This window comes from Aeromonas sp. BIGb0445 (genome assembly GCF_024809075.1).
In the GTDB taxonomy this organism is placed as follows: domain Bacteria; phylum Pseudomonadota; class Gammaproteobacteria; order Enterobacterales; family Aeromonadaceae; genus Aeromonas; species Aeromonas rivuli.
In genome coordinates this window covers 1-115,343 of record NZ_JANUES010000010.1, presented here as the reverse complement: position 1 = coordinate 115,343, position 115,343 = coordinate 1, and the positions used below count along the sequence as shown (strand labels likewise).

The 115,343-nt window shown below is 59.9% G+C and carries 98 protein-coding genes, 4 tRNA genes and 1 pseudogene (1 of these 103 running past the window's edge); 67 read left to right on the top strand and 36 right to left on the bottom strand.

Annotation, left to right across the window (positions count from 1 at the left end; translation table 11 throughout):
- On the bottom strand, positions 1-346 hold the start of the coding sequence (locus M2367_RS16730) for a 3-deoxy-D-manno-octulosonic acid kinase (protein WP_259237319.1). Its footprint begins 359 nt before the window's first position; only the first 346 of its 705 coding nucleotides appear in the window; its start codon is at positions 344-346; the stop codon falls past the left edge of the window.
- An 84-nt stretch (positions 347-430) separates the two neighbouring features.
- Here M2367_RS16730 and M2367_RS16725 point away from each other — a divergent pair, with 84 nt between their 5' ends.
- The 7 genes from M2367_RS16725 to M2367_RS16695 all read left to right on the top strand — a co-directional run bounded on the left by M2367_RS16725 (position 431) and on the right by M2367_RS16695 (position 7,870).
- Positions 431-1,537, top strand: coding sequence for a glycosyltransferase family 9 protein (locus M2367_RS16725; RefSeq protein WP_259237318.1), 1,107 nt, complete (start codon positions 431-433; stop codon positions 1,535-1,537).
- 253 nt (positions 1,538-1,790) lie between these two features.
- Positions 1,791-2,417, top strand: coding sequence for a guanylate kinase (gmk, locus tag M2367_RS16720; protein ID WP_259237317.1), 627 nt, complete (start codon positions 1,791-1,793; stop codon positions 2,415-2,417).
- A gap of 77 nt (positions 2,418-2,494) precedes the next feature.
- On the top strand, positions 2,495-2,770 hold the full coding sequence (gene rpoZ, locus M2367_RS16715) for a DNA-directed RNA polymerase subunit omega (RefSeq protein WP_005307060.1): 276 nt from the start codon (positions 2,495-2,497) through the stop codon (positions 2,768-2,770).
- Positions 2,771-2,900: 130 nt separating this feature from the next.
- Entirely contained in the window at positions 2,901-5,018 is a 2,118-nt protein-coding gene (gene spoT / locus M2367_RS16710) for a bifunctional GTP diphosphokinase/guanosine-3',5'-bis pyrophosphate 3'-pyrophosphohydrolase (protein ID WP_042041214.1), read from the top strand.
- 133 nt (positions 5,019-5,151) lie between these two features.
- Positions 5,152-5,898 carry a tRNA (guanosine(18)-2'-O)-methyltransferase TrmH gene (gene trmH, locus M2367_RS16705; RefSeq protein WP_259237316.1) on the top strand — a complete coding sequence of 249 codons (747 nt, stop codon included), beginning with the start codon at positions 5,152-5,154 and terminating at the stop codon, positions 5,896-5,898.
- Positions 5,888-6,928 (top strand): alpha/beta fold hydrolase, encoded by a 1,041-nt coding sequence (locus tag M2367_RS16700; protein WP_259237315.1) that lies wholly within the window; start codon positions 5,888-5,890, stop codon positions 6,926-6,928. The genes trmH and M2367_RS16700 overlap by 11 nt, the downstream gene beginning before the upstream one ends.
- A 141-nt stretch (positions 6,929-7,069) precedes the next feature.
- On the top strand, positions 7,070-7,870 hold the full coding sequence (locus M2367_RS16695; RefSeq protein ID WP_042041217.1) for a Cof-type HAD-IIB family hydrolase: 801 nt from the start codon (positions 7,070-7,072) through the stop codon (positions 7,868-7,870).
- A gap of 68 nt (positions 7,871-7,938) precedes the next feature.
- On the opposite strand, the gene M2367_RS16690 is transcribed toward M2367_RS16695, so the two are convergent.
- Positions 7,939-8,253, bottom strand: a complete 315-nt coding sequence (locus tag M2367_RS16690; RefSeq protein ID WP_259237314.1) for a hypothetical protein — start codon at positions 8,251-8,253, stop codon at positions 7,939-7,941.
- A gap of 199 nt (positions 8,254-8,452) precedes the next feature.
- Here M2367_RS16690 and M2367_RS16685 point away from each other — a divergent pair, with 199 nt between their 5' ends.
- The gene (locus M2367_RS16685; protein ID WP_259237313.1) at positions 8,453-10,096 is read left to right on the top strand and encodes a methyl-accepting chemotaxis protein; all 1,644 of its coding nucleotides are present in this window, start codon (positions 8,453-8,455) and stop codon (positions 10,094-10,096) included.
- 153 nt (positions 10,097-10,249) lie between these two features.
- Here M2367_RS16685 and M2367_RS16680 read toward each other — a convergent pair whose 3' ends face one another.
- From M2367_RS16680 to M2367_RS16670, 3 genes are read right to left on the bottom strand one after another with little or no spacing between them, the layout of a single operon-like run.
- Positions 10,250-11,527, bottom strand: a complete 1,278-nt coding sequence (locus M2367_RS16680; RefSeq protein ID WP_224431670.1) for a sigma-54 dependent transcriptional regulator — start codon at positions 11,525-11,527, stop codon at positions 10,250-10,252.
- Between the two features lie 13 nt (positions 11,528-11,540).
- Complete coding sequence (locus tag M2367_RS16675; protein ID WP_259237312.1) at positions 11,541-13,952, bottom strand: ATP-binding protein; 2,412 nt, start codon at positions 13,950-13,952, stop codon at positions 11,541-11,543.
- Positions 13,949-15,187 (bottom strand): ABC transporter substrate-binding protein, encoded by a 1,239-nt coding sequence (locus M2367_RS16670; RefSeq protein ID WP_224431668.1) that lies wholly within the window; start codon positions 15,185-15,187, stop codon positions 13,949-13,951. Before M2367_RS16670 ends, M2367_RS16675 begins: the two co-directional genes overlap by 4 nt.
- A gap of 372 nt (positions 15,188-15,559) precedes the next feature.
- Between M2367_RS16670 and M2367_RS16665 the strand changes: the two genes are divergently transcribed.
- Positions 15,560-16,897, top strand: a complete 1,338-nt coding sequence (locus tag M2367_RS16665) for an MFS transporter (RefSeq protein ID WP_042041249.1) — start codon at positions 15,560-15,562, stop codon at positions 16,895-16,897.
- 83 nt (positions 16,898-16,980) lie between these two features.
- Positions 16,981-18,432, top strand: a complete 1,452-nt coding sequence (gene pyk / locus M2367_RS16660) for a pyruvate kinase (protein WP_042043934.1) — start codon at positions 16,981-16,983, stop codon at positions 18,430-18,432.
- 85 nt (positions 18,433-18,517) lie between these two features.
- Here pyk and M2367_RS16655 read toward each other — a convergent pair.
- From M2367_RS16655 to M2367_RS16640, 4 genes are all read right to left on the bottom strand, one after another.
- Positions 18,518-18,594 (bottom strand) — tRNA-Pro (locus M2367_RS16655).
- A 58-nt stretch (positions 18,595-18,652) separates the two neighbouring features.
- Positions 18,653-18,737 (bottom strand) — tRNA-Leu (locus tag M2367_RS16650).
- 32 nt (positions 18,738-18,769) lie between these two features.
- Positions 18,770-18,845: transfer RNA gene (locus M2367_RS16645), tRNA-His, on the bottom strand.
- Positions 18,846-18,893: 48 nt separating this feature from the next.
- Positions 18,894-18,970, bottom strand: a tRNA-Arg gene (locus M2367_RS16640).
- A gap of 235 nt (positions 18,971-19,205) precedes the next feature.
- Between M2367_RS16640 and M2367_RS16635 the strand changes: the two genes are divergently transcribed.
- From M2367_RS16635 to M2367_RS16625, 3 genes are read left to right on the top strand one after another with little or no spacing between them, the layout of a single operon-like run.
- Positions 19,206-19,769, top strand: a complete 564-nt coding sequence (locus M2367_RS16635) for a TetR/AcrR family transcriptional regulator (protein ID WP_042043935.1) — start codon at positions 19,206-19,208, stop codon at positions 19,767-19,769.
- Positions 19,770-19,793: 24 nt separating this feature from the next.
- A complete protein-coding gene (locus M2367_RS16630; RefSeq protein ID WP_259237311.1) occupies positions 19,794-20,900 on the top strand; it encodes an efflux RND transporter periplasmic adaptor subunit in 1,107 nt (368 codons plus the stop codon).
- A 15-nt stretch (positions 20,901-20,915) separates the two neighbouring features.
- Positions 20,916-23,996, top strand: coding sequence for a multidrug efflux RND transporter permease subunit (locus M2367_RS16625; RefSeq protein WP_042043939.1), 3,081 nt, complete (start codon positions 20,916-20,918; stop codon positions 23,994-23,996).
- 177 nt (positions 23,997-24,173) lie between these two features.
- Here M2367_RS16625 and M2367_RS16620 read toward each other — a convergent pair whose 3' ends face one another.
- Positions 24,174-25,178 (bottom strand): substrate-binding domain-containing protein, encoded by a 1,005-nt coding sequence (locus M2367_RS16620; protein ID WP_259237310.1) that lies wholly within the window; start codon positions 25,176-25,178, stop codon positions 24,174-24,176.
- Positions 25,179-25,598: 420 nt separating this feature from the next.
- Between M2367_RS16620 and M2367_RS16615 the strand changes: the two genes are divergently transcribed.
- The 6 genes from M2367_RS16615 to M2367_RS16590 all read left to right on the top strand — a co-directional run bounded on the left by M2367_RS16615 (position 25,599) and on the right by M2367_RS16590 (position 31,550).
- The gene (locus M2367_RS16615; RefSeq protein WP_042043942.1) at positions 25,599-26,717 is read left to right on the top strand and encodes a branched-chain amino acid ABC transporter substrate-binding protein; all 1,119 of its coding nucleotides are present in this window, start codon (positions 25,599-25,601) and stop codon (positions 26,715-26,717) included.
- Between the two features lie 69 nt (positions 26,718-26,786).
- A complete protein-coding gene (livH, locus tag M2367_RS16610; protein WP_042043944.1) occupies positions 26,787-27,713 on the top strand; it encodes a high-affinity branched-chain amino acid ABC transporter permease LivH in 927 nt (308 codons plus the stop codon).
- Positions 27,714-27,798: 85 nt separating this feature from the next.
- Positions 27,799-29,055: a high-affinity branched-chain amino acid ABC transporter permease LivM gene (locus M2367_RS16605; protein ID WP_259237323.1), complete on the top strand. Its 1,257-nt coding sequence runs from the start codon at positions 27,799-27,801 to the stop codon at positions 29,053-29,055.
- 91 nt (positions 29,056-29,146) lie between these two features.
- Positions 29,147-29,914, top strand: a complete 768-nt coding sequence (gene livG / locus M2367_RS16600) for a high-affinity branched-chain amino acid ABC transporter ATP-binding protein LivG (RefSeq protein ID WP_042043949.1) — start codon at positions 29,147-29,149, stop codon at positions 29,912-29,914.
- Between the two features lie 10 nt (positions 29,915-29,924).
- The gene (locus tag M2367_RS16595; RefSeq protein ID WP_042043951.1) at positions 29,925-30,626 is read left to right on the top strand and encodes an ABC transporter ATP-binding protein; all 702 of its coding nucleotides are present in this window, start codon (positions 29,925-29,927) and stop codon (positions 30,624-30,626) included.
- A gap of 72 nt (positions 30,627-30,698) precedes the next feature.
- Positions 30,699-31,550 (top strand): AraC family transcriptional regulator, encoded by an 852-nt coding sequence (locus M2367_RS16590; RefSeq protein WP_259237309.1) that lies wholly within the window; start codon positions 30,699-30,701, stop codon positions 31,548-31,550.
- Between the two features lie 35 nt (positions 31,551-31,585).
- On the opposite strand, the gene M2367_RS16585 is transcribed toward M2367_RS16590, so the two are convergent.
- Positions 31,586-32,179 (bottom strand): LysE family translocator, encoded by a 594-nt coding sequence (locus M2367_RS16585; protein ID WP_157014102.1) that lies wholly within the window; start codon positions 32,177-32,179, stop codon positions 31,586-31,588.
- A 173-nt stretch (positions 32,180-32,352) separates the two neighbouring features.
- Between M2367_RS16585 and glpE the strand changes: the two genes are divergently transcribed.
- A complete protein-coding gene (gene glpE, locus M2367_RS16580) occupies positions 32,353-32,676 on the top strand; it encodes a thiosulfate sulfurtransferase GlpE (RefSeq protein WP_042043952.1) in 324 nt (107 codons plus the stop codon).
- Between the two features lie 29 nt (positions 32,677-32,705).
- The gene (gene glpG / locus M2367_RS16575; protein ID WP_042044037.1) at positions 32,706-33,539 is read left to right on the top strand and encodes a rhomboid family intramembrane serine protease GlpG; all 834 of its coding nucleotides are present in this window, start codon (positions 32,706-32,708) and stop codon (positions 33,537-33,539) included.
- A 224-nt stretch (positions 33,540-33,763) separates the two neighbouring features.
- Here glpG and M2367_RS16565 read toward each other — a convergent pair whose 3' ends face one another.
- The gene (locus tag M2367_RS16565) at positions 33,764-36,190 is read right to left on the bottom strand and encodes a VolA/Pla-1 family phospholipase (RefSeq protein WP_259237308.1); all 2,427 of its coding nucleotides are present in this window, start codon (positions 36,188-36,190) and stop codon (positions 33,764-33,766) included.
- Between the two features lie 291 nt (positions 36,191-36,481).
- Between M2367_RS16565 and M2367_RS16560 the strand changes: the two genes are divergently transcribed.
- Entirely contained in the window at positions 36,482-36,739 is a 258-nt protein-coding gene (locus tag M2367_RS16560) for a ubiquinone biosynthesis accessory factor UbiK (RefSeq protein WP_042043955.1), read from the top strand.
- Positions 36,740-36,826: 87 nt separating this feature from the next.
- On the opposite strand, the gene fre is transcribed toward M2367_RS16560, so the two are convergent.
- The 5 genes from fre to trxA form a co-directional block, all read right to left on the bottom strand.
- A complete protein-coding gene (fre, locus tag M2367_RS16555; RefSeq protein ID WP_259237307.1) occupies positions 36,827-37,525 on the bottom strand; it encodes an NAD(P)H-flavin reductase in 699 nt (232 codons plus the stop codon).
- Between the two features lie 50 nt (positions 37,526-37,575).
- Positions 37,576-39,063 carry a 4-hydroxy-3-polyprenylbenzoate decarboxylase gene (ubiD, locus tag M2367_RS16550; RefSeq protein WP_042044038.1) on the bottom strand — a complete coding sequence of 496 codons (1,488 nt, stop codon included), beginning with the start codon at positions 39,061-39,063 and terminating at the stop codon, positions 37,576-37,578.
- A 32-nt stretch (positions 39,064-39,095) separates the two neighbouring features.
- A complete protein-coding gene (locus tag M2367_RS16545) occupies positions 39,096-40,109 on the bottom strand; it encodes a hypothetical protein (RefSeq protein WP_259237306.1) in 1,014 nt (337 codons plus the stop codon).
- A gap of 243 nt (positions 40,110-40,352) precedes the next feature.
- On the bottom strand, positions 40,353-41,618 hold the full coding sequence (rho, locus tag M2367_RS16540) for a transcription termination factor Rho (protein ID WP_042043959.1): 1,266 nt from the start codon (positions 41,616-41,618) through the stop codon (positions 40,353-40,355).
- Between the two features lie 208 nt (positions 41,619-41,826).
- Entirely contained in the window at positions 41,827-42,153 is a 327-nt protein-coding gene (trxA, locus tag M2367_RS16535) for a thioredoxin TrxA (RefSeq protein WP_042043962.1), read from the bottom strand.
- A gap of 114 nt (positions 42,154-42,267) precedes the next feature.
- Between trxA and rhlB the strand changes: the two genes are divergently transcribed.
- The 3 genes from rhlB to M2367_RS16520 are packed head-to-tail and all read left to right on the top strand — an operon-like array spanning position 42,268 to position 45,345.
- Complete coding sequence (gene rhlB / locus M2367_RS16530; protein ID WP_259237305.1) at positions 42,268-43,557, top strand: ATP-dependent RNA helicase RhlB; 1,290 nt, start codon at positions 42,268-42,270, stop codon at positions 43,555-43,557.
- Between the two features lie 11 nt (positions 43,558-43,568).
- Positions 43,569-45,065 carry a guanosine-5'-triphosphate,3'-diphosphate diphosphatase gene (gene gppA / locus M2367_RS16525; protein ID WP_259237304.1) on the top strand — a complete coding sequence of 499 codons (1,497 nt, stop codon included), beginning with the start codon at positions 43,569-43,571 and terminating at the stop codon, positions 45,063-45,065.
- A 22-nt stretch (positions 45,066-45,087) separates the two neighbouring features.
- Positions 45,088-45,345 (top strand): Rho-binding antiterminator, encoded by a 258-nt coding sequence (locus M2367_RS16520; RefSeq protein ID WP_224431657.1) that lies wholly within the window; start codon positions 45,088-45,090, stop codon positions 45,343-45,345.
- A gap of 87 nt (positions 45,346-45,432) precedes the next feature.
- Here the strand turns inward: M2367_RS16520 and M2367_RS16515 are convergent, their stop codons facing one another.
- The 3 genes from M2367_RS16515 to prlC form a co-directional block, all read right to left on the bottom strand.
- On the bottom strand, positions 45,433-46,203 hold the full coding sequence (locus tag M2367_RS16515; protein ID WP_259237303.1) for a class I SAM-dependent methyltransferase: 771 nt from the start codon (positions 46,201-46,203) through the stop codon (positions 45,433-45,435).
- A gap of 51 nt (positions 46,204-46,254) precedes the next feature.
- Positions 46,255-48,804 (bottom strand): bifunctional diguanylate cyclase/phosphodiesterase, encoded by a 2,550-nt coding sequence (locus tag M2367_RS16510; RefSeq protein WP_259237302.1) that lies wholly within the window; start codon positions 48,802-48,804, stop codon positions 46,255-46,257.
- A 133-nt stretch (positions 48,805-48,937) separates the two neighbouring features.
- Positions 48,938-50,980 (bottom strand): oligopeptidase A, encoded by a 2,043-nt coding sequence (gene prlC / locus M2367_RS16505; RefSeq protein ID WP_259237301.1) that lies wholly within the window; start codon positions 50,978-50,980, stop codon positions 48,938-48,940.
- Positions 50,981-51,183: 203 nt separating this feature from the next.
- Between prlC and M2367_RS16500 the strand changes: the two genes are divergently transcribed.
- The 8 genes and pseudogenes from M2367_RS16500 to M2367_RS16465 form a co-directional block, all read left to right on the top strand.
- Positions 51,184-53,151, top strand: a complete 1,968-nt coding sequence (locus M2367_RS16500; RefSeq protein WP_259237300.1) for an ATP-binding protein — start codon at positions 51,184-51,186, stop codon at positions 53,149-53,151.
- A gap of 136 nt (positions 53,152-53,287) precedes the next feature.
- Positions 53,288-54,637, top strand: coding sequence for a glutathione-disulfide reductase (gorA, locus tag M2367_RS16495; RefSeq protein WP_259237299.1), 1,350 nt, complete (start codon positions 53,288-53,290; stop codon positions 54,635-54,637).
- A gap of 383 nt (positions 54,638-55,020) precedes the next feature.
- Entirely contained in the window at positions 55,021-56,700 is a 1,680-nt protein-coding gene (gene kdpA, locus M2367_RS16490) for a potassium-transporting ATPase subunit KdpA (RefSeq protein WP_042043971.1), read from the top strand.
- Complete coding sequence (kdpB, locus tag M2367_RS16485; protein ID WP_042043972.1) at positions 56,697-58,751, top strand: potassium-transporting ATPase subunit KdpB; 2,055 nt, start codon at positions 56,697-56,699, stop codon at positions 58,749-58,751. Before kdpA ends, kdpB begins: the two co-directional genes overlap by 4 nt.
- Before the next feature lie 85 nt (positions 58,752-58,836).
- Positions 58,837-59,361: a potassium-transporting ATPase subunit C gene (locus M2367_RS16480; RefSeq protein WP_259237298.1), complete on the top strand. Its 525-nt coding sequence runs from the start codon at positions 58,837-58,839 to the stop codon at positions 59,359-59,361.
- Positions 59,354-61,969 carry a sensor histidine kinase KdpD gene (locus M2367_RS16475; protein ID WP_224431651.1) on the top strand — a complete coding sequence of 872 codons (2,616 nt, stop codon included), beginning with the start codon at positions 59,354-59,356 and terminating at the stop codon, positions 61,967-61,969. Before M2367_RS16480 ends, M2367_RS16475 begins: the two co-directional genes overlap by 8 nt.
- Positions 61,970-62,014: 45 nt before the next feature.
- The gene (locus M2367_RS16470) at positions 62,015-62,698 is read left to right on the top strand and encodes a response regulator (protein ID WP_259237297.1); all 684 of its coding nucleotides are present in this window, start codon (positions 62,015-62,017) and stop codon (positions 62,696-62,698) included.
- Between the two features lie 124 nt (positions 62,699-62,822).
- Positions 62,823-63,227, top strand: a pseudogene (locus M2367_RS16465) (helix-turn-helix domain-containing protein); the annotation flags it as partial.
- Here the strand turns inward: M2367_RS16465 and M2367_RS16460 are convergent.
- Complete coding sequence (locus M2367_RS16460) at positions 63,193-63,426, bottom strand: hypothetical protein (protein ID WP_259237296.1); 234 nt, start codon at positions 63,424-63,426, stop codon at positions 63,193-63,195. The pseudogene M2367_RS16465 and the gene M2367_RS16460 sit on opposite strands and share 35 nt — an antisense overlap.
- Before the next feature lie 283 nt (positions 63,427-63,709).
- Here M2367_RS16460 and M2367_RS16455 point away from each other — a divergent pair, with 283 nt between their 5' ends.
- On the top strand, positions 63,710-64,981 hold the full coding sequence (locus tag M2367_RS16455; protein WP_224431648.1) for a valine--pyruvate transaminase: 1,272 nt from the start codon (positions 63,710-63,712) through the stop codon (positions 64,979-64,981).
- Between the two features lie 63 nt (positions 64,982-65,044).
- On the opposite strand, the gene M2367_RS16450 is transcribed toward M2367_RS16455, so the two are convergent.
- Complete coding sequence (locus M2367_RS16450; RefSeq protein WP_042043982.1) at positions 65,045-65,482, bottom strand: Hsp20 family protein; 438 nt, start codon at positions 65,480-65,482, stop codon at positions 65,045-65,047.
- 75 nt (positions 65,483-65,557) lie between these two features.
- Positions 65,558-65,971, bottom strand: a complete 414-nt coding sequence (locus M2367_RS16445; RefSeq protein WP_042043983.1) for an Hsp20 family protein — start codon at positions 65,969-65,971, stop codon at positions 65,558-65,560.
- 266 nt (positions 65,972-66,237) lie between these two features.
- On the opposite strand from M2367_RS16445, the gene M2367_RS16440 reads away from it, so the two are divergent.
- Positions 66,238-67,008: an MBL fold metallo-hydrolase gene (locus M2367_RS16440; protein WP_259237295.1), complete on the top strand. Its 771-nt coding sequence runs from the start codon at positions 66,238-66,240 to the stop codon at positions 67,006-67,008.
- Between the two features lie 86 nt (positions 67,009-67,094).
- Positions 67,095-68,093 (top strand): GlxA family transcriptional regulator, encoded by a 999-nt coding sequence (locus M2367_RS16435; protein ID WP_259237294.1) that lies wholly within the window; start codon positions 67,095-67,097, stop codon positions 68,091-68,093.
- A gap of 117 nt (positions 68,094-68,210) precedes the next feature.
- Here M2367_RS16435 and gyrB read toward each other — a convergent pair whose 3' ends face one another.
- The 4 genes from gyrB to dnaA all read right to left on the bottom strand — a co-directional run bounded on the left by gyrB (position 68,211) and on the right by dnaA (position 74,285).
- Entirely contained in the window at positions 68,211-70,625 is a 2,415-nt protein-coding gene (gyrB, locus tag M2367_RS16430; protein WP_042043991.1) for a DNA topoisomerase (ATP-hydrolyzing) subunit B, read from the bottom strand.
- Positions 70,622-71,725, bottom strand: a complete 1,104-nt coding sequence (gene recF, locus M2367_RS16425; RefSeq protein WP_259237293.1) for a DNA replication/repair protein RecF — start codon at positions 71,723-71,725, stop codon at positions 70,622-70,624. Before recF ends, gyrB begins: the two co-directional genes overlap by 4 nt.
- Positions 71,726-71,727: 2 nt before the next feature.
- A complete protein-coding gene (gene dnaN, locus M2367_RS16420; protein ID WP_042043994.1) occupies positions 71,728-72,831 on the bottom strand; it encodes a DNA polymerase III subunit beta in 1,104 nt (367 codons plus the stop codon).
- Positions 72,832-72,914: 83 nt separating this feature from the next.
- On the bottom strand, positions 72,915-74,285 hold the full coding sequence (gene dnaA, locus M2367_RS16415) for a chromosomal replication initiator protein DnaA (protein ID WP_005893135.1): 1,371 nt from the start codon (positions 74,283-74,285) through the stop codon (positions 72,915-72,917).
- 300 nt (positions 74,286-74,585) lie between these two features.
- Here dnaA and M2367_RS16410 point away from each other — a divergent pair, with 300 nt between their 5' ends.
- The 8 genes from M2367_RS16410 to mnmE all read left to right on the top strand — a co-directional run bounded on the left by M2367_RS16410 (position 74,586) and on the right by mnmE (position 80,851).
- Positions 74,586-75,344 (top strand): amino acid ABC transporter substrate-binding protein, encoded by a 759-nt coding sequence (locus tag M2367_RS16410; protein ID WP_042043995.1) that lies wholly within the window; start codon positions 74,586-74,588, stop codon positions 75,342-75,344.
- Positions 75,345-76,013, top strand: coding sequence for an amino acid ABC transporter permease (locus M2367_RS16405; RefSeq protein ID WP_224431644.1), 669 nt, complete (start codon positions 75,345-75,347; stop codon positions 76,011-76,013).
- Between the two features lie 13 nt (positions 76,014-76,026).
- A complete protein-coding gene (locus tag M2367_RS16400) occupies positions 76,027-76,761 on the top strand; it encodes an amino acid ABC transporter ATP-binding protein (protein WP_042043998.1) in 735 nt (244 codons plus the stop codon).
- A 267-nt stretch (positions 76,762-77,028) separates the two neighbouring features.
- Complete coding sequence (gene rpmH, locus M2367_RS16395) at positions 77,029-77,166, top strand: 50S ribosomal protein L34 (RefSeq protein WP_005893143.1); 138 nt, start codon at positions 77,029-77,031, stop codon at positions 77,164-77,166.
- Positions 77,166-77,525, top strand: a complete 360-nt coding sequence (gene rnpA / locus M2367_RS16390) for a ribonuclease P protein component (protein WP_005893145.1) — start codon at positions 77,166-77,168, stop codon at positions 77,523-77,525. Before rpmH ends, rnpA begins: the two co-directional genes overlap by 1 nt.
- Positions 77,492-77,740: a membrane protein insertion efficiency factor YidD gene (gene yidD, locus M2367_RS16385; protein WP_005893148.1), complete on the top strand. Its 249-nt coding sequence runs from the start codon at positions 77,492-77,494 to the stop codon at positions 77,738-77,740. The genes rnpA and yidD overlap by 34 nt, the downstream gene beginning before the upstream one ends.
- 5 nt (positions 77,741-77,745) lie before the next feature.
- Entirely contained in the window at positions 77,746-79,389 is a 1,644-nt protein-coding gene (yidC, locus tag M2367_RS16380; RefSeq protein WP_259237292.1) for a membrane protein insertase YidC, read from the top strand.
- 100 nt (positions 79,390-79,489) lie between these two features.
- The gene (gene mnmE, locus M2367_RS16375; protein WP_042044001.1) at positions 79,490-80,851 is read left to right on the top strand and encodes a tRNA uridine-5-carboxymethylaminomethyl(34) synthesis GTPase MnmE; all 1,362 of its coding nucleotides are present in this window, start codon (positions 79,490-79,492) and stop codon (positions 80,849-80,851) included.
- Positions 80,852-80,927: 76 nt separating this feature from the next.
- Here the strand turns inward: mnmE and fhuB are convergent, their stop codons facing one another.
- From fhuB to M2367_RS16350, 5 genes are all read right to left on the bottom strand, one after another.
- Entirely contained in the window at positions 80,928-82,934 is a 2,007-nt protein-coding gene (gene fhuB, locus M2367_RS16370; protein ID WP_259237291.1) for a Fe(3+)-hydroxamate ABC transporter permease FhuB, read from the bottom strand.
- Positions 82,927-83,781, bottom strand: a complete 855-nt coding sequence (locus M2367_RS16365; protein ID WP_259237322.1) for an iron-siderophore ABC transporter substrate-binding protein — start codon at positions 83,779-83,781, stop codon at positions 82,927-82,929. Before M2367_RS16365 ends, fhuB begins: the two co-directional genes overlap by 8 nt.
- Positions 83,782-83,818: 37 nt before the next feature.
- Positions 83,819-84,583: an ATP-binding cassette domain-containing protein gene (locus M2367_RS16360; RefSeq protein ID WP_224431640.1), complete on the bottom strand. Its 765-nt coding sequence runs from the start codon at positions 84,581-84,583 to the stop codon at positions 83,819-83,821.
- Positions 84,584-84,703: 120 nt separating this feature from the next.
- Positions 84,704-86,383, bottom strand: a complete 1,680-nt coding sequence (locus M2367_RS16355) for a multidrug ABC transporter permease/ATP-binding protein (protein ID WP_259237290.1) — start codon at positions 86,381-86,383, stop codon at positions 84,704-84,706.
- 59 nt (positions 86,384-86,442) lie between these two features.
- The gene (locus M2367_RS16350) at positions 86,443-88,536 is read right to left on the bottom strand and encodes a TonB-dependent siderophore receptor (RefSeq protein ID WP_224431638.1); all 2,094 of its coding nucleotides are present in this window, start codon (positions 88,534-88,536) and stop codon (positions 86,443-86,445) included.
- A 382-nt stretch (positions 88,537-88,918) separates the two neighbouring features.
- Between M2367_RS16350 and mioC the strand changes: the two genes are divergently transcribed.
- The 15 genes from mioC (at position 88,919) to glmU (ending at position 102,694) form a co-directional block, all read left to right on the top strand.
- Entirely contained in the window at positions 88,919-89,368 is a 450-nt protein-coding gene (gene mioC / locus M2367_RS16345; protein ID WP_042044007.1) for an FMN-binding protein MioC, read from the top strand.
- Between the two features lie 517 nt (positions 89,369-89,885).
- The gene (gene mnmG / locus M2367_RS16340; protein WP_259237289.1) at positions 89,886-91,775 is read left to right on the top strand and encodes a tRNA uridine-5-carboxymethylaminomethyl(34) synthesis enzyme MnmG; all 1,890 of its coding nucleotides are present in this window, start codon (positions 89,886-89,888) and stop codon (positions 91,773-91,775) included.
- A gap of 9 nt (positions 91,776-91,784) precedes the next feature.
- Positions 91,785-92,402, top strand: a complete 618-nt coding sequence (rsmG, locus tag M2367_RS16335; protein ID WP_042044010.1) for a 16S rRNA (guanine(527)-N(7))-methyltransferase RsmG — start codon at positions 91,785-91,787, stop codon at positions 92,400-92,402.
- A gap of 35 nt (positions 92,403-92,437) precedes the next feature.
- Positions 92,438-93,241 carry a ParA family protein gene (locus M2367_RS16330; protein WP_042044011.1) on the top strand — a complete coding sequence of 268 codons (804 nt, stop codon included), beginning with the start codon at positions 92,438-92,440 and terminating at the stop codon, positions 93,239-93,241.
- Positions 93,238-94,146: a ParB/RepB/Spo0J family partition protein gene (locus M2367_RS16325; protein WP_042044012.1), complete on the top strand. Its 909-nt coding sequence runs from the start codon at positions 93,238-93,240 to the stop codon at positions 94,144-94,146. The genes M2367_RS16330 and M2367_RS16325 overlap by 4 nt, the downstream gene beginning before the upstream one ends.
- 190 nt (positions 94,147-94,336) lie before the next feature.
- On the top strand, positions 94,337-94,747 hold the full coding sequence (locus M2367_RS16320; protein WP_042044014.1) for an ATP synthase subunit I: 411 nt from the start codon (positions 94,337-94,339) through the stop codon (positions 94,745-94,747).
- 8 nt (positions 94,748-94,755) lie between these two features.
- A complete protein-coding gene (gene atpB / locus M2367_RS16315; protein ID WP_042044015.1) occupies positions 94,756-95,535 on the top strand; it encodes a F0F1 ATP synthase subunit A in 780 nt (259 codons plus the stop codon).
- 62 nt (positions 95,536-95,597) lie between these two features.
- Positions 95,598-95,837, top strand: a complete 240-nt coding sequence (gene atpE / locus M2367_RS16310) for a F0F1 ATP synthase subunit C (protein ID WP_005893179.1) — start codon at positions 95,598-95,600, stop codon at positions 95,835-95,837.
- Positions 95,838-95,888: 51 nt separating this feature from the next.
- Positions 95,889-96,359, top strand: a complete 471-nt coding sequence (atpF, locus tag M2367_RS16305; protein WP_042044017.1) for a F0F1 ATP synthase subunit B — start codon at positions 95,889-95,891, stop codon at positions 96,357-96,359.
- Positions 96,360-96,372: 13 nt separating this feature from the next.
- Positions 96,373-96,906 carry a F0F1 ATP synthase subunit delta gene (gene atpH, locus M2367_RS16300; RefSeq protein WP_042044018.1) on the top strand — a complete coding sequence of 178 codons (534 nt, stop codon included), beginning with the start codon at positions 96,373-96,375 and terminating at the stop codon, positions 96,904-96,906.
- Between the two features lie 15 nt (positions 96,907-96,921).
- On the top strand, positions 96,922-98,463 hold the full coding sequence (atpA, locus tag M2367_RS16295; protein ID WP_042044019.1) for a F0F1 ATP synthase subunit alpha: 1,542 nt from the start codon (positions 96,922-96,924) through the stop codon (positions 98,461-98,463).
- A 43-nt stretch (positions 98,464-98,506) separates the two neighbouring features.
- On the top strand, positions 98,507-99,373 hold the full coding sequence (gene atpG / locus M2367_RS16290) for a F0F1 ATP synthase subunit gamma (RefSeq protein ID WP_224431636.1): 867 nt from the start codon (positions 98,507-98,509) through the stop codon (positions 99,371-99,373).
- A gap of 33 nt (positions 99,374-99,406) precedes the next feature.
- Positions 99,407-100,795 carry a F0F1 ATP synthase subunit beta gene (gene atpD / locus M2367_RS16285; protein WP_042044021.1) on the top strand — a complete coding sequence of 463 codons (1,389 nt, stop codon included), beginning with the start codon at positions 99,407-99,409 and terminating at the stop codon, positions 100,793-100,795.
- Between the two features lie 18 nt (positions 100,796-100,813).
- On the top strand, positions 100,814-101,239 hold the full coding sequence (locus M2367_RS16280; RefSeq protein ID WP_005893194.1) for a F0F1 ATP synthase subunit epsilon: 426 nt from the start codon (positions 100,814-100,816) through the stop codon (positions 101,237-101,239).
- A 93-nt stretch (positions 101,240-101,332) separates the two neighbouring features.
- Complete coding sequence (glmU, locus tag M2367_RS16275) at positions 101,333-102,694, top strand: bifunctional UDP-N-acetylglucosamine diphosphorylase/glucosamine-1-phosphate N-acetyltransferase GlmU (RefSeq protein ID WP_259237288.1); 1,362 nt, start codon at positions 101,333-101,335, stop codon at positions 102,692-102,694.
- Positions 102,695-102,754: 60 nt separating this feature from the next.
- Here glmU and creD read toward each other — a convergent pair whose 3' ends face one another.
- From creD to blrA, 3 genes are all read right to left on the bottom strand, one after another.
- Positions 102,755-104,098, bottom strand: a complete 1,344-nt coding sequence (gene creD / locus M2367_RS16270; protein WP_259237287.1) for a cell envelope integrity protein CreD — start codon at positions 104,096-104,098, stop codon at positions 102,755-102,757.
- A gap of 168 nt (positions 104,099-104,266) precedes the next feature.
- Positions 104,267-105,691: a beta-lactam sensor histidine kinase BlrB gene (gene blrB, locus M2367_RS16265; RefSeq protein ID WP_259237286.1), complete on the bottom strand. Its 1,425-nt coding sequence runs from the start codon at positions 105,689-105,691 to the stop codon at positions 104,267-104,269.
- 149 nt (positions 105,692-105,840) lie between these two features.
- On the bottom strand, positions 105,841-106,515 hold the full coding sequence (gene blrA / locus M2367_RS16260; RefSeq protein WP_259237285.1) for a beta-lactam response regulator transcription factor BlrA: 675 nt from the start codon (positions 106,513-106,515) through the stop codon (positions 105,841-105,843).
- 123 nt (positions 106,516-106,638) lie between these two features.
- Between blrA and M2367_RS16255 the strand changes: the two genes are divergently transcribed.
- Together M2367_RS16255 and glmS are read left to right on the top strand one after the other, a co-directional pair.
- A complete protein-coding gene (locus tag M2367_RS16255; protein WP_224431631.1) occupies positions 106,639-107,412 on the top strand; it encodes a DeoR/GlpR family DNA-binding transcription regulator in 774 nt (257 codons plus the stop codon).
- A gap of 50 nt (positions 107,413-107,462) precedes the next feature.
- Positions 107,463-109,295, top strand: a complete 1,833-nt coding sequence (gene glmS, locus M2367_RS16250) for a glutamine--fructose-6-phosphate transaminase (isomerizing) (protein ID WP_259237284.1) — start codon at positions 107,463-107,465, stop codon at positions 109,293-109,295.
- Between the two features lie 62 nt (positions 109,296-109,357).
- Here glmS and M2367_RS16245 read toward each other — a convergent pair whose 3' ends face one another.
- Entirely contained in the window at positions 109,358-110,134 is a 777-nt protein-coding gene (locus tag M2367_RS16245) for a LuxR family transcriptional regulator (RefSeq protein WP_224431630.1), read from the bottom strand.
- A 209-nt stretch (positions 110,135-110,343) separates the two neighbouring features.
- On the opposite strand from M2367_RS16245, the gene M2367_RS16240 reads away from it, so the two are divergent.
- From M2367_RS16240 to M2367_RS16215, 6 genes are read left to right on the top strand one after another with little or no spacing between them, the layout of a single operon-like run.
- On the top strand, positions 110,344-111,102 hold the full coding sequence (locus M2367_RS16240; protein WP_224431629.1) for a DUF3450 domain-containing protein: 759 nt from the start codon (positions 110,344-110,346) through the stop codon (positions 111,100-111,102).
- Positions 111,099-112,394, top strand: coding sequence for a MotA/TolQ/ExbB proton channel family protein (locus tag M2367_RS16235; RefSeq protein ID WP_224431628.1), 1,296 nt, complete (start codon positions 111,099-111,101; stop codon positions 112,392-112,394). The genes M2367_RS16240 and M2367_RS16235 overlap by 4 nt, the downstream gene beginning before the upstream one ends.
- A complete protein-coding gene (locus M2367_RS16230; RefSeq protein ID WP_042044031.1) occupies positions 112,391-112,921 on the top strand; it encodes a MotA/TolQ/ExbB proton channel family protein in 531 nt (176 codons plus the stop codon). Before M2367_RS16235 ends, M2367_RS16230 begins: the two co-directional genes overlap by 4 nt.
- Positions 112,918-113,319 carry a biopolymer transporter ExbD gene (locus tag M2367_RS16225; RefSeq protein WP_224431626.1) on the top strand — a complete coding sequence of 134 codons (402 nt, stop codon included), beginning with the start codon at positions 112,918-112,920 and terminating at the stop codon, positions 113,317-113,319. Before M2367_RS16230 ends, M2367_RS16225 begins: the two co-directional genes overlap by 4 nt.
- A complete protein-coding gene (locus M2367_RS16220; RefSeq protein WP_259237283.1) occupies positions 113,316-113,978 on the top strand; it encodes an energy transducer TonB in 663 nt (220 codons plus the stop codon). The genes M2367_RS16225 and M2367_RS16220 overlap by 4 nt, the downstream gene beginning before the upstream one ends.
- A 2-nt stretch (positions 113,979-113,980) precedes the next feature.
- A complete protein-coding gene (locus M2367_RS16215; RefSeq protein WP_224431624.1) occupies positions 113,981-115,165 on the top strand; it encodes a tetratricopeptide repeat protein in 1,185 nt (394 codons plus the stop codon).
- Positions 115,166-115,343 lie beyond the last annotated feature (178 nt).

Genomic DNA, 115,343 nt, shown 5'->3' with positions numbered 1-115,343 from the left:
GGCCCTGCTTGACCATGCGTGCCCCGAACGGCCTGGGCACCGGCAACCCTTGACGGCTCAGGGTCTCCAGCAGGCTGAACTCGGCCATGGCACGGCTCGATTCCACCCCCTCGAACCAGAAGCGATCCCGCACCACCCGGCCCACCATGCCGCCGCGATAGTAGTGGCGCAGCACCAGATGGCAGGACTCCTCCTTCACGAACCAGGTCACCCCCCGGCCGATGGCCGAGCCCACCACCTTGCCCTGGTTCTGCCACCAGAGGGGATCGAATAGCCTGGGCGAAGGATGGTTGAAGAGGTCATCGGCAAACCAGCACACCTGGTTCTTGTCGGTTTGAATTTGCATCTGGTGGGTTCCGGGCAGTCATTGGCCGCAATTTTACAATCCATGATGGAGTTTGCATAATGCCATTCATCGATTTCCCATCTATTGCGCCACATCATGCTGCCGTTCCAAACGCCACCCTCTTCAATCTGTATATTGCGGCTCTCCGCCATTGGTGATTGCTGCCACGCACTGGCGCTGGTGCGGGTCATTCAGCGGGAGTGGCCGGACACCCGCATCACCTGGGTCATCGGCAAGCTGGAGGCGGGGCTCTTTGCCGACTTGCCCGGTGTCGAGGTGATCCCCTTCGACAAGGGTCAGGGCTGGCGTGGCTACCGCGCCCTCTGGCAGCAGCTGCAAGGCCGAAAATTCGACGCCCTGCTGCATCTGCAGGCCGCCCTGCGCGCCAGCATCGCCACCCTCGGCATCCGCGCCGACGTCAAACTGGGTTTCGATCGGGAGCGTGCCAACGATGGTCAATGGCTGTTTACCAATCACAAGGTGCCCTCGCCAGCCTCCCCTCATGTGCTGGACGGCTTCCTCGCCTTCGCCCGCGAGCTGGGCATCAAGGATCTGACCCCGGACTGGCAGCTACCCATAGCCCCTGAACATCAGGCCTGGGCCAAGGCGCAGATTGCCGGGCAACCGACCCTGCTCATCTGTGCCGCCGCCAGCAAACCGTTCAAGAACTGGACCGCGGCTGGCTATGCCGCCCTGGCGGATCATGCCCACCGCCAGGGCATGCGAGTGCTGCTGTGCGGCGGGCCGGCCAAGCTGGAGCGGGATCTCGCGGCTGAGATACGGCGCCTGAGCCAGAGCAAGCCGGTCGACCTGGTCGGCCAGACCAACCTCAAGCAGTTGCTGGCATTGATCAAGGAAGCGAGTCTGGTACTCGCCCCCGATACCGGCCCCACCCACATGGCGACCCTGGTCGGCACCCCCGTCATCGGCCTCTATGCCCATCACAATCCGGCCCGCACCGGCCCCTATCTGTGCCACGACTATGTGGTCAGCGTCTATCAGGAGCTGATCGAGCAGGAGACCGGCAAACCGCTGAGCGAGCTGAGCTGGCGCACCCGGCTCAAAGACCCGGACGCCATGGCCAAGCTGCCGGTCGAGCGAGTGATCGCCCGCTTCGACCAGTGGTGGCAAGCGGGGGAGGAAGCGGGCAATCCATCGAAAATCCCGAGCAGTCAGCGAGAGATAACCTGATAGTCTCCCGAGTATTTCCTCGCCAGAATAGCCGCTGCGTAGAGGCAACTCTCGCAGCAAGCTACGAATCCTTTGATCGGCTGGAATATGATTCCGGCCGTTTTTTTATCTGCGGTCATCTGCTACCATCTGCCGCCTTTACATCCCCCTGCTGCTGAATTTTCTGTGTTTTGTGCTTGGCTGTCGCCCCGAGGGGCAGGAGACGGCGCTCTCTGCTACAACCAAAACACGGTAAACGTTGAAAGGTACTGACATGGCGCAACAAGGCACCCTCTACATCATCTCCTCCCCAAGCGGAGCGGGTAAGTCCAGTCTGATCAATGCCCTGCTCAAGCAGCCTGAGGCCGCTGGCCGTATGCAGCTCTCCGTCTCCCACACCACCCGCGCCATGCGTTCGGGGGAAGAGAACGGGGTCCACTACCATTTCGTACCGGTCGAAGAGTTCAAGGCACTGATCGCCCGTGGCGACTTCCTGGAGTGGGCCGAGGTGTTCGGCAACTACTATGGCACCTCCAGGGCAGCCATCGAGGCCTGCCTGGCCCGGGGTATCGATGTCTTCCTCGATATCGACTGGCAGGGCGCCCGCCAGATCCGCGAGCAGATGGAGACGCAATCCATCTTCATATTGCCGCCGAGCCGTCCCGAGCTGGAGCGCCGCCTGATCGGTCGCGGGCAGGACAGCGAAGAGGTGATCCGTGGCCGCATGGAGAAAGCCATTGCCGAAATGGTGCACTACGATGAGTATGACTATGTCATCATCAACGAAGAGTTTGAGCTGGCGCTGGGTCAACTCAAGGCCATCATCGAGAGCCAAAGGTTGAAGATGTGCCGCCAACGGCAGGCGCAGCAAAACTTGCTGCAACAGCTACTGGCGGAATAAGCTAAAACCAAGTACACTTTTGCGTCATTTTTAAACACCGTCTTTTAAACACTAAAAGTCTAAACACTGGAGTCTGCATGGCACGCGTTACTGTAGAAGATGCTGTAAAACAGGTAGGTAACCGTTTTGACCTGGTACTGGTCGCCGCGCGCCGCGCCCGTCAGATCGCGGTTCAAGGTAAAGACCCCCTGGTTGACGAAGAGAACGACAAACCGACCGTGATCGCCCTGCGCGAGATCGAGCTGGGTCTGGTGAACAACCAAGTGATGGACACTCAGGACCGTTACGAGCAGCAAGAGCAGGAAGCTGCCGAGCTGGCTGCCGTCGCTGCCATCGCCGAAGGCCGCGGTTAAGTCCTCCGAGTCGGCACCCGCCCGGGTGCCGACTGTTCTTCCCCCCATTTACAACCGCTCGAAAACCTCGCAAACTCAGGGCTATACCCTCAATATCACGGATTGCTGAATTACCGCAGCGGGGCATGTCTTGTATCTATTTGAAAATCTTAAAGAAGTAGCCAGTTCTTATCTGCCATCCGAGCAGGTTGAGAAACTCAAGCAAGCCTATGTGGTAGCCCGTGACGCTCACCAGGGTCAGATGCGATCCAGTGGTGAACCCTATATCACCCACCCGGTGGCGGTTGCCCGCATTCTGGGCGACATGCGTCTGGACCACGAGACTCTGATGGCGGCCGTGTTGCACGATGTCATCGAGGATACCCCGGTCACCAAGGCCGAGCTGGCGGAGTTGTTCGGTGATGCCGTGGCCGAGCTGGTTGCCGGTGTCTCCAAGCTCGACAAGCTGAAGTTTCGCGATCGCAAGGAAGCCCAGGTCGAAAACTTCCGCAAGATGATGATGGCCATGACCCAGGACATCAGAGTCATCCTGATCAAGCTGGCCGATCGCACCCACAACATGCGCACCCTCGGCTCCCTGCGCCCGGACAAGCGCCGCCGCATCGCCCGCGAGACCCTGGAAATCTTCGCCCCCATCGCCAACCGGCTCGGTATCCATACCATGAAGAACGAGCTGGAAGAGCTCGGCTTCGAGGCGCTCTACCCCATGCGCTCCCGGGTATTGCGCGAATCCGTGCGCCGTGCCCGTGGCAATCGCCGGGAGATCATCGACTCCATCCAGAGTGAAATTCAGGGGCGACTGCAGGAGTCCGGCATCGAGGCGCAGATCAGCGGCCGCGAGAAGAACATGTTCTCCATCTACAACAAGATGGAGAAAAAAGAGCTGCAATTTCATGAGGTAATGGATATCTATGCCTTTCGCGTCAAGGTGAAGGACATAGACACCTGTTACCGGGTGCTCGGGCAGATGCACAACCTCTACAAGCCCCGCCCCGGCCGCTTCAAAGATTACATCGCCATCCCCAAGACCAACGGCTATCAATCCCTGCACACCTCCCTGGTCGGGCCCCACGGGGTGCCGGTCGAGGTGCAGATCCGTACCGAATACATGGATCAGATGGCCGACAAGGGGGTTGCCGCTCACTGGGCCTACAAACAGGATGGCGACAGCTCGGGCACCACGGCCCAGATCCGCGCTCAGCGCTGGATGCAGAGCCTGCTCGAACTGCAACAGAGCGCCGGCAGTTCGTTCGAGTTTATCGAGGGGGTCAAAACCGATCTCTTCCCGGACGAGATCTACGTGTTCACCCCTGAAGGCCGCATCATGGAGTTGCCCACCGGGGCGACGCCGGTCGATTTTGCCTATACGGTCCACACCGACATCGGCCATGCCTGCGTCGGTGCCAGGGTCGACCGCCACCCCTACCCGCTGAGCAGCCAGCTTCAGTCCGGTCAGACAGTGGAGATCATCACGGCCCCTGGCGCTCGCCCCAATGCCGCCTGGCTCAACTTCGTGGTGACCACCAAGGCCCGCTCCAAGATCCGCCAGTTCCTCAAGAACCTGCGTACCGAAGAGTCGGTGGTGCTCGGCCGCCGCCTGCTCAACCATGCCCTGGGTGCCAAGAATATCGAGGACATTTCGGAATCCCGCATCAAGCAGGTGCTGACCGATACCAAGCATGAGAACCTGCAGGGGCTGCTGGCCGATATCGGCCTGGGCAACGCCATGAGTGTCATGGTCGCCCGCCGCATGCAGGATGAGGGGCTGTCCCAGGGTGATCAGCCCAAGAACAGCAGCAAAAAGATGCCGATCAGGGGTGCCGATGGCATGCTGGTCACCTTCGCCAACTGTTGCCGCCCCATTCCCGGCGATGCCATCATCGCCCACATCAGCCCGGGCAAGGGATTGGTCATCCACCAGGAGTCCTGTCGCAACATCAAGGGTTACAGTCGCGAGCCGGACAAGTACCTGCCGGTACAGTGGGAAGTGGATACCGAGCAGGAACAAGAGTTCAAGACAGGTATTCACATCGAGATCGTCAACCATCAGGGCGCCCTGGCCGAGCTGGCCAACGTGATCGCCGCCACCGGCGCCAATATTCACGCCATCAGCACCGAAGAGAAAGATGGTCGCGTCTACCTGGTAACCCTGCTGATCACCACCAAGGGCCGCATCCATCTTGCCAACATCATGCGCAAGATCCGGGTCATGCCCAATGTGCTCAGGGTCGGTCGACAGAAGAACTGATACCACAGGCGGCGCAAGCCGCCTGATGCTTTCAGGGCGACGCACAGCCTCGGCTCACTGAGCTGGCGCCCGGGTCGACCCTTCGCCCGTGCCAGATGACGACACAGGCACCACAGACTTGATAGAGACAGCCATGACCCCCGAACGTTATCAACGCATCTCCGACATGCTGGCCATGCGCCAGCTCGACCTGACCGTCTGCCTCGAAGAGGTCCACAAGCCGCACAATCTGGCCGCCATAGTGCGCACCGCCGATGCCGTGGGCATCCACAGGGTGCATGCGGTCTGGCCGAAGAACAGCATCCACAAGCGCAAGGGCACGGCCCGCGGCAGCCAGAACTGGGTCGATATCTCTCTCCATAGCGACATCCAGGGCGCCATCACCGATCTCAAGGCCGCCGGCATGCAGATCCTGGCCACCCACCTGGGGGAGCAGTCGGTGGATTTTCGCCAGATTGATTACACCAAACCCACCGCCATCTTGCTCGGCCAGGAGAAGTTCGGCATCACTCCGGAGGCGTTGTCCCTGGCCGATCACCATATTGTCATCCCCATGGTCGGCATGGTGCAGTCCCTCAATGTCTCGGTCGCCGCCGCCGCCATCTTGTATGAGGCCCAGCGCCAACGTGAGCTGGCCGGCTGCTATCAACGCGGCTGCCCCCTCGACGCCGAGGAGCAGAATGCCATCTTGTTCGAGGGGGGCTATCCCATCTATGCCCAACTCTGCAAAGAGAAAGAGATGCCCTACCCGCCGCTGGGTTCCCAAGGCGAGATCCTGGCCGATGACGCCTGGTGGCAACGCATGCAGCTGACCCGCAAGGGCTGGGCTGCGCAACAAGATGACCCCCTGGATATGGAGTGTCCATCCGATGAAATTTAGCTGCCTGCCCCTGCTGGCCCTGACCCTGCTATCCGCCGGAGCCTTAGCCGTGAACAATCCCTATCAGCTGACCACAGAAGCCGAGCTGCCTGCCCTCTATGAAGAGACGCTACCCGCATTCTGGCGCGACCACGCCCGCGAGAGGGAGTTTCAGGGCAAGGCCGGGATCCCCATCCGCTACGCCGTGCTGCGCAATCCAGACAGCGATCGCGCCATCATGATCGTCAACGGCCGGGTAGAGACCTACCTCAAGTATCAGGAGCTGGCCCGGGATCTGTGGCGTCAGGGCTATAGCCTCTACCTCATCGATCACCGTGGCCAGGGGCTCTCCGGTCGCCTGCTGGCAGACAAGGAGAAGGGGTATGTGGTCGACTTCGAAGACTATGTCGCCGATCTCAAGCAGTTCCACGATCACGTCGTCATGGCCGACAAGCCCGCCAAGCTGTTCCTGCTGGCCCACTCCATGGGTGGCGCCATCTCGGCTCGCTATCTGGAACGCTGGCCGGATGACATAAAGGCGGCCGCGCTCTCTTCACCCATGATGGGCATCAACCTGGGGGGCCTGCCCCACTGGCTCGCCAAGGGAGTCGCCGCCACCATAGGCACCGTCGGGGGCTGGTTCGGGGAGCCGCCTTATGGCCCAGGCCAGGGGAGATATCAGGATCAGGGCTTCGCAAATAACGAGCTGACCCACAGCCAGGCACGCTATGCCGCGTTCCGCCAGCAATATGAGCAGACCCCTCAGGTCAAGCTGGGCGGCGCCACCGCCCACTGGATCCATCAGGGCATGATGGGTGGCGAGCGCGCCATCCAGGAGGCCGGCAAGATCAAGACGCCGCTGCTGCTGTTGCAAGCGGGGGCCGACAGCGTGGTCGACAACCAGGCCCAACTCGATTTCTGCCAGCGCGCCCCCTGCGAGGGAGGCAAACCCCTGCGCATCGAAGGTGCCTGGCATGAGCTGTTTATCGAAAGCGATGACAAACGCCTGCCCGCCCTCACCGCCATTCTCGATTTCTTTGGCCGCTACTGAACCCGGGCATGCCGCCATCCGCGTGGCGGCATGCCTCACAAAACACTCAAAAGCTGCTTATTTTTTGTAACCCTAAATAAATGGGGCCTGTGGGATGGCTGGGGTAAACTGCCCCGGCATTCACGTGAAACCGAGGTAACGATGTTCAAGGTAGTTGTATCCGATCTCGACGGTACCCTGCTCAACCAGCAGCACCAGATCTCCCCCCGCACCCGCGACACTCTGCACCGTCTGGTGGCCCAGGGCATCAAGTTCGTGGTCGCCACAGGCCGTCATCACGTGGATGTTCGCTCCATTCGCGACGCCTTGGGGCTGGACATCTATCTCATCACCTCCAATGGCGCCATGGTACATGACAAGCAGGATCGGCTGGTGTTCAACCAGTCCCTGCCAAGCGACGTTGCCGCCGAGCTGATCGCCCTGCCCCGGGATCCCAGCATTCATCTCAACGTCTACCAGGGGGATGAGTGGCTAGTGGAAGAGGAGCTGCCCTGGTTGCTCAACTTCCACGATGAGTCCGGTTTCAGCTATCGACTGACCGATCTCCAGAGCTGTTCGAAGGAGCAGATCAGCAAGGTGTTCTACATCGGCGAACACGAGAAGCTGCTGAGCATAGAGGCCGAACTCAATGCCCGGTATGGTGACCGCCTCAATGTCACCTTCTCCCTGCCGGATTGCCTCGAGGTGATGCACGCCGGGGTCCACAAGGGCAATGCCGTACAGGCCGTACTGGCCCAACATGGGCTGGATATGTCCCAGGCGGTGGCCTTTGGCGATGGCATGAACGACTTCGAGATGCTGGACATGGTTGGGCGCGGTGTGGTGATGGAAAATGCCCATGACCGCCTCAAGCTGGCTCTGCCCGAGCACGCACGCACCCTCAGCTCCGATGAGGATGGAGTGGCCATCTATCTGGAGCAGCTGTTCTCGCTGCCCGCCTGAACCACCCAGTCATAAAAAACGCCCCCGCTCAGTCGGGGGCGTTGTTTTGAGCGGATCTCAGCCAGCGACTAGCGCTTGAACCTGTGCTCACAGGCCTTGCAGAAGAACTCCTCGGAGAGGCGCCGATCCAGGGCACGGCCCACCAGCCAGCCAACGGTTCCGGCGCCCAGGCCGCCGAGCAGACCTCCACAGATTGCCCCCAGCAGAGCCCCAATGGGGGTGCCAAGACTCCCCAAAGTTCCTCCCCAGATGGCTCCCGCCTTGGCGAGGGTCGCCGCCCCCGCATAGCCGCCCGCGGCCCCCATCCCCAGCGAGCAGGCTCGCCCCACCCGCTCATCCAGCACCTTGTCGACCCCCTCGCGCAAACACCTTGGACATCTCATAGCCACCCCCTCGCAGACTCAGCTCCCTGATTATTGGTCAGAAATACCTCAAGGGCACCCGCAATGGACAAATACCGAATTTGGGCCCTCACTAACCCAAATTCCGCCATCCTGGGCCGCGATCCGTGACCCTTGTCGAGATCAAAAATTCGCCAGCTCCGATAATGTGGCCCTCCTCCCTCACCACGGCGACGCCCCCATGACCCTTCTGAACAACCTCTCGTTTACCACCAAGTTACGGGTACCCATCCTGATGGTATTGCTCATCATGTCCGCCGTGATGGCGGTGGCCTACCGCAGCTTCAGTGAACAGCAGCGGATCAACCGGACGGTAACAGAGCAGATACTGCCGGTTCAGAGCGCCCTGGAGGATGCCTACCGGGATCTCTACCAGATAGTGGCGGCGGGCCAGGGGTTGATCGTCGGTGGTCTCACCGAGCGCAACCTCGCCTTTCAGCATCAGGAGTTCATCGACAACAGCAGCAAGGCCAGAGCCCGGCTAGCCAACGTACAAGGCCTGATCGCGAGCGGCCTGCTCGGGGCGGAGCATCAGGCCAGCCTGGATCTGATGCTGGCAGAGTTCGATCGCTGGTTGCCGCACTATGGCGCCGTCTTTGCCCATCCCCAGTCCGCCAGCAACTATCTGGCAACCCATTTCGATGAGGCCGAGCGGCAATTTTCATCCATCCGCAAGCAGCTCAACCTGCTCAAGGAGGCGGTGACGCTGAGCAGAGAGACCTTGATGGCGCAGAGCCAGGCGTCCAGCCAGCATGCCCAGCAGCTGATGAGCCTGGGAACCCTGGCCGCCGTCCTGTTTGCCATAGGGCTGACCTGGTGCCTGACCCGGTTGATGCTGCAGCCACTGCGCAATATGCAGCAGGCCCTGGCCAACATCGCCGATGGCGAGGGGGATCTGACCCAGCGGCTGAGCATCCACAGTCGGGATGAGATAGGCGCCCTGGGCACCGCCTTCAACCGCTTCATCAGCCGGGTGCATCAGATAGTCGGTGATGTCAGCCAGACCGTCGTCGCCGTCCAGTCCGCCTCGACTCAGCTCCATGAGCTGATGACCAAGATGGTCGACAACGGTCTGAGCCAGCAACAGCAAAGTGACCAGATAGCGGCCGCAGTAGAGGAGCAGAGCGCCACCAGCGGTCAGATGATGGCCCATGCCCGTCAGACCGCGAGCGCCTCGAGTGAGGCTGCCCAACAGGTCCAGAGCGCCAGCGAGGATCTGCATCTGACGGTGACGGCCCTGGAGGCGCTGGTCCTGGATATTCAGGCATCGGAGCAGGGTGTCACCCGGTTGGAGCAGGATGTGGTGCACATCTCGACCGTGTTGGCAGTGATCCGTGGCATCGCCGAGCAGACCAACCTGCTGGCGCTCAACGCCGCCATCGAGGCCGCTCGCGCCGGGGAACAGGGGCGGGGTTTCGCCGTGGTGGCCGACGAGGTACGCAACCTGGCCAGCAAGACCCAGCACAGCACCGGGGAGATACAGCAGATGATAGAGCGATTGCAGCAGGGCAGTCAGCTGGCGGTGCAGCGGATGGGTGCCAGCAGCAAACAGAGCCACCAGGTAGTGGCTCAGGCCCATCAGACCCGTGCCAACCTCGGCCAGATGAGCCAGGCCATCGTCATCATCAACCAGATGAACGATCAGATCAGGGTCGCGGCTCATGAGCAGAGCGAGGTCAGTGGCGAGATAAACCAGAACCTGCAAGCCGTCGCCAGCAATGGCCGCGCCATGTTGACGGGCCTGGAGCAGGTACGCCTGACCTGCGCCCAATTAGGAGAGCAGAGCCAGCAGCTGGCGATCACCATTCGCCAGTTCAGGCTCTGATGGCTCAGTCTGATGACTCAGTCTGATGGCTCTGATGGCCCTGATGGCCCTGATGGCTCTGATGGCTCTGATGGCTCTGATGGCCCTTATGGCCCTGATGGCTCTGATGGCTCTGATGGCTCTGATGGCTCTGATGGCTCAGGGTGAGCCTGATCAGCTCTGTGGCTTGAACAACTCCTTGTCCAGATTATGTTTTTTCATGCGCAGGTAGAGTTTTTTACGGGGGATACCAAGGTAGTTGGCGGCCTCGGCCACCCGGCCGGAGAAGAGGAAGAGCGTGTCCTCTATGATGCGCTTTTCGTACTCTTCGACCAGGTCGTCGAGGGGCTCCCGGGCATTGGCAGCCGGTATGGCTCGCTCAACCCCGGCCAGCTTGATGATGCCCACGGCATAGAGCTCGGCCACGTTGCGCAGCTCCCGGATATTGCCAGGCCACTGGTGGCGCTTGAGGGTCTCGAGATAGGGTCTGTCCACCTGGGGCAGGGGCCGGCCTATCCGCTTGCAGCCCTGACGCAGGAAGGTGCGAAACAGGGGAATGATGTCACAGCTGCGCTCGGCCAGGCGAGGCAGCTTGATCCTAACCTGAGAGAGATAGTAATAGAGCTCGGGCATCAGCAGATGCCGCTCCACCAGCCGCTCCGGGGCCTCATCAAACAAGGCGATGGTGCGCTGCGCCTTGTTGCCATTGCGCTCCTGCTCCAGCAGATAACTCCCCAGCCAACGCTGGCTCTCCGGGCTGAGCCGGGCGGGAGCCTGCAAGACCAGCGTCCCTTTGGCACAGAGGGTCAGGCTCGCCCTGATCTCGGCCAGTTCGGGGGAGGTGGCGCCATCATGGACATGCAGGGGACCCTCCTTGCGATCGCTGATGCTGTGCAGCAAGGTGGCCAGAGTATGGCGTCCGCAGCCAGGCTCCCCCTCCAGCATCAGATCCTTGTCGGTCTGGGCCAACTGGTTGAGCTGCTGGCGGATGGCCACTATCTGCGGACTGGTGCCGATCAGTTGATGATCGACCGCCGTCTGGATCTCGCTGCGATGGGACAGTATGTTGCGCCTCTGTTCGAGCGCCCTGGCCAGCAGCGCCAGCAGCGCCTCCGGGTTCAGGGGCTTCTCCAGAAAGTCGAAGGCACCCTGCTTGACCGCCTTGACCGCCAGCGGTATGTCGCCATGGCCCGTGATCAGGATCACCGGGATCTCGGCATCGATCCGTTGCAGCTCGGCCAGCAGATCCAGGCCATTCATCGCCGGCATATAGATGTCTGAGATCACCACTCCGGGCCAGTGCGCGTCCAGCAGGGCCAACCCCTCCTCCGGGCTGGTGGTCGCCTTCGGCTGATAGCCGGACAGGGTGAGCAGATGGCAATAAGAGTCCAGCACATCTTCATCGTCATCCACCAGGAGCACATCGGGGATACGACTGCGGGTTAACAACATGGGCAATACTCCGTCATGCATGGCCGTCGGCGCCCGTGGACACATCGGCCTTATCGGCAACAAATTCCAGCACCACCATAGCACCCCCGGACAGGGCAGAGCCCAACCAGACTTGACCATGGCAACGTTCCAGCAAGGAGCGGCAGATGGTCAGCCCCAATCCCAGCCCCACCGCTTTGCTGGTGGTGAAGGGGGTGAACAGCTTGGGCAACATGGCCTCGTCGAAGCCGGGACCACTGTCGCAGATCGCAATGCCCAGCCGCCCGCCCCCCAATTCGATCGCAAACAGGTTGATCTCCCGTCGCTCCCGGCCAGCGATGGCATCCAGCGCATTCACCAACAGATTGACCAGTACCTGCTCCACCAGACCCGGGTCGGCCTGGATCCAGAGATCGGCGGGCAGCTCATTGGACAAACGACAGCCATCACGCTTGGCCCTGTTCTCCACCAGCAGCAAGGATTGCTCTGCCAGTTCATGCAAGTCTAGGCGGCACAAAGCACTGGTTGTTGGCGACTTGCGGGCAAAATTGCGCAGCGCCGTGATGATGCGGCTCATGCGCTGGGCCAGCCGCTCTATCTTGTCCAACTCTTCGCCCAGCCCCTGACCCTCCTTGGCCGCCAGCTTCACCCGACTGGTATAGAGGTAGGTCATCATGGCGGACAGGGGTTGATTGAGTTCGTGGGCCAGGCTGGTCATGGCCTGACCCACCACCGCCATCTTGGCGGCCTGGATCAGCTCATCCTGGGTTTGCAGCAAATGGCGCTGCGCCTGCTCCCGCTGGGTCACCTCCTCGGCCAGCCGCTGGTTATTCTCGGTCAGCGCCAGGGTGCGCTCCGCCACCAGCCGCCCCAACTCACGGGCCGTCAGCTCCTGGCGGGTCACATCCGTGATGGTGATGATGAACTTTGGCCTCCTGGCCTGTTCGAAGCGGCGGAAATTGAAATGGAGGAAGCGCAGCTCTCCCGCCAGCTCGGCCGAGAGGGTGCACTCACTGCTGCCGGTCTGCAGCAAGGGCTGATCGGGCTGGAATTGTGCCGCCAGTTGGGCGCCCGCCTCCCCGGGGAACACTTGCCAGAGCGGCTGCTCCGGCTCGATGGCTGTCTGCTGAAACAGGGCCAGCGCACTGGGGTTGACCGACTCTATGGTGCCATCCGGATAACAGGTGATCAGACTGGCCTGGGTATTGTTGATGAGATTAAGGGCATTGGTTCTCTCCATCTGCTGCAACTGCTCGCAGAAGCTGCGCAGGCTCTCCCCCAGCCGCCCTATTTCATCACGCCCCATCGTCTTGATGGGCTGATCCAGTTGGCCGGCCGCCACCCCGGCCAGATCCTGGCTGAGGATATCGAGGCGCTGGATCAGCCGCCGTCCGATCAATACCACCAGTACGAAGCCACTGATCAGCACCGAGGTACCCAGTACCACCAGGATCACCCGCTTGCCGGTTGCCACCTGACGACTGCTGTCCTGCGCCAGGGTACGCAGGGCATGGTTGGCATCGGTGACCAGCAGGCTCACCCTGGCATGGTAGCGGGAGACGGAGCGATCGAGCAGGGGACCTAATGCGATGAGCTGTTGCTGGGTGCGCACATCCTCCCCTAGCAGCCGTTGCAGCTGGCCGCCGGGTTTGACCAGGGTCACTATCTCTTTGAGGATCTGACGATAACTCACCGTCGAGGGGTAATCGGCGAGACGGGCCGTCAGGGTGTTTATCTCTGCAATCTTGTAGCCAATGAACAGGAAGGCGCTCTCCAGATCCTGTTGATAGCGTTGGCTGATCACCTCCTCCACCAGGCTCTGCAGCTCATTCTCCTTGAAGGTGAGATCCTGCAGGGTAGAGAACTCCTTGATGATCTCCCCCAGGGTGCCCTGTTGCTTCTTGTCCTCGACCATCGCCGTCAGGTGCCACTCCACCTCTTGCAGCAGAGGGGCCACCTCATCCACCAGATCCTGATGCAGCCAGGCGCTGCGTTTTTGTATCTGTGCCAGTGTGGCCTGATGATCCAGCTGCTGACGCAGGTAGTCCGCATGACGCTCTACCTGCCCCCCCAACTCGGCGAAGGTCTGACGTTGGCTCGGGGTTTCCTTGTGGTCAGGGGAACTGGCGAGGGAGGCCTGGCGCATCTCCTGCAAGGTCGTCGATACCTGACGGGAGAGGCGCTGATAGTCACCCAGATCCCCCGTGTCCCTGAGCTGGGCCAGCTGCAACAGCAGGCGCGAGCTGGCGCGCTCCAACTGGTAGGCCCCGTCGATAGCCGGCAGGTTCTCCTCGACGATCATCCCGACCTGGCGACCGAGCCTGTCCCACATCACATAAGCGGTAACCCCCATGCCAAGGGTCAGTATCGTGATGGCGATGAAGGCCAGGGTGAGCCGCCGTCCCAGGGTGCTGGGCCAGCGCAGCCACCAGCCTCTCCCCCTCATGGCTGCGCCGCCTGTTCGACCAGCGCCATGGCCGCATTCAGGTTGTCCTGGGTGAGTTGACGCCATTGATGCAGCATGCGCTCCGCCTGCGGGCTCGCCTTGTCCCCTTCGTAGAAATCGTCAAACAGCGCCAGCAGTGCCGGATCCTGCGCCTGTTGTTCGGTAAGCGGCGGTGTACTGGCCCGCACCCTGGCCTGCGCGATCAGGGCGGCCCTTCTGCCGCTCCCGTTCCCATCGGCTTCGTCGATGCCTCGCCAGGTCAGCCGCAAGCTGGGCAGTTGCTGGGTGATGGTCTGCTCGAACAGCACTTTTAGCAGACTGGCACGGCGATAGAGCAACTCCTTGTCGAGCACGAAGTCCGTCTGCTGCGCCAGTTGCGGTTCGGTGAGTGTCACCTTCGCCATCTCGGAAGTACCGACCACGGCCTGTCCCTCGGCGGAGAGCAGGAAGTCGATGAACTGACCCGCCAACGCCGACTGTTGGCTGCCCTGCATCACCGCCAGGTAGGTCGGTAGTATCGCGCCCTGACGCAGGGGGGTGAAACCTATGTAGTCGAAGTGCGCCTGACTGGTGCGGGCATAGCTCTCTATGACCAGCCCCGCCCCTGCCAGGCCACGGCTGATGCCATCACTGACCCCGAAGCTGCGCGCCGTGATAGCGGAGAGATTGCCGCCGATCTGCATCAGGATGGCCCAGCCCTGCTGCCAGCCATATTGCTGCAAGATGCTCTCCACCATCATATGAGTCGTGCCGGACTGGGAGGGAGAACTCATCATCACATGCCCCATGAACACCGGATCCGCCAGACTCTGCCAGTCGTGCGGGACCGGCAGCCGGTATTTCTCGAGATAGCGCCTGTTATACATGATGCCGATCCCGGAATAACCGACCACGGCCACCTTGCCGTCCAGGCCGAGAATATGCGGACTCAACCAGGCGGGAGGCTGGGTGTGCACGGGCAAGCGGGCGAGCAGGCCCGCCTTGTCCAGAGAGTGGAAGAAGGTGGGGGAGGAGGAGAGCACCATGTCGACAGGGGCGCCATCCCACTGGCTCAGCAGCCGCTGGGCCGAGAGGGTGCGTCGGTAGATAACCTCAATCTTGACCTCGGGATGACGCTGGGTAAATCCCTCCACCATGGCCTGAGTCGGGCTCTCCGAGAAAGAGGTCAGCACGGTCAGCGCTGCCGCCTGAACCCCAGCGCTGCACAGCCAGCAGGCGATAGTGAGTATGAACAACGGTCGGCAAGGGCTCTGCATAAGGGGGGACGCATCCTGTGGTGAACGGATTTTGTGCGACAGCTCAAAGATCCGGAACATGGTGAAATATTCGTGGTCGGTGGCATGAGCCACTCCTGACTCATTCCCCCCCATTCATCCCTCTCATTTTCGGTGATCCCCCCAGATCGAACCAGCCGGAAGATGTCATTTATGACTCATCAAATCAGTCAGTTGAGTCATCTCTGACCCAAATTCTCGGCTTTGCTGACCCCTGTTATCCCTACCTACTATGCCAAGGACGGCAGAGCAACTTTGCACTATGGCAGAACATCTCTGCACTACAGCAGAGCATCTCTGCACTTTAGTACCCAATTATTCACGGAGAGTACCATGTTCAACTTCTTCAAGACGCGAGCCGACCTTCCGGTCATGGACGCCTCGCCGGACAAGATAAGATCCATCTATCGCAAGTATCAGTGGCAGGTATTCCTGGGCCTGGTACTGGGCTACGCCATGTTTTATGTGGTTCGCATGAGCCTTAACGTGGTCAAGAAACCGTTGCTGGATGCCGGGATCGTCACCCTGGATGAACTGGGTGTCATCGGTTCGGCCTTCCTGTTCACCTACGCGGTCGGCAAGTTCTCCAATGGCTTCCTGTCGGATTACGCCAACATAGGCCGCTTCATGTCGGTCGCCCTGGGCGCCTCCGCCGTCTGTACCATCTTCATGGGCATGAACACGGCCACCTTCTTCCTGGTGCTGATGTGGGGCCTGAACGGCTGGTTCCAGTCCATCGGCTCGGCGCCCTCCTGCGTCTCCATCTTCCAGTGGTTCTCCCCCAAACAGCGTGGATCCGTCTACTCCATCTGGGGCGGCTCCCGCAATATAGGTGAAGGCATCTCCTGGATACTGACCGCGACCGTCGTCAGCTACTTCGGCTGGCAAGCGGGCTTCATCGGGGCCGGTATTGCCTCCGGGATCGCCGCCATCTTCATGTTCCTGGCCCTGAAGGACCGCCCGCAGACTTATGCCCTGCCCGAGCCTGCCGTCGCCTTCGGTGAAGAGCCGGAGATCGCCAAGAAAGTCGAGCCGGCCGAGATCCGCCGCGCCCAGATGTTCATCCTCAAGCAGCCGACCGTCTGGCTCATCGCCGCCGCCTGTGCCTTCATGTACATGTCCCGCTACGCCATGAGCTCCTGGGCCGTGCTCTATCTGCAAGAGCAGAAGGGATACAGCCTGATCGATGCCGGCTTTGCCATGTCCGCCTACCCCATCGCCGGTTTCGTCGGCGCCATCCTGGCCGGGGTCATCTCCGACAAGGTATTCAACTCCAACCGCCACATCCCGACCCTGCTGTACGGCTTGGCCAACATCGCCGGTATGTGCCTGATGTTCTGGGGCCCCCAGAGCCGCATGATGGACGCCGTCGCCCTCTCCCTGATCGGTTACTCCATCGGTGGTCTGGTGGTGTTCCTGGCCGGTCTGACTGCCTGTGACCTGATGCCCAAGACCGCCGTCGGCGCCGTGAAAGGCTTCATCGGCCTCTGCTCCTACATCGCCGCCTCCGGCCAGGAGCTGGTCTCCGCCGCCCTCATCAAGACCAGCGTGGTCGACGGGGTCACTCACTACGACTTCAGCAGTGCCCAGTACTTCTGGCTTGGTGCTTCGGTCATCTCCATGTTGCTCGCCCTGACGGTGTGGAAAGCCAAAAAAGTCGTCAACTACTGACCATCACGCAAATGAACCCAATAAAAAAGGTGGTCTCTTGACCACCTTTTTTATGTCACGCCCCCAGACAGAGAGCCCACCCCATGCGTAAAACCAAGATTATCGCTACCCTAGGCCCGGCCAGCTCCTCCAGGGAGATGGTGGAAAAATTGATCCTGGCGGGAGCCAATGTGTTTCGACTCAACTTCTCCCATGGCACCAGTGAACAGCATCAGCAACTCGCCCGGCGGATCCGCGAGGTTGCGACCCGGCTCGGGGTGCACATCGGCATACTGGCCGATCTGCAAGGCCCCAAGATCCGGATCGCCAGCTTCGCAGAGGGCAGCATACGGCTGCTGCCGGGGGATGGTTTCATTCTGGATGCCAGTCTGGATCCCGCGCAGGGCAACCAGGAGCGCGTCGGCCTCGATTACCCCGAACTGGTCAATGAGGTCAGGGTCGACAACATATTGCTGCTCGACGATGGCCGCCTGCAGTTCAAGGTGGAGCACATTGCAAAGAACCGGGTATACACCCGAGTATTGATCGGGGGCGTCTTGTCCAATCGCAAGGGGATCAACGTGCTGGGGGGCGGCCTGAGCGCACCGGCCCTGACTGAGAAAGACAAGCTGGACATCGTGACGGCGCACCAGCTGGGCGCCGACTTCGTCGCCATCTCCTTCCCGCGCAGTGCGGCAGACTTGCAGGAGGCGCGGCAATTGATCCGGGCCACCGGCAGCAGGGCCGCCATCGTTGCCAAGGTGGAGCGGGCCGAGGTGGTCGCCTCCGTCGAGGCCATGGATGACGTCATCCGCGCCGCCGACATCATCATGGTGGCCAGAGGGGATCTGGGCGTCGAGATAGGCGACGCCAGACTGCCCGGCGTCCAGAAGAGACTGATCCAGCGCTGTCGCCTGCTTGGCCGCCCGGTGATCACGGCGACCCAGATGATGGAGTCCATGATAACCAACCCCATGCCAACCCGGGCCGAGGTGCTGGATGTCGCCAATGCGGTCATGGACGGTACCGACGCCGTGATGCTTTCGGCGGAATCTGCCGCAGGCAGTTATCCGGTTGAAGCCGTTGAGGCCATGGCCCGCATCGCCCTCGGTGCAGAGCAGGAGGCGCTATTCGGGCAGCCACTCTGGCAGAAGATCGGCTCACAGGAGCAACCCGGCCACGGCATGGCGTTGGCTGCCATGATCTCCGCCTTCGGACAGAACAAGGGGTGCGGTATTGCCGTGCTGACCCGCCAGGGCGCTGCCGTCATCGCCCTCTCCCGCACCCATCTCGACAACCCGCTCTGGGCCCTCTCCAGCGATAGGCCCTTGCTCAATCAGATGGCCATGCTGCGTGGCGTGCGTCCCATCTACTTCGAACAGACGCAGACAGATAGTCGCCATGACCACCTGATCGCCACCTTGCGCCAGGCCAACCAGCTGACCGGGCTCGACTCTCTGTTGATCAGCCAACTTGATGCCTTGGAGGGATATGGTCATGAGGATGTCTGTCGCCTGGTGCCCCTGAGCACTGATCCTGTGGCGTTTGCCTGCTGATGGTGAGGCCTGGCTCTGAACAGAGAGGGCCGAATCGCAGGATCCAGAATGCAAAAACCCCGCCGAAGCGGGGTTTTTCTAAAGATGGTCGGTGATAAAGGATTCGAACCTTTGACCCTCTGGTCCCAAACCAGATGCGCTACCGGGCTGCGCTAATCACCGAGAAATTTTGTACTGCCACACAAAAAACGACTTTGTCATCCTTTGCTTACAGTCAGTATGGTGCGAAGAGAGGGACTCGAACCCTCACACCCTAAGGCACTAACACCTGAAGCTAGCGCGTCTACCAATTCCGCCACCTTCGCATACCGAACTAACTGTCACTCTACAGCTTAAATGGGGTGGCTGATGGGGCTCGAACCCACGACAACCGGAATCACAATCCGGGACTCTACCAACTGAGCTACAGCCACCACAGCTGTTTTGTTCCACAACACGCCCGCTAATCAGCGCACGTTTGATGGTGCGCCCGACAGGATTCGAACCTGTGACCTCTGCCTCCGGAGGGCAGCGCTCTATCCAGCTGAGCTACGGGCGCCACGCTGTCGAACGGGGCGAATTATTCATTACCTGAGCCTGCTTGTCTACTCTTTTTTTATTTCATTAACTCAAGTGCTGTTTTTTCAATCACTTGGCAGCGTTTGTAACAACTAATCAGCCATTAGGCCTGGTTTGGCACCAGGATCCCCTGTTTCTACTGCTTCTGTCTCCTTGACTTGCCCTCACATGCCCCTAAAATGAATGAACGTTCATTCAGTGGTATCCCAAGGACCATGAACAAGAAAGAGCGCATCTTCGATGCTGCACACGATATTCTCGCCGAGCAGGGCTTCCATGGGCTCTCTATTGCCATGGTCGCCAAGCAAGCGAAGGTAGCAACTGGAACTATTTATCGTTATTTTAGCGACAAGGAAGATTTGATCCGCCAGCTTTATCGGCACACCATCATGGGGTGCCGTGAGCAGATACTGAATGACGTGAATATAGAAGAGACATCTTTCGAGCAATACCGACAGTTGTGGCTCAATATTCATCACATTTTTACGTCCGACCCGAATGCCATCATCTGCAAACTGCAGTATGAGTGCTCACCTTTGGCCTCGGAACTGGAACGCGACCCCGTCATCATGGCGCTATGGGAACCATTAGATCGGTTTTTTGAGCGAGGTCGTATAACAGGACTGTTTATCGATTTACCGCTGAGGGTGCTGCAATCCCTCAGCCTGGACAGTGTTGCCCTCTTGCTACAACAATGCAGGGGGCATAAGTTGACCCTGACCGATACACAGCAGGAAGCCGTGATACGTGCCAGTTGGCAAGCCATATTACAACCCTAAAACTTCTCTATCAGGAATCTGTTCATGAAAAAGTGGATGGCCATCATGTTGCTGATCGCGCTGGCCCTGTTTGGCAGTGTTATCGGCTTCAATATGTTCAAGCAGAAGAAGATCGCCGAGTTCATGGCCAACAGGCCAGAGCCCGAATTCCCTGTCACCTCCATGGTTATCAAGCCCCAGGACTGGGTCCCGACCATAGAGGCAATTGGCTTCGTCGAACCAAACCAGGGGGTCACGCTGTCGACCGAGCTGGCGGGTACCATAGACAAGATCGCCTTCGAATCAGGCATGGCCGTCACCGCCGATCGACTGCTGATCAGCCTGGACTCCAGTGTTGAGAGAGCCAACCTGCGCTCCTCCACCGCCAGACTGCCTGCCGCCCGAGCCAAGTTCGAGCGCTACAAGAACCTCTATACGAAGAACTCCATCTCCCGTGACCAGCTCGATGATGCCGAAGCCAGTTATCGCTCCCTGGAGGCCGATATTGAGAGTCTGAAGGCGACCATAGCCCGCCGGGAAGTACGCGCGCCTTTCGCGGGTGTCGTCGGTCTGCGTAATGTCTTCCTCGGCCAGTACATGGAACCGGGTACCGACATAGTGCGTCTGGAAGATATCAGCGTGATGCGTCTGCGCTTTACCGTGCCCCAGACCGATATCTCCAAGATATCCCTGGGCCAGACCATCAAGATCAGCGTGGATGCTTACCCGCAAACCGAGTTCAGCGGCAAGATCAGCGCCATCGAGCCAGCGGTCAACTATCAGAGCGGTCTGATCCAGGTCCAGGCGGACATCCCGAACAATGGCGGTAAACTGCGCTCCGGCATGTTTGCCCGCGCCAGCATTGTGCTGCCCACCATCAAAGACCAGGTCGTGCTGCCCCAAAATGCCATCACCTTCACCCTCTATGGCCAGAACGTCTACGTCATCCAGGAGAAGGACGGCGTCAAACGTGTCACCCAACATGTGGTCAAGGTTGGCGAGCGCCGCGGCAATGACGCCCATATCCTGAGCGGCATCAAGGCCGGTGATGAAGTGGTGCTGTCTGGACAGGTGCGATTGAGTAACGACACCAAGGTCAAAGTTGAGAAAAACGATGCCCTGGCCGTCCCGGCACAAGCCCCGATGCTGTAAGCGCGGAGATCTGTAATGCGATTTACTGACATATTCATAAAGCGGCCCGTGCTGGCAATCTCGATCAGTTTTCTGATCGCCTTGCTCGGCTTCCAGGCCATCTTCAAGATGCAGGTGCGCGAATACCCCGAGGTGATCAATACCGTCATCACGGTCAACACCAGCTACTACGGCGCCAGCTCGGATCTGATCCAGGGTTTCATCACCCAACCCCTGGAACAGGCGATAGCCCAGGCCGATAACATCGACTTCATGACCTCGTCCAGCCAGCTGGGCAGCTCGACCGTGACGGCATTCATGAAGTTGAATACCGACCCGAACGCCGCGCTGTCAGACATACTGGCCAAGGTGAACTCGGTACGTTCCCAGCTACCCAAAGAGTCGGAAGACCCTTCGGTCACCTCCTCCACAGGGTCGACCACGGCGGTGCTCTATCTGGGTGTCACCAGTCCTGAGCTGAACTCCAGCCAGATCACCGACTACCTGGAGCGGGTCGTCAAACCCCAGCTGTTCACTGTGGGCGGCGTCTCCAAAGTGGATCTGTATGGCGGTACCGAGTTTGCCCTGCGCGTCTGGCTGGATCCGGCCAAGATGGCCGCCTTCGACCTGACCGCAACTGACGTGATGACGGTGCTCAACAGCAACAACTATCAGTCGGCAACCGGTCAGTCCACCGGCTATTTCATGCTGTTCAACGGGGATGCCAAGACTCAGGTCACCAATACTGCCGAACTGGAGCGACTGGTTGTATCGACCCGGGAAGGCAAGGTGATCCGTCTGTCCGACATCGCCAAAGTCAGTCTGGAGAAGAGCCACGACATCTATCGTGCCACCGCCAACGGCCGCGAAGCCGTGGTCATGGCCGTCAACGCCTCCCCGACCGCCAACCCGATCAACATTGCCCACGATGTGCTGGCGATGCTGCCAAGCCTCAAACGCAACATGCCGAGCACCATGGAGATGAACGTCCTCTATGACTCGACCGTGGCCATCAATGAATCGATCCACGAGGTTATCAAGACCATCATCGAGGCGGCGGCCATCGTACTGGTGGTGATCACCCTGTTCCTGGGCTCGTTCCGTGCCGTTATCATCCCCATCATTACCATCCCTTTGAGCCTTATCGGGGTCGTGATGGTGATGGACATCTTTGGCTTCTCCATCAACCTCATGACGCTGCTTGCCATGGTGCTCGCCATCGGTCTGGTGGTGGATGACGCCATCGTGGTGCTGGAGAACGTGGACAGGCATATCAAGGAGGGTGAGGAGCCCTTCCGGGCCGCCATCATAGGCACCCGGGAGATAGCCGTGCCCGTCATCGCCATGACCCTGACCCTGGCGGCCGTGTATGCCCCTATCGCACTGATGGGCGGCATCACCGGCTCGCTGTTCAAGGAATTTGCGCTGACCCTGGCGGGGGCCGTGTTCGTGTCGGGCATCATCGCCCTGACCCTCTCCCCCATGATGTGTTCCGTGATGCTCAAGGCCAATGCCAAACCGAGCAAATTCGAGAGCACTGTGCATCATCTGCTCGAGCGCATGACGGATCGCTACGACCGTATGCTCCATGCCGTGATGCAAAAACGCATCGTGGTCATCGTCTTCGCGGTCATCGTCTTTGGCAGTCTGCCATTGCTGTTCAAGTTCATCCCGAGCGAACTGGCCCCCTCCGAAGATAAAGGGGTCATGGCGGTGCTGGGTACGGCGCCCTCGAACGCCAACCTGGACTACATCGAAAACACCATGGCGGAGGTGAACAAGGTGCTGGATGATCAGCCCGAGATCGCCTACTCCCAGGTCTTCTCCGGCCTGTTCAATGCCAACCAGGCGTTCGGTATCGCCTCCATGAAACCCTGGAGCGAGCGGGAAGCCAGTCAGAAAGAGGTGCTGGATCGAGTCGGAGCCATTGTCAAAAATGTGCCAGGCATGTCCATCACCACCTTCCAGTTCCCCGAACTGCCAGGTGCGTCCAGTGGCTTGCCGATCCAGTTCGTCATCACCACACCGAACAGCTTCGAGAGCCTGTTCATCGTGGCGAGCGAAGTGCTGGCTGCCGCTCAGGCCAGTGGTCAGTTTGTCTACTCGGATCTCGATCTGAACTACGACTCTGCCACCATGAAGATCAGCATCGACAAGGACAAGGCGGGTGCCTACGGCATCACCATGCAGGACATAGGCGTCACCATGGGCACCATGATGGCGGATGGCTACGTCAACCGTATCGATCTGGATGGCCGCTCCTATGAAGTGATCCCGCAGGTGGAACGCAAGTACCGCCTCAACCCCGAGTCGATGAAGGGCTACTATGTTCGCGCCGCCGATGGCCGCTCAGTGCCCCTTGGCAGTCTGATCACCATAGATGTGGTCGGTGAGCCACGCGCCCTGCCCCACTTCAACCAGCTCAACTCGGCGACCATAGGTGCAGTGCCTACCCCGGGTGTTGCCATGGGTGATGCGATCGGCTGGTTAGAAACGGAAGCGGCCTCCACCCTGCCCCAGGGCTATCGTTACGATTTCATGGGCGAGGCGCGTCAGTTTGTCACCGAAGGCAATGCGCTCTATGCCACCTTCGCGCTGGCACTGGCCATCATCTTCCTGGTGCTGGCCATCCAGTTCGAATCCGTCCGTGACCCGTTGGTGATCATGGTATCGGTTCCCCTGGCCATCAGTGGCGCCTTGATCGCCCTGGCTTGGGGTCTGGCGACCATGAACATCTACTCCCAGGTGGGCTTGATCACCCTCGTTGGTTTGATCACCAAGCACGGCATCCTGATCTGTGAGGTAGCCAAAGAAGAACAGCTGCTGCACGGCAGGAACCGTATGGAAGCGGTGATGCAGGCAGCCAAGGTGCGACTGCGCCCCATACTGATGACCACGGCGGCCATGATAGCGGGTCTGATCCCGCTGCTGTACGCCGCCGGTGCTGGTGCAGCCCAGCGCTTCAGTATCGGTATCGTCATCGTCGCCGGTCTGGCCATCGGCACCCTGTTCACGCTGTTCGTACTGCCGGTTATCTACACCTTCCTGGCGTCCAAGCATGAGCCGCTCAAGGAGTTCGACGAGTCAGTCCCTCCCAAGGCACAGGGCGGTCACTGATCCCCTGCTCCATATGAATGAAAAGGCCCCGCGAGGGGCCTTTTTTCTGGGCGGGAGTTGAGCCTTCAATGCAGGGTCTTCAACAATAAGTGCCGCTCAGGGTCATCCCCGACCATCCCCCATAAAAACGGCCACCCGCAGGGGTGGCCGTTTCTCGATGGGTAGCACCCAAGGAGTTTAGCGCAAGGACTTGACCGAGCGGCGCACGATGAGCTCAGGCTGCACCGTCATGGATTCGACTTCCAGCTCCTTGTTGCGGATCCGGCTCACCAGCTGTTGCACCGCCAGCAGACCCAGTTCGGCCTTGGGGTGGCGAATAGTGGTGAGCGGCGGGCTGGAGAAGCGAGCCATCTCCACATCGTCATAGCCGATGACGGAGATGTCGTCCGGCACCTTGACCCCGGCCTCCCAGGCCGCGCAAATGGCGCCTATCGCCATGGGATCGTCGAAGGCAAACACCGCGGTCGGACGCGGCTCGAGCGCCAGGATATGCAGCATCTGGTCGAAGCCGCTCTGACTCTCGTAGTCACCCTCGAAGATCTGTTCATCCTGCAAGGTGAGACCCTGCTCGGCCAGGGCATCGCGCACCCCATCCAGTCGCTGCTGAGTGGTTGGCTTGTCGAGCTGACCCGTGATGCAGGCGATATTGCGGTGACCCTGCTCCAGCAGGTGGCTGACCGCCATGCGGGCACCGATGCGGGCGTTGTCATTGATGACGTTGGCAAAATCGCACTCGGTTCCCCAATCCAGCACCACCTGAGGCACACTCTTGTGGATGCGCAGCATGTCGCGCAGGGGGGTATCGATGTCGGTGCCCAATACCAGCAGGCCATCGACCCGCTTCTCCATCAGCATTCTCAGATAATGCTGCTGACGGGGCGGCTGGTTCTCTGTATTGCAGAGGATCAGGCTGTAGCCCTGCTCGAAGCAGTAAGCCTCCACCCCGCGCACCACCTCCGCGAAGAAGGGGTTGGCACTGGTAGTGACCAGCATGCCGATGGTCTTGGTCGAATTTATCTTGAGGCTGCGCGCCACCGAATTGGGTGCGTAGTTGAGCTCTGCCACCGCCTCAAGCACGTTTTGGGTTGCTTCTTCGCTGACCCGACGGGTGTGATTGAGTACATGTGAGACGGTGGAGATGGATACGCCTGCGCGCGCGGCGACATCTTTAATAGTGGCCATCTCTGTCTCCTGAATATCAAAAGCGGAACCTTAGCAGATTTCCCGAATAAAGGCTTGAAATTAACGGGAACTATCAGGCGATTGCCGATGCTGGCTAATCTAGGTGCTGCCCAGTGTTTGCGCAAACAGATTTTGAACGAAATGGGAGCCTCATCAGAGTAAAAACTCGTCAGGTTTTTCCGCTATCAAATCAACAAGATTCGAATGTTAACTTTATGTTGCCCACACGAAACAGCATGAAACACCAAGTAAATGTCTATACATAGTAGCAAGCTTCATTTAACCCCCATCTAACCCCCCTTATGCCATATCTTTAACAGCTTGTTATTACTGGGGCAGGAATGATAGAACCTTACCATTGCCGGACAAGCGGGAAGTCTGCCCGGTGTGAAACAATCCACTGATTAAAGGGACGAATCTATGAATAACTGGAGCAAGGTTGCAGTCAGGGCAGCGGTTTCTATGGCGCTGTTTGGTTCTGTTTCCATGGCCTATGCCGCCGATACCATCAAGATTGGCATTGCAGGCCCGGTCACCGGCCCGGTCGCTCAATATGGCGACATGCAATTCACCGGCGGCAAGATGGCCGTCGAGATGATCAACAAGGCTGGCGGCATCAAGGGCAAGCAGATCGAGGCCGTCATCTATGATGATGCCTGCGATCCCAAGCAAGCGGTCGCGGTCGCCAACAAGGTGATCAACGACGGTGTCAAATTTGTGGTTGGCCACCTCTGCTCCGATAACACCCTGCCCGCCTCCGACATCTATGAAGACGAAGGCGTGCTGATGATCACCCCCGCCTCCACCAACCCCAAGATCACCGAGCGTGGCTACCAGATGGTGCTGCGGACCATAGGTCTGGATAGCGATCAGGGCCCGACTGCCGCCAAGTACATCATCGACGTGGTCAAGCCCCAGCGTGTCGCCGTCATTCATGACAAGAAGCAGTACGGTGAAGGCATCGCCTCCAGCGTGAAAGCCACTCTGGACAAGGCTGGCGTCAAAGTCGTGGCCTTCGAGGGTATCACCGCAGGCGACAAGGACTTCTCCGCCCTGATCGCCAAGCTGCAGAAAGAGAACGTCGATTTCGTCTACTACGGCGGCTACCACCCGGAGCTGGGCCTGATCCTGCGCCAGGCAAATGAGAAAGGCTTCAAAGCCAAATTTATGGGTCCGGAAGGGGTAGGCAACAAGGACATCTCCGCCATCGGTGGCAAGGGCTCCGAGGGTCTGCTGGTGACGCTGCCGAACAAATATGACCTGGTGCCAGCCAACGCCCCGATCGTCGCGGCTTTCAAGGCCAAAGGTCAGGACTCTTCCGGTCCCTTCGTCTGGACCACCTATGCGGCAGTCCAGACCCTGGCTGCCGGGATAGAGAAAGCGGGTGAAGACCCGGTTGCCGTGGAAAAGGCCATCAAGAGCAGCACCATAGACACCGTCATGGGCCCCCTCACCTGGGCTGCAAATGGCGACCTGAAAGGCTTCGAGTTCGGCATGTTCGAGTGGCATGCCGACGGCACCTCTACTCAACTCAAATAATAAATCTGCCGGAGGGGGTGAGCATGCTCACCCCCTCACGTCTTTGCGGGCAAGTACAGGGAACGCAGTATGTCCGAACATATTCTTTATTTGGTTCAGCAGTTGCTGAACGGATTAACCATAGGTAGCACCTATGCGTTGATCGCCATCGGCTACACCATGGTCTATGGCATCATTGGCATGATCAACTTCGCTCATGGCGAGGTTTACATGATTGGCTCCTATGTGGCCTTCATGGTCATGGCCGCCCTCATGATGATGGGTATAGACACCACCGCCATACTGCTTGGGTCTGCCTTTCTCATCAGTATCATAGTGACCGGCACCTATGGCTGGACCATAGAGCGGGTCGCCTACCGCCCCTTGCGCGGCGGTAACCGTCTGATCCCCCTCATCTCCGCCATCGGCATGTCGATCTTCTTGCAGAACATGATGCGCATGGCCCAGGGATCCCGGGACATCGCCATGCCGACCCTGATCAGTGGCGGCTGGAACTTTGGCTCAGAAGATGGCTTCCAGGCCAGTCTCTCCTATATGCAGCTCATCATCTTCGTGGTGACCTTCATCACCATGCTGGCGCTGACCCAGTTCATCAACCGCTCCCGTATGGGCCGCGCCTGCCGCGCCTGCTCGGAAGACATCAAGATGGCAAACCTGCTGGGCATAGACACCCATGTGGTCATCTCCATTACCTTCGTGCTGGGGGCCACCCTGGCCGCCGTCGCCGGTGTGCTGCTTGGCATGTATTACGGCGTCATCAACCCCTACCTCGGCTTTATGGCCGGTCTGAAAGCCTTCACCGCCGCGGTGCTGGGGGGCATCGGCAGCATTCCCGGTGCCGTGATAGGGGGGTTGTTGCTCGGCGTGGTCGAGGCGCTCACCGCCGGCTACCTCAGCACCGAGTACAAGGACGTCATGGCCTTCGCCCTGCTCATCCTGGTGCTGCTCTTTATGCCCACCGGTCTCCTGGGTCGCCCGGAGGTCGAAAAAGTATGATGAAACATGCATATATCATCGGCCTGATGCCGCTCTCCATGGCCAGCACTGGCATCCTGGGTCGCCCGGAGGTCGAGAAGGTATGATGAAACGTCAATTCATTCACGCCTGCGTCGCCAGCCTGGTGCTGATACTGCTCTCCTTCTGGCTGCTCGGCTTCAAACTCGAGACGGAAGGCACCCGTTTGCTGGTCATCAGTCGACTCGATGTCTCCCTGATCTGGTTGCTGGGTGGGGCGGCGCTGGTGTTCTGCTTCCAGCTGCTGCGCAGCCAGATCCTGGGACTGTTCAAGGGGTCCACCAGCGGCGTCTCCAAGCTGGTGCTGCCCAGCCCGGAGCAGGCGCCACGCCTCTACAACACGGCGGCCCTCATCGCCCTGCTGCTGGCGGTAAGCTGGCCCTTCATGGCCTCCCGTGGTGCCGTGGATCTCGCCACTCTCACGCTCATTTACGTGATGCTGGGTCTGGGGCTGAACGTGGTGGTCGGTCTGGCGGGTCTGCTCGATCTCGGTTATGTCGGCTTCTACGCGGTCGGCGCCTACAGCTATGCCCTGCTCAACACCTACTTCGGGCTGAGCTTCTGGGAGTGCCTGCCCATCGCGGGGGGCATGGCCGCCCTGTTCGGCTTCCTGCTCGGCTTCCCCGTGCTGCGGCTGAGGGGGGATTATCTGGCCATAGTGACCCTGGGATTTGGCGAGATCATCCGCATCCTGCTCAACAACCTCACCTCCCTCACTGGCGGCCCGAACGGGATATCAGGCATTCCCAAACCCACCCTGGGTGGCCTGGAGTTCAACCGCACCGTCAAGGACGGCGGCTTCGGCACCTTCCACGACTTCTTCGGCATCACCTACAACGCCAACCACAAGGTGATCTTCGTCTATCTGATGGCCTTGCTGCTGGTAATTGCCACCCTGTTCGTCATCAATCGCCTGCTGCGCATGCCCCTTGGCCGTGCCTGGGAGGCGCTGCGTGAAGATGAGATCGCCTGCAAATCACTGGGGCTCAACCCCACCATCATCAAGCTGACCGCCTTTACCATAGGCGCCTGCTTCGCGGGCTTCGCGGGCAGCTTCTTTGCTTCGCGCCAGGGCTTTATCAGCCCCGAGTCCTTCGTATTCATCGAGTCCGCCATCGTGCTGGCCATCGTGGTGCTGGGGGGAATGGGCTCCCAGATCGGCGTGGTGCTGGCCGCCATCGTGATGACGGTACTGCCCGAGCTGGCTCGCGAGTTCAACGAATACCGCATGCTGATGTTCGGTCTGCTGATGGTCTTCATGATGATCTGGCGTCCACAGGGTCTGCTGCCAATGACTCGCCCCCATCTGGAGCTGCAAAAATGAATCAGAAATTGTTAGAGGTCTCTGATCTGTCGATGCGTCACCTGGATGGGCTGCTCGTGATGCCCCTGGCCCAGCAAGTGGAGCTGCAAAAATGAATCAGAAGTTGTTAGAGGTCTCTGATCTGTCGATGCGTTTTGGTGGCCTGTTGGCCGTCAACGGCGTCAAACTGGATGTCGACCAGGGCGAGGTCATCTCCATCATTGGTCCCAACGGGGCTGGCAAAACCACTATTTTCAACTGCCTGACCGGCTTCTACCGGCCAAGCGGTGGCACCATCCGTTACCGTGGCGAGGAGATCCAGGGGCTACCCGGCCATCTGATCGCCCGCAAGGGGGTGGTGCGCACCTTCCAGCACGTGCGGCTGTTCAAGGACATGACGGCAGTAGAAAACCTGCTGGTCGCCCAGCATCGTCACCTCAACACCGGTTTTATCTCCGGTCTGTTCAAGACCCCGGCTTTTCGCCGCGCCGAACAGGAGGGACTGGATCAGTCCGCCTTCTGGCTGGAAAAGGTGGGCCTCAAGGATCTTGCCAACCGTCCCGCGGGCAACCTGGCTTATGGCCAGCAGCGCCGCCTCGAGATTGCCCGCTGCATGGCCACCAAGCCAGCACTGTTGATGCTCGATGAGCCGGCAGCTGGTCTCAACCCCCATGAGACCGACGAGCTCAACGAGCTGATCGTCGGGCTGCGCGACGAGTTCGGCGTCTCTGTGTTGCTGATCGAGCACGACATGAAGCTGGTGATGGAGATCTCCAACCGCATCTTCGTGGTCAACCAGGGCACCCCACTGGCTCAGGGTAAACCGGAGGAAATCCGTAATAATCCGGCAGTGATCAAGGCCTATCTGGGCGAGTCGTAAGGACAAAAAGATGTTAGAACTTCGCAACGTATCGACCCATTACGGCAAGATCCAGGCCCTGCACGACGTCAGTGTCGAGGTAAAAGAAGGCGAAATAGTCACCCTGATCGGGGCCAACGGCGCCGGTAAAACTACGCTGCTGATGACGCTCTGTGGCGAACCCAAACCCAGTAGCGGCAGCATCTGGTTCGAGGGAGAAGAGATCACCTCCCTCACCACGGCCCGCATCATGCGCAAAGACATCGCCGTGGTGCCAGAAGGGCGGCGTATCTTCGCCCGACTGACGGTGGAGGAGAACCTGCGCATGGGCGCCTTCTTCGTCGACAAGCATGAGCAAGAGGGTCTGCTGCAACAGGTGTTCACCATGTTCCCACGGCTCCATGAACGGCTGGAACAACGGGCGGGCACCATGTCCGGGGGCGAGCAGCAGATGCTGGCCATAGGTCGGGCCCTGATGAGCAAGCCGCGCCTGCTGCTGCTCGACGAGCCCTCCCTCGGCCTGGCCCCCATCATCATCCAACAGATCTTCGACACCATTTTACAGCTGAGGGAGAAGGGCATGACCATCTTCCTGGTGGAGCAAAATGCCAACCAGGCACTCAAGCTGGCGGACAGAGGCTATGTGCTGGAGAACGGCCGGGTGGTGCTGCAAGACTCGGGCGCCGCCTTGTTGTCCAATCCCGCAGTGCGCCAAGCCTATCTGGGCGGCTGACATGGCTCCTTTACCCATTTCATCCTGCTATCCATGGCAGCCATGCCCCGGATATCGCTCGGTGATGAGGTCGTGAGCCACCCCAGGGGCACCCCGGACAGTCACAGGTTCTGGCGTGACCCTGAACTGCCTTTTATCGAGGCGCGCTCGGTGCAAGATGGCCGGCGCGTCTGCTATGACAAACACAGTCATGCCCACTTCTCCATCGGTGCCATTACCGGCGGCCACAGCCACTACCTCAATCAGCGCAGCTGGCAGAGCGTTGGCAGCGGCACGCTGGTGCTGATGAACCCGGAAGAGGTCCATGCCTGCAACCCCGTCTCGGATCAGCCCTGGTCCTATCTGATGTTCTATCTCGACCTCGACTGGCTGGGGGGCCAGCAACAAGACGCGGGTCTGGGCAGCGAATTTCGCCCCTTCGACATGACCGCCAGTCGGGATCCCCTGCTCTATTCCCTATTGGCAAGCCTCTATCGCACCCTGGTCGATAGCAGCCAGGATACCCTGGCCAAACAGGTGGCCTGCCACGGATTCGGCCACCAGCTACTGCATCGCCTGACCCCGGCCAAGTGGGATGATCGCCCGCCCCCGCGCCTGCAACGGGCCGCCGAGCTGATGCAGGACGACTGCGCCAATGCGCTCAGCTTGCAACAGCTAAGCGCCGTGGCCGAACTCAGCCCCTCCCACTTCGTGCGCGCCTTCAACCGTCATTACGGCATGACGCCCCACGCCTACCTGCTCAACCAGCGTATTCGCCACGCTCGCATGCTGTTACAGCGGGGGCAATCCCTGGCCGATGTCGCCCTGGCCAGTGGCTTCGCCGATCAGGCCCACTTCCAGCGCCAGTTCAAACGCTTGGTCGCCGCCACTCCGGGCCAGTATCGTGCCCAGATGTCGCGCCAAGACGTCCACTGCGATGAGTGATGGGGAAGCAGGCCAGTGGCCCAGAGTGCTCAAGATCAGGGTTCCATCACCAGATAGAGGCCGCTGAGCAGCAGTAGCGCCGCCATGGCGCGATTGAACCAGCGCAGTCGACGCCGGCATGACAACGCCTCCCGCAACTGGCTGCCTGCATAAGCCCAGCAGGCAATCGATACCAGACAGATCACCAGGTACAACAAGCAAAACTGCAGTACCTGCCCCAGCCCTCCTAGCGCGCCATAGGCACCAACCCCCATGCTGGCCGCCAGCCACGCCTTGGGGTTGAGCCATTGCATCATGGCGCCATACCAGAATGCCGGAGGCTTGCCCTCCTGAGCACTCAGCGTGCCGTCATCTCGCAGCAGCAACCAGGCCATGTAGCAGAGAAACCCCACACCGCCCCAACGGATGGCGCTGCCGAACACCGGCCAGCTCGATAACAGGGTGCCCAGGCCCAATCCCATCAGCAATAACAACAAGATGAAACCCAGGGTAGCCCCGACCACGTGCCGCAGGCTGGCACGAAAGCCATATCGGGCCCCGTTGCTGAGGGCCACCAGATTGACGGGACCCGGGGTAATGGACATGGCCAGGGCAAACCCGGCCATGGATAACAGCAGACTCGTTTCCATCAATGACACTCCAACAAGATGAGAGGAGGCCACCCTAGCGGCCATGACCGGCCCGGGTATTGAAGAAAATTGCGCTCAGGCCCTCGCCGAGATGCCCAGAGGAGATTGCCCCCTTAGCGCAGGCGCGCTCATGGGGTAAACTGCAACCCTATCGTTACTATCAGGACAAGGTCATGGATCAATTCGCCCACATCAGCGCCCAGGATGCCCACACCAAGCTCGCCGCGGGCGAGGCAAGACTCGTCGATATTCGTGATCCCCAGTCATTCGAGACATCTCATGCGGTGGGCGCCTTTCATCTGACCAACGGCAGTCTGGTGCGTTTCATGGATGAGGTGGACTTCGACACCCCCGTCATCGTCATCTGCTATCACGGCAATAGCAGCCAGGGTGCAGCCCAGTACCTGCTGCAACAGGGCTTCGAGGAGGTATACAGCCTGGATGGCGGCTTTGAGGCGTGGCGCAAGGAGTTCCCCATCCAGGCGGGCGATGCATGAGCGGCGCTGATGAGCACGTCCCGGCAGGCATGATACAGCTGCTGGTACTGGACAACGCCCGCATGGCCCAGGCGCTGGTCGACTACCTCAGCACTCTGGGGATCCCGTGCGAGCTGACCCAGTCAGAGCTTGGCGTCAGTGTCTGGCTCGCCGACGAGCAGCGTGTCGCCCAGGCCCAGCTAGAGGTGAAGCGTTTCCTGGCCGAGCCCAGTCACCCCCGCTACATGGAAGCCTCCTGGCAGTCCGGCCGGGCCGATGTCCGCATCGACTACAGCAAGGGCATGACGGATCCCATCACCGATTTCCTGCACCACGCCGGGCCACTCACCCTGCTGGTCATCATCGCCTGTCTCGCTATCTATGCCCTGCAGGCGATCGGCCTGCCCATCTATGATCTGCTGGCATTTCACCCGACCCTGGCCCAGTTTGCCGATTGGCAGGCCTGGCGTTACCTGACTCCGGCCTTCATCCATTTCTCCATATTGCATCTGGTGTTCAACCTGCTGTGGTGGTGGTATCTGGGTGGCCAGATAGAGCAGCGCCTGGGCAGTGGCAAGCTGTTTATTCTGCTGCTGGTCGGGGCGGCCCTGCCCAACATCGCCGAGTTCTTCGCCAGCGGCCCGCTGTTTGGCGGCCTCTCCGGTGTGGTCTATGCCCTGCTCGGCTACCTCTGGCTGCGCGGCCGCCTGCAACCGGAGTCCGGTTTCGCCCTGCCCCCGGCACTGATGGGCTTCATGCTGTTCTGGCTGGTGCTCGGCTTCTTCGACCTGCTCGGTACCAGCACGGCCAACATCGCCCATCTGATCGGCCTGCTGGTCGGTCTGCTGCAAGGCTGGCTGGACCGCCACCACAAGCTGGCCTAGTCGTTGTTGTCATAAGGTTTTTCTCGACCTGCTCGGCAGCCATACCGCCGCCAACATCGCCCATCTGGTGGGCCTGCTGGTCGGTCTGCTGCAAGGCTGGCTGGACCGCCATCACAAGCTGGCCTAGTCGGGCTTCAGCAACATAGCGTCATCAAAAGAGCGCCATAAAAAACGCCGCCCCCGAGGGCGGCGTTTTGCTGGCTGGCTCACTCGAGCCTGCACACTTACTGCTTGATCAGCGTAGGATCCGTGACCTTGACCGCGGTACCGCCACTCATGAAGAAGCTGGCGAACTGGGTCTGCAGCTCGGTGGTCACCTTGCCGGTCGGATCGAAGTTCTCGTCTGGTGCCAACAGCGAGCTGTGACCACCGGCCAGGATACGCACCGCATGGTGGTTGGCCGCGCCGGTTGCCGTCAGCGGCTGCAAGCCGAGCAGCTTGAGCAGCGGCTCTGTGCCACCCAGCGGCGCAGTCGCAATGCTGTTCGGGATCACCTGATCCGGCAGGCTGCTGGCGCCATCCCCCACGATCTCGGAGGCAAACAGCGGGAAGTCCGTCTTGATGCCTGACACCAGGTTGATGGGATCAGCAGAATCCAGCACCGACTGGGCGGCGAAGCTGTAACTCTGCAACGTGCTGGCCGCGCTCGCCTGAGTGGCCGCATCCAGGCTCGGCAGGAACTCGTTGACGAAGCAGCTTGGCACCGCTGTCTGGCAGCTGGGCGCATAGGCGGTAAAGCCAGCCTTGAGCGCCGGGCTGCCTGCGGTCAGCACGCCCATCTTGATGGTCGGGCCGAAGGTCGGCGAGTTGAGCAGCAGGGGCGCTATGCCGCCGCCGGGCATGCCCAGACCGCCGGTGTCGAACTTGAACAGGGCATTTGCCAAGGGGTTGCCGATGTCCTGGTTGGAGACGGAGAGCAGATCGGCTCCCGAGATGGCCCCCAGGGAGTGGCCAAGGAAGTGTACCTTGAGCCCGGCGCCGCCGAGCTGGGTGCCCAGGCCTTTGGCATTGGCCAGCCCCACCGCCAGACGCAGCCCGAGCAAGTCGGCCACGCTCTGTTTCAGGTTGTCCCGTGCCACCGTCAGGTAGCTCAGATTCAGATAGGGGGTTGGATTGCTCTCGGTGGTAACCGAATCCAGGCTGCCGGTCAGGGCGTAGCCGCGCTCCCCGTGCAGTGGATGATCGATGACCACTATGGCCACGTTCTTCTTGGCCTGCAGGCCGGCGCCAATCTGGCTCAGGGCGATGGCGTAGGCGTTCTCCTTCACCGAGGTGACGCCGTGCTGATAGATGATGACGTCGGTGACGGCACTGAGCGGCGCGGCGGAGAAGATGCGCATCGGCACGTCCTGCACCTCGGTCAGGGCCGGCAGCGGGTTGAAGCGGCCTATGTTCTGCTCGGCATCCAGCGGCTTGCCACCCGAGGTGATGGTCGCGCCGATCAGCTTGCTCGCCTCGGCCAGCAACTCGGCCTGACGGGTCGGATCGGCAATCAATTCGCCCAGCAAAGCCGGATCCACGCCCGCCCCCACCAGACCACCGATCACCTCGCTGTCATTGGCCTTGAGCGCATTGGCGATGGCATAGAGGCTGGGGATGGCACCGTGCCAGGACTGAGTCTTCGCCTTGTCCCAGGAGCCGGCGCTGGTTGGTGTTGCCAGGAAGTAAGGCAGCTTGACCGCCCCCGTGTACACCTTGGTCGCAGCCGCGATACCGCTCAACTGAGGATTAGCGCCAATGACGCTCTCCAGCAGGGACTTCTGCTCGTCCGGCAGGAAGGGCTCGGCAGCCAGCTGGGTCAGGAAATCGACCCCGGCATTGAGGCCCGTCATGGTGTAAGTGAGCGGCAGGCTGTCATTGCCCTCGGCATCCTGTTTCCACAGGGCGGCCGCATCCAGGGTCGGGCTCTTGAGAATGGAGGCCGCGGCCCCTTTCACCGCCAGCAACACATCGGCGCCGGACTGGGTACCGAACCAGTCGGAGAAGATGACATGGTCGCTGCTCACCCCGGTAGCGCCCTTGAACAGCGTCTCTTGCAGGGTGATCAGGCCATTGATGGTCTGCTCCTGAGCCGTGCTGCCTGCACTGCCCTTGAAGTTGCTGTAATCGCTACCGGCCTGCAGTGCCTTGCCATCGCTGTCTTTCAGGCTGTCGGTGGCGACAATCATGTAATAGGAAGAGGGATTGAGCGGCTTGAGCGGCACCAGGTTGAGCTTGCCCCCTGCGCTGGCGACCACGTAGTCGCTGCCGTAGCTAAGCAGCTTCTTGACGCCGCTCGGGCGCAAGGTGGCGCTGTCGAACTCCAGCTCCAAGAGATAGAGGGGAGCGACCGAGGCACCGAATTCAGCCGCGGCGGGCGCAGGCACCTGGGTACCCGAACCGGTGACAGGCACAATCTGGATCGCCTGGGTGGTGGACCAGCCATCCAGGGTCGACAGGGCTGACACCGGGTTGGAGCGATCCGCCGTCTCGGTGGAAAACTTGAGGGTACCATCGCTGGCCCGGGCGGCCAGGGCGCTCGGCCGCACCGCATTGGAGCCGGTTAGCAGATAGTCCAGGTAGCTGGAGGTGTCGTCATCCTTACTGTCACTGCCACCGCAACCCGCCAGCAGAGCACTGAGCACGGCTACATAAACAAGCTTCTTTTTCATATCCATGTCTCTTTAGTTGTTATCCATACGAGTCGACGCTTTGCCGCCGCCACCAACATATTAACAGGCAAGCAACAAATATCACCCATCTGGTCAGTCATCTGATCTGATTTTTTTGTGTACAAGGTCAAGGAATTGCATTTTAGACAGACTCAATAGGTTATCAGCGACCACGACGGCCCCTGCCCCGACCAGCCAGCCGGATCGGACAGTGTCGCAAAAATCCCTCAGGGTTCGGCAAAGCAGGCAAATAGTCGGTAGAATGGCGCCATCAGATGAGGAGAAGATGTGATGATCGACCCGAAGAAACTGGAAGATATTGCCAAGCAGGTTCAGAACGCCCTGCCCCCCGGCATTCGTACCATGGGCGAAGAAGTGGAGAAGAAGATCCGCCAGGTGCTGCAAGCGCAGCTCGGCAAACTGGATCTGGTCAGCCGTGAAGAGTTCGATGTGCAGACCAAGGTGCTGCTGCGCACCCGTGAGAAGCTGACCGCCCTGGAAGCCAAGCTGGAGCAACTCGAGCAGAAGCTGGGCGGCAAGAGCGAATAAGCCCTGGTCTCTCGCGCCAGAAAATAACAAACCCCAGCCAGGCTGGGGTTTGTTGTATCCGCGAACTTATCGGCAAGAACGCTTCATTTAGATAAATTCGTAGGCATCGCCGAAGATACGCTCAGGCTCGGCACCCAGCAGTTTGAACTCTTCCCGCGCCGCGCCCGCCATCTCGAAGCGGCCCGCCACATAGATGTCGTAGTCATGCAGACTCACGAAATCATCCATGATCGCCTTGTGTACCAGACCGATACGACCGCCCCAGTCAGCCTCGGGCTCCTGCACCACGGGGATGAAGGTGAGCGGTTCGTAGCTGGCGGCCCAGCGCTCCATCTCCGCCTGCTCGTAGAGCCAATGGGCCTGACGCACGCCCCAGTAGAGGAAGACGGGACGCTTGCTGCCGTTGGCAATCAGGGACTCCAGTATGGAGCGGGCATAGGAGAAGCCGGTGCCTCCCGCCATCAGGATCAGCGGGCGGGGCGAGCTGTCACGCAAGAAGGCCTTGCCAGCCGCCAGCTCCACCTCGATTTCGCCCTGCTCGCGCATGCGGGCCAGCACCTGACCTGCGTAGGCGTTTTCAGGAGTCGCCCCGATTTGCAATTCCAGCACCCCCTCCCGGGTCGGCGAATTGGCGATGGAGAAGGGTCGCTTGTCCGAATCGCTCATCACCACCAGCAGATATTGGCCCGGCTTGAAATTCACCTCTTGCTGTGGCGTCAGGGCCACGTGCCAGATGGTATCGACATATTCACGCAGCTCCGCTACGCGGCACTTGATACGTTGCATTCTATTCCTTGCGACGGGCCGGCCGGCCCGCTCCTTTTATTGATTCAGACTCATGACCCTGGGGTCGCGTCGTCGAAAATATTCAGTTCAGACCAGATGGCATCAATCTTCTGCTTGACGGCTTCATCCTGAACTATCGGCTGACCCCACTCGCGATTGCTCTCCCCCGGCCACTTGTTGGTGGCATCCAGCCCCATCTTTGAGCCCAGCCCCGAGACGGGCGAAGCGAAGTCGAGATAGTCGATGGGAGTATGCTCGATGAGGGTGGTGTCCCGCGCAGGATCCATGCGGGTGGTGATGGCCCAGATCACATCCTGCCAGTTACGGGCATCGATGTCATCGTCGCAGACGATCACGAACTTGGTGTACATGAACTGGCGCAGGAAGGACCAGACCCCCAGCATCACCCGTTTGGCATGGCCCGGGTAGCGCTTCTTGATGGTCACCACCGCCATCCGGTAGGAGCATCCCTCAGGCGGCAGATAGAAATCCACTATCTCCGGGAACTGCTTTTGCAGTATGGGGACGAATACTTCGTTGAGGGCCACGCCGAGCACCGCCGGCTCATCGGGCGGGCGGCCGGTATAGGTACTGTGGTAGATGGCATCCCGACGCATGCTGATATGGGTGATGGTGAACACCGGGAACTCATCCACCTCGTTGTAGTAACCGGTGTGGTCACCATAGGGGCCTTCCGGCGCCATCTCACCGGGCTCAAGGTAGCCTTCCAGCACGATTTCGGCGCTGGCGGGCACCTCAAGGTCGCAGCTCAGGGCCTTGGCCACCTCGGTGCGGCTGCCCCGCAGCAAGCCAGCGAAGGCATACTCGGAGAGCGAATCAGGCACCGGGGTCACGGCGCCCAGTATGGTGGCGGGATCCGCGCCGAGGGCCACCACCACCGGGAAGCGCTTGCCTGGATGGGCCTCCTGCCATTCGCGAAAATCGATGGCGCCGCCGCGATGATCGAGCCAGCGCATGATCAGCTTGTTCCTGGCGATCTTCTGCTGACGATAGATACCGAGGTTCTGACGCTGCTTGTAAGGGCCACGGGTGATGGTGAGCCCCCAGGTGACCAGCGGGGCTACGTCCCCTGGCCAGCAGTGCTGGATGGGCAACTTGTCCAGATCCACCTCATCCCCTGCCAGCACCAGCTGCTGGCAAGGGGGCGATGAGACCCGCTTGGTCGGCATGTTGAGCACCTGCTTGAAGATGGGCAGCTTCTCCATCAGCTCCTTGAGACCACGAGGCGGCTCGGGCTCTTTCAGATAAGAGAGCCAGGTGCCGACCTGACGCAGGGCGCTCACGTCCTGCTGGCCCATGCCCATGGCGACGCGATCCGGGGTGCCAAACAGGTTGGTCAGCACGGGCATCGCATACCCCTTGGGATTTTCGAACAGCAGCGCCGGGCCACCGGCCCGCAGAGTTCGGTCACTGATCTCGGTCATCTCCAGGTAGGGATCTATCTCCTGGCTGATGCGCTTGAGCTGGCCTTTCTTCTCGAGCTGCGCGATAAAATCACGCAAGTCCTTGTATTTCATGCGGGTACCGGCTGGATTCAGGAGGTGGGGCATTATAACCCCGGCGGAGTCCCTGTTGTACCCGTATCGGGTGCCAACAGCAGGGAGATGTTCGGCCGCCGCTCCATGCGCGTCAATTCATCGGCCAATCGTACCAGCAGTCTGGGTTCATCGACCTCGAGCAGCAGGCTGGCGACCAAACCACCATATTGGCTGTTGCCGAGTTCGGCCAGCAGGAAGTCCTGGGCCTTGATGGGCAGAGGCGAGAGCTGACTCAGCGCCTTCAGGGCTGGCCGTTTCAGCTTGGGATTCCTGGTCGCGGCGATGAGCAGATCGCTCGCCGTGTCCCCTTGCTGCAGGGAAGACAATGCCTTGAGGGCCACCAGACTGTCATCGTCCACTGGCTGGCGCCACAGCATGAGAAACAGGGATGGCTCGCCAGTACGCAGCAACAGCTGGCTCAGCAGCCGGTTATCGGGCAGGAATATGTTCAGCTTGCCCAGCGCTTGCGCCTGCTTGTACAGCAAACCGGCGGGCAACTGGGCTATCGCCTGGAGCAAGGCCTGCTGTTGCTGGGCCAGGAGGGGGTTGCGGCTGTTGTAGACGCTCTTCCATTCGAAGCTGCCATTGCTCAGTGCCTGGCGATACTGCGCTTGCCAGTTCTGCTGTTGCCAGTGGGTGAGCAACAGACGGGCCTCGGCGGGAAAGTCATAGGCAGGCAGTTGCATCAGGAAGCCATCGACCTCCCCTTCGACCAGCCATTGAGGTGCCTTGGTTGACTGGGTCTGCACCCAGTATTGCAATGACGCCGTGGCGGGTATGTGCTGCAGGTCGCTGAGCAGCTGGTAGAGCAGAAACTCACGCTGGCCCAGGCTCAGGGAGGCGAGCAAGGTATCCACCGCATCAAACCGACCGGCCTGGAGCTGCTCCAGCAGATAACGCTGGCTCTCGCGCAGTCCCTCATCGGCGACCAGGGCACTCTTGATCGGGGGTGGCTTGCTGACGGGGGTGGCCATGGCCGTTCCCGCCAGCAGGCTGGCCAGCAATAAAAAAACCAATCCTTTCATGACGTCTCTATCCATGTGACATCCAGGCTTCATAGTACGGCAAATCCTTTACCCAAAACCGCGATCCCACGCGGATTGCGGCATCTTGCGGCCAAATTGGCCAATCCATCCGCCATCTGCCGACAACTCAGGACTCGCTGGCCACGTTTAACCTGCCAGCCCCCTGCGCAACAAGGAGCCAGGGCGCGGATAAACAAAAACCGCGACCAAAAGGTCGCGGTTTGCACAGCACTCGGCGAGCACTTACTTCTGCTGACGACGCATGGAGTCGAAGAACTCGTCGTTGGTCTTGGTCGCTGCCAATTTGTCGATCAGGAACTCGATGCTGTCGATCTCACCCATGGGGTGGATGATTTTGCGCAGGATCCACATCTTCTGCAGCTCGTCGGGAGCGGTGAGCAGCTCCTCCTTGCGAGTGCCGGAGCGGGTGATATCGATGGCAGGATAGACACGCTTCTCGGCAATCTTGCGCGAGAGGTGCAGTTCCATGTTGCCGGTACCCTTGAACTCTTCGTAGATGACTTCATCCATCTTGGAGCCGGTGTCGACCAGTGCGGTAGCGATGATGGTCAGGCTGCCGCCTTCCTCAACGTTACGGGCGGCACCGAAGAAGCGCTTGGGTCTGTGCAGGGCGTTTGCATCCACACCACCGGTCAGTACCTTGCCGGATGAGGGGATGACGGTGTTGTAGGCACGGGCCAGACGGGTAATGGAGTCCAGCAGGATGACCACATCCTTCTTGTGCTCGACCAGACGCTTGGCCTTCTCGATCACCATCTCGGCAACCTGAACGTGGCGGGAGGCGGGCTCGTCGAAGGTAGAGGCGATCACTTCCCCTCTCACCATGCGCTGCATCTCGGTCACTTCTTCCGGACGCTCGTCGATCAGCAGCACGATGAGTTCACAGTCAGGGTGGTTGTAAGCGATGCTCTGGGCGATGTTCTGCAGCAGCATGGTCTTACCGGCCTTGGGGGGCGCCACGATCAGGCCACGCTGGCCACGACCGATGGGGGACGCCAGATCCAGTACACGGGCGGTGATGTCTTCGGTCGAACCGTTGCCACGCTCCATGCGCAGACGCTCGTTGGCGTGCAGCGGCGTCAGGTTTTCAAACAGGATCTTGTTGCGGGCGTTTTCCGGACGGTCGTAGTTGACCTCGTTGACCTTGAGCAGCGCGAAGTAGCGTTCGCCCTCTTTCGGTGGCCGGATCTTGCCGGAGATGGTATCGCCGGTGCGCAGGTTGAAGCGGCGGATCTGGCTTGGGGAGACATAGATGTCATCCGGGCCAGCCAGATAGGAGCCATCTGCACTGCGCAGGAAGCCAAAGCCATCGGTCAGGATTTCCAGCACACCGTCACCAAAGATATCCTCACCACCCTTGGCGTGTGCCTTGAGGATCGCGAAAATAATATCTTTTTTGTGGGCCCGAGCCAGATTTTCCAACCCCATGGTTTCGCCGAGCTTGACCAGCTCAGACACAGGAGTGTTCTTTAATTCAGTCAGATTCATAGTGGTGAAAGTCTGTAAGCAAGGATTGAATGGGGACGAGACAGTCTGCTGGATTGATGCCGATAGGATTGGATTCGCCAGACTGTTGTTAAGCAAAGCGTCAGACAAAACGGTTAGCAAACGAGCGTTAAATTAGCACCAATCGGGGTGAGCGTCTAGGTCATAAAACACAAGGAGCGCATTATTGCAATGCGCTCCTTCTTGATAATTACAGGTTGCCGTCCAGGAACTCTTTGAGTTGGGTCTTGGACAGGGCGCCGACCTTGGTGGCGGCCACTGCGCCGTCTTTAAACAGCAGCAGGGTGGGAATACCACGGATGCCGTACTTGGGGGCGGTCTCGGCGTTGTGGTCGATGTTCAGTTTGGCCACGGTCACACGACCTTCATACTCTTGGGAGATTTCGTCCAGAATGGGAGCAATCATTTTGCAAGGACCACACCATTCTGCCCAGAAATCGACCAGAACAGGGCCAGCGGCTTTGATTACATCTGCCTCGAAGCTGGCATCGCTCAGCTGAACAATCTTGTCACTCATCTCCAACTCCAGTCAGTAAATAAGGCCTTAATTGAGACGTCAACGAAGGCAATAGTTGCCCTATTTGAAATGATCCTGTTTATTATTGCAAGCCTAACCTGATAACCTACCGCCATGAGCAAAACACACTTAACGACCGATAAATTCGCCCAAATGGGCCTCGAACCCGAAGTTCTGGCTGGTCTGGAATCAAAGGGATTTCACTATTGCACCCCCATCCAGGCACTGTCTCTGCCCTTGCTGGTCGAAGGTCATGACCTCGCTGGCCAGGCCCAGACGGGTACAGGCAAGACCCTTGCCTTCCTGGCTGCAACCTTCAACTATTTGTTGACCCATCCGCTGACCAAGCCGCGCCTGGTCAACCAGCCTCGCGCCATTATAATGGCACCGACCCGTGAGCTGGCGGTGCAGATCTACAACGATGCCGAGAGCATGTCCGCCTCGACCGGGCTCAAGCTCGGCCTCGCCTATGGTGGCGAGGGTTATGACAAGCAGCTGGCCGTGCTGGAACAGGGGGTCGACATCCTGATCGGCACCACCGGCCGTATCATCGACTACTTCAAGTCCAAGGTGATCGATCTGGGCTGCATCCAGGTTGTGGTGCTGGACGAAGCGGATCGCATGTTCGATCTGGGCTTCATCAAGGACATCCGCTTCCTGTTCCGCCGCATGCCAGATGCCACCGAGCGCCTGAACATGCTGTTCTCCGCGACCCTCTCCCTGCGGGTGCAGGAGCTGGCCTACGAACACATGAACCACCCGGAACATGTGCAAGTCGAGCCGGAGCAGATGACGGGCGTGCGCATCAAAGAGGAGCTGTTCTACCCCTCCAACGAAGACAAGATGCTGTTGCTGCTCTCCCTGATGGAAGAGGAGTGGCCGGATAAAGCCATCGTCTTCGCCAACACCAAACATGTCTGTGAAGACGTGCAAGCCTGGCTGGAAAACGACGGCCACCGCGCCGGTCTGCTGACCGGTGACGTGCCGCAGAAGAAGCGGATGAAGATCCTGGAAGATTTCACTCAGGGCAAGCTCGACATCCTGGTCGCCACCGACGTGGCCGCCCGTGGTCTGCACATCCCGGACGTGACCCACGTCTTCAACTACGACCTGCCCGACGATGCCGAAGATTACGTGCACCGCATCGGTCGTACCGGCCGCGCCGGCAAGAGCGGTCACTCCATCAGCCTGGCCTGTGAAGACTATGCCTTCAACCTGCCGGCCATCGAGGAGTACATCCATCATGCCATCCCGGTCAGCAAATACGACCGCGATGCGCTGCTGGATGATGCAACCGCACCGAAACGGATCCACCGCAACCGCCAACCGGTGAACCGCAACTCGCGGGATCGCCAGGGTGGTGGCAACAGCAACAACCGCCGTCGCCCGCCTCGCAAGAACTAAGGGCAGCCAAGTTGCACAACTCGCCGCTCTATGCTGCCATCGACCTCGGCTCCAACAGCTTCCATATGCTGGTGGTGCGCGAGGTCGCTGGCGCTTTGCGTACCGTCACCAAGGTCAAGCGCAAGGTGCGCCTCGCCGCCGGTCTCGATCAGGAATTTCGCTTAAGCCAGGCTGCCATGGCCCGAGGTTGGGACTGCCTGCGCCTGTTTGCCGAACAGTTGCAGGACATTCCCGCCGATAACATTCGAGTAGTAGGCACGGCGACCCTGCGTCTGGCAACCAACGTCGATGAGTTCCTGAGCGAGGCCGAACGTGTCCTCAATCACAACATCGAGGTCATCTCCGGCGAGGAAGAGGCGAAAACCATCTACGAAGGGGTCTCCTGGACCTCCGCCGGGGAAGGCAATCGCCTGGTGATCGACATCGGCGGCGCCAGCACGGAGCTGGTGATCGGCGAACACAGCGAAGCCAAGCTGCTCAACAGCCTGCACATGGGCTGTGTCACCTGGCTCAACAATCATTTCGGTGATGGCGAGCTGAGCGAAGCCCGCTTCAACCAGGCCATCGCCGCCGCCAAGGCCGTGCTGACACCGGTCGCTGAGGATTACCGCGCCCTGGGTTGGCGCACCTGTGTCGGCGCCTCGGGCACCGTCCAGGCGCTGCAAGAGATCATGCTGGCCCAAGGCAAGAGCGAGCGGGTTACTCTGCCCAAGCTGCAAGAGCTCATGGAGCAAGCCAGCGGTTGTGGTCGCCTCGACAAGTTGCGGCTTGAGGGGCTGGCGGCCGAACGGCTGACCGTGTTCCCCTCGGGTCTCGCCATCCTGATCGCCATCTTCGAGGTGCTCGGCATCGAGAGCATGACCCTGGCGGGGGGCGCCCTGCGCGAGGGACTCATCTACGGTCTGCTCGGCAATAATCATGACTGTGATGCCAGGGATCGCACCGCAGACAGCCTGATCAGCCGCTACCAACTCGACAGGGAACACGCCGAGCGCGTCAGGGATACGGCGGTCGAGGCATTCAACCAGCTGCAACCTGCCTGGCGCCTCTCCAAACGCTACGGTCGCCCCATCTTGCGCTACGCCGCCCTGCTGCACGAAATAGGCCTGTGCATCGAGTACAAGAAGGCCCCTCAGCATGCGGCCTACATCATCGACAACATCGACATGCCGGGCTTCACCCCTGCCCAGAAAAAACTGCTGTCCGCCCTGCTGCTCAACCAGCGGGATGAGTTCAAGCAGGAACCTCTGGACCGCCAAGGTGCCGTCACTGCCCGCCAGGCCACCCGCCTTGCCCGCATACTGCGCATCTCGCTGATCCTCTGCATGCGCCGTACTCAAGGCACTGTGCCCCAGTTTACCCTGACCGCGGACGAAGATGCCCTCACCCTCAGTCTGCCCAAGGGCTGGCTGGACGAACACTACCTGCGTGCCAGCGAGCTGCGCCTCGAGGTCGAGCGCCAGCAGAAACTCGGCTGGCCGACCCAGCTACTGGAACTGGAAGCCTGAAGGTAACCCCAAGGAGAGCGCCATGGCAGACTATCAGCCCATCAGCTGTGACCTCTACGACTGGCTCGAAATTGCCGCACGCTGGCAACTGCCACTGACCCTCACCACCCGGGATAACCGCTGCTGGCAGGACAAGATTGAAACCATTCAGGCTCGGGATGGGGTTGAGTTTCTGTTGCTGGCAAGTGGCGAATGGCTCAGCCTGGCTGAGCTGATCAGCCTCGATCTGACGTGGCAGGGAGAGCCGCGCCATATCCATTTCAAGGCCCAGGCCGACTGATGCTGGACAAGCCTGCGGCGAACGAAGAGAGGGCCAGCGATTGCTGGCCCTCTCTCTTTGTCACTGGGGTAGTCGGGATGGACCCGCTCAGTCGGCGACGACCTGGGTCAGCGCCGCCATCACATAGACATCGAAGCGGTTGTTCTTGGTCTCGATCGCCATGCTGGGTTTGTTCTCATCGAGCCAGCCCGCATAAGATGGCCGTTTCACCACCACCCGTCGCTGCGCCATCTTGAGCGCCGCCGGCAACAGGGCATCCGCATCGAGATCCGCCCCCACCAGGGACTGGAATACCCGCATCTCCTTCTTCACCAGCGCCGACTTTTGCTTGTGGGGGAACATGGGATCGAGATAGACCACCTCGGGTCGCTCGGACAGGGCCAGCAACTGCTCGGCAGCGGGCCCCTGGATCAGTTGCATCCGCTCGCTCACCCAGGCACCGATATAGGGATCTTGCGCCGCCCGCACCAGACCATCCGCCAGCAAGGCCGCCACCACAGGGCTGCGCTCTATCATGGTCACCTTGCAGCCGAGTGAGGCGAGCACGAAGGCATCGCGTCCCAGGCCAGCGGTCGCATCGACCACGGTCGGATTGGCCCCGGCCTTGAGGCCAACCGCCTTGGCGATGGATTGACCCCGGCCACCACCAAACTTGCGTCTGTGGGCCACGGCGCCCTCCACGAAATCGACAAAGACGGCCCCCAGCTTCTCTTCATCCAGCTTGCGCAGCTCCAGTCTGGTCTCGGTGAGGACCAGGGCGAAGGGAGCGGCAAAGCTGACCCCGGCCAGCCGTTGATGCAGGTCATGGAGCTCGCCAGCGCGGGCTGCGGCTTCACAGGAAACCAGGATAGGATACATGGGGGCACTCATGGCAGCGGACATGGCGGCCATGATAGCAGAAGCGGCAACTCAGCTCACGATGGGCAGGCTCATGCCGTTCCGATTCAGTTCCAGATAATTGACCAGATCATCGAAGGCCAGCGGCCTGCTGAGCAGGTAGCCCTGGGTAAAGGCACAGCCCTTGTGGCAGAGGAAGTTGAGCTGCTCCCGGGTCTCCACCCCCTCGATCACCACCTGCATGCCGAGGTTGTGCACTATGTTGATGATGCCATCGAGCAGCATACTGTCCTGTTCATTGAAGGGGATGTGGCGCACGAAGCTGCGGTCTATCTTGACCAGATCCACCGGGAAAGTGCGCAGATAGGTGAGTGCCGAATAACCGGTGCCGAAGTCGTCGATGGCCAGCTTGCAGCCAGCCTGGCGCAGGGCCTCGATGCGGATCCTGTGCTGATCGCTGCTCTCCATCAACAGCGATTCGGTGATCTCGATGATGATGTCGCTCGGGCTCAGCTGGAAGTGCTCAATCACCCTCAACCATTCGGAGGCCTGGGGATCTATGGTCTGGAACTCCAGGGTGGAGCGATTGATGGACATCTGCAGCTCGGGGAAACCCGAGCCCTGCAGGCGAGCCAGATCGCGGCAGGATTGCCACAATACCAGGGCTCCCAGACTCTGGATCAGGCCAGCTTCCTCTGCCAGGGGAATGAAGTCAGCCGGTGATACCTGCCCCCACTGCGGGTGATACCAGCGCACCAGCGCCTCCAGCTTGGCCACCCGCCCGCTGCGATTGTCCCAGATCGGCTGATACGCCATGGTCAGCTGCTCTTGCTTGATGGCCTCCGCCAGATCCTGCTGCATCTGGTGGCGCTGGCGCACCTCTTCACGCATGGCGGCGCAGTAGCTGTCGAGGGGCCGCCCCTTACGTTTGGCAGCAAACAGCGCCTGCTCGGCATTGCGCAGCAACTCATCGCTCTCGCTGCCATCGCTCGGGCAGAGGGTGACACCTATGGTTGCCGTCACATAGAGCTGCTGATTGGCCAGCATGAACGGACGGGCGAAGCTGCCCTGCACCTGTTTGGCAAACACCTCGGCCTGGCGGCGACTGACGATGCCAGGCACCAGGAAGGCGAACTCGTCACCGCCGATGCGGGCCACCAGATCCTCGGTGCGTACCCGACTCACCAGTCGATCGGAGACCTCCCGCAGCAGGGCGTCCCCCACATGGTGATCCATGCTGTTGTTGACCGCCTTGAAGTTGTTGAGATCCAGCACCATGAGCGCGAAGCGCTCGCCCCGCTCACAGAAGCGGGTCAGGCTGCGGCCAAACAGCCAGCGGTTCGGCAGGCCAGTGAGGTTGTCATAGTTGGCCTGGGTCGCAATCTTCTGTTCGGCGAGCTTGGTTTGGGAAATATCGCTGGAGATGGCGATATATTGGGTGATCTTGCCCCCTTCGCGCAGGGCGCTGATCATCAGCTGCTGGGGGTAGAGCTTGCCATTCTTGCGCTTGTTCCACACCTCGCCACGCCAGATGCCGACCCGGGACAGGGTATGGTACATGTCGGCATAGAAGGCCTCATCATGGAGCCCTGATTTGAGCAGGCTGGGGCGCTGACCACAAGCCTCCTCACTGCAATAGCCGGTGATCCGCTCGAAGGCCGGGTTGACCGAGATGATGCGACTCTCGGCATCGCACACCAGTATGGCTTCGGAGAGATTGTCATAGACCCGGTGGGAGAGTTTGAGCTGCTCGGCATGACGGCGGGCGTCATCTATGTTCTCCAGCAGCAGCATCAGGTGTTCCGGCTCCTGGCGATCATTGCGTACCAGGGTCAGGGTGACCCGTCCCCAGAGGTCATGGCCCTCCTTGTGGCGGTAGCGCTTCTCCAGGGTGACGGCACTGCGCTCCCCACGCACCAGCTCCCCATAGCTCGCCAGGCTGCGCAGCCAATCCTCCGGGTGGTGGAGCTCGGCGGCCGTTCTGTGCAGCAACTCCTCCTCGCGATAACCCAAGATGTTGGCGATGGCCGGATTCGCCCACAGGAGCCGCCCCTGCAGATCCAGCTTGCCGATACCGACCGGGGCATGTGCCAGCATGGCATCCATGGCGGGGGAAGGAAGGAGAGAGGGGCTCGGGGTCTGAGGCAGGCCGAGAGCCAGCTCGCGGCCAGCCAGGGGGGCCAGCAGGCGCAGCACACTCATCACCCTGTCCATGCACTCCTGGCCCTGATGGAACCAGAGGCTGCAGAGGCCTATGGTCTCGCCATGGGCATTCTTGAGGGCGATGCCGGCATAGCCGCGCACCTCATCATGGGTCATGAAGATGGTGGCGAGGGGAAACAGCTGGGGCAAGCGATCGCTGAACCAGGCTTCACCTTGTTGCAGCACTATCTCTCCGGGCGTAGCGGCGATGGGGAACACTTCCCCCTTCATGCCCAGGGTGGCCGGATAGGCAGCATGGATCTCGAACCCCAGACCGCTGCTATCTCGCCCCGCGATCAATACAACATCTGCCTGTACCGCCGCCGCGAGTTCAGTCACGAAGCTGTCAAAATACCCCAGCCCACTGGTGTGAGACAGGTTTGACATGATCCGGTAGACAGATGTGAGTGCTCGCCTCATGGCAAGATGCATTCTCTCCTTTAAGTACGAAGGGCGACTCTACTCAAGAGCGCAGGTCAGTGCAAATCGGGTCATCGCAAGGCATTCAAATTACGTTAAAAAAGGGACCAAAGGTCCCTTTTTATTACGAAAATCAGGCTGCGATCCCGCTATGGCGTAAAAGTGCATCCACTTGAGGCTCTCTCCCCCGGAAGGCACGGAACAATTCCATCGGCTCCTTGGACCCTCCCTTCTCCAGAATATGAGTCAGGAACGCCTGGCCCGTCTGGGGGTTGAAGATCCCCTCCTCCTCGAAACGGGAGAAGGCATCCGCCGACAGCACCTCGGCCCACTTGTAGCTGTAATAGCCAGCCCCGTAACCACCGGCGAAGATGTGGGAGAAGCTGTGCTGGAAGCGGTTGAAGGCGGGAGGCGTCAGCACGGCGACCTGGCTGCGCACCTCGGCCAGCAACGCCGGGATCTGATCCGGCTTGGCCGGATCAAACTCCTGGTGCAGACGGAAGTCGAACAGGGCAAATTCCAGCTGGCGCAGCATCTGCATCGCCGCCTGGAAGTTGCGGGCCGTCAGCATCTTGACCAGCAGATCCTCGGGCAGAGGGTCCCCCGTCTCATGGTGGCTGGAGATGAAGGACAGCGCCTCGGACTCCCAGCACCAGTTTTCGAGGAACTGGCTGGGCAGCTCGACTGCATCCCAGGCCACACCGTTGATGCCCGCCACCCCGGCCACATCTATCTGGGTCAGCATATGGTGTATGCCGTGGCCAAACTCGTGGAACAGGGTCACCACTTCGTTGTGGGTGAAGAGTGCCGGCTTGCCGTCGACCGGGCCATTGAAGTTGCAGGTCAGGTAGGCCACCGGGTTTTGCAGTGAGCCATCCTGACGATAACGACGACCCAGGCAGACATCCATCCAGGCCCCGCCCTGCTTGTGTTCGCGGGCATAGAGATCCAGATAGAAGCTGCCACGCAGCTCGTCTTCACTGTCGAAAATATCGAAGAAGCGCACATCAGGATGCCAGGTCTCGATGCCGTAACGCTCGCGCACCTTCATGCCAAAGACCCGGCGTACCACCTCGAACAGGCCATGGACGACCTTGCCCGCCGGGAAATAGGGGCGCAACTGTTCATCCGAGATGGAGAACTTGTGCTGCTTGAGCTTCTCGGCGTAATAAGCGAGATCCCAGGCTGAGAGCTCACTCTGGCCATGATGCTCGGCGGCGAAGGCGCGGATTTCGTCGAGTTCGACCCGCCCCTGGGGCAGGGATTTCTCGGCCAAGTCGGTGAGGAAGCCCACCACCTGTTCCGGTTTGTCCGCCATCTTGGTGGCCAGGGACAACTCGGCGTAATTGGCAAAGCCGAGCAGCTGGGCCAGCTCGCGGCGCAAGGAGAGCAGCTCGGTCATGATGGCGCTGTTGTCCCACTTGCCCGCATGCGGGCCCTGATCCGAGGCGCGGGTGCAGTAAGCCGCATACAGCTCTTCACGCAGCGCCCGGCTGTCGGCATACATCATCACCGGCAGGTAGGAGGGAATATCCAGGGTAAACAGCCAGCCCTGCTGTTGCCGCGCCGTAGCCAACTGTTTGGCGGCGGCCAGCACGCTCGCGGGCAAGCCAGCCAGGTCGGCCTCGTCGCTCACCAGCTTGCTCCAGCTCATGGTCGCATCCAGCACATTGTTGCTAAAGCGGGAGGCCAGCTCGGAGAGGCGCGCCTGGATCTCGCCGTAGCGCAGTTGCTGCTCGGCAGGCAGGCCGATGCCGGACAGACGAAAATCGCGCAGGGTGTTCTCTATCTCTTTGCGCTGGGCGGCGCCGAGCCGGGGAAAATCATCGCTCTGGGCCAGCTCGCGATAGGCCTGGTAGAGCCCCTCGTGTTGGCCGACATAGGTCTGGAATTCGGATAACAGCGGCAGGCAGGCATCGTGGGCGGCACGCAGCGCCTCGCTGTTCATGACGGCGTTCAGGTGGCTGACGGGTGACCAGATGCGGGCCAGGCGATCGTTGACCTCCTCCAGAGGGGCGATCAGGCTGTCCCAGGTGTGGGATTCCGTCTGGGTCAGTACATCCTGGATCTTCTGTTTGCTATCAGATATCGCCTGCGCCACGGCAGGCTGGACATGCTCAGGCTGAATGCGGCTGAAAAGCGGCAAGGAGTCCATTGTCAGCAAAGGGTTATTCATCCTGTCGTACCTCATCTCTAAGCCCCTGCTGTCCAGAAGCCTTATTATTTTGCTTGGACCATCTAAGATGTAGGCTCCGACAGCAATAATCAAGCCTTTGCCTGCAAACCCTCGGCTCGCGCACAGCTTGTGGCAAACCCCCACGACAGCCGGAAACGAAGCGGTTAGACTGAGCCCCTCACTATCCAGACCGCAAGGACGCCATGTCAGGACTCTTTCCCCAGACCGCAAAAGCCTTTGGCTTTAACGGACTCTCCTATCGGCTGCTCTCTTACATCCTCATCTGCAGCACGGCCCTGGCCTTTATCATCACGGCGCTGCAGCTCGTCTGGGACTACCGCAAGGATGTGGCGCTCATCGAGGGCAGCATTGACCAGATCCACGCCTCCTTTCTCCAACCCATCTCCGCCAGCCTGTGGAACCTGGATGAAGAGCAGGTAAAGGTGCAGATAGAGGGCATCATGAACCTGCCTAACATGCAGTTCGTCATGGTCAAGGAGATGCTGGGCAGCTCGGAAGTACCGCTGCTGACCCAGGGGGCAGAGCGGGACAGTTATGACATCTCCCGCGAGTTTCCCCTGACCTATCAGGGTGAGCTGGTCGGCAAGCTCTTCGTCGCAGCCTCTCTTGACCAGGTTTATCAACGACTTATAGAAAAGTCCGTGCTAATACTGGTCAGCCAGACCATCAAGACCCTGGTGGTCTCGTTTTGCATACTGTTCATCATTTACTATCTGGTGATCAGACACCTGCACCGCATCGCCCAGTACACGGAGCAGTTCAATCTGGATCGCCTCGCGATCTCCCTCACCCTGGAGGGGCGCCCCCTGCCCCGCAAGAAGCCCGATGAGCTCGATACCCTGGTTGCCACCCTCAACGAGATGCGCAGCCGCTTGCAGGACGAACTCATGGCCCGCCATCAATCCGCCGAGCAGTTGCAGCAAGAGCGCGACTTCTCCGCCACCCTGATCAACTCGGCCAACATGGTCATCTGCTGCCTGGATCCCGATCTCACCATCGCCAGCGTCAATCCGGCAGCCATTATGCTCACCGGCTACCACCAGCAGGAGATCCAGGGTCACAACTGGCTGGAGCTGTTCGTGGATGAGGCCCAGCGCGACCCCATCCGGGCCCGCATAGCGGCGCAGGAGAAGATTGAGGATGAAGAGTTGCTGATGCGCGATCAAGACGGCGGCGAGCTCACCTTGCAGTGGACCTTCGCCCCTTTCTATGAGGGAGAAGCGCTCAAGTACTTGATAGGCTTTGGTTATGACATCACCCGACTCAAGCTGATCGAGCGGGAGATCACCGAATTCAACGAGCAGCTTGAAGGGAAAGTGCAGGAGCGTACCCGCAGCCTGAGCGACGCCAACGAGCAGCTGGGTCAGGCCTATGATGACCTGAAGCAGGCCCAGCAGACCCTGGTGGAGTCGGAAAAAATGGCCTCTCTGGGATCCCTTGTGGCCGGGGTTGCCCATGAGATCAACACGCCTATCGGCATCAGTGTGACCGCCTCCTCCTATCTGCAGGAGCAGGTGACCGCCTTCAAACAGCACCTTGATGCCAAACAGCTGTCACGCAGCTATCTCAACGAATTCACCCTCAATCTGGATGAGTCCATGCAGCTGTTGCAGAGCAATCTGCGTCGGGCCTCCGAGCTGATTGCCAGCTTCAAACAGGTGGCGGTCGATCAATCCTCGGAGGCGCGATACAGCTTCAATGTCTCCGACAACCTGCATCAGGTGGTGGTCTCCCTCGGTCACAAGCTCAAGAAGGCCCAGTGCGAGCTGGATATACAGTGCGATCCCAAGCTCAGCCTCTACTCCTTCCCCGGCAGCTTCACCCAGATCTACTCCAACCTGATCCTCAACTCCATCCATCACGGTTTCGACGATTGGGACAGACCCAAGAAGATCACCATCAGGGTAGAGCGCCGGGATGAGAGGCTGGTGATCGACTACTCGGACAACGGCCGTGGCATCCCGGCCGCCATATTGCCGCGCATCTTCGATCCCTTCGTCACCTCCAAGCGTGGCCAGGGGGGAAGCGGGCTCGGTTGTCACATCATTTACAACCTGGTGGTGCAGCTGTTGCGCGGCCGCATTCACTGCAGCAGCGACCCCGGCCACGGTGCCCAATTCCACATCAGCGTCCCCATGCAGGTCAGCTGAGTCCGACCTGGCTGCCCGTTTGATGCTGGCGTTCGATGGCCCCCATCGACAGATAACTGGACGCCGGCTCTTGTGAGCCGGTGCTTTTGTCCCCATCATCGGGTATTGCACCCTAAACAAGTGGAGAGCCACACCCATGGCACAGCATTTTGACTATATCGCCATCGGCGGCGGCAGTGGCGGTATCGCCTCGGCCAATCGCGCCGCCATGCATGGCAAAAAAGTAGCCCTGATCGAAGCAAAAGAGCTGGGGGGGACCTGTGTCAACGTCGGCTGTGTGCCCAAGAAAGCCATGTGGTATGCCGGCCAGATCGCCGATGCGCTCAGATATGGCGCCGACTACGGCTTCGATACCACACTCAACCACTTCAGCTGGGCCAAACTGGTCGAGTCACGCCAGGCTTACATCAGCCGCATTCACCACTCCTATGAGAATGTGCTCGGCAAGAACAAGATCACCGTCATCAAGGGCTTCGCCCGCTTCATCGATGGCAAGACGATCGAGGTCAATGGCGAGCAGTACAGCGCCGATCACATACTGATCGCCACCGGCGGTCATCCGGAAGTCCCCACTATTCCCGGTGCCGAACATGGCATAGATTCCGATGGCTTCTTCGCCTTGAGCAGTCAGCCCAAGCGCGTCGCCGTGGTCGGTGCAGGTTATATCGCCGTCGAGATCGCCGGTGTCATGCAGGCCCTGGGCTCGGAGACCCACCTGGTGGTGCGCAAGCAGGGCCCGCTGCGCAGTTTCGATCCCATGGTCCAGGAGACCCTGGTCGAGATCATGGCCGCCGAAGGCCCCAAGCTGCACACCCATGCCGTGCCCAAAGCCATCATCAAGAACGCCGATGACAGCCTGACCCTGCAACTGGAAGATGGCCGCCATCTGACCGTCGACTGTCTGATCTGGGCCATAGGTCGCGCGCCTGCCACCGACCGGCTCAACCTGGCCGTTGCCGGGGTCACCCTGGATGCCAAGGGTTATATCCAGACCGACAAGTTCCAGAACACCCAGGTCCCCGGCATCTATGCGGTGGGTGACAACACCGGCCGCATCCAGCTCACCCCGGTAGCCGTCGCCGCCGGTCGTCGCCTCTCCGAGCGGCTGTTCAACAACAAGCCAGACGAGCACCTCAACTACGATCTGGTGCCGACAGTGGTGTTCAGCCACCCCCCCATCGGCACCATAGGCCTGACCGAACCCGAGGCCATCGCCGAGTATGGCGAGAGCCAGGTGAAGGTCTATCGCAGCCAGTTCACCGCCATGTATTCGGCCCTGACCCAGCATCGCCAGCCCACCCGCATGAAGCTGGTCTGCGTCGGACCAGAGGAGAAGGTGGTCGGCCTGCACGGCATAGGTTTCGCCATGGACGAGATCCTGCAAGGCTTCGGCGTGGCCATGAAGATGGGCGCCACCAAGGCGGATTTTGACAACTGCGTCGCCATTCATCCGACCAGCGCCGAAGAGTTCGTGACGATGCGCTAAGAGCGTCCGAAGCGGATCTATCACCATCAGGCCCGCTTCGGACACTGCGTATCTCACCAGCGTGGAAGGGTGCGTTACTATTCGCCAAGGTCCATTTCTGAGTCTCAAACCCGGCCAAGTGCCGGGTTTTTCTTTCTGCCACACCAGCGATGCACGCTGCGATGAAATTACGTTAACCCTATATTTTTACGGTAATTTTACGCCAACCACCGGCCACTTTATGGCGCCTTTACGCCCTTGTTCCATATGCTTTCAGGGTCAAATCCGACCTTGGAAATTTTGCTATGGAGTCGCTATGAACTGGCTGTATCTACTGCTTGTCCTCGCCCTCGTCTGTTACTTGGCTCGCGCTCTGACGCGCAGCCATGAGTGAGGAAACCATCATGTGGCAAGCCTATCTCTACCCGGCCGCCTTCGTGCTGCTGGTACTGCTCCCCGCCCCCTGGCTGGGTGCTTATATTCACCGGGTCTTCGAGGGACGGGTCAGCTGGCTGGCCCCCCTCGAGCGCCTCACCCTGGGTTGCTGTGGCACCGATGGCCGGGAGCAGGACTGGAAGTCCTATGGCCTGAGTCTGATCGCCTTCAACGGCGCAGGTGCCGGTCTGTTGTTCCTGATCCTGATGGCCCAGGGACTGCTGCCCCTCAACCCACAAGAGCTGCCAGGGTTGAGCTGGTCCCTGGCCCTCAATACCGCGGTCAGCTTTATGACCAACACCAACTGGCAAGCCTATTCCGGTGAAGCCAGCCTCTCCTATTTCAGCCAGATGGTCGGGCTCACGACCCAGAACTTCGTCTCGGCCGGTACCGGGGCCACTGTGGCCATCGCCCTGTTCCGTGGCTTGTCCCGCCAACAGACCCATCATCTGGGCAACTTCTGGCGCGATCTGGTGCGCTTCTGCCTCTATGTCTTGCTGCCCATGGCGCTGATCATGGCCCTGCTGCTGGTCTGGCAAGGGGTTCCCCAGAGTCTGTCTGCCTACCTGCCATTCCATGGTGTGGAAGGACAGGAGCAGCTAATGCCGCTGGGGCCTGCCGCCTCGCAGATTGCCATCAAGCAGCTCGGTTCCAACGGGGGTGGCTTCTTTGGGGTCAACTCGGCTCATCCGTTCGAGAACCCGACCGCCCTCGCCAACTGGCTGGAGATGGTCACCCTGCTGACCCTGCCCGCCGCCATGGTCTGCACCCTGGGCCGCTACGTGAAGGATGCGGGCCACAGCCGCGCCATCCTGGCGGCCATGACCCTGCTGCTGGTACTGGGGCTCAGCCTCGCCATCAGCCAGGAGCTCAAGGCAGATCCCAATCTGGCGCAACTGAGCAGTCAGGCGGGTAACTGGGAGGGCAAGGAGAGCCGCTTCGGCCCTGTGCTGTCCAGCATCTGGGAAGTGGCGACCACTGCCGCCTCCAACGGTTCGGTCAATGCCATGCATGACAGCTTCACCCCCCTGGGTGGCATGGTCGGCATGATCAACATGTTGCTGGGCGAGGTGGTGTTTGGCGGCGTCGGTGCCGGTATCTACGGCATGATGCTGTTCGTGTTGCTGACCGTCTTCCTGTGCGGACTCATGGTGGGGCGCACCCCCAGCTACCTCGGCAAGCGACTCGGCATCACGGAGATGAAGTGGGTCGTTGCCAGCATGCTGGTCATGCCGGTCGGGGTATTGGTGATCGGTGGCCTCACCCTGCTGATGCCCGGCTCGCAAGCCATCATAGGTCACGATGGCCCCCACGGCCTGTCTCGGCTGCTCTATGCCTACGCCTCGGCGGCGGGCAACAACGGCTCCGCCTTCGCCGGTTTCGGCGCCGCCGACAGCTGGCAATGTGTCGCCATCGCCCTGGCCATGCTGCTTGGTCGCTTTGGCTACATCATCCCGGTACTCGCCATCGCCGGCCAACTCGCCAAGGCACCCACCCAGGAACGGGGCGACGGGGACTTCCCGGTACGCGGCCCGCTGTTTATTACCTTGCTTATCATCACTGTCCTGCTGATGGGCGGCCTCTCCTTCCTGCCCGTGCTGGCACTGGGACCCGTCGCCGAACATCTGCTGCTAGGAGTTCAACCATGAGCCTATCCAATGCCAATTCGCTGACCGGGGACGCCACCAGCGGCAAGAGTCACTCCTTGCTGGCCCAGGCCGCCATCACGGCGCTGCGGCGCTTCCACCCCAAGGCGCTGCTGGCCAGCCCCATCCTCTTTACGCTCTGGCTGGCGGCGCTGATGGCTACCATAGAGTCCCTGCTTGGCCAACCCCTCTCCGGGGTAACTGCCAGCCTGGCCTGGCAGCTCACGGCCTGGTTGTGGCTGACCCTCTGGTTTGCCAACTTCGCCGAGGCGCTGGCCGAGGGGAGAGGCAAAGCCAGGGCCGACAGCCTGAAGGCGGGCATGAGCCAGCTTCAGGCACGCTGGGTCAGCTCCCCGGAGGACAGTCTCGGCAGCTGGATCCCCGCCAGTCAATTGGTGAAGGGGGACATGGTGCTGGTCTGCAGTGGCGAGACCATACCGGCGGATGGTGAGGTCATCGCCGGGATCGCCTCGGTCAACGAGGCCGCCATCACCGGGGAATCTGCCCCCGTCATTCGCGAGTCCGGTACGGATCGCAGTGGTGTCACCGGCAACACCCAGGTTGTGTCGGACAGGATCTGGGTGCGCGTCACCCAGAATCCAGGCGAGAGCACCCTCGACAGAATGATTGCATTGGTCGAAGGAGCAAAACGCCAGAAGACCCCGAATGAGATGGCCCTCGATGCCCTGCTGGTCGGACTGACCCTGATCTTCTTGTTGGTGGTCGCAACCCTGCCCTGGTTCCTCGGCTACAACGGCAGCCAGGTGCCCAGACTCTATCTGATCGCGCTCTTTATCACCCTGATCCCGACCACCATCGGCGGCCTGCTCTCCGCCATCGGTATCGCCGGCATGGACCGGCTGGTAAAGCTCAATGTCATTGCCAAATCGGGTCGGGCGGTCGAAGCGGCCGGGGACGTTCGCACGCTCTTGCTCGACAAGACGGGGACCATCACCTTCGGCAACCGCATGGCGGACGAGTTCATTCCGGCGCCCGGCATAGAACCCGCCATGCTGGCTCAGGCGGCCATGCTGGCCTCCCTTGGCGATAACACCCCAGAGGGGAAATCCATCCTGACCCTGGCGGCCAAGAGCCAGACCAGGCCTAGCCTGGACCCGGATGATCGCCTGATCCCCTTCAGTGCCGAGACCCGGTTGAGCGGGCTGGATCGGGGTCATCTTCAGTATCGCAAAGGGGCCGTCGATGCCGTCCTCGCCTATCTGGGAATGACCCCCAAACAGCTGGTCGAGCCAATCCGCCTGGCGGTGGAGAAGATTGCGCGTCAGGGTGGCACCCCGCTGCTGGTCTGCAATCAGGAGAAACTGCTCGGGGCCGTCACTCTCAAGGACATCATCAAGCCCGGTATCAAGGCGCGCTTCCAGATGTTGCGCCATCTTGGCATCCGCACCGTGATGATCACCGGGGACAACCCGCTCACCGCCGCCGCCATCGCCGCCGAGGCCGGAGTGGATGACTTCATCGCCGAAGCAACGCCGGAGAAGAAGCTGGCCTATATCCGTCAGGAGCAGGCGGGTGGACGCTTGGTGGCCATGTGCGGCGATGGCGCCAATGACGCCCCGGCCCTGGCCCAGGCCGATGTGGGTCTGGCCATGAACGAGGGCACCCAGGCCGCCAAGGAGGCGGGCAACCTGATTGACCTGGACTCCAACCCCACCAAGTTGCTGGACGTGGTGCAGGTCGGCAAGCAGTTGCTGGTGACCCGGGGAGCCCTGACGACCTTCTCCATCGCCAACGATGTGGCCAAATATTTCGCCATACTGCCCGCCCTGTTCATTGCCGCCTACCCGCAGCTTGATGCGTTGAACCTGATGCAGCTTGGCAGCCCCCAGAGCGCCATCTTGTCGGCCATCATCTTCAACGCCCTGATCATTGTAGCGCTGGTGCCTCTAGCCCTGCGTGGCGTCAGTCTGAGTGGCAGTGCCGCCAGCCTGCTGCGCCGCAACCTGCTGGTCTATGGCCTCGGCGGGCTGCTGGTTCCCTTTGTCGGCATCAAGCTCATCGATCTCGTCGTCACCGGCTTTGGCCTGGTGTAGCAAAACCCCATGGGGGCCACTGATGCAGGCCCCCGATTCATCGCGTTCGCCGTCACCGGCCGAACGCCAGGAAGAAGGACAAATCATGATAGCCATCAGAACACTGCTCACCCTGACCCTGTTGCTCGGCGTCGCCTACCCGCTGACCGTCACCCTGGTGTCCCAGATCATCTTTCCCTGGCAGGCCAATGGCAGCCAGATTATCAGCAAGGAGAACAAGCTTGTCGGCAGCGCCCTGCTGGCCCAGTCGTTCAGCAAGGAGGGGTACTTCCACTCCCGCCCCTCCGCCAGCGCCTATGCCAGCGTGGGGGGTGGCGGCAGCAATCTGGGGATGAGCTCCCCGCTGCGCGCCGAGTTTGCCCATCAGCAAGCCGCCGCCGGACAGGATAACTCCCCCGCCATGCTGACCCGTTCAGGTTCAGGGCTGGACCCGCAGCTGCCCCTCGATGCCGTGCTGGCTCAGGTGGCCCGCGTCGCCCAGGCCAGGCAACTGGATCCAGAACAGCTGACGGATCTGGTCAAGTCCCGGGCACAAGCTGGTATCCTAGGCCCGCAAATCGTCAATATTCTCGAGCTGAATCTGGTGCTCGATAAGGAAAAGGATGCGTGATGAGCAGAGGGCAGATGCCCTGCTGGCCAGCCTGGCAGAGGAGAGCAAAGGCAGGCTGAAGGTCTTTCTGGGCGCGGCCCCTGGCGTAGGCAAGACCTACGCCATGTTGCAGGCGGCACGGGAACAGGCCAGGGAAGGGACGGACATACTGATAGGTGTGGTGGAGACCCATGGCCGCCAGGAGACCCTGGCCCTGCTCGATCAGCTGGCTATCTTGCCGCGCAAGACCCATCTGCATCGTCAGCAACGGCTCGATGAGATGGACCTCGATGGCCTGCTGACCCGCAAACCCGCCATCGCCGTGGTCGATGAACTGGCACACAGCAACGCCCCGGGGAGCCGCCATGAGAAGCGCTGGCAGGATGTGCAGGAGCTGCTCGATGCCGGTATCGACGTCTATACCACCCTCAATGTGCAGCATCTGGAGAGCCTCAACGATCTGGTATGGCAACTGACGGGGGTCAGGGTCAGGGAGACGCTGCCAGACAGCGTCTTGCTGGAAGCCGACAGCCTGGTGCTGATCGATCTGCCTCCGCGCGAGCTGCTCGATCGCCTGCGCGAGGGCAAGGTCTATGTGCCCCAGCAGGCCATGGCGGCCCTGCACTCCTTCTTCTCTCTCAACAACCTCACCGCCCTGCGCGAACTTGCGATGCAGACTGCGGCCAGTCATGTGGAGGGAGATCTGCAGTTGCAGTGGCAGGCGGCCGGCAAGAGTACCCAGCCCCTGCGCGGCAAGCTGATGGTCTGTCTCGGTGAACAACATGGCCCGGCCCTGGTGCGACACGGCCATCGCCTCGCCCAGCGCCGCCAGCTGCCCTGGTTGGTGGTGCATGTGGATAGTCGCGGGCAGCGGTCGGCCGAACTGGAGCAGGCCCTGGCCCTGGCCGCCCAACTGGGTGCCAAGGTGCTGACCCTCTCCAGCCCGGCGGTAGCCGATACCCTGATGGAGACGGCGGCCCAGCAGCAGGCCTCGCAGCTGCTGCTTGGCAAGCCCCACAAGGCCCCCTGGCGCAGATCCCTGGTGCAGCACCTGTTGCAGCGTGCCAGGGGACTGGAGATTACCCTGGTTGATACGGGCCCCCATCACGGGGGCCCCGTGCTGCGTGAAGCCCCCCCGGGACAGATCGGTCAGTGCCTGCTGGCGGTTGCCATCATGGCCATCACCTCGGCCATTGCCTGGGGTCTGTCTCATTGGTTACCCGCCGCCTCCCTGCCACTGCTGTTTGTGCTGGGGGTGCTGGCCACGGCGCTCACCACCAGTCAGCTGCCCGCCATTCTGGCCGCCATACTGGGCTTTCTCGCCCATAACCTGCTGTTCACCGCCCCCTATTTCTCCCTGACGGTACACAGTCACAGCGACCTGCTGACCCTGTTCGTGCTGTTCATCGTCGGCATAGCGGCAGGGCGACTCGCCTCTCGCCAACGTCAGCAACTGATCGGGTTGCGTGAGACACAGCAGCTCGGCACCGCCCTGCTCTCCCTCAGCCAGGAGCTGGCCAGTGCCAACGGTCCGGAGGAGGTGTTGCGCCAAGGTGCGCAAGCCATCTCCCTGGCCCTGGCCCAACCCGCCTTCGCCATCGATAACCTCTATCAGGATCGCGCAGGTACCATCCCCTACCTGCCTGGCCAGACCGACAAGGCAGCCATCGACTGGAGCCTCTCCCAACAACAGAGCGCCGGGGCCTACACCGCCACCCTCAACGCCGCCGAGGCTCAGTATCACCCCCTCACCCCCGAACTGGCCCTTGGTATCCGTCTGGCCCAACCCCTCTCTGCCTCTGCCGAACACCAGTTGCAGGCCCTGCTGACCGATATCCGTGCCGCCCTTGCCCGTATCGAACTGAATGAGCGGCTGGCCCAGAGCCAGTTGCAGGCGGAAACGGACAGGATGCGAGCCGCCCTGCTCTCCTCCGTCTCCCATGACCTGAAGACACCACTGGCCGCCATCATGGGGGCTGGCAGCACGCTCCTGGAGTACGGCGACAGAATTGGTCAACAGGACAGGGATGAGCTGCTCCATTCGGTGCAGGAAGAGGCGCAACGTCTGCACAGCTATGTGCAGAACCTGCTGGATATGACCCGCATTGGCTCCCCGGACTTCCAGCTCAAGCGCGACTGGGTGAGTCTGGCCGATCTGGTGGAGAGTGCCCGTCGCCGACTCGATACGTCCTGGCGCCAGCATGCCTTGTTGATCCATTTCGATCAGACCCCGCCTCTCCTCTATGTCCACGGCGCCCTGCTCGAGCAAGTGCTGGTCAACATCCTGGATAACGCCTCCCGCTACTCCCCGGCTGGCACGCCTATCGAGTTTCGAGTCATGCTGGCCGAGCCCGATCTCATCATGGATATCATCGACATCGGGGTCGGCATCGCCGCCGCAGACAGAGACAAGATCTTCAATCTCTTCTACACCCAACCCGTGGGAGACAGTGGCAGTCGTGGCACCGGGCTTGGCCTGGCCATCTCTCGCGCTATGATAGAGGCCCATGGCGGTCGTATCTGGGCCTTCGCCGGCCCCAATGGCAACGGCACCTGCATGCGTATCTCTCTGCCTTTGGCTCTCAATGCACCCGATGGGCAGGCTGAGATGGAGATGGCCAGACCATGATGGGACAGCAACAACAGGGAGTAAAAATGAACTTCAGGAGAGCAGATGGCCCATATCTTGGTCATAGATGACGAGGTCCCGATCCGGCGCTTTTTGCGCATCAGCCTGATCGCCGAAGGCCATCAAGTGAGCGAAGCGGCCAGCGTGCAGGAGGGGTTAGCCCAGTATCGTCACCTCAATCCTGACCTGGTCATTCTGGATCTGGGTCTGCCCGACGGCGATGGTCTGACGGTGTTGCAGGCCATTCGGGCCCATCACCCCCACCCGGTCTTGATCCTGTCGGCGCGGGATTCGGAGCAGGAGAAAGTCAGGCTGCTGGATGCGGGCGCCAACGACTACATGAGTAAACCCTTCGGCATTGGGGAGATGATGGCCCGGATCAGGGTACTGCTCAGGCAGCGGGCGGGTGCCAGCAGTGGCGACTGCCGCCACTTCCCCCAGTGCGATCTGACCCTGGAGATAGGCAATCACAAGGTAAGCCTGCGCGGCGAGGAGATCACCCTCTCGCGCAAGGAGTTTGCCCTGTTGCAGACCCTGGTCTGCCACCCGGGAAAACTGGTCTTGCAGACCCAGCTACTCAATGAGATCTGGGGCCCCAGCCACAAGGAAGATACCCACTACCTGCGAATCGTCATCGCCAGCCTGCGCAAGAAGCTGGGGGATAACCCCCAGCAACCCAGCCTGATCGAGACGGAGCCCGGGATCGGCTACCGTTTTATCGGCAGCTGACGTTTCACGTGGAACGTCGTCACAGCCAAGTAAGCAAACCACAACCCCCAAGCAAAAACCCGAGGTCCTGCACAATCGCAGCCACTGCCAACCCCGGCTGAGCAGCAGAGAGTCGACCAGTTCGATGAGCATCGAGCTGGATAACCGAATCGGCCTGCTCTCTCCCAGTCAGGCAGCCTGGATCCCCGCGGGCACTCCCCAGCGCTGATGCGTGGCGTGCTCGCCTATCGCTCCTTCTCTTTCACGCCACAGCCCGACCGGCTCAACCGGCTGGCCGAACGGGCAGGTGTCAGTGACAAGGGAACAGGTCGCATCTTCATGAGCGATACCGACGTATCAGGCCTGGCGTCAGCAATGGCGCCTGCTACGCGCCCTGGCGCTGCTGGCCAAAGCCATGCCCATCAGCCGGGTGGCCACAGCGCGGGAGTTCTCCAGCAGCAGCGCCTTCATCGCTCTCTTCCGCCAGCACAGGGGACCGACTCCGATGCAACAACTCAGCTGCGGGGAGCGGTCGACACGGCCGGGCTGATCTCTGTCACCAGGGTATCAAGGGGGAGCTGTCTCAGATTGGCCATGGCATCGGCCACCACGGACCGGGAGGCCTGCTGTTGCTGCTCGTGGATCTCTTGCTGCAAACTCGCCAGATCCAGTTCGGGTCTGGCGGCATCATCGGCCATGACAGACAGGCTCAGGGTGCTCAATATCAAGGTAGTGATCAGGCTCTTCATATTCGTTTCTCCGGTGTGAGTCGCTATGACAGCCTGACTATTCCAATTCTTATGCCATAATCACAACGTATTGATATTTATATATTTTACTTATAAACCTCATGTTTATAGCCAAGCGGAACTCAATCGCCGTACAAATTTAAGCCACATCTTGGCGAATCTCACCACCAGGGAAATAGGCCAACTTGTTCCACGTGGAACAAGGGATTTTTTCATCGACACCCGCTTTTAAACTGAGCTAAGGTGCTACATCCCCGTAGCCGATTTTTGGAAGCGTTACCGAATGGAATTTTCTGTATTCGGCGAGAAGTTCACTCGCCACGCCGGTATCACCCAACTCATGGATGATCTCAATCAGGGGCTGACCAATCCGGACGCCATCATGCTGGGGGGCGGAAACCCGGCCCCCATACCGGCCATGCTGGAGCGCTTCCAGCAGGAGGCACAGACCTTGCTCGACAGTGGTGAACTGATCAAGGCCATGGCCAACTATGATGGCCCCCAGGGCAAAGACAGATTTACCCACGCATTGGCCAAGCTGCTCAAGGCCGAGCTGGGCTGGGATATCTCGGCTCGCAACATAGCCCTCACCAACGGCAGCCAGACCGCGTTCTTCTATCTGTTCAATCTGCTGGCCGGTGATTTCGCCGATGGCCGCAAGAAGAAGATCCTCTTCCCCCTGGCCCCCGAATATATCGGCTACGGTGACTCCGCCCTTGGGGAGGATCACTTCGTTGCCTACAAGCCAACCATAGAGAAGCTGCCGGATGGCCAGTTCAAGTACCATGTCGACTTCGAGAGTCTGCGTGTAGGGGATGACATCGGTGCTATCTGTGTCTCACGCCCCACCAATCCGACCGGTAATGTATTGACCGATGAAGAGATAGAGCATCTGGACCAGATCGCCCGCGACAAGGGCATTCCGCTGATCCTCGACAATGCCTATGGGGTGCCCTTCCCCGGGATCATCTTCAGCCAGGCCAAGCCGTTCTGGAACCTCAACACCATCCTCTGCATGAGCCTCTCCAAGCTGGGCCTGCCGGGCACCCGTTGCGGCATCGTCATCGCCGATGAACCCATCATCCAGGCCATCACCAACCTGAGTGGCATCATCAATCTGGCGCCGGGCAGCCTGGGACCGGCATTGACCATACCGCTGATCGAGAGTGGCGAGATCATCAAGTTGAGTGAAGAGGTGGTGAAGCCCTTCTATCGCCAGCGAGCCGACCTGGCCGTCAGCTTGCTGCGCGATGCGATCCCAGACTCACGCTTCCATATCCACAAGCCGGAGGGTGCCCTCTTCCTCTGGCTCTGGTTCGAAGACTTGCCGATCCACTGTCAGGAGCTCTACGAGCGCCTCAAGCAGAAGAACCTGCTGATCGTGCCTGGCCACTACTTCTTCCCGGGCATAGAGGATCCGAGCTGGCGTCACAGCCAGGAGTGCATCCGCCTCAACTATGCCCAGAATGAAGAGCTGGTGCGCCGTGGTGTCGCCATTCTGGCCGAGGAGATCAATGCACTCTATGGGGCCGAGACTCGGGCCAGGGCTGGTTGACCCCGCAACGGACAGACACAAAAAAGGCCTGCAAATATGCAGGCCTTTTCATGACTGGTTGGCTTAACTCGGCAATGTCATTGCGTCAGGTTTGCCGATGGGGATGGCGCGTGGCTTGAGCGCTTCAGGCAGCTCACGGGCCAGGTCGATGGTGAGCAGACCATGCTCGAGTCTGGCCCCCTGCACCTCGACATGCTGGCTCAGCTTGAAGGCCAGCTCGAAGTCACGTTCGGCAATCCCCTGATGGAGGAAGTGGCGATCCTCTTTAATGGCCGCCTTGCGGCCCTTCACCTTGAGGGTGCCCAGTTCGGTTTCAAGCTCCAGTTCGTCTTGCTCAAAACCAGCGACGGCTATGGTGATGCGATAGCTGTCTTGCTCCCGCTTCTCGATGTTATAAGGGGGATACGCATTCTTCTGCTCATGCAGTGCTTTCAGTTCATGAGCCATTCGATCGAAGCCGACGGCATTGGAATTGAGATGAGATAAATCGAGGTTGCGCATAATCCTATCCTTCTAATAAGCAACAGGTCAGTTTTCAACGAGCCCGGTGACGGCACCCGAACAATTCACAGGGTCTCAACCGTTGATGGCAATCTTGCGCGGCTTCATCGCCTCAGGCACTTCACGCATCAACTCGATATGGAGCAAGCCGTTCTTGAGATCTGCCCCCTTGACTCGCACATAGTCGGCAAGCTGGAAGCGACGCTCGAAACCACGCTCGGCGATGCCCTGGTAGAGATAGTTGCGATCGGTGTCGGCCTGCTTGCTCCCCTTCACGGTCAGGAGGTTCTCCTGGAAGCTCAACTCCAGCTCATCCTGGGTAAAGCCCGCCACCGCCATGCTGATGCGGTAGTCATTCTCGCCCAACTGTTCGATGTTGTAGGGGGGATAACCGGCATTGCCGTTGCTGGCCGCCGACTCAATGAGATTGGCCAGACGATCGAAACCGATAGCAGAACGATAGAGCGGAGAAAAATCGATAGAACGCATAAAAGTATCCTCTTTTGAGCGATAGCTTGTTGTTTGCCCTCCCAGTGGACGGGCACCTGGTCGAAACCTCTAGTGAGCGTTCCGGCCTTATCCTCTATATAAGGTCATCAAATCGGCTTTCAAGAGTCGGTCATAAAAGAAATATCACTTTTCCCGTTCACCAATATTGGCCCGATCGTATCGAATATCGACCCATGGGCCACTGCTGCCGATCCATAGACTCCCCCATACTGGTCGCACATTCACCCATTATCACGGAGTCAGCCATGAAGATTACTCAGGTTCGCAATGCCACTCTGCTCATCGACTATGCCGGTACACGCTTCCTCGTGGATCCCATGTTGGCCCCCAAGGGCAGCTATCCCGCCTTCGAAGGAACGGCCAACAGCCATCTGCGCAACCCCCTGGTCGAGCTGCCCCTGCCCATGGCCCAGCTGCTCGATGTCGATGCCGTCATCGTCACCCACGATCACCTCGATCACTGGGATGACACAGCCCAGCGGCTGATCCCCAAGAGACTGCCTCTGTTCGTGCAGCACCAGAAAGATGCTGACACCATTCAAGCGGCCGGCTTCGAGGATGTGCGCATCCTGGAAGAGGAGCTGACATTCTCAGGCATCAGCTTGCTCAAGACGGCGGGCCAACATGGCAGCGATGAGATAATGGGTGCGCTGGGAGACAGACTGGGTGAGGTGTGTGGCATCATCTTCAACCATCCCCAGGAGAAATCACTCTATCTGGCAGGAGACACCGTCTGGAATCATGATGTGGCCAGGAGCCTGCAGCGCCACCAGCCCGAGGTCATCATCCTCAACAGCGGCGATGCCCAGATCCCCGGCCTGGGCTCCATCATCATGAACAAGGAAGATCTCCATGCTGTCTACCAGGCGGCGCCGCAGGCCACCCTGATTGCCAGCCACATGGAGGCGGTCAATCACGCCATGCTATCCCGTGCCGAGCTGAGCGACTTTCTGACAGAGCAGGCAATGACGGACCGGGTGCTGATACCGGCAGACGGTGCAGTGATCCACCTCTAAACAGGAGGGCCATGGCATGCCATGGCCCTTCGACTTTTCCGTCAACCCGCATATGATGGCGCAAAGAGCCGCCAGGGATCCGCCTCATGCCCACCACTACTTCCACCACAGTGCCGGTCGTCGCCATCCTGGCCTTCAACCACTTCAGCCCCTTCCACTTCTCGGTACCCTGCCTCATCTTCGGTGACAGCATGTTGCCGGGCCCGCCGTTATTCGAGCTCAGGCTCTGCGCCGGTGAATCTGGTCAACTGCGATCTCCCCAAGGCTTCCTCATCGACAGCCTGCTGCCGCTGGCGGCTGTGGCGGATGCCGATATCATCATCATCCCTTTCTGGCGCAACCCGGCCGAGCGTCCAGAGCCCGCGCTGCTTGAAGCCTTGGTCGCCGCCCGAGCGAGGGGCGCTCAGATAGTCGGGCTCTGCCTTGGCACCTATGTGCTCGCCTATGCAGGGATCCTCGATGGCCACAGGGCTGCCACTCACTGGGAGTTTGAACAGGATTTTGGCCAGCGCTTTCCCCGTGTTCAGCTCGATAGCAATGCACTCTACGTGGATGATGATCGGCTGATCTCCTCGGCAGGCACGGCGGCCGGTCTGGACTGTTGCCTGTATCTGGTGCGCCAGCACTATGGCAGCCGCCTTGCCAACAAGCTGGCGCGGCGACTGGTGATCCCGCCCCACAGAGAAGGCGGTCAGGCCCAGTTCATCGAGCGACCCGTGCCAGCATCGACCCAGGATGCCCGCATCAACCAGCTGCTCGATCACTTGCGTACCCATCTGGCGCAGCCCCATACCCTCGACAGCCTGGCCGACCACTGCCTGATGAGCCGGCGCACCTTTACCCGTCGCTTCCAGCAGGCAACCGGTCTATCCGTCGGGGAGTGGTTGCTTGCCGAGCGCCTCAGACGCAGTCAGGAGCTGCTGGAAGCCAGCAGCCACGCCGTAGAGCGCATCGCCGAGCTGGTGGGCTTCAGTACCGCAACCTCCCTTCGCCAGCACTTTCGTGTCCGCTTCGGGGTCTCGCCAAGTGAGTGGCGCCGAACCTTCCGAGGCCGGGATCCGGCGCCCTTGCTCGACAGGGTCTAGGTACTTTCTCACCGCATTGTTCAGCCATTTCGCTGCCCTTTGGCAAACGCCACGCAAACAAAAAGCCGGTCACAGGGACCGGCTTTTTCAGGGTTGCGTTGATGCAACGGGCGTTGCTTAGACGTCGAGGTTGGCCACCCGCAGGGCGTTGGTCTCGATAAATTCACGACGCGGCTCGACCGCATCCCCCATCAGGGTGGAGAACAGCTGGTCGGCACCGACGGCATCTTCTATGGTGACGCGCAACATGCGACGCGCTTCCGGATCCATGGTGGTCTCCCACAACTGCTCCGGGTTCATCTCACCCAACCCTTTATAGCGCTGGATGTAGATGCCACGCTTGCCTTCGCCCATCAGCCACTCGACGGCTTCCACGAAGTTGTCGACCGGCTTCACCTTCTCGCCCCGCTTGATGAAACCACCCTCCTCGATGAGGTTGGCGATCTCCTTGCCCAGGGAGACCAGCTGGCGGTACTCATTGGACTGCAGGAAGTCATAGCTGATCGGGTATTCGCGATCGACACCGTGCTGACGTACCACGGCGTGGGGTACGAACAGACGACGCTCTTCGTCACGGCGCACCTGGATCTGGTACTGGATGCCGTGGTTGCTCTCGTTGAGCACGAGTTCCATGGCTTGGCACCAGGCCAGCAGATCGCTCTCGCTGGCCAGCAGGGCTTCGTTCAACTCAGGCTGATAGATCAGCTGTGTCAGCACGGCATCCGGGGCGCGGCGGGACATACGGGTGATCAGGTGAGACACGGCGCGGTGCTGGTTGACCAGTCGCTCCAGCGCCTCGCCACCGATGGCTGGGGCGGATTCGTTGACGTGCAGGGTCGCACCGTCCAGCGCCATGGCAGTCTGGTACTGCAGCAGGGCGCTCTCGTCTTTCAGATACTGCTCCTGCTTGCCCTTCTTGACCTTGTAGAGCGGCGGCTGGGCGATATAGACATAGCCACGCTCGATGATTTCCGGCATCTGGCGATAGAAGAAAGTCAGCAGCAGGGTGCGGATGTGCGCACCATCGACGTCCGCATCCGTCATGATGATGATGTTGTGATAGCGCAGCTTGTCCGGGTTGTACTCGTCACGACCGATGCCACAGCCCAGGGCCGTGATCAGGGTGCCCACCTCTTGGGAGGAGATCATGCGATCGAAACGGGCCCGCTCCACGTTCAGGATCTTGCCCTTGAGCGGCAAGATGGCCTGGTTTTTACGGTTGCGACCCTGCTTGGCGGAGCCGCCAGCAGAGTCCCCTTCCACTATGTAGAGTTCGGAGAGGGCCGGGTCTTTCTCCTGGCAGTCTGCCAGCTTGCCGGGCAGGCCGGCGATGTCCAGCGCGCCCTTGCGACGGGTCAGTTCACGGGCCTTGCGGGCGGCCTCACGGGCTCGGGCCGCATCGATGATCTTGTTGACCACGATCTTGGCATCGCCCGGGTTTTCCAGCAGGAATTCGCTCAGCTTCTCACCCATCGCCTGTTCAACGGCGGTCTTCACTTCGGAAGAGACCAGCTTGTCCTTGGTCTGGGAGGAGAACTTGGGATCAGGCACCTTGACCGAGATGACGGCAATCAGACCCTCACGGACGTCGTCGCCACTGGCAGCCGACTTGGCCTTCTTGCTGTAGTCCTCTTTGTCCATATAGGTGTTGAGGGTACGGGTCAGTGCGGTACGGAAGCCCACCAGGTGGGTGCCGCCATCGCGCTGGGGAATGTTGTTGGTGAAGCAGTACACCCCTTCCTGATAGGCGTCGTTCCACTGCATGGCGACTTCGACCCCGATACCGTCCTGCTCGGTGGTGAAGTGGAACACCTTCTGGTGGATCGGCGTCTTGTTCTGGTTCAGGTATTCGACGAAGGCCTTGATGCCCCCCTCGTAGCAGAAGTGCACCTCACGGCCATCACGCTCATCTTCGAGGCGGATAGAGACCCCGGAGTTGAGGAAGGAGAGTTCCCGCAGACGCTTGGCCAGAATATCGTAGTGATACAGGGTGTCGCTGAAGATGGTCGAGCTCGGCCAGAAACGCACTTCGGTACCGGTGCCGGACGAGCTGTCGCCGATCTGCTTGAGCGGCGCCTGCGGCTCACCCAGGTGGTAGGTCTGCTCATAGACATGGCCGTTGCGACGAATGGTCAGCAGCAGCTTGTCAGACAGGGCGTTAACTACGGAGACACCCACGCCATGGAGGCCGCCGGATACCTTGTAGGAGTTGTCATCGAACTTACCGCCGGCGTGCAGTACCGTCATGATGACTTCGGCAGCGGAGCGACCCTCTTCTTCGTGCATGTCGACCGGGATGCCCCGGCCATTGTCACGCACAGAGACGGAGCCATCGGAATGGATCTTGACCTGGATATCGGAACAGTAGCCAGCCAGAGCTTCGTCAATGGAGTTATCGACGACCTCGAACACCATGTGGTGCAGACCCGAGCCATCGTCCGTATCGCCGATATACATCCCCGGGCGCTTACGGACTGCATCCAGCCCCTTAAGCACCTTGATATTCGAGGAGTCGTAAGTATTTTCACTCATAGCTTACTCTCTGCCTTCTCTAGCGTTTCGGAGATCTTGCCTTGTTCCACGTGGAACAACTTGCAGTCATTCGCATCCATCATGTCTGCGAGCTGGCCGGTATCGATGGCGGTGATAAACACCTGAGTCGCACACTGCTTCAGCCTTGCGGCCAACAGACGGCGTTTGTCGATATCCAGTTCAGAGGCAAAATCGTCAATTAAAAAAATACAGCCACGGCTGCTATGTTGATTCAAATAGAGCCCTTGGGCCAGTCGCATGGCACAGACCAACAACTTCAGCTGACCCCGGGACAAAATATCCTGAGCGGGTACTCCATTCGCCTTGAGGCGCACATCGGCCTTCTGGGGGCCAACACCGGTATAACCCAGGTTCTGATCCCGCTCGAATCCCGCCGCCAGCAGATCGCCGAGGGGGGTATCCTTCTCCCAGCCGCGATAAAAGCCGAGACTGATATCGAACTCCGGCAGAAAATCCGCCGTCATCTCCTGGATGAGCGGCGTAATAGCCTGACAATAGCTGGCGCGAAAGCCTGCTAATTCATCACCTAGCCGAGCCAGTTCCTGATCCCAGAATGCCAGCTGGCGATACTGGGTCGCAGTGCGTAGCAGGGCATTGCGCTGCTTGAGCAGCCGCCGTACTCGCCCCCACAAGGAGAAGAATCCCGGCTGCTGGTGAAACACGCCCCAGTCGAGCCAGGCACGACGTGGCTGGGGACCGCCGGTCAGCAGGTCGAAGCCATCGGGATGGATCAACTGCACCGGCAGCAGCTCGGCCAGGTCAGCCAACCGCTGGGCCTGGGCCCCGGCGATCTTGAGCTGGGTGTCGCCGTTTTTTTCCTTGGCCAGACCAATGGGAACGGTGCGCCCGTCGAGCTCGCACTGGGCGAACAAGACAAATCCCTTCTCGCCCTGACGGACAACTCGCCCAGTGAGATGAGTGCGAAAGGAGCGGCCCAGACCAAGGTAGTGAATAGCCTCCAGCACGCTGGTCTTGCCGCTGCCGTTACACCCCACCAGGATATTGAGTCCGGGGGACAGCTTGAGACTGGCTTGCTGGATATTGCGAAAGTCGTTGAGCTGGAGCTTGACCAGGGACACGACTAGATCCGCATCGGCATGACCACGTATTGAGCGTCCTGACTATCAAAATCCTCAATAATGGCACTGCTGATGGAGTCACTCAGGCTGACCCGGATCTGGTCACATTTTAACGTATTCAGCACGTCGAGCACATAGGAGACGTTGAAGCCGATCTCCAGCTCGCTGGCGTCATATTGTACGTCAAGCAGCTCCTCGGCTTCTTCCTGTTCCGGGTTATTGGCGGTGATCCGCAGCAAATGCTGCTGCAAATTGAGACGCACCCCACGGAATTTCTCGTTGGAGAGAATGGCGGCCCGGGAAAATGCCTGGCGCAGATCTTCTCGTCCGGCGATCAGGGCCTTGTCGCTGCCACGGGGGATGACACGGCGCCAATCGGGGAAGCGGCCATCCACCAGCTTGGAGGTAAAGATAAAACCATCGAGGGCGGCGCGCAGGTTGCTGCGACCAATCTGCAAGCGTACCGGTTTGTCTTCCGCCTCCAGCAGCCGCACCAGCTCCAGCACCCCTTTACGGGGCAGGATAACCTGATGATCGGGCAGCGAATCTTCGACGACCTCCCGGCGGCAGGTGGCGAGACGGTGACCATCGGTCGCGACGGTGCGCAGGCCGTGGCCCTCGCTCTCGAACAGCATGCCATTGAGGTAGTAACGCACATCCTGGCTGGCCATGGAGAACTGGGTCGCCTCGATCAGTCGCTTCAGCTCCAGCTGACTGATGTCGAATTCGAGCACGGATTCCCAATCTTCGATATTGGGGTATTCGGTCGCCGGCAGGGTCGACAGGTTGAAGCGGGAGCGACCGGAACGAATGATGAGTCGCTCGCCTTCGGTATTGAAGCGTATCTCAGCCCCTTCCGGCAGGCCGCGGCAGATATCGAGCAGCTTGCGAGCCGGCACTGTCGTGCGGCCATCCTGGCTTGCGCCTTCTAGATGGACCTGGCCTATCATCTCGACTTCGAGATCGGTGCCGGTCAGCGACAGCAAGCCATGGCTCACCTCGAGCAGGACATTGCCGAGGATGGGCAGTGTCGGTCGGCCACCCAGGGCGCCAGACACCAGTTGCAGGGGACGTAACAGGGCCTCGCGGCTAATTTCGAGCTGCATCTGTGCTCTCCGTTGTGATTAGGAGGAAAAGATTCGGATCAGGTTGGAATATTCGCGCTGCATCTGTGCACTCCGTTCCGTGATCAGGACGAAAGGGTACGGATCAGGTTGGAATAGTCTTCCTTGATGTCGTGACTCTCCTCCTTCAGCTGCTCTATCTTGCGGCAGGCATGAAGGACTGTGGTGTGGTCACGGCCACCGAAGGCATCCCCTATTTCCGGCAAACTGTGGTTGGTCAGCTCCTTGGCCAGGGCCATGGCGAGTTGACGAGGGCGGGCCACCGAGCGGGAGCGCCGCTTGGAGAGCAGGTCAGCCAGCTTGATCTTGTAGTACTCGGCCACCGTCTTCTGGATGTTGTCGATGGTCACCAGCTTCTCTTGCAGCGCCAGCAAGTCGCGCAATGCCTCACGCACGAAGTCGATGTTGATGGCCCGGCCGGTGAAGTTGGCGTTGGCGATGACCCGATTAAGGGCGCCTTCCAGTTCACGGACGTTGGATCTCAGTCGCTTGGCGATAAAGAAGGCGACCTCGTCCGGCAGATGGACCTGGTTCTCGTCCGCCTTGCGCATCAGAATGGCCACCCGGGTCTCCAGCTCCGGCGGCTCGATCGCCACCGTCAGCCCCCAACCGAAGCGGGACTTGAGGCGATCTTCGACCCCGTTGATCTCCTTGGGATAGCGATCCGAGGTCAGGATGATCTGCTGGTTACCTTCCAGCAAGGCATTGAAGGTGTGGAAGAACTCCTCCTGGGAGCGCTCCTTGTTGGCGAAGAACTGGATGTCATCGATGAGCAGGGCATCGACGCTACGGTAATAACGCTTGAACTCTTCAATGGCGTTATTCTGCAGCGCCTTCACCATGTCCTGGACGAAGCGCTCGGAGTGCATATAGATGACTTTGGCATCCTTCTTGCGCTCCTTGATGGCATTGCCAACGGCGTGCAGCAGGTGGGTCTTGCCCAAACCGGTGCCGCCATAGAGGAACAGGGGGTTATATGCCCCGCCCGGATTATCGGCCACCTGACGGGCCGCCGCACGGGCCAACTGGTTCGACTTACCCTCGACGAAATTCTCGAAGGTGTAGTTTACGTTGGTGTTGCTCTTGTGGTTCGGTTCCGGCTTGGCGGCGTCCTTGCTTTCCCAGCTCTTCTGCAAGTTATTCACAGGCGCGGCACCGCGCACCGGGGCTCTCGCAACGGCGACGGGGTGGGGACGATTGCCTATATCAAAACGCAGGGTGGGGCCATCAACACCACAGATCTCGGTGATGATGCCATTGACCCGGAGCAGGTACTTGTCACGTACCCAGTCCAGGACGAAGCGATTCGGTGCATACAGGGTCAGAGTATTGTCACTCAACTCCGCTTGAAGCGGCCGGATCCACATGCTGAATTCTGCCGAGGGCAATTCATCTTGCAGCCGGTGAAGGCACTGCTGCCATAGCGAAGCAGTCACTCTGGACTCCCGTTTATTGATTAGCTAAAGACCGGCTATTCTACGTTTTTAGCCGGTGGATCTCTAGCCGCCAGCTCGCGGATCCAGCAAATAAGATCCTTGACTTTCAAGGATCCGACGGCTCAGGATCCCATTTCATCCCCAAACTTACCCACAGCATGAACGAGGCAGGATCCGGGGTGATTCAGGGTTATTTGATATAACCAAATATGATTTATTTTTCAGAACTTATTCCAATAACATTCACTCACTTTCAGTCATTAAAACTAGAAACACAGAACAACAGAGAGAGGTATACCCATGTCTTCATCTATCAAGCTGGTGTCCGGCGCCGCCATATTGTTGGCCATGCTCTCCGGTCAAGCCGTCGCCCAGGAGACCATCAAGGTCGGCATGTCTGGCAAATATTTCCCGTTCACCTTCGTCAAGCAGGACAAACTGCAGGGCTTTGAGGTCGACATGTGGAACCAGATCGGTGAGCGCACCGGCTACAAGGTTGAATTCGTGACCGCCAGCTTCTCCGGCCTGTTTGGCATGCTGGAAACCGGTCGGGTCGATACCATCTCCAACCAGATCACCATCACAGACGAGCGCAAGGCCAAGTACGACTTCTCCCAGCCTTATGTCTATGACGGTGCCCAGATCGTGGTTCGCAAGGGCAACAGCACCATCAATGGTATCAAAGACCTGGAAGGCAAGAAGGTTGCCGTCAACCTGGGCTCCAACTTCGAAGAGCTGCTGCGCAAGAACGATCCTGACCACAAGATGGACATCCGCACCTATGACTCCGCCTTCGAGCAGGATGTCGCCCTGGGCCGTATCGATGCCTTCGTGATGGACCGCGTCTCCACCGCCCAGCTGATCAAAGAGTCCAAGCTGCCGCTGCAGCAGGCTGGCAAGCCGTTCGAGACCATCGAAAACGCCCTGCCCTTCCTGAAGACGCCCAAGCAGCAAGCCCTGCTGGCCAAGGTCGATGAAGCCTTGACTGCCATGCGCAAAGACGGCGCTCTCAAGCAGATCTCCGAGAAGTGGTTCGCGGCGGACATCACCAATAAATAAATGATGGAATTCGATCTCGATTACACGCTGGGGCTGTTTCCGATCCTGCTCAAATACCTGGGCACGACCATGGAAATGGCCCTGTGGGGATTCGTACTGGCACTCGTCCTGTCGCTGATGTTGGCGATAGTGCGGGTGTTTCGCGTTCCCGTCATTCACTGGTTGGCCATGCTCTATATCTCGTTCTTCCGAGGTACCCCGCTGCTGGTCCAGCTGTTCCTGCTCTATTACGGTCTGCCGCAACTCTTTCCCATCTTCGTGGGAATGGACGCTTTTACCGCATCCATCGTCGGCCTGACCCTCCACTTTGCCGCTTACATGGCCGAGTCGATCCGTGCCGCCATTCTGGGTATCCACAAGAGCCAGATGGAAGCCGCCCTCAGCATCGGCATGAGCAAGCTGCAGGCCATGCAGCGCATCATCTTGCCCCAGGCTGCCCGCATCGCCACACCCTCGCTGATGAACTACTTCATCGACATGATCAAGAGTACCTCCCTCGCCTTCACCCTGGGCGTGGCCGAGATCATGGGCAAAGCGCAGATGGAAGCCGCTTCGTCGTTCAAGTTCTTCGAGAGCTTCATGGCGGTGGCCCTGGTCTACTGGGTAGTGGTCATCTTCTTCACCCGCATCCAGCACCTGCTGGAAGTGCGCCTCAACCGCGCCTATTAAGGAGAGACAACTCATGATCAAACTGAGCGGCCTCACCAAGGCATTCGATGGCAATGTTGTGCTCAACAACATTGATCTGGAGATAAAGAAGGGCGAAATCGTGGTCGTCATAGGGCCGTCAGGCACCGGCAAGTCGACCCTGCTGCGCTGCCTCAATCTGCTGGAAACCCCGGATGCCGGCACCCTGGCCATCGACGATATCCAACTCGATCTGGCCAAGGCGAGCGAGAAAGAGGCGATAGAGCTGCGCAAGCGCGCCTCCTTTGTATTCCAGAACTATGCCCTGTTTGCCAACAAGACGGCGCTGGACAACATCGCCGAAGGGTTGGTGACCGTCTGGAAACAGCCCAAGGCGGAGGCTCGTGCCACGGCGCTGGCCATCCTCAAGGAGATAGGCCTCACCGATAAGCAAGATGCCTACCCGGCATCGCTGTCCGGTGGCCAGCAGCAGCGGGTCGGCATCGCCCGCGCCATGGCCGCCCACTCCAAGGTCATACTGTTCGACGAGCCCACCTCGGCCCTCGATCCCGAATGGGTTGATGAAGTGCTGGGTCTGATGAAGCAACTCGCCCGCCGACACCAGACCATGGTGGTGGTCACCCATGAGATAGAGTTTGCCCGGGACGTGGCGGATCGGGTGATCTTCATGGAGGGAGGACGGATCGTCGAGCAGGGTCCACCGGATCAGATACTGGTCGATCCCAAGGATCCCCGTACCCGGGAATTCTTGCGCAAAGTGCTGAAGTAGCACACCACAGGCGGCCTGGCCGCCTTTTTTAATGAAGGATCCTTGTTTAACCAGGGCATGCCAGTATAATCCTGAGCCCGCGATCCTCCGGATCTTGTGTCGGCCCTCTACTTATTTTGCAGTTGGTGACCGATACCGGCTTAGGCGGATTGACTAAAAGCCGAACTCTGTTTAGAATTCGGCCTCTTTTGCTAGTCGTCACACGCTATAGCTGGCGCGTCGGCTCAGTGTGACAATCAAAACTGTACAGAAATACGGAATCTAATCATGAGTAAACGTACTTTTCAGCCGTCCAACCTGAAGCGCAAGCGCTCTCACGGTTTCCGCGCCCGCATGGCTACTGCCAACGGTCGTAAAGTTTTGGCCGCTCGTCGTGCCAAGGGTCGTGCCCGTCTGGCAGCTTAATGCCCACGCCGCACACCTTCGCTCGGGAGTTACGTCTGTTAACTCCCGAACACTTCAAACGCGTTTTCGCAGAGCCTGTCCGGGCCGCTTCCCCGCAAATAACGCTTCTCGCCTGTCCTAATACTCTCGAACATCCCCGTCTTGGTCTCGCTGTGCCCAAAAAAGCACTCAAGCGCGCCGTGTGGCGTAATCGTGTCAAACGAGTGGTACGGGAAAGCTTTCGTCTCAATCAAACCAACCTGCCCGCTATCGACATCGTCGTGATCGCCAAGGCCGGTGTGAAAGAGATGGATAACGAGGAACTCTTCAAGTTACTGGAAAAGCTATGGCGCACCCTGTCACGCCGTTGCAATGGGTAGCTATCAAACTGATACGCCTGTATCAGCTAATCATTAGTCCCCTGCTGGGGCCGCGCTGCCGTTTTACTCCAACTTGTTCCCAATTTGCGATAGAAGCTCTCCGACTTCACGGTTTCATAAAAGGCGTTTGGTTAGCCAGCAAACGTCTATTAAAATGCCATCCCTTATCCGAGGGTGGTTATGACCCGGTTCCGCAACCAAAGCGAAGAAACTGAAGACTATGCAATCACAACGCAATCTACTCCTGATCGGTTTGCTGTTCGTGAGCTTTCTGCTCTGGCAACAGTGGGAGTCCGACAAGGCTCCGAAGCCGGCCCCTGTGGCCCAAACTGAACATTTCGTGCCTGAAGCCGGTCAGACCGGTGATATTCCTCAGGTTTCCGAGCAAGCAGCCGATGCCAATGCCGTCCGCAAGCTGATCACCGTCTCCTCTGACGTGCTCAAACTGACCCTGGATACCCAGGGTGGCGATATCGTTTCTGCCCAACTGCTGGCCCACAAGCTGCAAGAAGGCATGGATGAGCCGTTCACTCTGCTGACCAGCCAGCCCCAGTTCATCTATGTCGCCCAGAGTGGTCTGGTCGGTCGTGATGGTCCGGATAGCCGACCCGAAGGCCGCCCCACCTACGAAGCCGCCCAGACCAGCTTCCAGCTGGCCGAGGGTCAGGATCAAATCGTGGTGCCGATGACCTGGACCGACAGCAAGGGTGTGGTCTTCACCAAGCGCTTCGTGCTCAAGCGAGGTGACTATGCCGTTGGCGTCGATTACCAGATCGACAACAAATCCACCGAACCGGTACAGGTGCAGTTCTACGGTCAGCTCAAGCAGACCGTGACCACGCCCAAGGACCAGGAAGGTCATGCCCTGGTGGCGAGTGCCTACCGCGGTGGTGCCTTCTCCAGCGAAGAGAGCCGCTACAAGAAGTACACCTTCGATGAGATGAAGGATGCCGACCTGAACAAGACCACCAAGGGTGGTTGGGTCGCCATGCTGCAGCACTACTTCGTCTCCGCCTGGGCACCGAACGCCAGCGACACCAACAGCTTCTATAGCCGCACCATCCCTGGCAAAGACCAGGCGATCATCGGCTACAAGGCGCCCATGGTTGACGTGGCTGCCGGCCAGCAGAGCGAAGTGACCAGCAAACTGTGGGTCGGTCCGAAATTGCAGGACAAGATGGCCACGGTTGCCGAGCACCTGGATCTGTCCGTCGATTACGGCTGGCTCTGGTTCATCGCTCAGCCGCTGCACTGGTTGCTGACCGTGTTCCACGGTTTCGTGGGTAACTGGGGTGTGGCCATCATCATGCTGACCCTGCTGGTTCGCGGCATCATGTTCCCGCTGACCAAGGCCCAGTACACCTCCATGGCCAAGATGCGCATGCTTCAGCCCAAGCTGGCCGCGCTCAAGGAACGCTTCGGTGACGATCGCCAGAAGATGTCCCAGGGCATGATGGAGCTGTACAAGAAGGAGAAGGTCAACCCGCTGGGCGGCTGTCTGCCTATCCTGGTCCAGATGCCGATCTTCATCTCCCTGTACTGGGCACTGATGGAATCGGTCGAACTGCGCCACGCGCCGTTTGCCCTCTGGATCACTGACCTGTCGGTCAAGGACCCCTTCTTCGTACTGCCAATCCTCATGGGCGCCTCCATGTGGTATCTGCAGAAGATGAGCCCGACCACCATCACGGACCCCATGCAGCAGAAGGTGATGCAGTTCATGCCCATCATCTTTACCTTCATGTTCCTCTGGTTCCCGGCTGGCCTGACCCTGTACTGGTTGGTGAGTAACGTCATCTCCATTACCCAGCAGACCATCATCTACCGTCAACTGGAGAAGAAAGGGCTGCACACTCGCACCTGATCTTCACAGCCATGACGAAAGAGGCGGCCTTAGGGCCGCCTTTTTTATTACAATGTCCGCAATGACAGAACCCGTTCCCGGATGAGTGAGCCCAAGCAAGATGACAACAGATACCATAGTGGCCCAGGCCACCGCCCCTGGCCGTGGCGGCGTCGGCATAGTGCGGGTCTCAGGCCCCGCTGCCGAACAGGTGGCCGAGATAGTACTCGGCAAGCGACCCCGGGTACGCTATGCCGAGTACCTGCCGTTCAAGGATGAGCAGGATCAGCCGCTGGATCAGGGCATTGCCCTGCTGTTCAAGGCCCCCAACAGCTTCACCGGCGAAGATGTGCTGGAGCTGCAGGGCCACGGCGGCCCCGTCATCATGGATATGCTGGTGCGCCGTATCTTGCAGATCAAAGGGCTGCGCCCCGCCCGCCCCGGCGAGTTCAGCGAACGCGCCTTCATGAACGACAAGCTGGATCTGGCCCAGGCCGAGGCCATCGCCGATCTGATTGAAGCCTCCAGCGAGCAGGCCGCCCGCAGCGCCATGCACTCCCTGCAGGGTCAGTTCTCCAGCAAGATACAGCATCTGGTCGAGAGCCTGATCCACCTGCGCATCTATGTGGAAGCCGCCATCGACTTCCCGGACGAGGAGATAGACTTCCTCTCCGACGGCAAGGTGTCGGGGGACTTGCACGCCATCATGACCGAGCTGGACGGGGTGCGGGCAGAAGCCAAACAGGGTGCCCTGCTGCGCGAAGGGATGAAGGTGGTGATCGCCGGTCGTCCCAACGCGGGCAAGTCCAGCCTGCTCAACGCCCTGGCCGGTCGCGAGTCAGCCATCGTCACCGAGATAGCCGGCACCACCCGCGACGTGCTGCGCGAGCACATTCACCTGGATGGCATGCCACTGCACATCATCGACACCGCTGGCCTGCGCGACACCCAGGATCAGGTGGAAAAGATCGGCATAGAGCGAGCCTGGGCCGAGATAGCCCAGGCCGACCGGGTGCTGTTCATGGTGGATGGCACAACGACCGATGCGATAGACCCGCGGGAGATCTGGCCGGACTTCGTCGATCGCCTGCCAAAAAACATCGGCCTCACCGTGGTGCGCAACAAGGCCGATCTGACCGGCGAAGACTTGGCCCCGAGCCAGGAGCTGGGGCACGCGGTCTATCGCATCTCCGCCAAGACAGAGCTGGGGCTGCCTGCCCTGCGGGATCACCTCAAGGCCTGCATGGGCTTCCAGGGTAATACCGAGGGAGGCTTCATGGCTCGCCGTCGCCACCTGGATGCCCTGGAGCGCGCCGCCGAGCGGCTGCTGGTGGCCAAGGAGCAACTCGAGGTCTATGTCGCCGGTGAGCTGGTGGCCGAGGAGCTGCGCCTGGCACAAGAGTCCCTGTCCGAGATCACCGGCGAGTTCAGCTCGGACGATCTGCTGGGCCGCATCTTCTCCAGTTTCTGCATCGGCAAGTAAGCCCCTGCCCCAGCCAACAAAAAGCCCAAGGCAGTGCCTTGGGCTTTTTCATGGTAAAAAACTGTCATTCGCAACCTTAGAGCCGGCGCAGGCACCACATAAAGTAAGCGCCCCCTAACAAGGTAGAGACCAGCCCGGCCGGGATCTCCATCGGGAAGAGCAGTTGCTGACCCGCCCAGTCAGCCAGCACCATCAACAGGGCGCCGCACAGGCTGGCGCCGAGCAGATGAGCACGCGCTCGCACCAATCCCATCAGCTTGGCCATGTGGGGAGCGAGCAAGCCGACGAATGAGAGTGGCCCTATCACCAGGGTGGCACTGGCGGTGAGCAGGGCCACCAGCAGCAACATAATCAGCTGAGCGCGCTGGGTGTTGACCCCCAGCGCCCCGGCGGCCGCCCCCCCCAAAGGCAGGATATCGAGCCAGCGTCCCAGGGCCAGGGCTCCTGTCAGCATGATGCCTGCCAACAGGGCGAGTCCCAGCGCCATGGGGCCTGTCACGTAATAGGTTGACCCTGAGACCCAGGCCAGCAGCAGTTGCACCCTGGGATCGCCGTTGGCCAGGGCGATGCTCTGCACGGGCTCCAACATGGCGGTGATGGCGATGCCACATAACAGGATCCGCTCGGGCTGAAAGCCACTGCGCCTGTTCAACGCCAGCAACAGCACGAGTACCAGCACAGCCCCGGCAACCCCCGCCAGCAACATCAGCGGCAGTGGCAAGGCGGGTAGCAGGAAGGCCGCCAGCAGTAACCCCATGGCGGTGCCACCACTCACCCCCAGCAGCTCGGGACTCGCCATGGGATTGCGGCTGACCCTTTGCAGCAAGGTTCCCGCCAGCGCCAACAAGATACCGGCAGCGGCCGCCGCCAGGGTGCGGGGCAATCGCCACTCCCATTGCGCCTGCCAGCGTGCCAGTGATGGCCAGCTCCAGCCATTGACGCCCTGCCCCAGCGCCAGTGAGCCTATCAGGGCCAGCAGCAGCGCCAACCCCAGCCCCCACAACAGCCGGGATGGGTGAGGATGGCGCGGTATGGTCAGGGCGGCAGTCACCCTGGGTTGCTGCTTGTGCAGGGCGAGCCGGGGGATGAGCCAGAGCAACAGGGGGGCACCCAACAGTGCCGTCATGGCCCCCGTCGGTATCATCAATGGCCAGAAGCGACTCGCCCCCTGCAACAACAGATCCGTGAGGCTGAGCAGCAGGGCGCCCAACAGCGGGGCCCACAACAGACGTTGGCCGAGGGAGCGAGCCCCTAGCAATCTGACCATGATGGGGGCAGCCAGACCAATGAAACCTATGATGCCGACCACGCTCACCACACAGGCGGTGACAAATACCGCGACGCCCAATCCGGCAAAACGCAGCTTCTTGAGGGAGACCCCCAGGCTGCGAGCACTGGCATCGTCCAGCTCCAGCACAGCCAGGGGGCGAAGCAAGACGGCGGCCAGGCCCAGCCCCAGCAGCAGGCGGGGCAGCAGATAGCTCACCCCCTCCCAGCTATCCTGAGCCAGGGCACCACTGCCCCACACCAGCATGCCCTTGAGCTCTTCCTGATGAAACAGCAGCAGCGCCAGACTGATGGCCCCCAGATAGAGGTTGATCACCAGACCCGCGAAGACGATGACCAGGGGATTAAGATCCCGTCGCCAGGTGAGCATGAAGACCAGGGCCATGGCCCCTGCCCCTCCCGCCATGGCGATCCACTCCCGCGCCACCAGCAGACCCGGGGCCAGCAAGGTTGCCAGCAGGAGCGCAAGCTGGGCCCCCGAGGCGACCCCGAGGGTGGTGGGCGAGGCGAGTGGATTGCGCAGCACTTGTTGCATCAGGACGCCAGCCAGCGCCAGCCCGGCTCCCGCCAGCAGCGTGACGGCGAGTCGCGGCAGCAGGCTAAAGTGCATCACCGCCTGACGGGCATCCCCATAATCCGGGTTCAGCATGGCCTGGGGCCAGAGGGAAAAAGGTAACCAGTGGCTCAATACCCACCCGGCGACCGCGCAGGTCAGCAGCAACAATACCAGGCAGAGCAAGGCCGCGGGGCCCGGTAGTACGCCCCGGTTCAGGGGACGTTGTGACAGGCTATTCATGGGGTACTCCGGCATCGGTGGTCAGAGCCAGGCTCAATTGCTGGGCGAAACGGCGAGCCGACAACACGCCACCGAAACTCCACACGGGAGGAAGATGCAGCGGCTTGGCGCGCTGTACCAGGGGCAGATGTTGCCAGAGTCCGGGGGCCGCCAGCTTGGCGGCCACGCCACTTGGCAAGGGGTCGACGATGACCAGCCGGGCTTCATCCATGGTGGCGAAGCTCTCTATGCTGACCGAGGCGAATCCCCAGTAATTGGTTGGCGCCAGCCAGGCATTGCGCAGCCCCAGCTTGCCCATCACAGAGTCATACATGCTGTGCTGCCCGAACACCCGCACGTGGCGCTCATCGATAAACTGCACCAGCAATAGCGGGGGCAGGTGTTTGGGCAACCCGGCCTTGAGTTCAGCCAGCTCCTCATCCAGCCCGGTCAGCAAGCTGTCCGCCTCCGCTGACTTGTCAACCAGGGCGGCAATGTCCCGGGTCGCGCCGGCGAGCTGAGCCCAATAATCCCCCTCCGGGGAGTAGAGGGTAATGGATTTGACCGGCGCTATCTGGCTCAGAGTGGGGGCCAGGGGGGCAGCCAGGGGCGAGATGAGGATGAGATCAGGTTCGAGTTCGGCCAGCAGCTCACGATTCGGTTGGGCCCGCAGACCGAGATCCACCACGGATGGCGGCATCACGGGCTCCGTCACCCAGGCGCCATAAGAGCCCATGTCCCCCATGCCCGCCGGGGTAATACCCAGGGCAAGCAGGGTCTCGGCGATGGTCCAGTCAACGGTCGCGATACGGGGTTCAGCCTGCACGAAAGAGACAAGCGAGGTCGGCAGGCAGATGAGCCCCAGCAAGGCGATGCCCAGCGATTTGAATCTGTTCACAACGACCTCACAATATGGCGATGGAGTGGCTCTGCGCCGGGTGACGCATCACAGCCATGGGAATGCCGTAGACAGACTCCAGGGTCTCGCTGGTCATGATGGATTCCGGCTCCCCTTGTACCAGCACCGACCCCGAGTGCAGCGCCACCAGATGATCGCAGAAACGGGCCGCCATGTTGATGTCGTGGATGACGATGATGACCCCCAGATCCAGCTGCTGGCAGAGGGTGCGGATCAGGGTCAGCACCTCCATCTGATGGGCCACATCCAGCGCGGCCAAAGGTTCATCCAGCAGGATGAAACGGCTCTCCTGGGCCAGCAACATGGCGAGCCAGACTCGTCCCCGCTCTCCGCCTGAGAGGGTATCCACCAGCCGATCGGCAAAGGCCTGGGTGTGGGTCAGATTGATGGCTTGCTCGACCTTCTCCTTGTCCTGCTGGCGATGACGGCCAAAGAGGCCACGCCAGGGATAACGGCCAAACTCGACCAGCTCGCGGCCCAGCAAGTTATCGGTACTCGGCAGGTGCTGGGGCAGATAGGCAACCTGGCGTGCAAACTCCTGATGACCCCAGTCGGCCAGGGGGCGGCCGTCAAAGCAGATCTCGCCGCCATGGTAATTCTGCTGGCGAGCCAGCAACTTGATCAGGGTCGATTTGCCGGAGCCGTTATGGCCGATGAGACCATAGACCTTGCCCTGCTCGAAGCTCAGGCTGGTGGGTTGCAGCAGCGTCTTGCCCTGAATGGCAAAACCGGCGGATTTCATCTCAAACATCAGCAGTCCCGTTGGTGATGGCGCCCCATGGCAGAGGCGCCCTTGACATCTCGTGGGATGGGCTCCGCTCGACACAAGCCCGGCATACCCGGACGCAGAGCGGATCTGGTGCCCTCCCCTTTAGCTCTCTTGCGGCTCGGCCAGACGGCCCACTACGTCAAGGCTGACTCTGTCGCGCTCGGCACCGACCAGTTCGCTGAGCTGACCCTGGCGCATCTCCAGCAGGCGGTCGGCCAGCGGGAAGTAGTGATCGTCATGGCTGATGGCGATCACCGTCTTGCCCATGGCGTTGAGACGCGGCAGCAACTCGCGGTAGAAGATGCGTCTGAATTCCGGATCCTGATCCGCCGCCCACTCATCGAACAGCATGATGTCGCGCTGCTCGGCAACCGCCAGCAACAGGGCGACCCGCTTACGCTGCCCCTGGGAGAGCTGGATATTGGTGACATGAGCCCCATCGAGCACCAGCTTGCTCTCCATCTGCAACAGATGCAGCCATTGCTGGACCCGCTCGGGATCCGGCTCTTCACCGTCAGGCCCCATCAGGCGATCGAACAGGTGATAATCGGTGAAGATGGCGGAGAAGAGACCAAGATAGGCCTCCCTGTCGGTGACGGGCTCGCCATCGAGCAAGATCTCACCGCTGACCGGTCGATAGAGCCCGGTCAGCAGCATCGCCAGGGTCGACTTGCCCGAGCCATTGCCGCCGATGACGAACAGCTGCTCGCCACGGTGGATCTCAAGGTCGATGGGACCGACGCTGAAACCGGCCCGACCGCCCTGGCCATCATGATGGAACACGACCTGCTTCAGACTGAGGGTTTGCCACTGTGCCTGCCCATCCTGAGGCGAGACGGCACGCACCGCGAACTCGGGTTCGTGGTCGGCCAGTTCCAGGGATCTGAGCTTGTTGAAGGCAACCTGAGCCGCCAGCAAGGTGGGCAAGGCGCCGATCGCCTGCAACAAGGGGGTACGCAGGAATAGCAGAGTCAGGGCATAGGTGGCCGCCACATTGGTATTGGCCCAGCCCAGCCCGTTCGCCAGGAAGAAGGCAAGGCCTATGGCCCCCAGCATCATGATATTCGACCAGTTGATGGCGCTGAGATGGAAGGTGTCGGCCCTGATGATGTGGTGGCGATAGTCGAGGGCGTTGGGTTCATATTGCTGCTGATAGAGATGACGGGCTCGGTCCCGGTTCAGGGCCAGCTCCTTGTTACCCTCTATCATGGCCTGATAGTCGCGATAGAGGCGATCCTCTGCGGCGCGCATCAGTCCCAGATGGCTATAAACCCGTTTGACCAGCAGCCAGCCGATCAGCATGGTGGCACCGACCCAGAGCGCGGTCCACAGCAGCATACCGAGCGAGAGCCAGCCGAGGTAAATGGCCGATCCCAGGGTCAAAATGGTGCCCTGGATAAGCTCGGGCAGGCGCACGAAGGCGATGGTGATACTGCCGATATCACTGGAGAGGGAGGCGAGCAGCGGCCCCTGGCCGATGCGTTTTACCTGGGCGACATCGGTATCGAGCAGTTGCTTGAGCAACTTGCCACGCAGGTGATAAACAAAATGGTGACCGAGGGTGGTCAGTGCCAACTGCGAACTGAGCGTGACAACCATGAGCGCCAGGATAAGGCCGAGCAGCTGGAAGATAACGGAAACAGGATCGCCTACTGATTCGATCAGATAGCTATTGATAAAGGCGATGACCCCGATCCCGAGCAGGGCAGAGCCCAGGCTGAGCAGGGTAATGGCGATGAATGGCCAGCGATAGTGGCGATAGACGAGGTAGAGCAGCTCCATGAAATTCTCTGTCGGGTATGAAAGGGAAACGGGTTGCCCTGAGGGCAACCCGAGTCAGATTACCAGCGGTAGTTGACGCTACCTACCACACTGCGGGGCTCACCGTAGTAGCAGTAGTAGTCACAGCTGGCGACATAGGTGTCATCGAGCAGGTTGTTGACGTTGATCTGGGCACGCCAGTTCTTGGCAAAGTCATACCCGATCATCGCATCCCATACCGTCTGGGCCGGCACCTCGGCCGAACCGTAGATGGGGTTGTAGTTGGCATCCACGGCGCCTATGCCGACGCTGGAGCCGATATAGCGCACCCCGGTACCCACTTCCAGCCCGGAGACCGGGCCTTGCTGCACCTTGTAGTTACCCCAGAAGGAGGCCTGGTGACGCGGGATCAGGCTGGCGCGACGATCGCCATCACCGGTGTCATTGGTCTTGGCATCGGTATAGGTGTAAGCCCCGGTCAGGCGCAGCGCCGCGGTCGCCTGCACGCTCCCTTCCAGCTCTATGCCCTGGGAGGTCACCTCACCCGCCTGGGTCTGCTGGCCGGAACCGGTGGAGACCAGCGAGTTGGTCTGCTCCAGATCGAACAGCGCCAGATTGATGTAGCCATCGAGGAAGCTGGGGGCGTACTTGATACCGGTCTCGTACAACTTGCCTTCCAGCGGCTTGTAGGAGTTCTTGGTATTGGGATCGATGCCCGGCAGCACTTCAAATGACTCGGCATAAGTGAAGTAAGGGGAGAGACCATTGTCGGCCAGGTACATCAGGCTGCCGGAGAGGGAGAGGTTGTCATCATACTGTCTCTCGTTCTTGCTGGTCGCTTCGCTGATGTTGTGGGTCTCCACATAGTCGAAGCGGCCACCGGCGGTCAGCAACCAGCGATCATCCCAACGGATCTGATGCTGGGCATAGAGGCCGCTCTGACCCTTGGTGCTCTTCTGATAGGTGGCCGTAGACTCATCAAAGCCTGGGAAGTTGCCATGATCCGGGTGCATGGTATCGATGGATCCCATGCCGTAGTTGTCGGCCTCATCCCCTTCATTGACGTGGCGCTGCAGATCGACCCCCAGCAGCAGGGTCTGCTCGGTGCGATCCGTACTCCAGTAGCCCACCATCTGGTTGTCCATGTTGATACTCTTGGTATCGCCATCACGGTAGATCAGACCACGGTAAGCGGTGGTGCTGTCGTAGGTTGGGAAAATATAGGTCTGACGCAGCAGCAGATCGTTGTAGTTGAAGCGGACGTTCTGCTTGAACTCCCAGGTCTGGTTGATCTGGTGGGAGAGCTCATAACCGGCGGAAATCTGGGTGTTGCGGTTGCGATCGTAGTCCGGCTGGCTCAAGTTGGTGCTGGGATCGATCTGGCCCTCTTCGGTATTGAGGGTGCCATAGACAGGGAAGAAGCCGTTGGTGGGCACCCCTTCGTCATGCTGGAAGCTGGCCAGCAGGGTGAGACTGGTGCTATCGGAGATATCCAGGGTCACACTTGGCGCCACATAGGCACGCTCATTGTAGGTACCGTCCAGCACGCCATCACGCTCGTTGTAGAGCGCAACAAAACGATAGCGGCTGTCGTCGGTCAGCTGGTCGGAGACATCCACCCCCACCTGACGATGATCCCGGTCGCCCAGTTGCAGATTCACCAGCCCCTGCGGCGTGGCGGTAGGACGCTTGCTCATGGCATTGACCACGCCACCGGGAGGCGCCTCGCCATACAGAATAGAGGCGGGTCCCTTCAATAACTCCACACTTTCCAGGCCGAAAGGCTCCGGGGTCCACACATAGTAGCCGGTGCTGAACAGGCGGTTACCGTCCAGATAAGAGGCGGCATCGAAGCCACGTACCTTGAACCAGTTGGTGTTGTTATCCGAGCCATAGAGGCCGGAGAGGACGCCGGAGCGATAACGCAGGGATTCGTCGAGCTGCAGCACGGCGTGCTGATCCAGCTCCTCGCGATCCACCACGGAAACGGCGCGAGGGGTCTCGGCCATCGGCACCTCGACCTTCATGGCGGTACCCGTTACCACCATGGTTTCGCTCGCCTTGGGCAGGGCTTCTTCAGCAATGGCTGGCAGCGCCCCAAACAGGCAGGCCAGGGGGATCAAGCGGCCGAGAATGGATCGTTGAGGAGTAAAATGATTGGCTAGTAGTGTCATGTTTAAGTCTCAAGTTTTCTATGAGTCAGGCTTTGTTTTTATGGGTCGAGTCTGGGCTCGCTCTGCCGTCAAAGCGGCCAATAATGCAGCGTCATGCTACTACAGGAGGGTTTTCGAATCGATTCAATAATTGCCAATCATTTGCATCCGCATTGACATTAAACAAAGAGATCCTGTCGATTATTGATAAACAGGACACATAAGGGTCTAGGTAGAATCCCTCTATATAAAGGAGGGGGCCATGATGGGCCCCCTTCGATGATCCGGATCCGGATGCCGCCAAAAAATAAATCGCGCGAATTTCCCCGATTCTTATCCATTTTTATCCACATGCATTGGCGGTAGAATCCGGATCCTCAACGCATTCAAAAGGCATACCCCCATGGCCAAATTCAACCTCATCGTCGGCTCTATGTTAGGTGCTGCCGAGTACGTCGCCGACCATGTCGCCGATCTGCTCAATCAAGCCGGTCATCAGAGCGAGATCCATAATCCCGCCCGGCTCGCCGCCATAGCCGCCGAACCGGACGCCATACTGCTGGTGGTCACGTCCACCCATGGTGCCGGGGAGGTGCCGGACAACCTCCAGCCCTTCGTTAAAGATCTTTATGAACAAAAACCGGATCTTGGCGCATTTCGCTATGGTGTGATCGCACTGGGTGACCGCAGTTACGACACCTTTTGTGCGGGCGGCAAGACCCTGGATCAACGGCTGGCCGAATGCGGTGCCAGCCGGATCGGTGAACGGCTTGAGATAGACGTGACCCAGTACGAGATACCGGAAGATGCCGCCGAAGCCTGGATCCAGCCCTGGATGGCTTCGATCTCCTGATCAACCCGGGAGATCCCTTTTCAAAGCCGGATCTCCCCTGCCCCGCCTCGATTTACTATCCACCAGGTTATTCACAATCCGATCCCACTGACTTGTTCTACAAGGTTACCCACAACAACTGGGGGTAATGTGGATAACTATGCTTGAAACCTATGTAAAACCTATAGTTATCCTATGTATCAGATCCAGGCGGTTGAGGGGCTGTGTATAAAAGCACTGGTTGTCCCCCGGTTCACGGGGCCAGGATCCAAGCTTTTCCACAGGCTGGGATCGCCTTTAAGATAATGATCTTTATGATCAAAAAGTGCTTATCAACAGAAACGCTGGATCCTAATAAAAGATCTAATAAGAGATCGATCTAAAGATCCTTAAGATCTACTAACGGATCCTGATCCTAGAAAGGGCGCTAACTAGACGTTTCACTGATCACGGGAAACAGATAGAATGTTTGCCCCCTTAACGTGGGGATGAAGACGGCAAACAAACGATCTCAGGCGTGCAGATCAAGGTGATCCCAATGCAATACCATGAACAATTTGATGTGATCGTCGTCGGTGGCGGTCATGCAGGAACCGAGGCCGCAGCAGCATCTGCCCGTATGGGCATGAATACGCTGTTGCTGACTCACAACATCGATACCCTGGGCCACATGTCGTGCAACCCGGCAATCGGTGGGATCGGTAAGGGACACCTGGTCAAGGAAATTGACGCCCTCGGTGGGATCATGGCGCGAGCCATCGATCTTGGCGGGATCCAGTTTCGCACGCTCAACTCTTCCAAGGGCCCAGCCGTGCGAGCCACCCGCGCTCAGGCGGATCGTCTGCTCTACAAAGCGGCCGTGCGAGAGATGTTGGAGAACCAGCCGAATCTGAAGATCTTCCAGCAGGCTTGCGATGATCTGATCATGGACGGGAATCGTGTCGCCGGTGTCGTGACTCAGAGCGGGATCCGTTTCAGTGGCAAGACGGTGGTGCTCACAGTGGGTACCTTCCTGAATGGTTTGATCCACATCGGCATGGATAATTACAAGGGCGGACGGGCTGGAGATCCTCCCTCGATCGCTCTGGCGCAGCGTCTGCGTGAACTGCCGCTGCGCATCGACAGACTCAAGACCGGGACGCCGCCGCGCATCGATGCCCGCAGTGTTGATCTCTCCGTGATGCAGGAACAGGCCGGTGACACCCCGACCCCGGTGTTCTCCTTCATCGGCGAGGCGAGCCAGCATCCGCGCCAGATCTCCTGCTACATGACGCACACCAACGAGCGCACTCATGAGGTGATCCGCAATAATCTGGATCGCAGCCCCATGTACGCCGGGGTGATCGAGGGCATAGGGCCGCGTTACTGCCCATCGATCGAAGACAAGATCACCCGCTTCGCCGACAAGACGGCGCACCAGATCTTCGTCGAGCCGGAAGGTTTGACCACCCACGAACTCTATCCGAACGGCATCTCCACCAGCCTGCCATTCGATGTACAGATCCAGATAGTGCGTTCGATCCGGGGCTTCGAGAATGCCCATATCACTCGACCCGGCTACGCCATTGAATATGACTTCTTCGATCCCCGGGATCTCAAGGCGAACATGGAGAGCAAGTGCATCCCCAATCTGTTCTTCGCCGGACAGATCAACGGCACCACTGGCTACGAAGAGGCCGGTGCCCAAGGGCTGCTGGCCGGTCTGAACGCCGCGCTGCGGGCGCAGGACAAGGATGCCTGGCATCCCCGTCGTGATCAGGCCTACCTGGGGGTCATGATGGATGATCTCTCCACCCTGGGGACCCGCGAACCCTACCGCATGTTCACCAGCCGTGCCGAATATCGCCTGCTGCTGCGTGAAGACAATGCGGATCTGCGTCTGACGGCTGCTGGCCGTGAACTGGGTCTGGTCGATGATGACCGTTGGGCCAAATTCAATACCAAGCTGGAATTGGTGGAGCAGGAGCGTCAACGGCTGCGTTCGACCTGGATCCACCCCCAGCATGTCGCCGTACCCGGTATCAATGCCCTGGTAAACACCCCGCTCAGCCGTGAGCACAGTCTGGAAGAGCTGATGCGTCGTCCCGAGGTGACCTACGATGCGCTGATGGCGATCGAAGGGGTGGGGCCTGCTCTCGAGGATCCGGCCGCCGCGGATCAAGTCGAGATCCAGATCAAGTACGCCGGTTACATCGAGCGTCAGCACGACGAGGTGGAGAAACAGCTTCGCAACGAGAACACCCTGCTGCCGCTGGACATGAATTACCGCGACGTGAACGGCCTCTCCAACGAGGTGATTGCCAAGCTGAGCGATGCCAAGCCGCAGACCATAGGTCAGGCCTCCCGCATCTCCGGCATCACACCGGCGGCCATCTCCATCCTGCTGGTCCATCTCAAGAAAAACGGCCTGCTGCGTAAAACCGCCTAGAGGATCCCCATGCTGGAAAGATTGAACGGCCTGCTCGCGCAGGCCGATATCGTTATAACAGAGACTCAAAAGACCCAGCTTATCAAGCTGGTTGAGTTGCTGCACAAGTGGAACAAGGCTTACAATCTCACCTCGGTGCGTGATCCCGATGCCATGCTGGTCAAGCACATCCTCGATAGCCTGGTGGTGAGCCGGCACTTGCACGGCGAACGGTTCATCGATGTCGGTACCGGCCCGGGCCTGCCAGGTTTACCGCTGGCCATCATCAATCCGGACAAGCAGTTCGTGTTGCTCGACAGCCTCGGCAAGCGGATCAATTTCATCCGCCAGGTGATCCAGGAGCTCGGTCTCACCAATGTGACCCCTGTGCTGAGCCGGGTGGAAGAGTACAGACCCGAACAAGGCTTCGATGCGGTGCTGAGCCGGGCGTTTGCCTCCCTGGAGGACATGCTGCGCTGGTGTCATCATCTGCCGTCCGAGGAGGGCAGCTTCCTGGCTCTCAAGGGACAGTATCCCGCACAGGAGCTGGCCCAGTTGCCGGCCAATATCCGCCTGGTGGCATCCCATCAACTGGTGGTGCCTGAGCTGGAAGGCGAGCGTCATCTGCTGGAGTTTAAAACTATCTAGGCCCGCTTGGGCTGCCGTTTCATTGAGGGGATCTTGTGGGAAAAGTCATTGCCATCGCCAACCAGAAGGGGGGGGTCGGAAAAACCACCACCTGTGTGAACCTGGCGGCTTCCATGGCAGCCACTCGCCGCAAGGTGCTGGTGATCGATCTGGATCCCCAGGGTAATGCCACCATGGGCAGCGGCGTCGACAAATACGACGTAGAGCGCACCGCCTATGAGCTGCTGATCGAAGATATCCCGGTGCGGGACGTGATCGTCACCGAGACCTCGGGGGGCTATCACCTCATCGCCGCCAATGCCGATGTGACGGCGGCGGAGATCCGGCTGATGGAGTTCTTCGCCCGGGAGATCCGGTTGCGCAACGCCATCGCCTCCGTGCGCGACAAATACGATTACATCTTCATCGACTGCCCCCCCTCCCTCAACATGCTGACCGTCAATGCCATGGCCGCCGCCGATTCGGTACTGGTGCCCATGCAGTGCGAGTATTACGCCCTGGAGGGGCTGACGGCCCTGGTCGATACCATCAGCAAGCTGGCGGCCGTGGTCAATCCGGATCTCAAGATTGAAGGGGTGCTGCGCACCATGTTCGATCACCGCAATCGGCTGGCCAATGATGTGTCCGATCAGCTGAAACAGCACTTCGGGGACAAGGTCTATCGCACCATCATCCCCCGTAACGTGAGATTGGCCGAGGCGCCCAGCTTTGGTGCCCCGGCCATGCACTATGACAAATCATCGGTGGGCGCCAAGGCCTATCTGGCTCTGGCTGGCGAAATACTGCGCCGCCAGGAGCAGGAGTTCCAGCCGACCACCGCAGATCGAGAGAGCATATGACCCTGAAAAAACGTGGACTGGGCAAGGGGCTGGATGCCCTGCTCAGTACCAGCACGGCTGCGCGCCAGAAGCAGGTGATGAGCGATCAGCGCACCGAACAGGCCATGGCTCCGGCCCCCCAGGGCGAGCTGCGCAAGCTGCCGCTGGAGTGGCTGCGCTCTGGCAAATACCAGCCGCGCAAGGATATGTCGCAGGACGCACTGGAAGACCTGGCCAATTCCATTCGTGCCCAGGGGGTGATCCAGCCGATCGTGGTGCGCCCCCTCGGCGAGCAATCCTTCGAAATCATCGCCGGTGAGCGGCGCTGGCGCGCCTCCCAGCTGGCCCGTCTCGAGGTGGTGCCCTGCATCGTCAAGGACGTGCCCGACGAGGCTGCGGTCGCCATCGCGCTGATTGAGAATATCCAGCGCGAAGACCTCAACGCCATCGAGGAGGCCGTGGCGCTGCAGCGTCTGCTGACCGAATTCGAACTCACCCACCAGCAGGTGGCCGAGGCGGTGGGCAAGTCACGCACCACAGTCACCAACTTGCTGCGCCTCAACCAGCTCAACGACGATGTGAAGCGTTTCGTGGAGCATGGCGACCTCGACATGGGCCATGCCCGCGCCCTGCTGGCACTCAGTGGCCCGGCCCAGTCAGAACTGGCCAAGCAGGTGGCCCAGAAAGGCCTGACCGTGCGTGATACCGAGCGCTTGGTGCAAAAATCGCTGGAACCGGTAAAAACCAAAGCCGACCCCGTTCGCGATCCACAATTTGCTTACATTGAACGCCAGATTGCAGAAAAAATTGGCAACAAGGTACAACTTCAACAAGGCAAACAGAATAGCGGCAAGTTAGTAATAAGTTACGAGAACTTGGCGGAATTGGACCGGGTATTGGGCTATTTTGGCCTATCAGAACAGTGATTTTTACGCTTTTTGTAGTAATAAAACATCCATTCCTTTCGATATGAACATAACCTTAATTTTGTGCGGAAAGCCGCAAAAATTAAGGGTTTTTGCCATGTTGCAATAGCCGTCTTCACGGGTATAATTTGACCGGCTTTTAGGGCTGTGAATTCGGGGTCTCTGGAACCCGATTTTTTACAGTTCTGTAATGTTCAGAGGTGAGTTGGTGAAACAGAAAATAGCCTTGGAAGGTTTAACACTGGCCTTGGCGATGCTCGTTTGTCAGCTCGTCCTGATCCTGGCGATAGCTTCAGTCTGGTTTTATCAGGCCGGGGCTCACGCCGGATATTCCTCCCTCTACGGAGGGGGGATGTATTGGGTTCCTCAGGCCTTGTTCACACTCTGGGTTCTGCGCCGCAAGGTGACGAAAGAGAGTGTGGGGCTGGTGTTGCGGGACTTTTATGGTGGGGCAGGGATTAAGCTCATTACTACAACAGGACTCTTCGCCCTGATGTTTGGTGCAGGGATCGAGATAAACACCATCTCCTTCTTCGCCACTTATATCCTCGCCCTCGTTGTACAGTGGATAGTCTCATTCACGCTTAACAACCACTATTAGGAAAACTCATGGCTGCAACCGGAGAAGTCCTGACTCCTCAGGAATATATCTCCCACCATCTGACCCATCTGCAAGTAGGGTCTGGGTTCTGGACAGTGAATATCGACTCTATGATATTTTCTGTTCTGTTGGGCACCCTGTTTATCTGGTCGTTCCGTCGTGTTGCCGTCAAGGCCACCAGCGGTGTGCCGGGTAAACTTCAGTGCTTCGTGGAGATGCTGGTCGAGTTTGTGAATGGTAACGTCAAGGACATCTTTCACGGTCGCAACAAGGTCATCGCACCTTTGGGGCTGACCGTGTTTGTGTGGATCTTCCTGATGAACTTCATGGATCTGATCCCCGTTGACTTTATCCCTCATGCTGCACAATTGATGGGTGTTCCCTATCTGCGTGTGGTTCCCTCTGCTGACGTTAACATCACCATGTCCATGGCTTTGGGCGTGTTCTTCTTGATCCTGTACTACAGCATCAAGGTCAAGGGTATCAAAGGGTTTGTGAAGGAGCTGACGCTTCAGCCTTTCAATCACCCTGCGGCCATCCCTGTTAACTTCATCCTTGAAACCGTCACGTTGATTTCCAAGCCAGTCTCTCTGGGTCTGCGACTGTTCGGCAACATGTATGCTGGCGAACTGATCTTTATCCTGATTGCGGGTTTGTTACCCTGGTGGTCACAGTGGATCCTGTCCGTGCCTTGGGCAATATTCCACATCCTGATCATCACCTTGCAGGCATTTATCTTCATGGTTCTCACCATCGTCTATCTGTCGATGGCGCAAGAAGACCATTGATGAAGCAACTCAAATAAAACTTTTTCAAACAACCAATTACCAAAAAATAAATGGAGATCCTCATGGAAAACTTGAACATGGACCTGCTGTACATGGCTGCTGCTTTGATGATGGGCCTGGCCGCGATCGGCGCCTCCATCGGTATCGGTATCCTGGGTGGTAAATTCTTGGAAGGTGCTGCTCGTCAGCCGGATCTGATCCCTGTGCTGCGTACCCAGTTCTTCATCGTGATGGGTCTGGTTGATGCGATCCCGATGATCGCCGTTGGTCTGGGTCTGTATGTGATGTTTGCGGTTGCCTAAGTCGTTACGACTCACGCAGAACCCATTAACTAACTTAAGAGGAAATCGGCTGTGAATATCAACGCCACCCTCCTCGGCCAAGCAATCGCTTTTTTCTTCTTCGTAGTATTTTGCATGAAGTACGTATGGCCGCCGCTGATCGCTGCCATTGAAGCCCGCCAGAAAGAAATTGCTGACGGCTTGTCTTCCGCAGAACGCGCCAAGAAAGATCTGGATTTGGCCAAGGCCAATGCCACCGATCAGCTGAAAGAAGCCAAGCGCCAGGCTGCTGAAATCGTCGAACAGGCTAACAAACGTAAAGCCCAGATCATCGATGAAGCCGCAGTTGGTGCCCAGGCAGAGCGGGAAAAAATCCTGGCTCAAGGCCGTGCCGAGCTTGAAGCTGAACGTCATCGTGCCAAAGAAGAACTGCGCAAGCAGGTTGCTGCTCTTGCCGTCGCCGGCGCAGAGAAGATCCTGGCACGCCACATCGACCAGGCTGCCAACAGCGACATCGTCGACAAACTGGTAGCAGAACTGTAACGGGAACGGGGCTATGTCTGAACTGACTACAATCGCTCGCCCCTACGCCAAGGCTGCTTTCGAGTTTGCCGTTGAGCACAAGGCGGTTGACCAGTGGCTGGAGATGCTCGGTTTCGCGGCGCAAGTCGTGGAAAACGAGACAATCCACACCCTGGTAAACGGCTCTGTGGCTGCCGAAGAACTCGCAAACCTGTTTGTGAGTGTCTGCGGTGAGCAACTCGACGAGCATGGCCAGAACCTGATGCGGGTGATGGCTGAGAATGGTCGCTTGGGTGTGCTGCCGGCGGTCGTGACCGAATATGTACTGCTCAAGGCTGAACTCGACAAAGAGATTCAGGCTGAGGTCATTTCGGCCCATGTACTGACCGACCAGCAGAAGGCCGCTATTCAGGCTTCTCTGGAGCAACGTCTCGCACGCAAAGTGAAGCTGAATTGCAGCATGGATGCGTCCTTGATGGCCGGAGTGCTCATCAAGGCCGGAGATCTGGTTATCGACGGCACTGTCCGCGGTAAGCTGGATCGCATGGCCGACGCGCTGCAATCTTGATTGGGGTATTAGAGCATGCAACTGAATTCCACTGAAATCGCCGAGCTTATCAAGCAGCGCATCGCGCAGTTTGATGTTAAGAGCGAAGCGCGCAACGAAGGCACCATCGTCTCTGTGAGCGACGGTATCATTCGTATCCACGGTCTGGCCGATGCCATGCAGGGTGAAATGATCGAGCTGCCGGGTAACCGCTTCGCTCTGGCATTGAACCTGGAGCGTGACTCCGTTGGTGCCGTGGTCATGGGTCCCTACGCCGATTTAGCCGAAGGGATGAAAGTAAAAGGGACTGGCCGCATTCTGGAAGTGCCGGTTGGTCGTGGTCTGTTGGGCCGGGTGGTCAACACCCTGGGTCAGCCTATCGACGGTAAAGGTCCCATCGACAACGACGGCTTCTCGCCGATCGAAGTTATCGCACCGGGCGTTATCGAGCGTAAGTCTGTTGACCAGCCTGTCCAGACCGGCCTGAAAGCCATCGATGCCATGATCCCTATCGGTCGTGGCCAGCGTGAGCTGATCATCGGTGACCGCCAGGTAGGTAAGACCGCCATCGCCATCGACACCATCATCAACCAGAAAGACTCTGGTATTAAGTGTGTGTACGTCGCGATCGGTCAGAAGGCCTCCACCATCGCCAACGTGGTGCGCAAGCTGGAAGAGCACGGTGCTCTGGCCAACACCATTGTGGTCGTAGCCTCTGCCTCCGAAGCCGCTGCCCTACAGTACCTGGCGCCTTATGCCGGCTGCTCCATGGGTGAGTACTTCCGTGACCGCGGTGAAGACGCGCTCATCATTTATGATGACCTGTCCAAGCAAGCGGTGGCCTACCGTCAGATCTCCCTGCTGCTGCGCCGTCCGCCAGGACGCGAAGCTTACCCAGGCGACGTCTTCTATCTGCACTCCCGTCTGCTCGAGCGCGCTTCCCGCGTCAACGTCGAGTACGTCGAGAAGTTCACCAAGGGTGCCGTGACTGGCCGGACCGGTTCTTTGACCGCGCTGCCGATCATCGAAACCCAGGCCGGTGACGTGTCTGCGTTCGTTCCGACCAACGTGATCTCCATCACCGATGGTCAGATCTTCCTGACCACTCAGCTGTTCAACTCCGGTATTCGTCCGGCGGTTGACCCGGGTATCTCCGTATCCCGAGTGGGCGGCGCGGCTCAGACCAAGATCGTCAAGAAATTGTCCGGTGGTATCCGTACCGCTCTGGCCCAGTACCGCGAGCTGGCGGCCTTCGCCCAGTTCTCTTCCGATCTGGATGAGGCGACCCGCAAGCAGCTGGATCACGGCCAGAAGGTAACCGAGCTGATGAAGCAGCAGCAATACTCCCCGATGAGTGTGGCTGCCCAGGCTCTGGTGCTGTTCGCCGCCGAGAAGGGCTATCTCTCCGACGTCGAAATCGCCAAGGTTGTCGATTTCGAAGCCGCTCTGCTCTCCTACGCCAATACCCAGCACGCTGAGCTGATGGCAGACATCAACGCCACAGCCGACTACAACGACGCGATCGTTGGCAAGCTGACTGCGTTGCTGGATGACTTCAAAGCAACCCAGACCTGGTAAGCGAGTGTGGCAGCGCAAGCTGCCACCTGAAGGAGAGTAAGAGATGGCCGGCGCAAAAGAGATACGTACCAAGATCGGGAGTGTGAAGAACACTCAGAAGATCACCGGCGCTATGGAAATGGTGGCAGCAAGCAAGATGCGCCGTGCGCAGGAACGCATGTCTGCCAGCCGTCCGTACGCTGAAACCATGCGCAAGGTGATCGGCCATATCGCCCAGGGGAACTTGGAATACAAGCACCCCTACCTCATGGAACGTGAGGTCAAGCGAGTGGGTTACATCGTCGTCTCCACCGACCGTGGCCTGTGTGGGGGTCTGAACATCAACCTGTTCAAGGCTGCCCTCAATGAGATGAAGGACTGGAGCGCGAAAGGTGCCAAGGTTGACCTGGCACTGATCGGTAACAAGGCTTCCGGCTTCTTCCAGCGGCACGGTGCCAAGGTGCAAGCCCATGTCTCCGGACTGGGTGACAACCCGAGCATCAGTGACCTGATTGGTTCAGTCAAGGTCATGCTGAAGGCTTACGACAACGGTGAGATTGACCGTCTGTACCTGGTGTACAACAAGTTTGTAAACACCATGGTGCAACAACCCCGAGTCGATCAATTGCTGCCTTTGCCCGTAACAGAAGACAGCAAGCTCGCCAAGAAACACCATTGGGATTACCTCTATGAGCCGGATCCCAAACAGCTGCTGAATACCCTGCTGATTCGCTACGTCGAGTCCCAGGTGTACCAGGGCGTGGTGGAAAACTTGGCCAGCGAACAGGCAGCCCGAATGGTTGCCATGCAAGCCGCGACTGACAACGCCGGCAACCTGATTAACGATCTGCAACTGGTGTACAACAAGGCCCGTCAGGCCAGTATTACCCAGGAACTGACAGAGATCGTATCGGGCGCTGCTGCGGTGTAAGGCAAGGGTTATCAAAGATTTAGAGGATTTGACATGAGTAATGGTTTCATCGTCCAAATCATCGGCGCTGTAGTGGACATCGAGTTCCCGCAGAATGCCGTACCCAAGGTGTACGATGCGCTGTGCGTCGTCAGTGAAGGTCAAGGCCAGGGTCTGGTGCTGGAAGTTCAGCAGCAGATCGGTGGCGGTGTCGTGCGCTGCATCACCATGGGTTCCTCCGACGGTCTGCGTCGTGGGTTGGAAGTAGTTAATACCGGCAAGGCAATCCAGGTACCGGTTGGTACCTCGACCCTGGGTCGGATCATGAACGTACTGGGCGAACCCATCGATGAGAAGGGTCCGATCGGCGAAGAAGAGCGTTGGTCCATCCACCGCGAAGCTCCCAGCTACGAAGATCAGTCCAACAGCAACGATCTGCTGGAGACCGGCATCAAGGTTATCGACCTGGTTTGCCCGTTCGCCAAGGGTGGTAAAGTCGGTCTGTTCGGCGGCGCCGGTGTTGGCAAGACCGTCAACATGATGGAGCTGATCCGTAACATCGCGATCGAACACAGCGGCTACTCAGTCTTTGCCGGTGTGGGCGAGCGTACCCGTGAGGGTAACGACTTCTACCACGAGATGATGGAGTCCAACGTACTGGACAAAGTATCCCTGGTTTACGGTCAGATGAACGAGCCGCCCGGAAACCGTCTGCGCGTGGCGCTGACCGGTCTGACCATGGCCGAGAAGTTCCGTGACGAAGGTCGTGACGTGTTGTTCTTCGTGGATAACATCTACCGTTACACCTTGGCCGGCACCGAAGTATCCGCACTGCTGGGCCGTATGCCCTCCGCAGTAGGCTACCAGCCGACCCTGGCCGAGGAGATGGGTGTTCTGCAAGAACGTATCACCTCCACCCGGACCGGTTCCATCACCTCCGTACAGGCCGTTTACGTCCCTGCGGATGACTTGACCGACCCGTCCCCGGCGACCACCTTCGCCCACCTGGATGCGACCGTCGTTCTGTCCCGTCAGATCGCGGCACTGGGTATCTACCCGGCCGTTGACCCGCTGGACTCCACCTCCCGTCAGCTGGATCCGCTGGTGGTTGGCAAGGAGCACTACGACACCGCTCGTGGCGTTCAGACCGTACTGCAGCGCTACAAAGAGCTGAAGGACATCATCGCCATCCTGGGTATGGATGAACTGTCAGAAGAAGACAAACTGACCGTATCCCGTGCCCGTAAGATCGAGCGTTACTTGTCCCAGCCGTTCTTCGTGGCCGAAGTATTTACCGGTTCACCGGGCAAATACGTGCCGCTGAAAGAGACCATTCGTGGTTTCCAGGGCATCCTGAAAGGCGAGTATGACGATCTGCCTGAGCAGGCGTTCTACATGGTTGGCGGTATCGACGAAGTCGTCGAGAAAGCCAAGAAACTGTAAGCCTCGATAGGAGGACCCATGGCTGAGATATCCTTTCACCTGGATGTGGTGAGCGCAGAGGGCAAACTGTTTGCCGGCCGTGTTCAGACCGTACAGGTTTCAGGCTCCGAAGGTGAGCTGGGTATCCACCACGGTCACGCGCCGCTGCTGACTGCCATCAAGCCGGGCCTGGTCCGCTTGATCAAGCAGAATGGTGGCGAAGAGGTGATGTACGTTTCCGGCGGCATGCTGGAAGTACAACCCGAAGCCGTGACCGTGCTGGCCGATACCGCAATTCGTGCCGACGATCTGGATGAGGCGAAAGCCCAGGAAGCCAAGCGTCGTGCCGAGGAGCGGATCAACAGCTCCCATGGTGACATCGATTACGCCCAGGCCGCTACCGAGCTGGCCAAGGCGATGGCCCAACTGCGGGTTATCGATATCGTCAAAAAGAATTACCGTTAATAGCGGTGATGCAAAAAGCGACCTTCGGGTCGCTTTTTTTTTATCCGTTGGATAGACTCCGCCGAGCATTTCCTCAAGTTTCAAAGGCTGGCTATGTCTCTCAACGTCGTGATCCTGGCTGCGGGTAAAGGTACTCGCATGCGCTCCTCCTTGCCAAAAGTACTGCACCCTGTCGCCAACAAGCCCATGGTCTCCCATGTCATCGACACCGCTCGCCAGATAGGTGCCGAGCAACTGCACCTGGTCTATGGCCACGGCGCCGAGTTGCTCAAGGAGCGGATCGCCGCGCCGGATCTGAACTGGGTGCTGCAGGCCCAGCAGCTGGGCACCGGCCATGCGGTGGCCCAGGCGATCCCGTTCTGGCAAGACGAAGACGACGTACTGGTGCTGTACGGCGACACTCCGCTGATCCAGCCCGAGACCCTGCAACGACTGCTGGCCGCCAAGGCCGATGGCGGCATGGCGCTGCTGACCGTGGTGTTGGACAATCCGACCGGCTATGGCCGTATCGTGCGGGAAAGCGGCCAGGTGGTCGGCATCATCGAGCAGAAGGATGCCAACGCCGAGCAGCTCGCCATCCGCGAAGTGAATACCGGCGTGCTGGTGGCCAAGGGGGCGCAGTTGCGTAGCTGGTTGTCCCGCCTGGACAACAAGAATGCCCAGGGCGAGTTCTATCTCACCGACGTCATTGCCATGGCCCACGGGGATGGTTGCGCCATCGCCGCCGTTCATCCGGACAGCGCCATGGAGGTGGAAGGGGCCAACAACCGGGTGCAGCTTGCGGCATTGGAGCGCAGCTACCAGCAGATGCAGGCCGAGAGGCTGATGATCGCCGGTGTGACCCTGATCGATCCGGCCCGCTTCGACTTGCGCGGCGAACTGGAGGTCGGGGAAGAGGTGGTGATCGATGTCAACGTCATCATCGAGGGCAAGGTCAAACTCGGCAATCATGTGCGCATCGGTGCGGGTTGCGTGCTGAAAGATTGCGAAATCGGCGATCACAGTGAAGTGAAACCCTACTCCGTCATCGAGGGGGCGCAGGTTGCTGACCAGTGCTCGGTCGGCCCCTTCGCCCGCCTGCGGCCCGGTGCCGTGCTGGAACAGGATGCTCATGTGGGCAACTTCGTCGAGATGAAGAAGTCCCGGCTCGGGGTTGGCTCCAAGTGTGGTCACCTGACCTATCTGGGAGACACCGAGGTGGGTGCCAGGGTGAACATCGGCGCCGGCACCATTACTTGCAATTATGATGGGGTGAACAAGTTCCAGACCATCATAGAGGATGACGTCTTCGTCGGCTCCGACACCCAGCTGGTGGCGCCGGTGCGCATCGGCAAGGGGGCGACCCTGGGGGCGGGCTCGACCATCACCAAGGACGTGGCAGAGCACGAACTGGTGATCACCCGGGTGCCCCAGCGCCATATCCAGAATTGGGCGCGTCCGGTCAAGAAGAAGTGATGCCCGATCAATCCCTATCCATGAAATAAAGGAAACCGGCGCCTTGTGGCGCCGGTTTTTTTATGGCCTGGACTCCGTGCTCTCCATGACCCTGTACCAGTCCAGCTTGCGGGTCAGCATCATGATCAGCGCCAGTATGGCAAACAGCAGCAGGGCGCCGAGCAGTAACGCGCTCTGCTCTGCTTGCAGCAGGCCATAGAGGGTGGCATAGACAACCCCCAGCAGGGCCGCGAAGCCGAGCCCTTGCTTCAGGCCCCCCAGCACATGGCTCAGGTAGAAGCCATTGAGCGCCACGCTGGCCAGCGCCGCCAGCAGGTAGGCGAGGGCGAAGCCCAGATGCTCGGTCAGCGCCAGCAGTAGCAGATAGAAGATGACCAGCCCCATGCCGACCAGGGCGTACTGGATGGGGTGGACCCTCAGCCCTTTGAGCAGCTCGAACATGAAGAAGCTGATGAAGGTGAGGCCGATGAACAGCAGGGCGTACTTGGCCGCTCGCTCGTTGAGTCGGTATTGATCCACAGACTGCACCAGACTGACGCTGAAGGCGGGCAGTGCTTGCTCCTTGCCACTCATGCTGCGCAAGAAGCGGGTCTCCATGTCGGTGGCGAACCAGCTGGTCTGCCAGTTGGCATTGAAACCCGCCTCATCCAGTTTGCGACTGCCCGGCAGGAAATCGCCGATGAAGTTGGGATGAGGCCAGTTGCCGGTCAGTTGCAACCTGCTCTCCCGACCGAGGGGCACCAGCTCCAGGCTGTTCATACCCTGCAGGTTCAGCTCGATATGAAACTCACCCTGTTCGCCCGGCAAGGCGTCGAGCGGCGCGTGAATACCCGCCTGATCCTCTCCCAGCAGGGCACCGGGGATGAAGGGAATGTGGCGATCTCCCAGTTGCAGCACCGGGACGCTGTTGATGCCACGGGCGTCGGACAGCACCAGGCTGAGGTAGGGTTTACCCGCCACCAGTGCCGGATCGGCACCGTCAACGCGCAGCTCCGGGTTGCTGGCCAGTAGTGCCTTGTCCGTCAGGGTACCGGGCAGGCGACCGGACAGGGTGATGGTGGTGTGGTAGATCTGCGCCTGATAGATGCCGAGCTTGCGGGGGGTGACCACCATGTTGGCGCGCATATCCAGCTGTTCCGGCAGCAGGTAGCGATAGAGCCGCTCCTGACGCACGAAGCGCTTGCCATCCTGCTCCACGGTAACGGCGCGGCTATAGGGTTGTACCAGCACTGGCCCCAGCAGCCGCTGCGGGCCGCTGCTGCTGGCCATCATGCTGCCGATGGCCTGACGCTGATAGTGCTGGCGCTCGTGATTGAGATCCAGAATGGATTGTACCGGCAGCATCAGCAGCAGGCCGAGCAGCAGTAGCAGGAAGATCTTGTGGGTGACAATCTGTTTGACCATGACGGGCTCCTTGTTATCGCAAGCCAGTCTCCCCGGGCTGGGTGAAGGGGAGATGAGCCCCTGTGAAGTGAGGGTGAAGGAGAGAGAAAAACCGACCTCCGCTGAGGTGGGGGGTGGGAGCCTGACAGGTGTGTTCGCCGGTTGCCTGCCCGAGGCTTGGCTCAGGGGTTAACCATGGCTGGGCAGCCAGAGTTCGGCCAGTACCCCGCCTTGCTGGTCGTTGTGCAACGTCAGGCTGCCTCCATGTTGGCGGGCCACCTCGGCGGCGAAGCTGAGCCCTATGCCGCTGCTCTTGGCGCCGTTTGGCCTGGGCAGGGAGTAGAAGCGCTCGAAGATGCGCGGCAGGGCGAAATCCGGGATGCCAGGCCCCTGATCCTTGACCCGGAAGCGGTAACCCTCCTGCACCGGTTCGCCCTCTATCACTAACAGGCCTCCGCTTGGGCTGAAGTCGAGGGCATTGTCGATCAGATTGCCCAGCGCCTGTCCCACCAGCAGTCGATCCCAGCGTTGTGGCTGGGCTGGTTTGAGGCTGTGGCTGAGGGTGATGCCGCGCCTGTCGGCCACTATCTGGCGCGCCGCCACCGCCCCTTCTCCCAGCTGCATCGGATCCACCGCCTGACGTTCACGTTCCTGGCCCGACTCGAGGCGAGCGAGCTGCAACATGCGCTCGATCAGCTGCTGCATCCGGGTCGACTCCTGATTGATATTGTTGATGAATCGAGTCGCGACCTCGGCAGGGGGCGCCTCCGCCAGCAGCTCTCCCGCCCCGCGAATGGCGGCCAGGGGGCTCTTGAGTTCATGGGTCAGGCTGTGAACGTACTGCTCTATGTAACGCTTGCCATCGAGCTGGCGGCGCATCGTCTCGAGGGAACGCCCCAACCTGTCCAGCTCCAGACTGTATAGATGGGGCAACTGGGCCGGCTCCCCCTGGCTGACCGCCTGGGCGTAGCTTTCCAGCTTGCGGATGGAACGGTTGAGCCACCACACCAGCAGAGCGCCGATGAGCAGGGCGATGAATAGCATGAGGGCGGCAGCCTGCAATAGCTGGCGCTCACCACGCTCTATCATCGGCAGCAGGGTGTGATTGGGTTTGGCGACGGTGAGGGAGCCCAGTATCTTATTCCCTTCGCGCAGCGGCGCCGCCACGTGCATCACCGAGCTGGTGGGATCGTCCGGGTCGCTGCGGGTGCTGCGGGCACCATATTGACCGCGCAGGGTCAGGTGGACGTCGTTCCAGCGGGAGTAGTCTTTGCCCAGATCCTGGCCAGAGGAGTCGTAGATAACGCTGCCATTAGCATCAACAACATAGATGCGATACTCGGCCTGCTGCTTGAGGTGGCCGTCGATCAGGGCATTGATGGGGCTCTGGTTGAGGCGAGTGAAGGCATGGGCCAGTCGCCCATTGGCCATCTTGCCATCCTGCAAATCGTCCAGGGCCAGGGGGGCCAGTATCTGGGCCATGTCGACCAGGGTATCTTCGGCGGCGCTGCGCACCCCGGGCTTGATCTCCTCGACGAAGATCTCCAGTACAAACCAGGCGGCCAGGGCGAAGATGAGCAGCAGCCCGGCCAGCAGTTGCAGTCCAATCCTCATATCCGCCCCTGACAGCAAGCTAGTTGCCGTTCTATTGTGCTCATGGCAGATCCCGGTGGTCGGGCTGTTGCCGTTCAATGGTCATATTTCGTGTCTCATATTGCATGCCAGCCCAGGCTGCGCGGCAGTTGCAGTCCCATGCACATCGGTCATGCCAGCTCCAGGCTGTAACCCAGCCCCCTGTGGGTCAGGATCAGATTGGCATCGGGATCCCGCTCCCGCAGCTTGGCCCTCAGGGTCTTGATATGGGTATCGACGGTGCGATCCAGGCTATCTTCGGCCCCGCTCCACACCCGATCCATCAACTGCTGGCGGGAGTAAACCCGGCCCGGCGCCTGCATCAGCGTCTTGAGCAGCAGGTATTCATAGCGGGTGAGGTTCAGGGGTTGACCGTGGAAACAGATGCGGGCCCGCTCCTCATCCAGCAGCAAACCACTGGCCTGTGAGGGGGGCTGCCGCTCGCTGCGGCGCAAGATGGTGCGTACCCTGGCACAGACCTCCCGGGGCGAGAACGGCTTGGCTACATAGTCATCGGCGCCAATCTCCAGCCCGATCAAGCGGTCTATCTCCTCGCTGCGGGCGGTGAGGAACATCAGCGGGGTGTCGCTGTGCGCCCGCACCCGCTTGCACAGCTCGAAGCCATTGATGTCGGGCAGACCCACATCCAGGATCAGGAAGTCAGGTTGCGTCTGTTCCAGTCGCGCCAACATGGTCTCGCCCAGGTTGAACCAGATCACCTCGAACCCCTCGGTCTGCAGGGCATAGATCAGGGTGTCGGCGATGTTGGCTTCGTCTTCTACCAACCATATCAATCTCTTGTGCATGGGATCCTCTCACTCTCTGCCGGTCTATTTTGGCAGCTAAGTGATGGGGATCCTATTTTGTCCGCTTGTTTTTCCCGCAAAGCTTGCTAATATCCCGCCATTCTTTCGAATCGAAACTTAATGATGACAAAACGAAACACTCAACAGCGCCGCCACACCATAGTGACCCTGGTGCAAGAGCAGGGCGAAGTGAGCGTCGATACCCTGGCCAAGCACTTCTCCACCTCGGAAGTGACCATCCGCAAGGATCTGGCGGTGCTGGAAACCGGCGGTCTGCTACTGCGTCGTTATGGGGGCGCCGTGCCGCTACCGAGCGAGATGGTCGTGACGGATAACCCGGAACAAGTTTCGAAGCGAAAGCTGGCCATCGCCCGTGCAGCTGCCGACCGGATCCGCGATCACAATCGCATCATCATCGACAGCGGCAGTACCACCAGTGCCATGATCCCCATGCTGGGCAACAAGCGTGGCCTCATCGTCATGACCAACTCCCTCAATGTGGCGGGTGCCCTGCGCGAGCTGGAGAACGAACCCACCCTGCTGATGACCGGCGGCACCTGGGATCCCCACTCCGAGTCCTTTCAGGGCCAGGTGGCGGAGCAGGTGTTGCGCTCCTATGACTTCGACCAGCTGTTCATCGGCGCCGATGGCATAGATCCCGAGCGGGGCACCACCACCTTCAACGAGCTGGTGGGCCTGTCCCGGGTGATGGCCGAGGTGTCGCGGGAGGTGATCGTCATGGTCGAGTCAGAAAAAATAGGCCGCAAGATCCCCAACCTGGAGTTGCCCTGGGCGCAAATCCATACCCTGGTGACGGACGAAGACTTGGCCGACGAGACCCGGCAACTACTCGAATCCAAAGGGGTGACGCTGATCTGCGCCCCCCTCGCAGGCTGACGCTCGCCTGCTCATCCCATTGTTAACAATTCAATTTTAAGGAGAAGTCTATGTGTGGCATCGTCGGGGCAGTCGCCCAACGTGATGTGGCTGAAATTCTGGTGGAAGGCCTGCGCCGTCTCGAGTATCGCGGTTATGACTCCGCCGGTGTGGCCGTGTTCAGCAGCGAGCACCCGTTGCAACGGGTGCGCCGTCTGGGCAAGGTGGCCGAGCTGGCCAAGGCGCTGGACGAACAGTCCGTCCATGGCGGTACCGGCATCGCCCACACCCGCTGGGCGACCCACGGCGAGCCCTCCGAGCGCAATGCCCACCCCCATGTCTCCGAGCATATCGTCGTGGTGCACAACGGCATCATCGAAAACCACGAAGAGCTGCGGGCCGAGTTGCAGGGGCTGGGTTATGAGTTCAGTTCAGACACCGACACCGAGGTGATCGCTCACCTGGTGCACCACGAACTGAAATCCGCCCCCAGCCTGCTGGTGGCTATGCAAGTCGCGGTGAAGCAGCTGCGCGGCGCCTACGGCACAGTGGTGATGGACAGCCGTGACGACAGCCGGGTGGTGGTGGCCCGCTCCGGCTCGCCGCTGGTGATCGGTCGCGGCATCGGCGAGAACTTCATCGCCTCCGATCAGATGGCGCTGCTGCCGGTGACCCGCCGCTTCATCTTCCTGGAAGAGGGTGACGTGGCCGAGGTGACCCGCCGTGACGTGCACATCTTCGATACCCAGGGCGACGCCGTGGTGCGCGAGGAGCTGGAGTCCGAGCTCTCCCACGATGCCGGTGACAAGGGCGAGTACCGCCACTACATGCTCAAAGAGATCTACGAGCAGCCCAAGGCCATCACCAACACCCTGGAAGGGCGGCTGGGCAGCGATCATGTGGTGGTCGAGTCGTTCGGCAATGGCGCCCGCGCCATCTTCGACCAGGTCGAGCACATCCAGATCATCGCCTGCGGTACCTCCTACAACTCCGGCATGGTGGCCCGCTACTGGTTCGAAGAGATCGCAGGGGTGTCGTGCGACGTGGAGATCGCCTCCGAATTCCGCTATCGCAAGTCGGTGGTGCGCCCCAACAGCCTGCTGGTGACCCTCTCCCAGAGCGGCGAGACCGCCGATACCCTGGCCGCCCTGCGTCTGGCTAAGGAGTCCGGCTACATGAGCTCCCTGGCGATCTGCAACGTACCGGGTTCCTCCCTGGTGCGGGAATCGGATCTCGCCTTCATGACCCGGGCCGGTACCGAGATTGGCGTGGCCTCCACCAAGGCCTTCACCACCCAGTTGGCCGGTCTGCTGATGCTGGTGACCGCCATCGGTCATTGCCGTGGCAACCTGAGTGCTGCCGCCGAGGCTGAGCTGGTCAAGGCGCTGAAGACCCTGCCGCAGCGCATCAAGGAGAGTCTGGCCCTGGCCAAGGAGATCGAAACCCTGGCCGAAGAGTTTGCCGACAAGCACCACAGCCTGTTCCTGGGCCGCGGCAGCCAATACCCCATTGCCATGGAAGGGGCGCTCAAGCTCAAAGAGATCTCCTACATCCATGCAGAAGCCTATGCGGCCGGTGAGCTGAAGCATGGCCCGCTGGCGCTGGTGGATGCCGAGATGCCCATCATAGTGGTGGCGCCGAACAACGATCTGCTGGAGAAGCTCAAGTCCAACGTCGAAGAGGTGCGCGCTCGTGGCGGCATTCTCTATGTGTTCGCCGATGCGGCCGCCGGTTTCAAGAGTGACCAGACCATGCGGGTGATGAACCTCAGCCATGTCGAGGAGGCGATCGCCCCCATCGTCTACACGGTGCCCTTGCAGCTGCTCTCCTATCACGTCGCCCTCATCAAGGGCACGGACGTGGATCAGCCGCGCAACCTGGCCAAGTCGGTTACGGTTGAATAAGCCAAAGATGATCCCATGAAAAAGAGCCGCAAATGCGGCTCTTTTTGTTGCTGCTGACCAGATTACGACAGTCGCAGGTTGGTGATGGTCACATCGGTCAGGGAGGGCACAATGATGCCGCTGGAGATCCCCTTGGCAATGGCCTGACTGCGGTTCTTGGAGTCCGTCTTGTTGGTTACCTGATTGAGGTGGAAATTGACGGTCCGTTCGCTGATGCCGAGTATGGTGGCTATCTCCCAGGAGGTCTTGCCCTCGCTGGCCCAGAACAGGCACTCCTTCTCCCGGTCCGACAGCTCGGTCAGATACTTCATCAGATCCGGTCTGGCCTTGATGAGGGTTAGGGCCGAGTTGAAGATGTAGCTGGCACAGAAGGAGAGCATGGGCACGTTGTCGAACATCAGCTCGGAATCGGATTTTTCCTTGGTAATAAAGGAGAGGATGCCGTGTTCACCCTGCGGGGTGTGCAGCGGAAAGGAGACACCGTTACGAACGCCGAAGTCGGCGGCCAGGTTCATCACTTCCTGACTGGCGCTGGGTAGCCAGGGAGAGGTGCAATCGAGCTGATTCCAGAAGATGGGCTGAGTCTGTTTGAGGCCAAGATGCACCACAGGATCCTGAGTCAGGAACTGTTTTTCCGTATAGGCATTGAACCAGCTGGTTGGGCAATTATTGAACAGAGCGACGTGGGATTTTTGCATGCTGATGGGAAAAATAATCAGCAAACGAAAATAATCGAAGCCCATCTGGTGGCTGAAACGTTCCAGAAGCTGCTGGATGTCGCTTGTTTTCTTGGCCCTGGTAAACCTGTCTATGTGTTCCCATATGGCGTCGTTAAACATCTTTCTCTCCTTTTTCGATCCCTATCTTGCTGATCGAAAAGATATTTTTTAGTTATAAATGTGGTGTTGCTTCTACCAACGCCAGTACATCCCGTGTTTGTCTAAAAATTATCCTGTTTTTTTCCCCCTAGGCCAAGGACTGATGTCGATTGCTACTGGTCCCATGATTTGAAATAATGAGAATAGTTATCATTGATAAGATCTATTTCATGAACAAGTTATGGTGTCTGGCCCTGTTGCCATTATCGATCTCCTTGTCAGTTTCTGCCGATGAACTGGTCAAGCCTGCTCTCAAGGCGAGTATTGCCGCCGGGCAAGCATCCCAGCTGCGGGTGGAGAAAGCGGCCGATGCCGCCCTCGCCGCTCGCCAGGAGTTGCAGAATGCCGAATTGCAACTGCGCGACCTCGAGGCTTACAACAGCTATATGCAGTCGCTGGTTGCCGATCAGCGCAAGGAGCTGACTCGCCTCAATACCCAGCTCGGCGCGGTGGAAGAGACCCGTCAGGGCCTTATCCCCCTGATGCTGAAGATGCAGAGCGACCTGGCGTCGCTGGTGCAAGATGACATTCCCCTGCGCAAGGAGGAGCGGTTATCACGGGTGCAGGGGTTGAAAGCGACCCTGGCGCGCAGCGACGTGAGCGAGGCGGAGAAATTTCGCCAACTGTTGCAGGCCTATCAGATCGAGGCCGAATACGGTAACCGGCTCGATGCCTATTCGGCCGAGTTGACCCTGGATGGCACGCCGCGCCGGGTCGAGGTGTTGGCCGTGGGCCGGGTGGCCCTGCTCGCCATGACGGCGGATCACAGCCTGGCCTGGCGCTGGTCGGCACAACAGAAAACATGGCTGGCGCTGGATGAACAGTGGCTGAGCCCGCTCGGCGAGGCATTCGCCATGGCAAAAGAGAAGGGCGTCCCCCAGTTGTTGCAACTGCCGCTCTCCGTGGCCCTGCAGGAGACCCAGTCATGAGACAACTTCCCCTTCTTGTCGCTCTGACACTGGGCATGATGCAGCCAGCGTTGGCCAATGAAGACTGGCAGGCACAGGAGCAGGCCCGCGAACAACAAGCGAGTCAGGATCTTGGTGAGGTCAGCAAGACCCTGGCGAGCGCCCGTGCCCGGCTGAGTGCCGCCCAGCAGCAGAGCAAGCAGCTGGCGAGTGAATTTGCCGACAACGAGAAAAAGCTGGGTGAATTGAAATCCCAGTGGCAGCAAGCGGCCAGTGACATGGACGAGGTCTTTGCCGTGGCCCGCCAGGGAGCAAACGACGCGACCAGGTTGCTCGGTGGCTCGGCGCTTCAGGGTCAATATGGCGATCGCTTGCAACCCTTGCAGCAGATGAGCAAGGAGCAGGATGTGCCGGACCGCACCGCCCTGGCTCAACTGCCAAGTCTACTGATGCAAGAGATCACCGGATCGGGCCAGATTGCCCGCTTCGACGCCAATGTGCTGGATGGCCAGGGTGCCGCGAGCCGCCAGCCGGTGACCCGCATCGGCAGCTTCATGTTGCTGGGGAAAGAGGGCTTGCTCCAGGTGGAAGCCGATGGCCTGACCCCTGTGCTCGGTCTGCCCGCCAGTCTCAATCGTGCCGCCCATGCATACCAGGGTCAGGAGGGCGAGGCCGTACCGCTCGATCCCTCCCATGGCGTCCTGCTTGCCATGCAGGCCCAGGCCCCTGGTTTCTGGCAGCAGCTGCAGCAGGGCGGAAAAGTAGGCGCCATCATCATACTGCTGGCCCTGATCGGCCTGGGCATCGCCGCGGTGCGGCTGTGGAGCCTCTCTCGCGAGCTGGGCCGGGTGCGTCGTCAGCTGGCTAGCGGTGACTATCATGCGGACAACGCCCTCGGCCGGGTACTGCTGGTCGCGGACAAGCACCCGGAGATCGCCATGGAGACCCTGGAGCTGAGGCTGGATGAGGCCATCTTGCAGGAGACGCCGCGCCTCGAGCGGGGTCTGGGCATGGTCAAGGTGATCGCCGCCCTGGCGCCCATGCTGGGTCTGCTCGGCACGGTGACCGGCATGATTGGCACCTTCCAGGCCATCACCCAGTTCGGTACCGGCGATCCCAAGATCATGGCCGGTGGCATCTCGATGGCGCTGATCACCACCGTCATGGGGCTGGTGGCAGCCATACCGCTCATCCTCTCCCATAGCTTGCTGCAGTCGCGTTTCGTCGAGCTCTCCAATGTATTGGAGCAGCAAGTGGCCGGCATATTGGCCGAGCGTGCCGAAGGCGAAATACGGGAAGGGCGCGCGGCATGATGCTCGACATCTGGCATCAGTTGCAGAGCTTCATGGGCCGAGGTGGCCCTGTGCTCTGGGTCATACTGGCCATGCTGGCGCTGATGTGGATCCTGATCATTGAGCGGTTGCTGTATCTCAATCTGGGCTATGGCGCATTGCAGCGCCGTCTGCAAGCCGACTGGCAGGCCAGAGCGGAACAAAGCAGCTGGCATGCCCGCGCCATCCGTGGTCGCTGGCTGGCTCAGGCCGAGCTGGAGCTCGGTCGCCACCTGATCATCATTCGCACCCTGGTCGTGCTCTGCCCCATGTTGGGGCTGCTTGGCACAGTGACCGGCATGATAGGGGTGTTCGACACCCTGGCGGCAGCCAACCGTTTTAATCCAGAGAGCATGGCCGGCGGCATCTCCCGCGCCACCATACCCACCATGGCGGGTATGGTCGTTGCCTTGCTCGGCGTATTGTTACTCAGTCGTCTCGACAGCAAGGCCAAACGGGCCTTGGCACAAACCCGGGACGGACTGCGCGAAGAGAAGGTATTACCATGAGACGCCAATCCAAGCGCGTGCGTGATGAAGTGCAGATAGACATGACCCCCATGCTCGACATCGTCTTCATCATGTTGATCTTCTTTATAGTGACCACCTCTTTCGTGCGTGAAGCCGGGCTCGAGGTCAATCGTCCTCAAGCGAGCAACGCCAAGGCCCAGAAGTCCTCCAGCATCATGTTGGCCATCGGTGAACAGGGTCAGATCTACCTGGATCGCAAGCCGGTAGACATAGAGCGGGTGCAAGCCAGCCTGGCGCGCATGTTGGCCGAACAGCCCGAGGCCAGCCTGGTGATCCAGGCCGACGAGCGTGTGCCCCATGGCAAGGTGGTGAGGGTGATGGATGAGGCCAAGGCCGCCGGGATCGCCAGCATAGCGGTAGCGGTGTCTGCCCCATGAAGTTCAAGCTGATGAGCCTGGGGCTGGGTCTGCTGCTCAGCCTGGGGATATTGCTGTTCATGGCCGCCCTGGTCGAGCCACCCCAGGAGCGCAGCCAGCACGATGAACAGGATCCTATCGTCATCCGGATGCAGACGGAGCAGAGCGAGGTCGCGCAGCGAGAGCGCCCCGTCCCGCCGAAACCCGAGCCCCTGCCCGAACCCCCGGCTGCCCTCTCCCTGAGCCCCATGCCCACCCCGGCAACGCCCCCTCTGCCTTCGGTACAACCCAGCCTGGATTTGGTGGCTGATCTGAGTCCGGTGCAGGTTGCCGCCCCGGGTGTGCTGGCCGCGCCAGCACCGGCTGCCGTGGCAGCGGGGAATCCCCATGGTCAGCTGGGCGGTGTTGGCAGCAGTGACATCTTGACCCCGCTGCAGCGCATCGAGCCTGCCTACCCCTACCGGGCGCAACAGGCTGGTATAGAGGGTTTCGTGACGCTGAGCTTCGCGGTCGATGCCCAGGGACGGGTACAGGATGTGACCGTGGTCGAGGCCAAACCCAGGCGTCAGTTCGAGCGAGCCGCCATCCAGGCGGTGAGCAAGTGGCGTTATCAGCCAAGACCCGGGGCGAGTGACAAGTTGCCCCAGGTGATCACCCTCAAGTTCAAGTTGGAGTCATGACTATGTTGCGGATCTGGATCTGCCTGTTGGCCCTGGTGAGCGCCGGCAGTTGGGCCATGGAGGTGAGCCCGCTCTTCTCCCGCCAGCTGGCCCCCGTGCTCAAGCTCTATCAGTCCGGCCAGTTCCAGCAGGCCCAGAGCCGGGCCCGCGACCTGAAACCAGGCTCAGAGGCTGAGCAGGCCTGGTTGGCTCAGCTCAATGCCTCCCTGGCTGCCAACTTGCAACAGACGGCCCAGGCGAGCCGCTATGTGGAGCAGGCACTGACCTATAAAGAGTGGCCGGAGCAACAACGGCTCCAGCTGCTGCGCCTGCATGGCGATATTCAAGCTCAGCAATCCAACTGGCGTGGCGCCATTGCCAGCTACCAGGCCGTGCTTGCCAAGCAGCCAAGTGACGAGCTCAGGTTGCGCCTGGCGGGTCTCTACTACCACAACAAACAGTACGCAGAGGCGGTTAGCCAGAGCGATCAGCTGCTCAAGAAGGGGTGGCAAAAACCGGTGGCCCTGATCCGGCTCTCGGCCCTGACTGCCTTGCAGCGTTATCCCCAGGCGGCCGACCAGGCCAGCGAGCTGATCCGCCGTGAGCCGACCGAGCAACGCTGGTGGCAACAGGCCGTGGCCCTCAATCTTTCCGCCAAACGGGGCGAGCAGGCCCTGGCGCTGCTGCAAACAGCCATAGACCGCAAGCTGATGGATGATGTGGATACCCGGAGTCAACTGATCCGCTTGTATGCCTGGCAAGGATTACCCTATCGCGGCGCCCGTTTGTTGGAAAACGCCATGAAGAAAGGACAACTCAAGCAGAGCCCGGAAAATCAGCGTCTGCTTGCCCAGCTTTGGGAAGGTGCGAGAGAGTGGCCCAAGGCCATCGAGAGCTGGCAGACCCTGGCCCGGCAGCCCTCCCAGAGCGATGCGGGTTTACGGGCAGCGGAACTTCTGCTGTTGCGAGGCAAAACCGAGGCCGCCATGAGTCAGTTGGCGGCTAGCGGGCAAAACCGGAGCGAGCAGGGTCGCAGGGTCAAGGCCCAGCTGGTACAGGCCCTGCTGAATCAAGAGCAGTATTCGAAAGCCATGGTGCTGGCTCAGGAGCTTAAAGCCGAAGGTGGCACGGCCTGGCAGGTACGCGCCGAGCGCTGGCTTAGCTATATAGAAGCACGCCAGCATGAATCGGATAAAGATTCGGCGTAATGTCGTCTAATTCGGCGCTTTTGATGGTTTGAGGCTAAAAAGTGCGCGGTCGCGCTGTTTTGATGAGAAAAGCCTTGCCAGCACGGCTGCCATCCCTATAATGCGCCCCTACCAGCACGGCACAACACGCCGGACTGATGAGCTAGCTTCACAGTGAAGCAGGCGCCGAAAGAAAAGC

Bases quoted from the DNA above. Each gene is read 5' to 3' on its own strand.
- gmk (WP_259237317.1), top strand. From the start codon at position 1,791: ATGGCGCAACAAGGCACCCTCTACATCATCTCCTCCCCAAGCGGAGCG.
- rpoZ (WP_005307060.1), top strand. From the start codon at position 2,495: ATGGCACGCGTTACTGTAGAAGATGCTGTAAAACAGGTAGGTAACCGT.
- trmH (WP_259237316.1), top strand. From the start codon at position 5,152: ATGACCCCCGAACGTTATCAACGCATCTCCGACATGCTGGCCATGCGC.
- M2367_RS16700 (WP_259237315.1), top strand. From the start codon at position 5,888: ATGAAATTTAGCTGCCTGCCCCTGCTGGCCCTGACCCTGCTATCCGCC.
- M2367_RS16695 (WP_042041217.1), top strand. From the start codon at position 7,070: ATGTTCAAGGTAGTTGTATCCGATCTCGACGGTACCCTGCTCAACCAG.
- M2367_RS16690 (WP_259237314.1), bottom strand. From the start codon at position 8,253: ATGAGATGTCCAAGGTGTTTGCGCGAGGGGGTCGACAAGGTGCTGGAT.
- M2367_RS16685 (WP_259237313.1), top strand. From the start codon at position 8,453: ATGACCCTTCTGAACAACCTCTCGTTTACCACCAAGTTACGGGTACCC.
- M2367_RS16680 (WP_224431670.1), bottom strand. From the start codon at position 11,527: ATGTTGTTAACCCGCAGTCGTATCCCCGATGTGCTCCTGGTGGATGAC.
- M2367_RS16675 (WP_259237312.1), bottom strand. From the start codon at position 13,952: ATGAGGGGGAGAGGCTGGTGGCTGCGCTGGCCCAGCACCCTGGGACGG.
- M2367_RS16665 (WP_042041249.1), top strand. From the start codon at position 15,560: ATGTTCAACTTCTTCAAGACGCGAGCCGACCTTCCGGTCATGGACGCC.
- pyk (WP_042043934.1), top strand. From the start codon at position 16,981: ATGCGTAAAACCAAGATTATCGCTACCCTAGGCCCGGCCAGCTCCTCC.
- M2367_RS16635 (WP_042043935.1), top strand. From the start codon at position 19,206: ATGAACAAGAAAGAGCGCATCTTCGATGCTGCACACGATATTCTCGCC.
- M2367_RS16630 (WP_259237311.1), top strand. From the start codon at position 19,794: ATGAAAAAGTGGATGGCCATCATGTTGCTGATCGCGCTGGCCCTGTTT.
- M2367_RS16625 (WP_042043939.1), top strand. From the start codon at position 20,916: ATGCGATTTACTGACATATTCATAAAGCGGCCCGTGCTGGCAATCTCG.
- M2367_RS16620 (WP_259237310.1), bottom strand. From the start codon at position 25,178: ATGGCCACTATTAAAGATGTCGCCGCGCGCGCAGGCGTATCCATCTCC.
- M2367_RS16615 (WP_042043942.1), top strand. From the start codon at position 25,599: ATGAATAACTGGAGCAAGGTTGCAGTCAGGGCAGCGGTTTCTATGGCG.
- livH (WP_042043944.1), top strand. From the start codon at position 26,787: ATGTCCGAACATATTCTTTATTTGGTTCAGCAGTTGCTGAACGGATTA.
- M2367_RS16605 (WP_259237323.1), top strand. From the start codon at position 27,799: ATGAAACGTCAATTCATTCACGCCTGCGTCGCCAGCCTGGTGCTGATA.
- livG (WP_042043949.1), top strand. From the start codon at position 29,147: ATGAATCAGAAGTTGTTAGAGGTCTCTGATCTGTCGATGCGTTTTGGT.
- M2367_RS16595 (WP_042043951.1), top strand. From the start codon at position 29,925: ATGTTAGAACTTCGCAACGTATCGACCCATTACGGCAAGATCCAGGCC.
- M2367_RS16585 (WP_157014102.1), bottom strand. From the start codon at position 32,179: ATGGAAACGAGTCTGCTGTTATCCATGGCCGGGTTTGCCCTGGCCATG.
- glpE (WP_042043952.1), top strand. From the start codon at position 32,353: ATGGATCAATTCGCCCACATCAGCGCCCAGGATGCCCACACCAAGCTC.
- glpG (WP_042044037.1), top strand. From the start codon at position 32,706: ATGATACAGCTGCTGGTACTGGACAACGCCCGCATGGCCCAGGCGCTG.
- M2367_RS16565 (WP_259237308.1), bottom strand. From the start codon at position 36,190: ATGAAAAAGAAGCTTGTTTATGTAGCCGTGCTCAGTGCTCTGCTGGCG.
- M2367_RS16560 (WP_042043955.1), top strand. From the start codon at position 36,482: ATGATCGACCCGAAGAAACTGGAAGATATTGCCAAGCAGGTTCAGAAC.
- fre (WP_259237307.1), bottom strand. From the start codon at position 37,525: ATGCAACGTATCAAGTGCCGCGTAGCGGAGCTGCGTGAATATGTCGAT.
- ubiD (WP_042044038.1), bottom strand. From the start codon at position 39,063: ATGAAATACAAGGACTTGCGTGATTTTATCGCGCAGCTCGAGAAGAAA.
- M2367_RS16545 (WP_259237306.1), bottom strand. From the start codon at position 40,109: ATGAAAGGATTGGTTTTTTTATTGCTGGCCAGCCTGCTGGCGGGAACG.
- rho (WP_042043959.1), bottom strand. From the start codon at position 41,618: ATGAATCTGACTGAATTAAAGAACACTCCTGTGTCTGAGCTGGTCAAG.
- trxA (WP_042043962.1), bottom strand. From the start codon at position 42,153: ATGAGTGACAAGATTGTTCAGCTGAGCGATGCCAGCTTCGAGGCAGAT.
- rhlB (WP_259237305.1), top strand. From the start codon at position 42,268: ATGAGCAAAACACACTTAACGACCGATAAATTCGCCCAAATGGGCCTC.
- M2367_RS16520 (WP_224431657.1), top strand. From the start codon at position 45,088: ATGGCAGACTATCAGCCCATCAGCTGTGACCTCTACGACTGGCTCGAA.
- M2367_RS16515 (WP_259237303.1), bottom strand. From the start codon at position 46,203: ATGTATCCTATCCTGGTTTCCTGTGAAGCCGCAGCCCGCGCTGGCGAG.
- M2367_RS16510 (WP_259237302.1), bottom strand. From the start codon at position 48,804: ATGAGGCGAGCACTCACATCTGTCTACCGGATCATGTCAAACCTGTCT.
- prlC (WP_259237301.1), bottom strand. From the start codon at position 50,980: ATGAATAACCCTTTGCTGACAATGGACTCCTTGCCGCTTTTCAGCCGC.
- M2367_RS16500 (WP_259237300.1), top strand. From the start codon at position 51,184: ATGTCAGGACTCTTTCCCCAGACCGCAAAAGCCTTTGGCTTTAACGGA.
- gorA (WP_259237299.1), top strand. From the start codon at position 53,288: ATGGCACAGCATTTTGACTATATCGCCATCGGCGGCGGCAGTGGCGGT.
- kdpA (WP_042043971.1), top strand. From the start codon at position 55,021: ATGTGGCAAGCCTATCTCTACCCGGCCGCCTTCGTGCTGCTGGTACTG.
- kdpB (WP_042043972.1), top strand. From the start codon at position 56,697: ATGAGCCTATCCAATGCCAATTCGCTGACCGGGGACGCCACCAGCGGC.
- M2367_RS16480 (WP_259237298.1), top strand. From the start codon at position 58,837: ATGATAGCCATCAGAACACTGCTCACCCTGACCCTGTTGCTCGGCGTC.
- M2367_RS16475 (WP_224431651.1), top strand. From the start codon at position 59,354: ATGCGTGATGAGCAGAGGGCAGATGCCCTGCTGGCCAGCCTGGCAGAG.
- M2367_RS16470 (WP_259237297.1), top strand. From the start codon at position 62,015: ATGGCCCATATCTTGGTCATAGATGACGAGGTCCCGATCCGGCGCTTT.
- M2367_RS16460 (WP_259237296.1), bottom strand. From the start codon at position 63,426: ATGAAGAGCCTGATCACTACCTTGATATTGAGCACCCTGAGCCTGTCT.
- M2367_RS16455 (WP_224431648.1), top strand. From the start codon at position 63,710: ATGGAATTTTCTGTATTCGGCGAGAAGTTCACTCGCCACGCCGGTATC.
- M2367_RS16450 (WP_042043982.1), bottom strand. From the start codon at position 65,482: ATGCGCAACCTCGATTTATCTCATCTCAATTCCAATGCCGTCGGCTTC.
- M2367_RS16445 (WP_042043983.1), bottom strand. From the start codon at position 65,971: ATGCGTTCTATCGATTTTTCTCCGCTCTATCGTTCTGCTATCGGTTTC.
- M2367_RS16440 (WP_259237295.1), top strand. From the start codon at position 66,238: ATGAAGATTACTCAGGTTCGCAATGCCACTCTGCTCATCGACTATGCC.
- M2367_RS16435 (WP_259237294.1), top strand. From the start codon at position 67,095: ATGCCCACCACTACTTCCACCACAGTGCCGGTCGTCGCCATCCTGGCC.
- gyrB (WP_042043991.1), bottom strand. From the start codon at position 70,625: ATGAGTGAAAATACTTACGACTCCTCGAATATCAAGGTGCTTAAGGGG.
- dnaN (WP_042043994.1), bottom strand. From the start codon at position 72,831: ATGCAGCTCGAAATTAGCCGCGAGGCCCTGTTACGTCCCCTGCAACTG.
- M2367_RS16410 (WP_042043995.1), top strand. From the start codon at position 74,586: ATGTCTTCATCTATCAAGCTGGTGTCCGGCGCCGCCATATTGTTGGCC.
- M2367_RS16405 (WP_224431644.1), top strand. From the start codon at position 75,345: ATGATGGAATTCGATCTCGATTACACGCTGGGGCTGTTTCCGATCCTG.
- M2367_RS16400 (WP_042043998.1), top strand. From the start codon at position 76,027: ATGATCAAACTGAGCGGCCTCACCAAGGCATTCGATGGCAATGTTGTG.
- rpmH (WP_005893143.1), top strand. From the start codon at position 77,029: ATGAGTAAACGTACTTTTCAGCCGTCCAACCTGAAGCGCAAGCGCTCT.
- rnpA (WP_005893145.1), top strand. From the start codon at position 77,166: ATGCCCACGCCGCACACCTTCGCTCGGGAGTTACGTCTGTTAACTCCC.
- yidD (WP_005893148.1), top strand. From the start codon at position 77,492: ATGGCGCACCCTGTCACGCCGTTGCAATGGGTAGCTATCAAACTGATA.
- yidC (WP_259237292.1), top strand. From the start codon at position 77,746: ATGCAATCACAACGCAATCTACTCCTGATCGGTTTGCTGTTCGTGAGC.
- mnmE (WP_042044001.1), top strand. From the start codon at position 79,490: ATGACAACAGATACCATAGTGGCCCAGGCCACCGCCCCTGGCCGTGGC.
- fhuB (WP_259237291.1), bottom strand. From the start codon at position 82,934: ATGAATAGCCTGTCACAACGTCCCCTGAACCGGGGCGTACTACCGGGC.
- M2367_RS16360 (WP_224431640.1), bottom strand. From the start codon at position 84,583: ATGTTTGAGATGAAATCCGCCGGTTTTGCCATTCAGGGCAAGACGCTG.
- M2367_RS16355 (WP_259237290.1), bottom strand. From the start codon at position 86,383: ATGGAGCTGCTCTACCTCGTCTATCGCCACTATCGCTGGCCATTCATC.
- M2367_RS16350 (WP_224431638.1), bottom strand. From the start codon at position 88,536: ATGACACTACTAGCCAATCATTTTACTCCTCAACGATCCATTCTCGGC.
- mioC (WP_042044007.1), top strand. From the start codon at position 88,919: ATGGCCAAATTCAACCTCATCGTCGGCTCTATGTTAGGTGCTGCCGAG.
- mnmG (WP_259237289.1), top strand. From the start codon at position 89,886: ATGCAATACCATGAACAATTTGATGTGATCGTCGTCGGTGGCGGTCAT.
- rsmG (WP_042044010.1), top strand. From the start codon at position 91,785: ATGCTGGAAAGATTGAACGGCCTGCTCGCGCAGGCCGATATCGTTATA.
- M2367_RS16325 (WP_042044012.1), top strand. From the start codon at position 93,238: ATGACCCTGAAAAAACGTGGACTGGGCAAGGGGCTGGATGCCCTGCTC.
- M2367_RS16320 (WP_042044014.1), top strand. From the start codon at position 94,337: ATGTTCAGAGGTGAGTTGGTGAAACAGAAAATAGCCTTGGAAGGTTTA.
- atpB (WP_042044015.1), top strand. From the start codon at position 94,756: ATGGCTGCAACCGGAGAAGTCCTGACTCCTCAGGAATATATCTCCCAC.
- atpE (WP_005893179.1), top strand. From the start codon at position 95,598: ATGGAAAACTTGAACATGGACCTGCTGTACATGGCTGCTGCTTTGATG.
- atpH (WP_042044018.1), top strand. From the start codon at position 96,373: ATGTCTGAACTGACTACAATCGCTCGCCCCTACGCCAAGGCTGCTTTC.
- atpA (WP_042044019.1), top strand. From the start codon at position 96,922: ATGCAACTGAATTCCACTGAAATCGCCGAGCTTATCAAGCAGCGCATC.
- atpG (WP_224431636.1), top strand. From the start codon at position 98,507: ATGGCCGGCGCAAAAGAGATACGTACCAAGATCGGGAGTGTGAAGAAC.
- atpD (WP_042044021.1), top strand. From the start codon at position 99,407: ATGAGTAATGGTTTCATCGTCCAAATCATCGGCGCTGTAGTGGACATC.
- M2367_RS16280 (WP_005893194.1), top strand. From the start codon at position 100,814: ATGGCTGAGATATCCTTTCACCTGGATGTGGTGAGCGCAGAGGGCAAA.
- glmU (WP_259237288.1), top strand. From the start codon at position 101,333: ATGTCTCTCAACGTCGTGATCCTGGCTGCGGGTAAAGGTACTCGCATG.
- creD (WP_259237287.1), bottom strand. From the start codon at position 104,098: ATGGTCAAACAGATTGTCACCCACAAGATCTTCCTGCTACTGCTGCTC.
- blrB (WP_259237286.1), bottom strand. From the start codon at position 105,691: ATGAGGATTGGACTGCAACTGCTGGCCGGGCTGCTGCTCATCTTCGCC.
- blrA (WP_259237285.1), bottom strand. From the start codon at position 106,515: ATGCACAAGAGATTGATATGGTTGGTAGAAGACGAAGCCAACATCGCC.
- M2367_RS16255 (WP_224431631.1), top strand. From the start codon at position 106,639: ATGACAAAACGAAACACTCAACAGCGCCGCCACACCATAGTGACCCTG.
- glmS (WP_259237284.1), top strand. From the start codon at position 107,463: ATGTGTGGCATCGTCGGGGCAGTCGCCCAACGTGATGTGGCTGAAATT.
- M2367_RS16245 (WP_224431630.1), bottom strand. From the start codon at position 110,134: ATGTTTAACGACGCCATATGGGAACACATAGACAGGTTTACCAGGGCC.
- M2367_RS16240 (WP_224431629.1), top strand. From the start codon at position 110,344: ATGAACAAGTTATGGTGTCTGGCCCTGTTGCCATTATCGATCTCCTTG.
- M2367_RS16235 (WP_224431628.1), top strand. From the start codon at position 111,099: ATGAGACAACTTCCCCTTCTTGTCGCTCTGACACTGGGCATGATGCAG.
- M2367_RS16230 (WP_042044031.1), top strand. From the start codon at position 112,391: ATGATGCTCGACATCTGGCATCAGTTGCAGAGCTTCATGGGCCGAGGT.
- M2367_RS16225 (WP_224431626.1), top strand. From the start codon at position 112,918: ATGAGACGCCAATCCAAGCGCGTGCGTGATGAAGTGCAGATAGACATG.
- M2367_RS16220 (WP_259237283.1), top strand. From the start codon at position 113,316: ATGAAGTTCAAGCTGATGAGCCTGGGGCTGGGTCTGCTGCTCAGCCTG.
- M2367_RS16215 (WP_224431624.1), top strand. From the start codon at position 113,981: ATGTTGCGGATCTGGATCTGCCTGTTGGCCCTGGTGAGCGCCGGCAGT.